Below are 115343 nucleotides of genomic sequence, written 5' to 3'. Positions count from 1 at the left end.
CGCGGACTCAAAAAACCGCGTGGCCGCACTGTGACGCTGGCGTTTGACGAGGGGATCGTCGGTTTAGTGGGCCGTCTGGCCGAGCCGATTAACCTTGCAGACGCCCAGAGCCACCCCAGCTTCAAATATATCCCCGCAGTGAAAGAGGAGCGCTATCGCTCCTTCCTCGGCGTGCCCATTATCAGCCGCCGTCAGCTTCTGGGCGTGCTGGTGGTGCAGCAGCGCGAACACCGTCAGTTTGATGAAAGCGAAGAGTCGTTTCTGGTCACCCTGGCGACCCAGATGGCGGCGTTGCTGTCGCAGTCTCAGATGGGCCAGCTGTTTGGTCAGTTCCGGCAGACGCGGGTGCGCGCGATTGCGGCCGCGCCTGGCGTGGCGGTGGCACCTGGCTGGGTCGATGAGACGCAGCCGCTGCTCGATCAGGTTTCCGCCGCCTCCACGCTGGATGTGCAGCGTGAGCGCGAGCGACTGTCGATCGCCATGACCGAAGCCGCGAGTGAATTTCGCCGCTTCAGTAAACGGTTCAGCGCCAGCGCACAGAAAGAGAGCGCGGCCATTTTCGACCTCTACTCCCACCTGCTGACCGATGCCCGGCTGAAGAAAGATCTGTTCGATGAGATCGAACGCGGATCGGTCGCCGAGTGGGCGGTCAGACAGGTGATCGAGAAGTTTGCTAAGCAGTTCGCCAGCCTGACGGATAACTATCTGCGTGAACGCGCAGGCGATCTGCGGGTGCTGGGCCAGCGTCTGCTGTTTCACCTTGATGACTCGCTGGTCGGGACTAACGCCTGGCCGGAACGCTTCGTACTGGTGGCCGATGAGCTGACCGCAACGACCCTGGCTGAGCTGCCGCAGGAGCGGCTGGCAGGCGTGGTGGTGCGGGATGGTGCAGCCAACTCCCATGCGGCGATCCTGACCCGGGCGATGGGGATCCCGACCGTGATGGGCGCGGATATCCAGCCGCATCAGCTCAACAAACGTCTGCTGATTGTCGATGGCTATCGCGGTGAGCTGCTGATCGATCCGGAGCCGGTGCTGGTGCAGGAGTATCAGCGCCTGATCAGCGAAGAGAATGCGCTGAGCAGGATGGCGGAAGGGGTCGTCGATCAGCCGGGCGAACTGAAAAGTGGCGAGCGGGTGCAGGTGATGCTCAATGCCGGATTAAGCCCGGAGCATGAGCAGGCGCTCGGCAGCTGGGTGGATGGCATCGGGCTCTATCGCACCGAAATTCCGTTTATGCTGCAGAACGGTTTCCCGTCGGAAGAGGAGCAGGTGGCGCAGTATCAGGGCATGCTGCAGCTGTTTCACAACAAGCCGGTCACGCTGCGAACGCTGGACGTCGGGGCGGATAAGCAGCTGCCCTATATGCCGATCAGTGAAGAGAACCCCTGCCTGGGCTGGCGCGGCATCCGCCTGACGCTCGATCAGCCAGAAATTTTTCTGGTGCAGGTGCGTGCCATGCTCCGCGCCAATGCGGCATCCGGCAATCTCAGCATTCTGCTGCCGATGATCAGTCACATCGACGAGATCGACGACGCGAAACGGCTGATCGATCGCGCCGGTCGCGAAGTGGAGGAGATGCTGGGCTATCCGATCCCCGCGCCGCGCATTGGGGTGATGATCGAAGTGCCTTCCATGCTGTTTATGATCCCGCATCTGGCGTCGCGGATCGATTTTATCTCGGTCGGCACCAACGACCTGACGCAGTATCTGCTGGCGGTAGACCGCAACAATACCCGCGTCGCGAACCTGTACGACTCGCTGCATCCGGCGATGCTGCGCGCGCTGAATGCCATCGCGCAGGAAGCCCGTCTCGCGAATATTGAACTGTGTTTGTGTGGTGAAATGGCCGGTGATCCGATGTGCGTGGCGCTGCTGGTCGGGCTGGGGTATCGCCATCTCAGCATGAACGGAAAAAATGTCCCGCGGGTGAAATATCTGCTGCGTCATCTGGATCACGAAGAAACGCAGAAGCTCAGCGAGCAGGGAATGAATGCGCATACCGCCACCGAAGTGCGCCATCTGGTGTCGGCCTTTATGGAGCGGCGCGGCCTGGGTGGCCTGATTCGCGGCGGGCGCTAAGCGCCATCCTGACAGACTGAATTTTCGTCCTGTCCCGGACGGGTGCTCACGATCTTCACGTTCTGCCTCTGCGCGTTATTCGTGTTTACATTTGCACGACAATTCAAAAAACCGGCTGTGCTATGATGCGCAGCCTTAATTTATGTGCCTGACAACGCCCCTTTTCAGGGTAGAAAAATAGACGGTGAAAGATGAATAACGGCTATATTGCATTTCCGCAGTTCGATCCGGTGATCTTCTCGATTGGACCGGTTTCGCTTCACTGGTACGGTCTGATGTATCTGGTGGGCTTTGTTTTCGCCATGTGGCTGGCGGTACGCCGTGCTAACAAACCTGGCAGCGGCTGGAAAAAAGAGGAAGTTGAGAACCTGCTTTACGCGGGTTTCCTGGGCGTCTTCCTGGGTGGACGCATCGGATATGTGCTGTTCTACAACCTGCCGCTTTTCCTGGAAAATCCCCTCTATCTGTTCAAAGTCTGGGATGGCGGCATGTCATTCCACGGTGGCCTGATCGGGGTGATTGTGGTGATGCTGATTTTTGCCCGCCGGACTAAACGTAATTTCTTCCAGGTTTCCGACTTTATTGCACCGCTGATCCCGTTTGGTCTGGGTGCCGGGCGTCTCGGTAACTTCATCAACGGCGAACTCTGGGGTCGTGTCGATCCGAACTTCCGCTATGCGATGCTGTTCCCCGGCTCCCGCAGCGAAGATGTGGCGCTGGCCGCCACCAATCCGCAATATCAGGCGCTGCTCAACACCTACGGCGTGCTGCCACGTCATGCGTCGCAGCTGTATGAGCTGGCGCTGGAAGGCGTAGTGCTGTTCATCATCCTGAACCTGTTTATCCGTAAACCCCGTCCGATGGGCAGCGTGTCTGGCCTGTTCCTGATCGGCTATGGCGCATTCCGCATTATCGTTGAGTTCTTCCGCCAGCCGGATGCTCAGCTGGGCCTGTTTGAAGGCGGTATCAGTATGGGACAGATCCTCTCTGTGCCGATGATTATTGCCGGTATAATTATGATGATCTGGGCGTATCGTCGTCGCCCGCAGCCACAATTTCGCGAGGAAAAATGAAACAGTATCTGGATTTGATGCAGCATGTGCTGAACGAAGGCACGCCAAAAGCTGACCGTACCGGCACCGGTACGCTTTCAATTTTTGGTCACCAGATGCGTTTCAATCTGCAGGATGGTTTTCCGCTGGTCACCACCAAGAAATGCCACATCCGCTCGATCATTCATGAGCTGCTGTGGTTCCTGAAAGGGGACACCAACATCGGTTATCTGAAAGATAACAAGGTCTCCATCTGGGATGAGTGGGCCGATGAGCAGGGCGATCTCGGCCCGGTGTATGGCAAACAGTGGCGCAGCTGGGGAACGGCCAGCGGTCAGGAAATTGACCAGTTAAGCCAGGTGATGGAGCAGCTGAAGCGCGATCCCGACTCACGCCGGATCATCGTTTCAGCCTGGAACGTCGGCGAACTGAGCCAGATGGCGCTGGCACCCTGCCATGCTTTCTTCCAGTTCTATGTGGCGAACGGCAAGCTCTCCTGCCAGCTCTATCAGCGCTCGTGCGACATCTTCCTGGGCCTGCCGTTTAATATCGCCAGCTATGCGCTGCTGGTGCATATGGTGGCGCAGCAGTGCGATCTGGAGGTCGGCGACTTCGTCTGGACCGGCGGTGACACGCACCTCTACAGCAATCATCTGGAGCAGGCGCGTCTGCAACTGACCCGTGAACCGCGCCCCCTGCCGAAGCTTGTTATCAAACGCAAACCGGCGTCACTGTTTGACTATCAGTTCGACGATTTTGAGATTGAAGGCTACGATCCGCATCCTGCGATCAAAGCCCCCGTCGCCATCTGACCCGCGATAAACATCAAGCCCTGGCGCACTCCGCCGGGGCTTTTTTTTGCCTGTTGTCCGGAACATCTGCGGCATCGCGCGCACGCTTCCTGAGATTGCCTGTCTGTCACGCCGGTTCTCTGCGACAGCCTCTCCAGCCCGTGACGCTGCGGCTTGTCTCACCCGCTCATTCCCGCCAGTCTGATGCCATGAAAAGTGCAAACGTTCGGGGTTTTACCCTGCCGGAGCTGCTGCTGGTGATAGTGATTGCCGGCATGCTGAGCCTTGCCGCACTGCATGGCTGGCAGCGCTGGCAACAGCGGCAGCAACTGCGCGACAGCGCACAGCAACTGCAGGGCTTCCTGTTGCGGCTGCGTGCGCAGGCCAACCGGCAAAACCGTGACCTGATCCTGTGGTCGCAGCCGGGCATCCCCTGGTGTATCGGGGCAGGCCGCCTGCCTGCGGCCGGTTGTGAAGGGGGAAAACGGCTCCATTTCATCGCTCCCCATGCCGGGGTTACGCTGTATGGGCTGCGCGGTGAACCGGGCTTCTATGGTCGTCGTAATGTCGCCAGGGCGGGCAGCATAGAGCTGGGCAATGCTGCCGGGCGCATCTGGCTGATTATCTCCGCCAGAGCCCGTATTCGTCTTTGCCTGAACGATGAGGAGAACTGCCGTTGAAAGTCGCCGGATTCAGCCTGCCGGAGATGCTGGTCGCACTGGCCATCAGCGCGGTCGTGATGCTGAGTGCCGGGCGGCTTCTGCCGCGGCTGCTGACAGAGAACGCCGCAATGCTGCAGCGGGCACAACTGCGTCAGGAGTTACAGCAGATGATGGCTACCCTGGAAAAGGCGGTGCGGCGTGCCGGTTACTGTCACGGCGAGTGCGGCAGTGGCGCACTCACTCTGCAGGAGAACTGCCTGCTGCTGCGCTGGGATGAAAACAGCAATGGAAAGTGGGAAGGGGTCGGCCATGCCGAAAGTGACTATTACGGCTATCGCCTGCGACAGCAGCAGCTGGAGATGCAGCGGGGTGTGGACCAGTATCACTCTGCGGGCTGGGAGCGGCTCTCCGACCCGGCGTTTATGCGCGTGGAGCAGTTCAGCGTCAGCCGGCAGGGCGAACAGATCAGGATCACGCTGCAGGGGCGGGCCGGACGCTGGCACGAAATGACAGAGCGCTGGGTAGAAGGAGAGAACCTGTGAAGCAGCGAGGCAGCAGCGCGCTGGGCATGGTTCTGATGATCATGGTGATGGGCAGCGTGGCGCTGCACGCCAGCCGCAGGGTGTCAGAGCAGGGTATGCGCGTGCTGGCGGATGAACAGCAGTTTATCCAGGATTTCTGGCGGGCGCAGTCTGCGCTGCAATGGGGCTTAACGCTGAGCTGGTCAGCGCATGCGGAGTCAGGCTGTCAGCAGGAGGTGCGTCAGGGCTGGGTCAGCTGTCTGCAACGGAGTGAAAAAGATGAAGGTCTGCTTAAAGGAGAAGCCAGCGGCAGTGGCATGGCGGTCTGGCAGTGGGTCCGGTTACGGGACAATCAGATCCGCGCGTTACCGCACGGCTGGATTGACTACTGCCCGCTCACACCTCCCGCCGCCTGTCTGTAAAGGCGCAGGCTTCTCCCTGCCAGAGGTGTTATTTGCTCTGTTGTTAATGGCATTAAGCAGCAGCACGCTGTTGCACTATCATCGCGCTCTGGCGCGGGGATTCAGTCAGCAGTGGGCGCAGCAGGAGGCCTGGTACGTCGCTGAACAGCGCCTGGCGGGGCATGAGGTTGCGGGCTGGCAATCCACGCTGCAACAGCAGCCGGGGCCCGCGGGCTGCATGCTGGAACGGGCCGACGTCAGCGGTCCCTTCGGGCGTCATGCCTCCCTGAGCCGACTGCGATGTTAACGCCTGCGGGACGCCCTTTTGATGGGTTTCAACAGCGATACGCGGTAAAGTGACAGGGCCGCAATACCGCAGTCATGTTCTGAGTTACCACAGGAGTTGTCATGTTTCACGTCTATCACTCAAATCAGCTCGATGTGCTGAAGATTCTCGCGGCTGCGGTGATTAAACATGATCCTCTTGATGACCCTTTCGCGTCAGAAATGATACTGGTGCAGAGTCCGGGTATGGCGCAGTGGCTGCAGATGGAGCTGGCGCAGACCTTTGGCATTGCAGCCAACATCGAATTTCCGCTGCCCGCCAGTTTTATCTGGGAGATGTTCGTGCGCGTGCTGCCCGACATCCCGGTAGAGAGTGCCTTCAGTAAGGCCAGCATGAGCTGGAAGCTGATGCACCGGCTGCCGGTGATGCTGGAGCAGGAGGAGTTTACCTCCTTACGTCACTATCTCCATGACGACGGCGACAAGCGCAAACTGTTTCAGCTCAGCTCCCGTGTGGCGGATCTGTTTGACCAGTATCTGGTCTATCGCGCTGACTGGCTCAACAGCTGGGAGCGCGGCGAAAGTATCGACGGGCTGGGCGAAGCGCAGCGCTGGCAGGCCGCCCTGTGGCGCGATCTGGTGAGCTACACCCGCACGCTGCGACAGCCGGAATGGCACCGCGCGAATCTCTATGCGCGATTCATCCGCACGCTGGAGCAGGCGAAGAGCACGCCGGAAAACCTGCCCAGGCGGGTCTTTATCTGTGGTATCTCCGCACTGCCACCGATCTATCTGCAGGCGCTGCAGGCGCTGGGACGTCACATCGACATCCACCTGCTGTTTACCAATCCCTGCCGCGACTACTGGGGCGACATTCAGGACTATGCCTTCCTGGCGAAGCTGCAAAGCCGTCAGCGCCGCCGCCATGACGCTGAGGCGGCGCGTGGGCTGTTCCGGGACGCAGAACAGGCGCCGCAGCTGTTTAACGCGGCCGGTGAACAGCAACTGACGAATCCGCTGCTGGCCTCCTGGGGCAAACTGGGGCGTGACAACCTCTTTCTGCTCAGCCAGATGGATGCCAGCGACGACATCGATGCCTTTGTGGATGTAGAGCCGGACAACCTGCTGCACTGCATGCAGTACGATCTTCTCAATCTGCAGGACAGTGCCATCATCGGGCTGAACGCGGCGGAACTGGCGCACAGCGATCGCAAGCGCCTCCTCGATCCGGCGGATCGTTCGATCGTGGTGCAGGTCTGCCACAGTGCGCAGCGCGAAGTTGAGGTGCTGCAGGATCATCTGCTGGCGATGATGGAGGCTGATCCGACGCTGAAAGCACGCGACATTATTGTGATGGTGGCCGACATCGACGCTTATGCACCGTTCATTCAGGCCGTGTTCGCCAATGCGCCCGCCGATCGCTATCTGCCTTTTGCGATTTCAGACCGGCGGGCCAGTCAGGCGCATCCGGCCATCGTGGCGTTTCTGCATCTGCTGGCGCTGCCGGACAGCCGTTTTGTCTCAGAAGATGTGCTGGCGCTGCTGGATGTGCCGGCGCTGGCGTCCCACTTCGCCATTGATGAAAGCGGCCTGCGTTTGCTGCGGCGCTGGGTCAGCGAGTCAGGCGTGCGCTGGGGGCTGGATGATGCCAGCGTTGAAGCCCTCTCACTGCCGATTACTGGCCAGCACACCTGGCGCTTTGGCCTGCAGCGTATGCTGCTGGGTTATGCGATGGAGAGCCACAACGGCGACTGGGAGGGGATTCTGCCTTATGACGAGTCGAGTGGCCTGGTGGGGGAACTGGCGGGCCATCTGGCTGAGCTGCTTGCGCGGCTGAATCACTGGCGTGAGCGGCTGGCGGAACCCCGCCCGCTGGCGGATTGGCTGCCGATGTGCCGGGAACTGCTGAACGCCTTCTTCACGCCTGATGCGGAAACCGAGGCCGCTTTACTGCTGGTGGAAGAGCAGTGGCAGCAACTGATTCAGTACGGAATGGATGCGCGGTTTGAGGAGGCGATCCCGGTGGCGCTGCTGCGCGACGACCTGCGCAGCCGGCTCGATCAGCAGCGCATCAGCCAGCGCTTTCTGGCCGGGCAGATCAACTTTTGTACCCTGATGCCGATGCGTTCAATACCGTTTCAGCTGGTCTGTCTGCTGGGGATGAACGACGGCGTCTATCCGCGCACGCTTGCGCCGTTAGGCTTTGATCTGATGCAGCAGCAGTCCCGTAAAGGTGACCGCAGCCGCCGTGATGATGACCGTTACCTGTTTCTTGAGGCGATGCTCTCCGCTCAGCAGCAGCTCTACATCAGCTATATCGGCCGGGCGATTCAGGATAATACGGAACGCTATCCCTCGGTGCTGGTCACAGAACTGCTGGATTACATCGGACAGAGTTTTTACCTGGAGGGGGATGGTCATCTGGAGCTGGATGAGAGTGCCGGACGGGTGCGGGCGCATCTGCAGCACCTCAACAGCAGGATGCCGTTTGCCGCTGAGAACTTCCAGCCTGCCGCCAGACTGCAGAGCTTCGCCCGCGAGTGGCTGCCTGCCGCCCAGGGGGCGGGGCAGCCGCAACCCGAATTTGTCCAGCCGCTGACGGCCCCGGACATTGATGCGCTCACCTTAGAGGCCTTTCTGCGCTTCTGGCGGCACCCGGTTCGCGCCTGGTTCCACCAGCGTCTCGGCGTGAGCTTCTGGCTGGAGGAGGATGAGCTGCCCGACAGCGAACCTTTTGCGCTCGACAACCTGGAGCGTTATCAGATCAATGCCCAGTTGCTGAATGCCCTGGTCGAAGGTGAGGATACCCAGCGGCTCTATGCGCACCATCGTGCCGCCGGTAATCTGCCCTACGGCGCATTTGGCGAACTTTTCTGGCAGGCGCAGCGTGATGAGATGCAGGAAGTGGCGGCGGAAGTGGTGAACCAGCGCAGCGACGGCGAGAGCTGGGAAGTGAATCTGCAACTGGAGCAGGTCAGCTTAACCGGCTGGCTGACGCAGGTGCAGAGCGACGGGCTCCTGCGCTGGCGGCCTGGCGTCCTCAACATGAACGATGGCCTGCTGCTCTGGCTGGAGCATCTGATTTACTGCGCGCTGGGCGGCACCGGCAGCAGCCGTATGTATGGCCGCCAGCAGAGCCGCTGGTGTTTTCCTGCCGTGCCGCAGTCAGAGGCGATGGCCGCCCTGAATGACTATATCGCCGGTTACCTCGACGGGTTGCGTCAGCCGCTGATGCTGCTCAGTAAAAGTGGCGGTGCGTGGCTGACCGCCAGCTACGACAAAAAGAGCCAGCAGTTACTCACGGATGAGGCCACGCAGCTGAAGGCGCGCAATCGCCTGCTGACGGCCTGGTCTGGCAGCTACCAGGTGGAGGGAGAGGGCAGCGACCCCTATCTGCAGCGGCTCTGCCGCGTGCTGGATGAGGCGCAACTGCAGCAGATCACTGAGGCGGCGCAGCGCTGGTATTTGCCGGTGCTGGCCGCACATCAGGATGATGAATAGCAGGTCAGATCGCATTTTGCAGACTGACTACACACACAGAAATTTTTGCCTGGCTTTGAGCCGCCGCGTCAGTAATTGGCGGCTTATCGGGAAACAAGAGGGGTTTACATGCGGCTACACGCACGCTGGATAGCGGCACTACTGTTGAGCCTGGTGGCTTGCACCGCCCTGGCGCAGACATCTGCAGGCTGGCAGCCAGTTAACGACACCATTCGCAAAAGTGACCAGGACCCCCGAAACTATCAGGCCATCCGTCTCGATAACGGACTGACGGTATTGCTGGTATCCGATCCGGTGGCACCGAAATCGCTGGCGGCGCTGACGCTGCCGATTGGATCGCTGGACGATCCCGATCAGCAGGCGGGACTGGCTCACTACCTCGAACATATGGTGCTGATGGGCTCAAAGCGCTACCCGCAGCCGGACAACCTGGCCGAATTCCTGAAAAAGCATGGCGGCAGTCACAATGCCAGCACCGCCTCTTATCGCACCGCCTTTTATCTGGAAGTGGAAAATGCGGCGCTGGAACCGGCGGTCGACCGCCTGGCGGATGCCGTGGCGGCACCGCTGCTGGATCCGGTCAACGCTGACCGCGAGCGTCACGCCGTCAATGCCGAGCTGACCATGGCGCGCGCGCGTGACGGCCTGCGCATGGCTCAGGTCGGCGCCGAAACCCTGAACCCGGCACACCCGGCGTCGCGTTTTTCTGGCGGTAATTTAGAGACCCTGAAAGATAAGCCGGGCAGTAAACTGCACCAGGCGCTGCTGGACTTCTACCACACGCATTACTCCGCCAACCTGATGAAGGCGGTCATCTACAGCAACAAACCGCTGCCGGAGATGGCGTCGATTGCGGCCAGAACCTTTGGCCGCATCAAAAATCACCATGCCAGCGTGCCGGAGATTAAAGTACCGGTGGTCACCGATGCGCAGCAGGGCATCATCATTCACTATGTGCCCGCCCAGCCGCGCAAGCAGCTCAAAATTGAATTTCGCATCGGGAACAACAGCGATCGTTTTCGCAGTAAAACGGACACGCTGATCAGCTACTTAATCAGTAACCGCAGCAAAAATACGCTGACCGACTGGCTGCAGAAGCAGGGGCTGGCGGACGGTGTCAATGCCGGCGCCGACCCGATGACCGAACGTAACAGCGGCGTGTTTGCCATTACGGTCTCCCTGACGGATAAAGGCCTGGCGCAGCGTGATGAAGTGGTGGCGGCGGTATTCAGCTACATCAATCTGCTGCGTCAGCAGGGCGACGATAAGCGCTATTTCGATGAGGTTTCTCACGTCCTGGCGCTCGACTTCCGCTATCCCTCCATCACCCGCGATATGGATTACATTGAGTGGCTGGCCGACACCATGCTGCGGGTGCCGGTGGAACATACGCTGGATGCGCCTTACCTGGCCGATCAGTACGATGCCGCCGCGATCGCTGCCCGGCTGCAGGAGATGACGCCGCAACGTGCGCGTATCTGGTACATCAGCCCGCAGGAGCCGCACAACAAAAAAGCCTACTTTGTGGACGCGCCTTATCAGGCAGAGAAAATCACGCCGCAGACCTTTGCTGACTGGCAGCAGCGCGCCAGTCAGATCGCGCTGGCAATGCCTGCGCTGAACCCCTATATTCCGGACGACTTCACGCTGCTGCCCGCTGACGGTAAAACCTGGCAGCATCCGGTCAGACTGGCTAACGACGACGGCATGCGCATTTACTGGATGCCCAGCCGCTATTATGCCCGCGAGCCAAAGGCGGCGATCACCCTGGCCTTACGCAACAGGCACGCTATCAGCGATGCGCGTCAGCAGGTGCTGTTCGGCCTTAATGACTACCTCTCCAGCCTGGCGCTGGACGAGCTTAATTCGCAGGCTTCGGTGGGCGGCATCAGCTTTTCAACCGGTGAAGATGAAGGTCTGGTGTTCAATGCCAGCGGCTTCACGCAGCGCCTGCCGGTGCTGCTGAAGAAACTGGTCGAAGGGTATGCCCACTTCCAGCCGACAGAGCAGCAACTGGCGCAGGCAAAATCCTGGTATCTGGAGCGGCTGGAGGCGGCGGAAAAGGGCAAGGCGTTTGAACAGGCGATTCAGCCGATGCAGATGCTCTCTCAGCTGCCTTATACCCAGCGCGAGACGCGCCGCAGACTGGTCAGCACGATCACGCTTGATGAGGTGACGGCTTACCGCGACGCACTGTTCCGCGATGCGACGCCAGAGATGCTGGTGGTCGGCAACCTCAGTGCAGACAGCGTAACGCAGCTGGGACATGAACTTAAACAGCAGATGCAGAGTCACGCGACCCGCGACTGGCAGAGTCAGTATGTCTCGTTCGATAAACCGCTGAAGGCCAATCTGCAGCAGCCGGGCAGCAGTACCGACTCGGCGCTTGCCGCGCTCTATATTCCGCTGGGTTACAGCGAATATCAGAGCATGGCCAACAGCTCCATGCTGAGCCAGATCGTGCAGCCGTGGTTCTACAACCAGCTGCGCACAAAAGAGCAGCTCGGCTATGCGGTGTTTGCCTTCCAGATGCCGGTCGGCCGACAGTGGGGCGTTGGCTTCCTGCTGCAGAGTAACAGCCGGCAACCTGACTGGCTGCTGCAGCGTTACCAGGCGTTCTATCCCGAGGCGGAAAAACGTCTGCGCAACATGAGCCAGGCCGATTTTGCGCAGTATCAGCAGGCGATGATCAATGACCTGCAGCAGCGTCCCCAGACGCTGGATGAAGAAGCCGATCGTTACAGCCGGGACTTCGATCGTCAGAATGAGACGTTTGATACCCGGCAGAAAGTGATAGAGCAGGTGCAGCTGCTCACCCCGGCCAGCGTGGCAGACTTTTTCCGCAAGGCGGTTATCGAACATAATGGCATGGTCATGACCTCGCAGATTGCGGGCAGTAACAATGGCAAAATTGACTATGCCCGGCAGCCTGGCTGGAAAACCTGGGATGAAGTGGCGCAGTTGCAGCAGTCGCTGCCGGTAAAGAGTGAGACCCAATGACGCAGTTACCCCCCGTATCGCTGAATCCTTTAACGCTGCCGCTCAGGGGTGAGCGGCTGATTGAGGCGTCTGCGGGCACCGGAAAAACCTTTACCATTGGCCTGCTCTATCTGCGCCTGCTGCTGGGGCTGGGTGAAGAAAACGCCTACAGCCGGCCGCTCTCGGTTGAAGAGATTCTGGTGGTGACCTTTACCGAGGCCGCCACCGCCGAGCTGCGCGGCCGTATCCGCGAGAACATCCACCAGCTGCGTCTGGCCTGTATCCGGGGCAAAAGCAGCAATCCGATGCATCAGCAATTACTGGAGCAGATGCCGGATCTGAGTCAGGCCGCGGCGCAGCTACTGGCCGCCGAAAGGCAGATGGATGAAGCCGCCATCTTTACCATCCACGGCTTCTGTCAGCGGATGCTCAATCTGAATGCGTTTGAGTCGGGCATGCTGTTTGAGCAGGAGCTGATCGAAGATGAGCAGGCGCTGCTGAAGCAGTCCGCCGCCGACTTCTGGCGTCGCCAGTGCTATCCGCTGTCGCTGGATGTGGCGCGGATTATCGCCGCGGAGTGGAGCGGGCCGGACAGCCTGCTGGCCACGCTGCGTCCCTGGCTTCAGGGCGAAACGCCAGGACTGAAACGACCGCCCGCGGCCGATGAGACGCTGGCCTCCCGCCATGCCCGCAATCTGGCGCGCATCAACGCCATCAAACAGCAGTGGCAGGCGCTGAGTCGCGACGTTGAAGGCATCATCAGCGCCTCAGGCGTGGATAAGCGCAGCTACAGCAGTAAACATCTGCCCAACTGGGTCGCCAGAGTCACCCAGTGGGCCAGCAGTGAGACGCTGGATTATCAGCTGCCGAAAGAGCTGGAGCGGTTTGGCCAGCAGGTGCTGGAGGAGAAAACCAAAAAGGGTGAAGCACCACGTCACGCCCTGTTTGAGGCGATCGACCAGTTTCTGGCAGAGCCGCTGTCGCTGCGGGATGTGATCATTGCTCAGGCGCTGATCGATGTACGCGCCACGGTTCAGCGCGAGAAGCGGTTGCGGGCTCTGTTAGGTTTTGACGACCTGCTCAGTAAGCTGGATGAGGCGCTGCAACAGCCTGGCGGGGTTCTGCTCGCGGAAACCATCCGGGCGCGTTTCCCGGTCGCCCTGATTGACGAATTCCAGGATACCGACCCGCAGCAATATCGTATTTTCCGCACGCTCTATGTGAATCAGCCGGAGCAGGCGCTGTTTCTGATCGGTGACCCGAAACAGGCGATCTACGCCTTTCGCGGCGCGGATATCTTTACCTATCTGCGGGCCAGAAACGAAGTCAGTGCTCACTACACGCTGGATACGAACTGGCGCTCTTCGCCGGAAATGGTCGAAAGCGTTAACCGCCTCTTCTCGCAGCTTGAGTCACCGTTCCTGTTCTCGGCAATCCCTTTTCAGCCGGTGCAGCCTGCGGCACCCAATCAGTCACTGAAACTGATTTATGATGGGCAGCCGCAACCGGCGTTACGCTTCTGGCTGCAACCCGGTGAGGGCGTCGGCAGCAGTGATTATCAGCAGTTTATGGCGCAGCAGTGTGCCGCCGACATCAGCCGCTGGCTGGTGGCCGGACAGCAGGGGCGCGCCTTTGCAGGAAAAGGTGAGGCGCTGCAGCCGGTGCGGGCTTCCGAAATCACGGTGCTGGTGCGCAGCCGCAATGAAGCCACCTTAATCCGCGATGCGCTGAATGCGCTGGCGATCCCCTCGGTCTACCTCTCCAGCCGCGACAGCGTCTATACCACGCCGGAAGCGCGTGAATTACTCTGGCTGCTGCAGGCGATTCAGGCCCCGGAGCAGGAGCGCTTACTGCGCAGCGCACTGGCGACCTCTATCTTTGGCATTGATGCGGCGACGCTGGAAACGCTGAGCCAGAATGAACGCGACTGGGATGCGCTGGTCGAGCAGTTTGCCGTCTGGCAGCAGCTGTGGCACCAGCGCGGCGTGTTACCGATGCTGCGCGACGCGATGATCAAACGGCAGCTGGCGGAGAATATGCTGGCGTCGGAGAACGGAGAACGGCGCCTGACCGATCTGATGCATCTGGGGGAACTGTTGCAGGAAGCCTCAGTGCAGCTGGAGAGCCCGCACGCGCTGGTGCGTTTTCTGGCGCAGCAGATTGCCCGCCCGAACAGCCAGGCCGCCAGCCAGCAGCTGCGTCTGGAGAGCGACCGCCACCTGGTGCAGATTATCACCATCCACAAATCGAAAGGGCTGCAATACCCGCTGGTCTGGCTGCCGTTTGCTGCCGGATTCCGCGAAGCGGCCAGTGCGCTTTACCACGACCGCGAAAGTTTTGCGGCCCTGCTGGACGTTCAGGGCGATGCACAAAGCCTGGCGCTGGCAGAAGAGGAGCGTCTGGCAGAGGATCTGCGCCTGCTCTACGTGGCGCTGACCCGCTCGGTGTATCACTGCAGCGTCGGGATTGCGCCGCTGATCAAAGGCACGCGCAAAAAAGAGGGCGAAAGCGACCTGCACAAGAGCGCGCTCGGCTATCTGATTCAGAAAGGCGAGGCGGCCGATGCGCAGCAGCTCAGCCGTTCTCTGCAGGCGTTAACCGGGACGGGCATTGCGCTGGTCGAGGCAGATCTGCTGCCCGGCGAACGATGGCAGGATGCGCAGCCGGGCGACGACGTCCTGAGCAGCCGCGTCGTGACTCAGGCGCGAACGGATGTCTGGCGGATCACCAGTTATTCCGGCCTGCAGCAGCACCACAGTTCGCCGCTGCTGGATGCATTGCCCAGCTTCGATATTGACGCGGCGGGCGAAGAGGAGAGCGGAGAAGAGACGGCACTGACGCCGCACCATTTTCCGCGCGGTGCGGCACCCGGTACGTTTCTGCACGGCCTGTTTGAGTCTATCGACTTTACTGAACCGCCGGACCGCATCTGGCTGGAAGATCAGCTGCAGCATAATGGCTACCCGCTGAGCTGGTTGCCCGTGCTGGAGACGTGGATCGCGCGGGTGTTAGAGACCCCGCTCAACGCGGAGGGGCTGACGCTGTCGGCGATCAAAAGCAGCGAACGGCTGATCGAGATGGCGTTCTATCTGCCGATCGATAATCTGCTGACGGCAGCCGGGCTGGATGCGCTGCTGCGGCGGCACGACAGCCTCTCTCAGCAGGCTGCCTCGCTGGATTTTCGTCAGGTGCGGGGCATGCTGAAGGGCTTTATCGATCTGGTCTTCCGCTGGCAGGGAAAATATTATCTGCTCGACTACAAGTCGAACTGGCTGGGGGAAAGCCACAGCGCTTACACCCAGGAGGCGATGGCGCAGGCGATGATCGGGCACCGCTACGATCTGCAGTATCAGCTCTATACGCTGGCGCTGCATCGCTATCTGACCCATCGCCTGCCGGATTACCGCTACGATCGCGATTTTGGCGGCGTCTTTTATCTGTTTTTGCGCGGGATGGATGGCAGCTCGCCCGACAACGGCATTTTTGCTACCCGCCCCTCCGCAGAGTGTGTGGAGGAGATGGATGCACTGTTTGGTAAGAACGGAGAGAGAGGATGAGTGACATGCTGAGTCTGCTGCTGCAGGCAGTCGACAAACGTCTCCTGCGTCCGCTGGATATTCAGTTTGCCCGCCTTGTGGCCGCTGAATCACAGCCTGCGCTGCTGCTCGCGGCGGCCTGCGTCAGCGCCGAGGCGGGCGAGGGGCACGTCTGTTTACCGCTGAGCAACCTCTGTGAAGCCCGGCTGTTTGCCGGCCGGCAGCCTGCACTGGCTCAGGCGATCTGGCAGGCTGCTGGTGCGCCCGATAACTGGTCAGCTCGTCTTGCTGACTGGTCGGCGGTCAGCGACGGCAGTCGGGTGACGCCCCTGGTGCTGAGCAATCAGCGTCTCTACCTGCATCGTCTGTGGCACAGCGAAGGCCGGGTTGCCGACTTTTTTGCCGCTCAGGAGATGACCTCCGCGCTGGATATGCGTGCCGCCGGTGAGGTGCTCAACAGCCTGTTTGGTGACCAGCCGGAAAACTGGCAGAAGATTGCAGCAGCGGTGGCGCTGACCCGCAAGACGGCGGTGATCTCCGGCGGCCCCGGCACCGGGAAAACCACCACCGTGGCGAAACTGCTCGCGGCGCTGATTCGTCTGCATCCCGGCGCGCTGCGGATCCAGCTGGCGGCCCCGACCGGTAAAGCTGCCGCGCGGCTGACCGAATCTCTGGGCAGGGCACTGCAGGATCTGGCCGTGAGTGACGAAGAGCGTCAGCGTTTTCCTGCTGAAGCCACGACCCTGCATCGCCTGCTGGGCGCGCAACCTGATACCCAGCGCCTGCGCTATCATGCCGGTAACCGGCTGCATCTTGATGTGCTGGTGGTGGATGAAGCCTCGATGGTCGATTTGCCGATGATGGCCAAACTGATTGCCGCGCTGCCGCCGCATGCCCGCGTGGTGTTTCTGGGCGATCGCGACCAGCTGGCCTCGGTTGAGGCGGGGGCGGTACTGGGCGACATCTGCCGCTGTACCGAAAGTGGCTACAGCCAGGCGCGGGCAGAACAGCTTGCCCTGCTGACCGGCTGCACCCTGCAGGGCAGTGACGATCTGCAGGCGCCGACGGTGCGCGACAGCATCTGCCTGCTGCAGAAAAGTTACCGTTTTGACGCCTCATCCGGCATCGGTCTGCTGGCAAAAGCCATCAATCGTGGTGACGCGGAGGAGGTCAGGGCGGTGTTTGCTGAGGCCTATGAGGATGTCAGCTATCAGCCGCTGGACAGTGCGGAAGCCTATCAGGCGATGCTGGATGAAGTCGCCGCTGGTTATCAGCCCTTCCTGCAGCTGATCAGGGAGCAGGCCTCACCCGCAGAGGTGATTGCGGCGTTTGGCCGTTATCAGCTGCTCTGTGCACTGCGAGACGGCCCCTTTGGCGTGCAGGGGCTGAATCAGCGCATCGAACAGCGGCTGATGCAGCTGCAGCGCCTCCGTCGTCCTGGCATCGGCAGCCGCTGGTATGCCGGGCGGCCGGTGATGATCACCCGCAATGACAGCGCGCTCGGCCTGTTTAACGGCGACATTGGCATTGCGCTGCGTGATGATGAGGGCAACCTCCGGGTCTTTTTCCCGCTGCCGGATGGCACGATCAAAGCGATTCAGCCGAGCCGTTTACCCTCACATGAAACCGCCTGGGTCATGACGGTGCATAAATCACAGGGGTCGGAGTTTGACCACACTGCGCTGGTCATGCCAACTCAGTCTCTGCCGGTACTGACCCGCGAACTGGTTTACACCGCCATTACGCGCGCGCGGCGTCAGCTGACCATCTACAGCGAACCGGGTGTGTTTCAGCGCGCCGTGCAGCTGCAGACGCAGCGACGCAGTGGTCTGGTCGATCGCCTGAGCGCAGCAGGATAGAAGAGAGGGGAGAGTTCACATCCATGATCGCTCTCCCCCGAAGGGGTAAAATCAGGTGAGGTCGGCCATCAGCACTTTTGAGCGCCGCTGATAGTTATACATCTCTTTTTTACTTTCCGGCAGTGACTCGATATCTACCGGCGTAAAGCCGCGCTCCTGGAACCAATGGATGCTGCGGGTGGTTAACACGAACAGTTTTTCCAGCCCCATCTGGCGCGCCTGAAGCGCCACACGCTGCAACAGCATCTCACCGCGTGAAGAGCTGCGATAGTCCGGATGCACCGCCACACAGGCCATTTCGCCAATCTTCTCATCCATAAAGGGATAGAGTGCCGCACAGGCGATGGTCAGGTTATCGCGCTGAATGATGGTGAATTTATCAATCTCCATCTCCAGCTGCTCGCGTGAGCGGCGAACCAGAATGCCCTGCTGCTCAAGCGGCCGGATCAGTTCGAGGATGCCGCCAATGTCGTTGATGTTGGCGCGGCGGATCTGTTCTGCCGACTCCATCACGATCTGCGTACCGATACCGTCGCGAGAAAAGAGCTCCTGCAACAGCGCGCCATCTTCCTGATAGCTGATCAGGTGGCTGCGGCGGACTCCGCTGCGGCAGGCTTTCACCGCCCCCCTCAGGAAACGCACCGTGCCGGAAAGGTAGTCACCCTCCTTTTCAATCTCGTCGATGCGGGCCTGCGCATCGTTCGGGAAGAGTTCGGAAATGATCTCGCCGTCGCTGTTCAGCACGCCCTGCTCAGAGCAGAAGCCGATCATTTTTTCCGCTTTAAGTTTGATCGCCAGCTGGGTGGCGACCTCTTCGGAGGTCAGGTTAAAGCTCTCGCCGGTCACGGAAACCGCCACCGGGCCAAGCAGCACAATGGCGTCGTTGTCCAGCTGACGATGAATCGCTGCCTCATCAATACGACGGATGCGGCCGCTGTGGCAGTAATCCACGCCATCATCCACGCCCAGCGGCTGTGAAATGATGAAGTTGCCGCTCACCACATTGATATGCGCACCCTGCAGCGGCGTGTTGTTCAGACTCATCGAGAGGCGGGCCGTAATATCTAACTGCAGCCGGCCGGCTGCCTGTTTCACCAGCTCCAGGGATTGCGCGTCGGTCACCCGGGTAAACTTATGATAAACCGGCTCCAGCTGCTGCTGCGCCAGACTGGCATCAATCTGCGGGCGGGCGCCATAGACCACCACCAGGCGGATACCCAGGCTATGAAGCAGGCCGATATCATTGACGATGCCGGAGAAGTTCTCATGCTCAATCGCCTCGCCACCCAGCATGATGACAAAGGTTTTACCCCGGTGGGCATTGATATAGGGAACGGTATGGCGAAACCCCTGAACCAGCTCGGTACTACGTTCCTTCACGGCCAACCCTCAATGAATGTTTATTCGTATTTTTTGTATTTTTATGCTTTTGCGTGCCATTTTGCAAGCCTTAACCCTGACGAAAATTTACGTTTTTATGAGTGTCAAAGCCGCTAACAGCCTGCATTATTTAGGTTTTCCGGGGTGACATCATTCCGGGGATTGGATAAAGTTTTCGCCGCCATTTTATTAACTGGCGCTTTTTTAGACATTACTCAGCAGCTGGAGCGGCATGTCAGACGTTAATTCCCATTTTTCACGCAGACGATTTTTACAGGGGACAGGCGCCTTACTGCTGTTAAGCGTCAGCCGCACCGGGCTGGCGGCAAAAAATCACATTGTGGCCGTGCGCATCTGGCCCTCATCGACCTATTCACGGATGACGCTGGAGTCCAGCGTTGAGCTGAAATATAAGCAGTTTGCGCTGAGCAATCCTGAACGCCTGGTCATAGATATTCAGGGCCTGCACCTTAATCCGGTCCTGAAAGGGGTCAATAAACTGGTGCGGGTCGATGATCCCTTTATTAAACATGCCCGGGTCGGCCAGTTCGACAGCGACACGGTTCGCGTCGTTCTCGAACTAAAGCGCAACGTTTCGCCGAAGATCTTTAATCTGGCCCCGGTCGCCGGAATCAATCACCGGCTGGTGGTGGATCTCTATCCGACCCAGAACCAGGCGGAAGACGATCCGCTGCTGGCCCTGCTGAAAGATTATAATCAGGGCGCGCTGGAGAAAGACGCCGGGGTTCAGGCCCCTCTGCCGGGCAGGGCGGGACGCGATCGACCAATTGTCATCATGATCGATCCGGGGCACGGCGGGGAAGATCCGGGCGCACACGGCAAATATAAGACCCGTGAAAAGGATATCGTGCTGAAGATCGGACGGCGGCTTAAAGCGCTGATCGACAAAGAGTCCAACATGAAGGCGTACATGACGCGCAATGAGGATGTCTTTATTCCGCTGCGCGTCAGGGTTGCTAAAGCCCGCAAACAGCGCGCCGATCTCTTTGTTTCCATCCATGCAGATGCCTTCACCAGCCGGGCGGCACGCGGTTCGTCAGTCTTTGCCTTATCCACCAGCGGGGCAACCTCCGCCGCGGCCCGTTTTCTGGCTCAGACGCAGAATGAATCCGATCTGATTGGCGGCGTCAGCAAAAGCGGTGACCGCTATCTCGATCACACCATGTTCGACATGGTGCAGCGTCAGACGATCCATGACAGCCTGAAGTTCGGTAAAGAGGTGCTGCATCGCATGGGCCGCATCAACCATCTGCACAAGCGCACTGTCGATCAGGCGGGATTTGCCGTGCTGAAAGCCCCGGATATCCCCTCTATTCTGGTGGAAACGGCGTTTATCAGTAACGTGGAGGAGGAGCGGAAGTTACGCACCACCCGCTATCAGCATCAGGTTGCGGAGGCGATTCTGAACGGCATCAAAGCCTATGTGGAGAGCGGAGCCGCGCTGGCGCATCGCTAATTAACGTGCGGGTAGCCCCGGTTATCCGCAGACTTTTCGCCATGGAAGAGAGAAAACAGAAGAGAAGGGGAACGGCAGAAACAAAAAAACACCCTTTCAGGTGTTTAAATAGTGGTTGCGGGGGCCGGATTTGAACCGACGACCTTCGGGTTATGAGCCCGACGAGCTACCAGGCTGCTCCACCCCGCGTCCGTCATGCGCTTTGCGACTTTTTATTTTCTGACATCTGTGAAACCGCTGCAAAAGTGTGGTTGCGGGGGCCGGATTTGAACCGACGACCTTCGGGTTATGAGCCCGACGAGCTACCAGGCTGCTCCACCCCGCGTCCGTCTTGCGCTTTGCGACTTTTCACATTGTCACTTCTGCCAGAGTGCTACAGAAGTATTGGTTGCGGGGGCCGGATTTGAACCGACGACCTTCGGGTTATGAGCCCGACGAGCTACCAGGCTGCTCCACCCCGCGTCCGTGGAAGCGCACTATACTCTCCGCGCTGATTGATGCAACCCCTTTTTGCAGATAAAAGCCAAATTAACAGCCAGTTGCTGAAGGATTCCCCCATCTGGCTAATTATTGAACTGTTCCGCACGAGGTCAAAGCGGATGCATTTCATTCTGCCGGGGGCTTTGCTATCGTCGCGTGGCGAACAGTTATAAAAAGAGAAGAGAATGAAATTACATTGGGTGAAGTATGCACTCACTGGCGCGTTGATTACGCTGCTGGCGGCCTGTAGCTCTAAACCGACCGATCGCGGTCAGCAATATAAAGATGGCAAACTGGAACAGCCGCTGGCGCTGGTGAATCAGCCCAATGCCAAAGGCGCGCCGGTCAATGGCCGGGACTTTGGCGAGCAGGTTCGCCAGATCCAGTCCGCCTCGTCTGCGCTCTATGGTCGCCAGAACGGCACCTACAGCGCGATTGAGAGCTGGCTGATGGCGGGCGCCGACACCCGGCAGCTTCGTCAGTACGGGCTGAACGCCTGGCAGATGGAGGGCACGGATAACTACGGTAACGTGCAGTTTACCGGTTACTATACGCCGGTGGTGCAGGCACGCTACACCCGTCAGGGTGAATTCCAGTATCCGATTTACCGCATGCCGCCGCGCAAACGTGGTGCAAAACTCCCGAGCCGCGCCTCTATCTATAGTGGCGCACTCGATGACCGCTACATCATCGCCTACAGCAACTCGCTGATTGATAACTTCATGATGGATGTGCAGGGCAGTGGCTACGTCGACTTTGGCGATGGTCGCCCGATGAGCTTCTTTGGTTACGCCGGTAAAAATGGCTGGGGTTATCACAGCATCGGTAAGGAGCTGATCGATCGCGGTGAAGTGAAGCGCGAAGATATGTCGATGCAGGCGATTCGCCAGTGGGCGCAGGAGCACTCGCCGCAGGAAGTGCGTGCGCTGCTGGAGACAAACCCCTCTTTCGTCTTCTTTAAGGCGGAACCTTTCACGCCGGTGCGCGGTGCCAGTGCGGTGCCGCTGGTGGCGAAAGCCTCTGTGGCTTCTGACCGCTCCATCATTCCGGCAGGCACGGTGCTGCTGGCTGAAGTGCCACAGCTGAATGAGAAGGGCAAATTCAACGGTAAGTATGAGATGCGCCTGATGGTGGCCCTCGACGTGGGCGGTGCGATTAAAGGGCAGCACTTTGATATCTATCAGGGTATCGGCCCGGACGCGGCGCATCTGGCGGGCTTCTATAATCACTACGGACGCGTCTGGGTGCTCAAAGCCGCGCCGGGGGCCGGTCAGCCGCTGTTCTCCAGCCCGCAAAACGGCAACAGTGGTTCACTGCTTCTGGGCGCTAACTGATTTCTTCTCTGCGGGCCTGCGGGCCCGCACGACGTAACAGGTTCAACTATGAAAGTGTTAAACGACGCCTGGCATCAGCGCTTTGGCGGCACGGCGCGTCTCTATGGTCAGGATGCGCTGCAACGGTTTGCTGACGCTCACTTCTGCGTGATCGGTATCGGTGGCGTCGGCTCCTGGGCCGCAGAGGCGCTGGTGCGCACCGGCATTGGCAAAATTACCCTGATTGATATGGATGATGTCTGCATCACCAATACCAACCGACAGCTTCATGCGCTGCAGGGCAACGTCGGTAAGGCGAAAACAGAGGTGATGGCTGAGCGTCTGCGCGCCATCAATCCTGACTGTGACGTGATCTGCATTGATGACTTTATTACGCCTGATAACACCGCGGAACTGATGGCAGCCGGTTTCGACTACGTGATTGACGCGATCGACAGCGTGCGGCCTAAAGCGGCGCTGATCGCCTGGTGTCGCCGCAATAAGATCCCGCTGATCACCACCGGTGGCGCAGGCGGGCAGATTGATCCTACCCAGATCCAGGTCGCCGATCTGGCGAAGACCATCCAGGATCCGCTGGCGGCAAAGCTGCGTGAGCGACTGAAAGGTCTGGGCGTGGTGAAAAACAGCAAAGGAAAACTGGGCATCGACTGCGTTTTTTCCACCGAGGCGCTGGTCTATCCGCAGGCGGATGGCAGCGTCTGTGCGTCACGCGCCACGGCAGAAGGGCCAAAGAGAATGGACTGTTCGTCTGGCTTTGGTGCGGCCACCATGGTGACCGCCAGCTTTGGCTTTGTCGCCGTTTCGCACGCGCTGAAGAAATTTCTGGCGCGCGCAGCCCGTCAGGATGCCGTCAGCGCCTGACGGGCGGCCTGCCGGACCGCGTCGGCCAGCGCCTGCAGGCCGCTGCTGCGTGAAGCACTGAGCTGAGCGCGCAGTCCCAGCGTATCAAACAGCGTCAGGGGATCGTCTGCCAGCAGCTGGTCAGGCATCCGGCCCTCAACAGCGGTCAGCAGTACCGCCAGCAGGCCACGTACGATGCGTCCTTCGCTGTCACCGTAGAAATGCAGCGCGCCATCCTCACGCAGCTGGCTGCCCAGCCAGACCCGGTTTTCACAGCCGCTCAGCTCAATGTCCGCGGTTTTCAGCGCTTCCGGCAGAGCCGGCAACTGACGACTCAGCTGAATCAGCTGACGATAGCGATCTTCCCACTGATGAAAGTGGCTGAAACGCTCTGTCAGGCTGGCAACGGTAATCTGCTCGCCAAACGGGTGTGGCGCTAACAGCGATGAACACATAATCAAAACTCCGATAACAGCGCGACGGCGCTCTTCATGGCGCGCACCAGCGCATCAACATCCTGCAGGTTATTATAGGGGGCAAAAGAAGCCCGCAGCGTGCCGCTGACGCCCAGCGCCGCCAGCAGCGGCTGCGCACAGTGCTGACCGGCCCGCAGCGCGATGCCCTGTTCGGCCAGCAGCGTCACCAGATCGCTGTGATGCTGATCGGCAAAATCAAAGGCCAGCAGGCTGGCACTGCCACAGCGGAAGCTGCGGAAACCCGGCAGCTCCGCCAGCTGCTCCTCGGCCAGCGTTGCCAGTTGCTGGCTCCAGCGCTCCATCTGCGTCAGGTCGTACTGCGACAGCCAGCTCAGCGCGGCACTTAAACCCACCACGCCCGCCACATTCGGTGTCCCTGCCTCGAAGCGCCACGGCACCGGCTGCGGCGTAAAGCCCGTGAAATCGACATCGGTAATCATCTTGCCGCCGCCCTGCCAGGGTTCCATCACCTCCAGCAGTTCAGCTTTACCATAGAGCGCACCGATGCCCATCGGCGCGTAAATTTTATGGCCGGAAAAGGCGTAAAAGTCGATATCCAGCGCCTGCAGATCGGGCGGGCAGTGCACCACCCCCTGCGCGCCATCGACCATCACCCTGGCACCCACATCGTGCGCCAGCTGAATCGCCCGGGCGAGATCGGGACAACCGCCAGTGACGTTCGACATCTGGCCGACTGCCAGCAGGCGGGTGCGGCGGTTCAGCAGGGCGGGCAACAGGCCGATATCGGGCAGCCGGTCCGGCCCTAAGGGCCATTTCACCACGCGGGCACCGCAGGCCTGGGCGGCCATCAGCCAGGGCACCAGGTTTGCGTGATGCTCTGCTTCGCTGACCACAATCTCGTCGCCGGGCTGTAAGCGCGGACGCAGCCAGCTGTTTGCCACCAGATTGATCGCTTCGGTGGTGCCGCGTGTCCAGACGATCTCACGATCGTCCGCGGCGTTAAGCCAGCGGGCAACCTGCGATCGCGCCTGCTCATAGCGCTGGGTCAGGGCCTGCGCGGCGGCAAACTGACTGCGGTGCACCGTGCCCGCACTCAGGCTGTAAAACTGCTGCGTACTCTCAATAACAGCCTGGGGTTTCAGCGTGGTCGCTGCGCTGTCGAGATAGACACCGGCGTCGGCGAGTGCGGGAAACTGCTGGCGAAATGCGGTGGGATTAAATGCGGTCATGCCTGGCCCATAGTGTGAATAATCAGGACCACACTGAAAGCGTGGTCGGCGTCTGGCAAAGCTGGAAAAGCGCGTTATGCTGAATATTGCAAGGTTTGAACCAAACCCGCATAACGATCGGACGTTCACTGGTCGATCTCACTTATCGGCTGCCTCTGGTTAGCGTAACGCGGGTGGTTTGATGCAATCAATCTACAAGGAGATAGCAGATGAATAAACTTACCGCAGTGCTGGCCGTGTGTACTCTGGCTTTTACCCTGGCGGGCTGTTCAAGCAATTACGTGATGCATACCAATGATGGACGCACCATTGTTGCTGATGGCAAGCCTAAGGTTGATGATGATACCGGTATGATCAGCTATAAAGATGCGAATGGCAACGAGCAGCAGATTAACCGTACTGACGTCAAAGAGATGGTTGAGATGGGCCAGTAAGCAGCAAAAAAAAGCACCGCAATTTGCGGTGCTATTTAAAATCACTATGGACAGACAGGGTAAATCTACAGGAATTAAGAGTTCGATCCGCAATCGTCGGATCAAAAAATTGCAAACACAACATCACGACCACAAGCCAAAAGCTTTCAGAAAATCTGCGAACTCACTCACAAATCTAAAAACTTTTCGTTCCGGCTCAGGAAGTGCGGCAACTATAGGTATTTGCTGGTGGTTCCTCAACGGACAAATTATAATGCCTCGGATTAAAAATTCTAATACGTAAACGCTTTGTATAAGCCCGCGTATTTTTCGCCGATCCGGATACGGAAAACCATGTCGAAACGCCTTCCTCCTCTCAACGCACTGCGTGTTTTTGACGCGGCTGCGCGTCATCTTAGCTTTACCAAAGCCGCTGAAGAGCTGTTTGTCACCCAGGCAGCTGTAAGCCATCAGATAAAGTCTCTGGAAGATTTTCTCGGGTTAAAGCTGTTCAGACGGAGGAATCGTTCGTTATTACTGACGGAAGAAGGACAAAGCTACTACCTCGATATCAAAGAGATCTTCTCGGCGATAAACGAAGCGACCCGCAAGCTGCAGGCGCGCAGCGCCAAGGGGGCGCTGACCGTCAGTTTACTGCCGAGCTTTGCCATTCAGTGGCTGGTTCCCCGTCTCTCCAGCTTTAATATGGCTTATCCGGGGATCGATGTGCGCATCCAGGCCGTAGACCGCGACGAAGAGAAACTGGCCGACGATGTTGACGTGGCGATCTTTTACGGACGCGGTAACTGGCCGGGGCTGCGGGTGGAAAAACTCTATGCCGAATATCTGCTGCCGGTCTGTTCACCGTCGCTGATGACCGGCGATAATCCGCTGAAAACGCCGATGGACCTGTCGCGCTTTACGCTGCTGCATGACGCCTCCCGCCGTGACTGGCAATCCTATATCCGGCAGCTCGGCCTGCAGCATATTAACGTGCAGCAGGGGCCGATCTTCAGCCACAGCGCCATGGTGCTGCAGGCGGCGATTCATGGTCAGGGCGTGGCGCTGGCAAATAATGTCATGGCGCAGAGCGAAATCGAAGCGGGGCGGTTAATCTGTCCGTTTAATGATGTCTTAGTCAGTAAAAATGCTTTTTATCTGGTTTGTCATGACAGTCAGGCAGAACTGGGTAAAATAGCGGCCTTCCGACAGTGGATCCTGGCAAAAGCCGCAACCGAACAAGAAAAATTCCGCTTTCGTTACCAACAATAACATCTTGATTTGTTTGCATTACGATGCAAAAGCACCCTGAGGATCGGTTAATGTCCAGTCGTGCCATGTTTGTTTTTGCGGCTATCAGCGGTTTTCTGCTGGTGGCTTTTGGCGCATTTGGTGCCCACGTTTTACGTCAGTCGCTGGGCGCGGCTGAAATGGCCTGGATTCATACCGGGCTGGAATATCAGGCTTATCATACGCTCGCGGTGATGGGCCTGGGGGCGGCGATGTTGCGCCGTGCCAATATCTGGTTTTACTGGAGCAGTGCGCTGATGGCGCTCGGCACCGTGCTGTTCAGCGGCAGCCTCTATTGTCTGGCGCTGTCGCATCTGAAGTTTTGGGTTTTTATCACCCCCGTGGGCGGAATCTGTTTCCTCGCCGGTTGGGTATTGATGTTGATTGGCGCGCTGCGTCTTAAACGAAAGGCAGAACGCCATGAATAAAGTTTTACTCTATTGTCGTCCCGGTTTTGAAAAAGAGTGCGCGGCGGAAATCAGCGCCAAAGCGGCAGAACGTGAAGTCTACGGTTTTCCGCGGGTTAAAGAGGATGCCGGCTATGTGCTCTTTGAGTGCTATCAGTTTGAAGATGCTGAGCGTCTGGTGCGGGAACTGCCGTTTCAGGAGCTGATCTTTACCCGGCAGATGCTGGTCGTGGGCGAACTGCTGCGCGACCTGCCGCAGGAGGATCGCATTACGCCGATTGTCGGTATGCTGACCGGTGTTGTTGAGAAGGGCGGCGAACTGCGTGTTGAAGTGCCGGACACCAACGAAGCCAAAGAGCTGACCAAATTCTGCCGTAAGTTTACCGTGCCGCTGCGCGCGGCCCTGCGTGAAAGTAAGATCCTGCTCAACTACGAGAGCCCGAAACGGCCGGTGGTGCATGTCTTTTTCATCGCGCCAGGCACCTGTTATGTCGGCTATTCCCTGCGGGAAAACAGCTCGCCGTTTTACATGGGGATTCCGCGCCTTAAGTTTCCATCGGATGCGCCAAGCCGCTCCACCCTGAAGCTGGAAGAGGCGTTTCACGTCTTTATTCCGGCCGATGAGTGGGATGAGCGCTTAGCCAGCGGCATGTACGCGGTCGATCTGGGTGCCTGTCCGGGCGGCTGGACCTATCAGCTGGTCAGACGCAGCATGATGGTTTACGCGGTCGACAACGGTCCGATGGCCCCGAGCCTGATGGAAACCGGTCAGGTGATGCACGAAAAAGCGGACGGTTTTAAGTTCCGTCCGCCACGCACCAATATCAGCTGGCTGGTGTGTGACATGGTGGAGAAACCGGTTCGCGTGGCAAATCTGATGGCTGACTGGCTGGTCAACGGCTGGTGTCGTGAAGCGATCTTCAACCTCAAGTTGCCGATGAAAAAGCGTTATGAAGAGGTAACGCAGAATCTGGCGATGCTTCAGGAGAGGCTGAATGAGAACGGCATCAACGCTCAGATCCAGGCGCGTCAGCTCTATCACGATCGCGAAGAGGTGACGGTGCACGTCCGTCGCATCTGGGCCGCCACAGGGGGGCGTCGCGACGAACGTTAATCGTTGGGCTGAGTGTTGCGGCACTCAGCCACGATAACGCAGCGTGTTCAGATTCCCTGCCAGCAGCAGATCCCGTTTCAGCGTCGCGACCTGACGGCTGATTTCAGCCATCTGCTGTCCTTCCGCGAGCTTTTCCCGCCATTTAGCCGGCACCTTATCGAGCTGCTGATAGATCCCCTCCAGCGTGTGAAACTCTGCGAGCAGCTGTTTCGCGCTTTTCGGGCCGATACCGCTGATACCCGGGATCTTACTGCTGCTGATCCCGCACAATCCCCAGAAGTCGGGCAACCGCTGCGGGGGAACGCCAAATTCGGCGTCGATAAAGGGCTGGTCGAGCCAGCGCTTCTGGAAGTAATCGCGGATGCGGATTTCCGGAGCCAGCAACTGGCAGTAGCCTTTATCCGTGGAGACAATAGTGGCCTGATGGCCGGCCTGGGCCATTTTGACCGCCAGCGTCGCCGCCAGATCATCTGCCTCATCCTCGCCCGCCATCCAGCAGCTTACCCCGGCGGCACGAAAGGCTTCCTGCAGCGCCGGCATCTCCGCCTGCAAATCCTCAGGCATCGGCGGACGCCCGCTTTTGTAATCAGCTAACAGCTGATGACGCCAGCCCTGATGACGCGCGTCGCCATCAAATACGGCCACGGCGTGCGTCGGGCGGGTGTGGCCTAAGACCTGACGCAGCGCGGCGACGCAGCCTTCGACACAGGGGGAGCCCTGAACCGCATGGAGACGGCGTATCAGGTTCAGCGCATCAACAATAACAAGATGAAGAGCCATGAGAGTCCGGGCAGCCCGACGGGCTGCCTCCTGGTTTATTTAATGATTTCGTAGCAGGGGATGTAGGCGGTGCCGGGCAGTTTCATACGCTGCTGAGCAACGAAGCCCTGCAGCAGCTCGTCCATGCGGTGCATGATGTCGGCATCGCCATGCAGCCGGTAACGTCCCTTCTCACGGATTTCGCGGATCCCGATCTCTTTCACGTTACCGGCTACGATGCCTGAGAAGGCCCGGCGCAGGTCAGCAGCCAGCTTTTCAGGAGGCTGGTTGGTGTATAGATTGAGGTTCGCCATGTTTTCATGGGTCGGCAGGAAAGGGATCTGCAGATCGGGCTCGATGCGGATGGACCAGTTGAAACTATACGCATCGCCGGTTTCGCGACGATTCTCTTTGACCTGCGGCATCGCTTTCTTCATCAGACGCGCCACTTCGGCTGCATCGTTGATGATGATCTGATAATGCTTACGCGCCTGCTCGCCCAGCGTGTTAACAATGAAATCATCCAGCACGCGGAAGTAGTCGGCACTCTCTTCCGGTCCGGTCAGGATCAGCGGCAGCACCTGGTCCTTGTTCTGCGGGTTCATCAGAATGCCCAGCAGGTAGAGCAGCTCTTCGGCGGTGCCGACCCCGCCCGGGAAAATGATAATGCCGTGGGCAATACGCACAAAGGCTTCCAGACGCTTCTCAATGTCCGGCATGATGATCAGCTCATTGACCAGCGGGTTAGGCGGTTCAGCCGCAATAATTGAGGGCTCGGTGAGGCCAATAAAGCGGCTGTCACGGTAGCGCTGCTGCGCATGGCCGACGGCGGCCCCTTTCATCGGGGCTTCCATGACGCCGGGTCCGCAGCCGGTACAGATATTCAGCTCACGCAGGCCCAGCTGTGTGCCGACATTGCGGCAATACTGATATTCAACCGCGTTAATGGAGTGACCGCCCCAGCAGACCACGGTGTTAGGGTACTCACCGATGTGCAGTGCCCGTGCATTACGCAGAATGGAGAAAACGGTGTTGGTGATCGTGGCGGAGTCATTCTCTTCACCCGCGGTTAAGCGCCCCGGCATGGCGAGCTGGCCGCTGACAAACAGGATATCGCGCAGTACCGCAAACAGGTTCGCCTGCAGGGACCGGATGATGCGGCCATCCACAAAGGCCTCTTCCGGTGGGTTGATCAGCTCCAGTTTGACGCCACGCTCACGGCGCAGCACGTTGATGTCGAAGTTTTCAAAGCGGGAGAGCAGTTCGTGGCTGCTGTCAGTCTGGCTGCCAGAGTTAAGCACGGCCAGAGAGCAATTGCGGAACAGCTGATAGAGGTCGCTGCTGGCGGTGCGCTTGAGCATATCGACTTCCAGCTGCGAGAGCAGATCCATTGAGCCAAGGGGGCTGATATGGGTAATCAAATGAACTCCTTTACACCCGCCTGGGTGCGTGTTGGCACTGCAACGGCAGTGACGAAAATCCCTGGTCGGCAACCCGCAGATTGCCGCCATCACCAGAGTAGCCTTGTCGGCCCGCCCAGCTCAAGCGGAACTGCGCTTCCTTCATGCAGCCTGCGAGAGCTCTCGCAAACTACTGACGCACCAGACGCGAAAAACCGGGCGAGAAGGGCACATTCGTGCGCCATGGGTTGATATCCAGCCCGCCGCGCCGCGTGTAACGCGCATAGACCGTCAGCGCTTCCGGGTGGCAGAACCGCATCACATCGTTAAAGATGCGTTCGACACACTGTTCATGAAATTCGTTGTGCTGGCGGAAGGAGACCAGATAACGCAGCAGCGCTTCGCGGTGAATGCGCGGGCCTTTGTAGCGGATCATCACCGAGCCCCAGTCGGGCTGATGGGTAATCAGGCAGTTTGATTTGAGCAGATGGCTGACCAGCGTCTCTTCCACGATTTCGCTGCCTGCGGCATCGGCCAGATAGTCAGCGTTGAAGCGATAATCCTCGATGGCGATATCCTGCTCATCAATGCAGGTCCCCTCAAAATGGCCGATCGGCTGTCCTTCGATTTCATTCAGACGGAACAGCGCCACCCGCACATCACCTTCAGCACAGGCGCGGAGATCGCGCTCCAGCGTCTGACGCACCTCACCCCAGTCGGCAAAGCGGGTCTGGTTGAAACTGTTGAGATAGAGCTTGAAGCTTTTCGACTCGATGAGGTTGCGGCTATGCGCATCCAGCACCACTTCACCCACGGCAACCTGCGGCAGCCCCTTGCTGTTCAGCCAGGAGAGCTCATACAGCGTCCAGATATCGCCGCCGGTAAACGGCAGACTTTCAGGAAACAGGCCAAGAGGTTCGCGGTTCAGGCTGCGCGGCACCGCCTGCAATAAGCCATTGTCATAGCGATCGTGATAGGCTGTGGGCTTGCCCAGCGTCAGGTTGCTGAGTGCCTGATCCTGTTCGTGTGTAGTCATTGCGGTTACCACCAGAATTCATCAAAGTGGCTAAGTGTAACCCATCAGAAGTGAGAATATGAATGATGCAGCAAACTGCCGCCGCGTTGCGCGACTTTACCACCCGTTACTGCCAGCACTGGCTGGCGCAGAGGGGTCATGCTCCGGCCAGCCGCGATCTCGCTGGCGTCGCGTCGCCCTGCGCGCTGGAGGAGCGCGAGGAGCAGGTCATCTGGCAGCCGCAGCCTTTTAGTCTGCCGCCGACACTGGATGGAGTCGAGCGGGCCGTGGATCTGCAGTTGCAGCCGTCAGTCACTGCCTTCTATACCACGCAGTTTGCCGGCGACATGTCGGCGCGTCATGGTGAGAATCAGCTGACGCTGTTGCAGGTGTGGAGTGAAGAGGATTTCCTGCGGCTTCAGGAGAACCTGATTGGGCATCTGGTTATGCAGCGCCGCCTCCGACAGTCACCGACGCTGTTTATCGCCACGACGGCGTCAGACGAGGAGATCGTCTCCATCTCTAACCTGACTGGCGAGGTGATTCTGGAACAGCCTGGCCGTAAACAGCGCCAGATTATTGCGGAAAATCTTGAGATGTTTCTTAAGTCATTACAACCGGTTATCATCTGAATTGCAGTGATTTGCCGCCTCGCTTGTGAGAGATCTCTTACATGTGGTGTGAGAGATCGCTATATAAAATCTGAGCCATCCGGAAGGCTGCAATGTAAAAATATTGTGAATCATCAACTTAATGGCGATTATCTGAATTTGTGCCGCACATTTTGTAAAGTTCAGCTGTAAGTCACTTGTGCGCGTAACGAGTTCTGTCAAAATATTTCCCACTGCAGGATGCTCAGGAAAAAGATATCGTCAGGATGATGATAAGCCATGAGGCAGGAACGTAACGGAGCTTACGGCACACGGAAGGTTTCAGGATGAAACAGGATCGCTCAGGATTGAGTCAGGGACACCTCCAGGATGGAGAACGGGAGCCCCTCGGACGAGGTGGCGGGCCAGGATGCTTAGGAATCATCAGGACGATGCGCGACAGGAGTTCGCACTGGACAAGTTGTCACGGAAGAGCAGGGAGCATTAACGTAGCAGGATGGCTGCAAACGAACCGGGAGCACTGTTTATACAGTGCTCCTTTTTTTGTGCCTGTGCCAACAAGTGATATGCTTGCCGCCCATTTTTTGACGGCTAGCCGGAGGTGGCGCATGACGCCTGAACAATTTATTACGCAGCGGCTGGAGCAGCTGGAAGCGGTGATGCGTGAGTACCAGCTCTGGCAGAGCACGCCGCCTGCCGTGGAGGCGCTGGAGAGTCGTGAACCCTTCTGCCTCGATACGCTTGAGCCGCTGCAATGGCTCCAGTGGGTGCTGATTCCGCGGATGCACGCCCTGATGGCGGCCGGCCATCCGCTGCCGCAAAACTTTGCCGTCGCGCCCTATTATGAGGTTGCGCTGGTGCCTGACCAGCCCGGCATTGCGCCGCTGCTACTCACGCTGCGTCAGCTGGATGCGTTGCTCAGGGATGCGGCCCACTGATGCTGGAGATACTCTATCAGGATGCGTGGCTGGTTGCGGTCAACAAGCCCAGCGGCTGGCTGGTGCATCGCAGCTGGCTGGATCGGCATGAAACCGTGTTTGTGATGCAGACCGTGCGGGATCAGATCGGCCAGCATGTCTTTACCGCCCATCGTCTGGACAAGCCGACCTCCGGGGTGCTGCTGATGGGGCTATCGAGTGAGGTTGGCCGCCAGCTTTCTCAGCAGTTTGAACAGCATCAGATGCAGAAAACCTATCACGCCGTGGTGCGTGGCTGGCTGGAGAGCAGCGGGACGCTGGACTATCCGCTGGTTGAAGAGCGGGACAAAATCGCGGACAAGCACGTCACTGAAGCACGCGCCGCGCAGCCCGCGGTCACCGACTATCAGTCGCTGGCCACGGTCGAGATGCCGGTCGCCATCAGCCGTTACCCCACCTCGCGCTACAGTCTGGTTGAGCTCTCACCTAAAACCGGTCGCAAACATCAGCTGCGCCGTCATATGTCCCACCTGCGTCATCCGATTATTGGCGATTCGGCGCATGGCGACCTGCGTCAGAACCGAGGCGCCGCGCAACATTTTGGCGCTGACCGGCTGATGCTGCACGCCAGCAGCCTGGCCCTGACCCACCCGGTGACCGGCGAGCCACTGGTGCTGCGCGCCGGGCTGGATAGCGTCTGGCAGACGCTGATGACGCAGTTTGGCTGGCAGGATTGCATTCCTGAGGTGCCGCGGGTTGAGTTTGACGCCGCGCCAGGACAGGATAACGTTTCAGAATAAGGGAGAGATCAGATGGCAAAGATTGGCATTTTTGTGGGGACGGTTTATGGCAATGCGCTGCTGGTGGCGGAAGAGGCCGAGCCGATTCTGCAGCAGCAGGGGCACAGCGTGACCCTGTTTGATGACCCGACGCTGGCGGACTGGCAGGCCTTTGCAGGCGATGTGGCGCTAATCGTCACCTCAACCACCGGTCAGGGCGATTTTCCTGACACCATTTCCGGTCTGTTCCACGCGATAAAGGATCAGCTGGGGCACCAGCCCGCGCTGCGCTATGGCGTCATTGCGCTGGGCGACAGCAGTTACGACCACTTCTGTGGCGCGGGCAAAGCCTTTGATGCGCTGCTGCAGGAGCAGGGCGCACAGCGGGTCGGTGAGGTGCTGCTGGTGGATGCCACCGAAAATCCAGAACCGGAAGCGGTGACCTCGCCCTGGGTCGATGCCTGGGGTGCGCTGCTCTGATCGCCTCGCCCGGGCTCTCTCTGCCAGCCGACGGCAGGGAGACGCCGGGCACGGCTCACGTCACCGGTGCCGGATTAAAGACCGCCAGCTGATTACGGATGCCCCAGCGATCGGACCAGGTCTGCTTCCTGCCACTGGCGATATCGAGAATCAACGCAAACAGCCGCCAGCCGACCTGCTCAATACTCTCTTCTCCGGTGGCAATCGTGCCGGCATTGATATCCATCAGATCGTGCCAGCGCTCGGCCAGCGCGTTACGGGTTGCCATCTTGATGACCGGAATGGCCGCCAGCCCGTACGGGGTGCCGCGACCGGTGGTGAAGACCTGCAGCGTAATGCCGGAGGCGAGCTGCTGGGTGCCGCAGACAAAATCGCTGGCGGGCGTTGCCGCGTAGATCAGTCCGCGGCGGGTGGGGCGCTGACCGGGGGACAGCACTTCCACAATGGCGCTGCGTCCCGATTTGGCGATGGAGCCGAGCGCTTTCTCCACCACGTTCGCCAGTCCCCCTTTTTTATTGCCCGGTGACGGATTGGCGCTGCGGTCGGTGTTGCCCTGGTCGAGGTAATTGTCATACCAGGCCATCTCTTCAAGTAAACGCCTTCCGACCTCCTCATTAATGACCCGCGGGGTCAGCAGGTGAATGGCATCCCGCACCTCCGTGACCTCAGAAAACATCACGGTGGCCCCGCAGCGCACCAGCAGATCCGAGGCGAACCCCACAGCCGGATTCGCCGTCACGCCGGAAAACGCATCGCTGCCGCCGCACTGCATGCCGACAATCAGTTCCGAGGCGGGACAGGTTTCGCGCTGACGCTGATTCAGCCGCTGAAGATGACGCTCTGCCACCTGCAGAATCGCCTTTACCATCGCACCAAACCCCACCAGCTTTTCATCCTGCAAACGCACGATGTCATCATCATCCAGCGAAATCGCCTGCACGTCGGGGGTGCCGGTCAGCAGACGCTCCGGCTGTAACTTTTCGCAGCCGAGGCTGATGACCATCACTTCACCGCCGAAATTCGCATTCAGCGCCAGGTTGTGAATCGTGCGAATCGGCACCACCGCTGCGGGGGCGTTGATTGCCACGCCGCAGCCGTAGAGGTGATTCAGCGCGACCACGCCATCCACATTCGGATAGCGCGGCAGTAACTCCCGTTCAATGATCTGCACCACATGATCCACCACACCCGCCACACAGTGGACGCTGGTGGTGATGCCGAGCAGGTTACGGGTACCCACGCTGCCATCCGCATTGCGGTAGCCCTCAAAGGTGTAGCCTTCCAGCGGCGGCAGGTCGGGCGGGACCTGGGTGGCTAACGGCAGGCTCGCCAGCGGCGGCGCCTCCGGCAGCGCCACCAGTGACTCATCGATCCAGCTGCCGCAGGCTATATCCCGCACGGCATAACCGATCACTTCGCCATAACGCACGATCGCCCCTCCCTGGTGAATCGCCTGCAGCGCGACTTTATGCCCCTGCGGCACATGTTCCGTCAGCGTCAGGCCATCCGCAAACTGCGTGCCAGCGGGCAGACCCAGCGTGTTGACCACAATCGCCACGTTGTCATGCTCATGGACTCTGATGCAGAGCGGCTGTTCATCTGTTGTGGGGTTCATCGCCTATCTCCTGTCGGGCGCACCGGCTTGTCCGGTTCGCATAATCTGACCTGTTACCTGCGGTGTATTAGCCAGCTTCAGTATAAAGAGGGGAAGCAGGCCACACATTGTGCAACTGACCACTATTACGCCGATCTGCCGCGCTGTTTTGGGTCGATTCTCCAGAAGCAAGTGAAACGCCTCACAAAGCGGAGGGGAAAGGGCGACCCGGCACGGTTTCGGCGGCGCTATTTGCCGCTTTCGTGAGCCATGCCGCAGGGTTTCGTGCATCCGCCAGACAATCACTTCATAACGGCCGTTATTCCAGGGCGATACGCCAATGTGCTCGCCACAGGCTGTTTTTATACTGAGCGCCGTTAGCCAAAGTCAGGTTATCTGTCACGACGTATTGGCCCGTCCTGAACCAAAGAGATCGCCGTGTTTAACCCAACTTCTCTCTGATACCCAACGCGATGTGTATGCAGTCAGAGCGAATGTAGCTCACGCTATATTTCAGGAGTGCATCATGAATAGTTTCAGCCAGACTGCGGAAGCGGTGCAGAAGCGCACCAACGCCCGTTACTGGATTGTGGTGATGTTATTCATCGTCACCTCATTCAACTACGGCGACCGCGCCACCATTTCGATAGCCGGTTCGGCGATGTCCAAAGATATCGGCCTCGATTCGGTCGGACTGGGCTACATCTTCTCTGCTTTCTCATGGGCGTACGTGATTGGTCAGATCCCAGGCGGCTGGCTGCTCGATCGTTTTGGCTCAAAGCGCGTCTACTTCTGGAGTATTTTTACCTGGTCGCTGTTTACCCTGCTGCAGGGCTTTGTCGATATCTTCAGCGGCTTCGGCATCATCGTGTCACTCTTTCTGCTGCGCTTCCTGGTGGGGCTGGCGGAAGCCCCCTCTTTCCCTGGCAACAGCCGCATCGTGGCCGCCTGGTTTCCGGCGCAGGAGCGTGGCACCGCGGTGGCGATCTTCAATTCAGCGCAATATTTCGCCACGGTGATCTTTGCGCCCATCATGGGCTGGCTGGTGTCGGAAGTGGGCTGGGCACACGTCTTCTGGTTCATGGGCGGGCTGGGGATCATCCTGAGCTTCATCTGGCTGAAAGTGATCCACGATCCCACCGATCACCCCGGCGTAAACAAAGCCGAACTGGCCTACATGGAGCAGGGCGGGGCGCTGATCAATATGGATGTCAAAAAGGAGAGCCGCAGGGTGAGCTGGAGCGAAAAGTGGTTCCAGATCAAACAGCTGCTGACCTCCCGCATGATGCTCGGCATCTACCTCGGCCAGTATTGTGTTAACGCCTTAACCTACTTTTTTATCACCTGGTTTCCGGTCTATCTGGTGCAGGCGCGCGGCATGTCGATTCTCAAAGCGGGCTTTATTGCTTCGGTACCCGCGGTGTGTGGCTTCCTCGGCGGGGTGCTGGGTGGGGTGATCTCCGACTGGCTGATGCGCAAAACCGGCTCGCTGAATATTGCACGTAAAACGCCGATTGTGCTCGGCATGTTGCTCTCTATCTCGATGGTGATGTGTAACTACACCGAAACCGAGTGGCTGGTGGTCTTCTTCATGGCGCTGGCGTTCTTCGGTAAAGGGATCGGCGCACTGGGATGGGCGGTGATGGCGGATACCGCCCCCAAAGAGATCAGTGGCCTGAGCGGCGGCCTGTTCAACATGTTCGGCAACTTCTCCGGCATCGTGACGCCTATCGCCATCGGCTACATCATTGCCACCAGCGGCTCCTTTGAGGGTGCGCTGATCTATGTCGGTATCCATGCCTTCGTCGCCGCCTTCAGCTTCCTGGTGATCGCCGGTGATATCAAACGTGTTGAACTGAAAACCCGGCCGGTTAAGGACGCCTCATGACGACGCAAAGTTCACCTGTGATTACGGCGATGCAGGTTATCCCGGTCGCCGGTTACGACAGTATGCTGCTCAACATTGGCGGCGCGCACAACGCCTGTTTTACCCGCAATATCGTGGTGCTCACCGACAGCGCCGGACACACCGGCGTGGGTGAAGCGCCCGGCGGCGACACCATCTACCAGACCCTGATGGCCGCCATTCCGCAGGTCGAAGGCCAGCAGATTGCCCGCATGAATCGTCTGGTGCAGCAGGTGCACAAAGGGAATGCGTCGGCTGACTTCACCACCTTTGGCAACGGTGCCTGGACCTTTGAGCTGCGGGTCAACGCCGTGGCCGCGCTGGAAGCGGCGCTGCTCGACCTGCTGGGACAGTGTCTGGGCGTGCCGGTGGCGGAACTGCTGGGGCCGGGCAAACAGCGGGATGAAGTCACGGTGCTGGGCTATCTCTTCTATCTCGGTGACCGCCGCAAAACCGATCTGCCCTATCAGAGTGGCGAGCAGGCCAGCCACGACTGGTATCACCTGCGTCATCAGGAGGCGCTCACCAGCGAAGCGGTAGTGCGGCTGGCGGAGGCGGCGGCGGATCGCTATGGCTTTAAAGATTTCAAACTTAAAGGGGGCGTGCTGCCGGGCGAGCAGGAGATCGCCACGGCGGTGGCGCTGAAGCAGCGTTTTCCCGGCGCGCGCATCACGGTGGACCCCAACGGGGCATGGCGGCTGGATGAGGCCATCGCCCTCTGTAAGGGGATGCAGGATGTGCTGAGCTACGCCGAAGACCCCTGCGGGGCAGAGCAGGGCTATTCGGGACGTGAAGTAATGGCCGAGTTCCGGCGCGCGACCGGCCTGCCGGTCGCCACCAATATGATCGCGACCAACTGGCGGGAGATGAACCACGCGGTGATGGTTAACGCGGTCGACATCCCGCTGGCGGACCCGCACTTCTGGACGCTGAGCGGGGCCGTGCGGGTCGCCCAGCTGTGCGATGAGTGGGGCCTGACGTGGGGCTGCCATTCCAATAATCACTTCGATATTTCGCTGGCGATGTTCACCCATGTCGGTGCGGCCGCGCCTGGTAACCCGACCGCGATTGACACCCACTGGATCTGGCAGGAGGGCGATCAGCGCCTGACGAAAAACCCGCTGCAAATCCGCAACGGAAAGATTGCCGTGCCGGATGCGCCGGGCCTGGGGATCGAGCTCGACTGGGACCAGGTGCACAAAGCCAGTCAGCTCTATCAGTCACTGCCCGCCGGTGCACGCAACGACGCCACGGCGATGCAGTATCTGATCCCCGGCTGGACATTTGATCGCAAGCGCCCGGCATTTGGCCGTGCAACAGCATAAGGAGCAGGAGATGAGTTCAACACCCAAAGTGACCGCCATGCAGGTGATCCCGGTTGCCGGCTACGACAGCATGCTGCTGAATCTCAGCGGCGCGCACTCGCCATTCTTCACCCGCAACATTGTCATTATCAAAGATAACGCCGGACATACCGGCGTCGGTGAAATCCCCGGCGGGGAGAAAATTCGTCAGACGCTGGAAGATGCCGCCTCGCTGGTGGTCGGCAAAACGCTGGGCGAATATAAAAATACCCTCAGCCTGGTGCGCACGACCTTTGCCGATCGGGATGCGGCCGGTCGCGGCAACCAGACCTTTGATCTGCGCACCACAATCCATGTGGTCACCGGCATTGAGGCAGCGCTGCTGGATCTGCTGGGTCAGCACTTGGGCGTTAACGTCGCCTCGCTGCTGGGTGACGGGCAACAGCGCGACCGCGTGGAGATGCTCGGCTACCTCTTCTATATCGGCGACCGCAGAAAAACCGCCCTGCCATATCAGAGCCAGCCGGACGATCCGTGCGACTGGTATCGCCTGCGTCATGAAGAGGCGCTCACCCCCGAGGCCGTGGTGCGCCTGGCGGAAGCCGCCTATGAGAAATATGGCTTCAACGACTTCAAACTCAAAGGCGGCGTGCTGCGCGGCGGCGAAGAGGCCGAAGCGGTGACGGCGCTGGCAAAACGCTTTCCCACGGCGCGTATTACCCTCGATCCCAATGGAGCCTGGTCGCTCAATGAGGCGATTCTGCTCGGCAAACAGCTCAAGGGCGTGCTGGCCTACGCAGAAGATCCCTGTGGCGCGGAGCAGGGCTACTCCGGGCGGGAAGTGATGGCGGAGTTCCGCCGCGCGACCGGCATGCCTACCGCTACCAATATGATCGCCACCGACTGGCGACAGATGGGACATACCCTGTCGCTGCAGTCAGTCGACATTCCGCTGGCCGACCCCCATTTCTGGACGATGCAGGGTTCGGTGCGGGTCGCACAGATGTGCCACGACTTCGGCCTGACCTGGGGCTCCCACTCCAATAATCACTTCGACATTTCGCTGGCGATGTTTACCCACGTTGCCGCGGCCGCACCGGGCGCGATCACCGCCATCGATACCCACTGGATCTGGCAGGAGGGGAATCAGCGTCTCACCAGAGAGCCGTTCCTGATCAAAGGCGGCATGGTGCAGGTGCCGCAGAAGCCCGGTCTCGGTATCGAGCTGGATATGGATCAGGTGATGCAGGCCCACGCGCTCTATCAGAAGCAGGGGCTGGGCGCGCGTGATGATGCCGAAGCGATGCAGTTCCTGGTGCCAGGCTGGACTTTCGATAACAAACGTCCGTGCCTGGTTCGTTAATCTTTCTGGCTCACGCGGAGCCGTCGTTACAGGAGTTCAACCATGAGTAATGCAGCCTGGCCCAACGGATTTCGTCGTCGCCTGTTAGCGGGTGAAACCCTGATTGGCAGCTGGTGCGCGCTGGCCAGTCCGATCTCTACCGAAATCCTGGGGCTGGCCGGTTTTGACTGGCTGGTGCTGGATGGGGAGCATGCGCCCAACGATATCACCACGTTTGTGCCACAGCTGATGGCGCTGAAAGGGAGCCACAGTGCGCCGGTCGTACGACCGCCCTGCAACGAGCCGGTGATCATCAAGCGCCTGCTGGATATCGGGTTTAACAACTTCCTCGTGCCCTTTGTTGAGACAGAAGAGGAGGCGCGGCGCGCGGTCGCCTCAACCCGCTATCCGCCCGCCGGTATTCGCGGCGTGTCGGTCTCCCATCGCAGCAACATGTACGGCACCCTGCCGGATTATAACCAGAGCATCAATGACAACATCACCGTGCTGGTGCAGATCGAAACCCGGCAGGCGGTTGACCACATCGACGCCATAGCCGCGGTCGACGGCGTGGACGGCATCTTTGTCGGGCCGGGCGATCTCTCTGCGGCGCTGGGCTACCTCGGCCAGCCCGCCCACCCGGAGGTGCTGGACGTGATTAAACACATTTTTGACCGTGCCAGAGCGGCCGGGAAGCCGGCGGGCATACTGGCCCCGGTGGAGGCGGACGCCCGTCGTTATCTGGAGTGGGGAGCCACCTTTGTGGCGGTCGGCAGCGATCTCGGGATATTCCGCAGCGCCACCCAGGCGTTGTGCGACAAATTCAAGCGCTAAGCAGCAAGGAGACATGCAATGAAGATTGGATTTATTGGCCTGGGCATCATGGGTAAACCCATGAGCAAAAATCTGCTGAAAGCGGGCTACTCACTGGTGGTGCGGGATCACCACGCCAGCAATGAAGCTGAACTGGCTGAACTGGGCGCGACCGTGGCAACTTCGCCGAAAGAGGTGGCTGAGCAGTGCGAGGTGGTCATTACCATGGTGCCCAACTCGCCGCAGGTGAAAGCGGTCTGTCTGGGAGAGGGCGGCATTATCGAAGGCGCGAAGCCGGGCCTGGTGGTGATCGACATGAGCTCGATTGCGCCGCTGGCGAGCCGGGAAGTGCACGATGCGCTGGCAGAGAAAGGGATCAGCATGCTGGACGCCCCGGTCAGCGGCGGGGAGCCGAAAGCGATTGAAGGCACGCTTTCCGTCATGGCCGGCGGAGAGAAAGCGGTGTTTGATCGCTGTTACGACATCATGAAGGCGATGGCGGGATCGGTAGTGCACACCGGTGATATCGGCGCGGGCAACGTCACCAAGCTGGCCAATCAGGTGATTGTGGCGCTGAACATCGCGGCGATGTCCGAAGCCCTGTCGCTGGCGACCAAAGCGGGGGTCAGTCCGGAGCTGGTGTTCCAGGCGATTCGTGGCGGCCTGGCGGGCAGCACGGTGCTGGAGGCGAAAGCGCCGATGGTGATGGATCGCAACTTCAGACCGGGCTTCCGCATCGACCTGCATATCAAGGATCTGGCGAACGCCCTGGATACCTCGCACACGCTGGGCGCGCATCTGCCGCTGACGGCGGCGGTGATGGAGATGATGCAGGCGCTGCGTAATGATGGCCAGGGAACGTCCGACCACAGTGCGCTGGCCTGCTATTATGAGAAGTTAGCGAAGGTTGAAATCGCCCGCTAAATCCCGGTGCCGGTCTCCGCGGAAACCGGCCGGGTTCAGCGCCGTTTCAATGACTCAACTGTGCTCGGATTGCCTATGAAAATCGTAATCGCACCGGATTCATATAAAGAGAGTTTATCCGCCCTGGAGGTGGCATCGGCGATTGAAGCGGGATTCCGTGACATCTTTCCCGATGCCCACTACGTGAAAATACCGGTCGCCGACGGCGGCGAAGGAACGGTAGAAGCGATGGTCGCGGCGACGAAAGGAAACATCGTCAGGCTGAAGGTGACCGGGCCACTGGGCACACAGGTCGAGGCTTTCTATGGCCTCTCCGGCGATGCGTCCACCGCCTATATCGAAATGGCGGCGGCCAGCGGACTGGAGCGGGTGCCCGCCGCCCAGCGCGATCCGCTGATCACCACCTCGTTCGGCACCGGCGAGCTGATCCGGCATGCGCTGGATAAAGGGGTCGGCCACATCATTATTGGCATTGGCGGTAGTGCGACCAACGATGGCGGCGCCGGGATGATGCAGGCGCTGGGCGCCCGGCTGCTGGATGATCGCGGCCAGCAGATTGGTTACGGCGGCGGGTCGCTGCCTGACCTCGCCACCATTGAGATTGATGCACTGGATGCCCGGCTTCGGCAGTGCCGCATTGAAGTGGCGTGTGACGTCACTAATCCGCTGACCGGAAAGGAGGGCGCTTCGGCTGTTTTCGGTCCGCAGAAAGGGGCGACACCGGCACTGGTGCAGCAGCTCGATAAGGCGCTGACCCATTACGCCGCGATTATTCAGCGCGACCTCGATATCGACGTGCTGCATATCCCCGGCGGCGGTGCGGCGGGCGGCATGGGGGCGGCGCTACACGCCTTTTGCCAGGCAGAACTGCGGCGTGGCATCGAAATTGTCACGGAGGCGCTGGGGCTGGCAGAGCAGGTAAAAGATGCCGACCTCGTGATCACCGGGGAAGGCCGCATCGACAGCCAGAGTATCAATGGCAAGGTGCCGGTGGGGGTCGCCAGCGTGGCAAAGCGCTTCAACAAGCCGGTGATAGGCATCGCCGGCAGCCTGACGGCGGATGTGGGGGTAGTGCATCAGCATGGTATCGATGCGGTGTTCAGCGTGCTCTACAGCATCTGCACGCTGGATGAGGCGCTCGCCACGGCCGGCAAAAATGTAACGATGACGGCGCGTAACGTCGCCGCCACGCTAAAGCTGGCCGGCTTTCACTGATCCTGCGGCCAGCCCGGATTACCCGATGCCCAGCAGCTGCCGGGCTTCACGCGCCACGTTCTCCATCTCATCCTGCAGCTCCAGCAGTTCCGGCTCCAAAGCGGCGATATCGCTGGCCTGCAGCAGCTCTCTCTCCAGCTGGTGGCAGAGCTGCTTCATGCGCGGCACGCCGCTGTAGCTGGCACTGCCGTGCAGCTTGTGAATGATCTCCCGCAGGGCCGTGACCTCATTGGCGGCCATAAACTGCGCCATCTTCGCGTGAACTTCCGGTAAAAACTCCAGCAGCATCCGCAGCAGATCCCGTGCCAGGTCGGGTTTATTCGCCGCCTGCCGCAGTGCCAGCTGCCAGTCCAGCGTCGGCAGTATCGGCGGCAGTTCCGGCACGGCGACCACCGGTGCGGGCGTATAGCGCGCCAGCAGCTGCCTTAACTTGCTCTCATCAATCGGTTTGGCAAGATAGTCATTCATGCCCGCTTTGATGAGCTGCTCGCGTTCGCCATCAATGGCGTGAGCGGTCACCGCCACGATGGGGGTCGTGGCGTGCAGCGGCAGACCACGGATGATTTCGCTGGCGCGAATACCATCGATGTCAGGCATCTGAATATCCATCAGAATCACATCCAGCGACTGCTGGCGCGCCTCGCGGATAGCGTGTTCGGCGCTGCTGCACAGCAGGATATTCTGCACCTGCTCCTCCAGCAGCGCACCAATCAGCTTGAGGTTGGCAGGGTTATCATCCACTGCCATCACCGTCAGCGGCAGGCGCGGGGAGAAGGGCAGCTCGCTGATCTGGCGGGTGTGCAGATCCAGCAGCATCGGCAGGAGTCGCGTCAGGGAGATTGGCTTCGCAATGCAGCCGTCAATGCCGCGCACCTTCAGTTCATCAGCCAGCAGCATCATCGGGCTGGGCAGGGCCATCAGCACATTATCTGCCCGATCCAGCAGCGCATTGATCCTCCCCTCGTTCAGCAGCTCGGGCTGGCTGATGCTGACCGGCATCGCCATCAGCAGCAGCGGATAGTGGGACGCCGGCAGGCCCTCCAGCGTTTCGCTGTAGTCGATCTGCAACGGCGTGGCGCTCAGCATCTCCAGCGCCGCGCGGGCGACGGTGGCATCCGCCTCGACATAGGCGATGCGGGACTGTGACAGCGCTTCCAGCACGCGCGGCATACCGGGCGCGTTGGGGTTGAGATCCAGCTGCACGCGAATCACAAAGGTAGAGCCCTGATCCGGCTGGCTGCTGAAGGTGATATCCCCGCCCATCTCCCGCACCAGTTTCTGGGTGATGACCAGCCCCAGCCCGGTGCCGCCATGACGGCGCGAAATACTGGCGTCGGCCTGGCGGAACGCCTGAAACAGCTGCGTCTGCTGCTGCTCAGAGATACCGATGCCGCTATCCTCTACCTGAATCTCCAGCTCGACGCGCGTCTGGGTCATAACGCGCTGCGTGACGCGCAGGCCGATATGGCCCTGTTCAGTAAACTTGATGGCGTTGCCAATCAGGTTGATCAGAATCTGCTGCAGGCGCAGCGCATCGCCGATGACGTTGTCCGGCACGCTGCTGTCGCACACCACCGTCAGCTCCAGCCCCTTGTCATGCGCCGACGGGGCCAGCAGCACCAGGGTCTCATCCAGGGTGGCACGCAGAGGGAAGGGGATCGCCTCCAGCATCAGCTTGCCCGCTTCCAGCTTCGAAAAATCGAGCACGTCGTTAATGATACTGAGCAGGTTGTTGGCCGAGCGCTCGATGGTCTGCATGTAGTCGCGCTGGGTCGTGCGCAGCTGAGTTTTCAGCATCTGGCGGGTAAAGCCCAGCACGCCATTAAGCGGCGTTCGCAGCTCGTGCGACATGTTTGCCAGAAACTCCGATTTAATGCGCGCCGCTTCCTGAGCGCGCTTCTTCGCCAGATCCAGTTCGACGTTCTGAATCTCCAGCTGTTCCAGCGTTTCCCGCAGATCGTACGTCGCCTGGTCGATGTTGTGCTGCATCTCTTCGTGATAGGCGGTCAGCGACATCGCCATGGCGTTGATGCCGTTTTTCAGCGTGCTGAGTTCGCCCAGCATGTACCCTTCAACGCGGCTGTCGAGCTGACCGCGACGGATGCGGTCAACGGTGGTCACCATGTTGCGGATCGGGCCGGTGACATCACGCATCAGCCGATAGGCAAACAGCATCGCAAGGCAGAGGCAGAAGAGCAGCATCAGGGTGGCGACAAACACCTCTTTATACTGCTGCAGGCGCACCGACTGCAGATCGAGTTCAATCGCCACATAGCCCAGGGGGTTACCCGAGGGTTTGACCTTTTCATCGGGTAATTCATCCAGATCGTAACGCTCGGCCGTGATCGGCGTGCGCAGAATCAACAGATTACCGTGACGCTCCATGGAGACATCATCGGGCAGGGCGTGGATATCTTCCTGCTGCAGCAGGCTGAGATTCTGCCGGTTATTGGAGGTCACGTAGAGCTGGTTATGATTATCAAACACGGAGATCGCCCGGACGATGCCGGAGTGGCGGCGGTGCAGTAAACTCACCAGCTCCCGCATCGCATCGCGATCGTCCCAGGTCATGCTGTATTCGCTGGAGATCGCCAGCGGTTCGATGATATTCGCCCCGGCATCGATTACCTGGCGCTGCAGTTCATTGTAGCGATGGACTACAAAAAATGAGCTGAGCAGCAGGCCAACCATCAGCGTGGGTGCCAGAATTAAAATCATCATTCGCGCCCGCAGGCTGTATTTGGTCATAATAGTCGCCTGGCTACTCCGGCATTAACCTCCCTGCACATCCTGTCGACAGCACCGTGCAGGTCGTTTCGATAAAGAGAACTGATAACACTATGGCGCAATTTTACGTTGCAAAACAGCGCGTGGCGACACAACAGCGGATCACCGTCACCATCGATGAGCTCGATCCGTTCGGGCAGGGCGTGGCGCGTCACAAAGGCAAAACGATTTTTGTCGCCGGTGCCTTGCCGGGTGAGCAGGCGGAGATCACGCTGACAGAGGATAAACGCCAGTTTGCCCGGGGGAAAGTGAAACGGCTGCTCAGCCGCAGTCCGGCGCGCGTCGCACCGCGCTGTCCCCACTTTGATCGCTGCGGTGGCTGCCAGCAGCAGCATGCAGAGGTGGAGCTGCAGCAGCAGAGCAAAGCTCAGGCGCTGAGCCGGATGCTGAGCCAGGCCGCCGCGCAGACGATCGCGGTGGAGGAGGTGATCGCCGGTGAACCCTGGGGCTACCGGCGTCGCGCCCGTCTGGGTCTGCAGTGGCAGAATAAAGCGCAGCGGCTGCAGATGGGGTTCCGCCAAGAGGCGAGCAACGATCTGGTCGATATCCAGCACTGCCCCGTTTTAGTGCCCGAACTTGAGGCATTGCTGGTGCCGCTGCACCACTGCCTGAGTGCACTGCGCGCCGTCAGGCGCCTCGGTCATGTGGAACTGGTGCTGGCGGATAACGGCCCGCTGATGATCCTGCGCCATCTTGATGCGCTGCACCCGGACGACCGTGAAAAACTGGAACAGTTTTCGCATAAGCATCAGCTGATGCTCTTCCTGGATGCGGGTGATGAAGGGTTAACGTCGCTAACGACTCAGACACCTTTTTATCACTCTCACCAGCTTAAGCTAACCTTCAGTCCACAGGACTTTATTCAGGTTAACGATGCGGTGAATCAGCAGATGGTGGCAAAGGCGATAGCCTGGCTCGATCTGCAACCGGAAGACCGGGTTCTGGATCTCTTTTGCGGCATGGGAAACTTCACACTTCCTATAGGAATCTTCGTACAAAATGTGGTTGGTGTGGAGGGGGTTGCAGCATTAGTGCGGCAGGCAGCGTATAATGCTGATTCGAATAATCTTAAAAACGTCAGTTTTTTTCAGCATAATCTGGAAGAGACGGTGTCGCGCCAGCCGTGGGCGGCACAGGGATTTAACAAGGTATTACTCGATCCGGCACGCGCCGGGGCTGCGGGCGTGATGGCACATGTGGTTAAACTTGCGCCAGAACGCGTGGTCTATGTGTCGTGTAATCCAACAACACTCGCCCGCGACAGTCAGGTCTTGCTGTCGGCAGGCTACCAATTGGAAAGGGTCGCGATGCTGGATATGTTCCCTCATACCCGTCATCTCGAATCCATGGTGCTGTTCAGAAAAACATAAGCGATGTATGTCGTTGTGCAGGAGAGGTTATGGTTGCGGTCAGAAGTGCGCATTTAAATACTGAGGGGGAATTTGCCCTCGACCAGTGGATCGCCAGTCTCGGTATCGCCAACCCGCAATCATGTCAACGCGTTGCCGATACCTGGCGCTACTGTGAAGCGCAGACGCAGGACCATCCCGATCAGTCGCTGCTGCTGTGGCGCGGGATCGAGATGGTGGAAATCCTCTCCATGCTCAGCATGGATATCGAAAGCCTCTGTGCGGCGCTGATCTTCCCGCTGGCTAACGATGAAGTGGTGAGTGAGGAGGAGCTGGAAACCGCCGTCGGCAAAGGCATCGTCTCGCTGGTGCACGGCGTGCGCGACATGGACGCCATCCGCCAGCTGAAAGCGATTCACAACGACTCCATGGCCTCTGAACAGGTCGATAACGTCCGCCGTATGCTGCTGGCGATGGTCGAAGATTTCCGCTGCGTGGTGCTGAAGCTGGCCGAACGCATCATGAACCTGCGCGAAATGAAAGATGCGCCGGAAGATGAGCGGGTGCTGGCGGCCAAAGAGAGCACCAACATCTATGCCCCGCTGGCCAACCGTCTCGGCATCGGTCAGCTCAAATGGGAGCTGGAAGATTACTGCTTCCGCTATCTGCATCCCGACGAATACAAGCATATCGCCCGGTTACTGCATGAGCGGCGTATCGACCGCGAGCAGTATATCGACAACTTCGTCAGCAACCTGCGCAAAGAGATGGCCAAAGAGGGCGTGCGCGCCGAGGTCTATGGTCGTCCGAAACATATCTACAGCATCTGGCGTAAGATGCAGAAAAAGTCGCTGGCCTTTGATGAGCTGTTTGATGTGCGGGCGGTGCGCATCGTGGCCGATCGCCTGCAGGATTGCTACGGCGCGCTGGGCACGGTGCATACGCTCTATCGCCATCTGCCCAGCGAGTTTGATGACTACGTCGCCAACCCGAAACCCAACGGCTATCAGTCGATTCATACCGTGGTGTTAGGCCCGCAGGGCAAAACGGTGGAGATCCAGATCCGTACCCGCCAGATGCATGAAGATGCGGAGCTGGGGGTGGCGGCGCACTGGAAATACAAAGAGGGGCCAACCTCAAGCAGCGCGCGTGGCGCTGCCGGCCACGAAGAGCGCATCGCCTGGCTGCGTAAGCTGATCAGCTGGCAGGAGGAGATGGCGGACTCGGGCGAGCTGCTTGAAGAGGTGCGCAGCCAGGTGTTTGATGACCGGGTCTACGTCTTTACCCCGAAAGGGGACGTGGTGGATCTGCCCGCCGGATCGACACCGCTCGACTTTGCCTACCATATTCACAGCGACATCGGTCACCGCTGCATCGGCGCAAAAATCGGCGGCCGCATTGTGCCGTTTACCTATCAGTTGCAGATGGGCGATCAGGTTGAGGTGATTACCCAGAAGCAGCCGAACCCGAGTCGCGACTGGCTCAACCCGAACCTGGGCTACATCACCACCAGCCGCGGACGCTCGAAGATCCACAACTGGTTCCGCAAGCAGGATCGCGACAAGAACATTGCCGCCGGACGGCAGATTCTGGATAACGAGCTGAATCAGTTCGATATCAGCCTGCGCGAGGCGGAAAAACTGCTGCTGCCGCGCTATAACGTGACCTCACTTGAAGAGCTGCTGGCGGCGATTGGCGGCGGCGATATTCGTCTTAATCAGATGGTGAACTTCCTGCAGGCGAAGCTGAACAAGCCGAGCGCCGAAGAGGAAGATCGCGAGGCGCTGCGCCAGCTGACGCAGAAAGCCTACACTCCGCCAGCGCGCAAAGAGAGCGGGCGAGTGGTCGTGGAAGGGGTGGGCAATCTGATGCACCATATCGCCCGCTGCTGCCAGCCGATCCCGGGCGACGATATTGTCGGTTTCATCACCCAGGGGCGCGGCATCTCTATCCACCGCGCCGACTGCGACCAGCTGGCCGAACTGATTTCCCATGCCCCGGAACGCATCGTCGATGCGGTGTGGGGCGAAAGCTACTCCAGCGGCTATTCGCTGGTGGTGCGGGTGACGGCCAACGATCGCAGCGGGCTGCTGCGCGACATCACCACCATTCTCGCCAATGAAAAAGTGAATGTGCTGGGCGTGTCGAGCCGCAGCGACACCAAAAAACAGCTCGCCACCATCGACATGGACATCGAGATCTACAACCATCAGGTACTGGGACGTGTCCTGGCGCGTCTGAACCAGGTCTCTGATATCATTGACGCCCGTCGCCTGCACTGATTGTCAGTCAGGCCCTGCGGCAACCGGCAGCGTGCGGTTGCGCGGGCGCAATCTGCACCCCGGGGCGCTGCCGGACGCGCGTTACTGCATCCGTCAGCGCCTGTCATGCGCCTCTCTGTTTCCTGTCATCTGACCATCAATCAAGGATCTATCCGAATGAACGCTATTGAGCGCCTGCTTGGCATTATGAAAACCCTGCGCGATCCCGAGCATGGCTGTCCGTGGGATCGTGAACAGACCTTTGCCAGCATCGCGCCCTATACGCTGGAAGAGACCTATGAGGTGCTGGACGCCATCCAGCGCGAAGATTTCAGCGACCTGCGCGGCGAGCTGGGCGACCTGCTGTTTCAGGTGGTCTTTTATGCCCAGATGGCGAGCGAAGCGGATCGCTTCAACTTTGAGGATGTCTGCCACGCCATCAGCGACAAGCTGGAGCGCCGTCATCCGCACATCTTTGGCGAGGCCACGGCGGAAACCAGCACGGAGGTGCTGAAAAACTGGGAAGCGATTAAGAGCGCCGAACGGGCAGAGAAAGCGCAGCATTCGGCGCTGGACGATATCCCCAAAGCACTGCCTGCGCTGATGCGCGCCCATAAAATCCAGAAGCGTTGTCATAATGTCGGCTTCGACTGGACCACCCTGGGGCCGGTGGTGGCGAAAGTGCATGAAGAGATTGATGAGGTCATGCATGAGGCGCAGCAGAGCGTGGTGGACAGCGAAAAACTGGAAGAGGAGATTGGCGATCTGCTGTTTGCCACCGTCAACCTGTCGCGCCATCTGGGCAGCAAAGCAGAAACCGCGCTGCAGAAGGCCAACGACAAGTTTGAGCGCCGCTTCCGCGCGGTGGAAGCGATCATTGCCGCGCAGGGACTGAGTATGCCGGGTGCGACGCTGGAACAGATGGAGGCCGCCTGGCAGCAGGTCAAAGCCGGGGAGAAGTGATGATTATTCCAGCGCTGTGCATAAAGTCGCCGTTTGCGCTTACACGATTCAGCGCGCCATCAACTTTGTGACGCACGTCAACATTTCTTCGGCAGCTATCCGCTATGTTAGCCGCAGCAATGCGTTGGAGGATGGCTGTGATTCATCAATTGTGGCTGATAGCGGTTTCCAGTATACTGTTTTCCCGTCCTGGTTATTCCACCGTCTTTAAACCTAAACTCTCAGGTTCAGCATGACAACGAATTATATTTTTGTGACCGGCGGGGTCGTTTCCTCTCTGGGTAAAGGCATTGCCGCAGCCTCCCTCGCAGCCATTCTCGAAGCCCGTGGTCTGAACGTGACCATCATGAAGCTGGACCCGTATATCAACGTGGATCCAGGCACCATGAGCCCGACGCAGCACGGCGAAGTTTTCGTCACTGACGACGGCGCCGAAACTGACCTGGATCTGGGTCACTACGAGCGCTTCATCCGCACCAAAATGACGCGTCGCAACAACTTCACCACGGGTCGTATCTACTCAGATGTCCTGCGCAAAGAGCGCCGGGGCGACTATCTGGGCGCAACCATTCAGGTTATCCCGCACATCACCAACGCCATCAAAGAGCGCATCATTGAAGGCGGCGAAGGTCATGATGTCGTGCTGGTCGAAATCGGCGGCACGGTAGGCGATATCGAATCGCTGCCGTTCCTGGAAGCGATTCGTCAGATGGCCGTCGATGTGGGCCGCGAGCACACCATGTACATGCACCTGACGCTGGTGCCTTATATGGCGGCGGCGGGTGAAGTCAAAACCAAACCGACTCAGCACTCTGTTAAAGAGCTGCTGTCGATCGGTATCCAGCCAGACGTGCTGATTTGCCGTTCTGACCGTGCCGTACCGGCTAACGAACGCGCCAAAATCGCCCTGTTCTGTAACGTCCCTGAAAAAGCGGTGATCTCGCTGAAGGACGTCGATTCCATCTACAAGATTCCTGGCATGCTGAAATCGCAGGGCCTGGATGACTATATCTGCAAGCGCTTCAACCTGAACGCACCGGAAGCCAACCTGGCCGAGTGGGAGCAGGTGATTTACGAAGAAGCCAATCCGGGTGGCGAAGTCACCATCGGTATGGTGGGCAAGTATGTTGAACTGCCGGATGCCTACAAGTCCGTGATCGAAGCGCTGAAACATGGCGGCCTGAAAAATCGCGTGACCGTGAACATCAAACTGATCGATTCGCAGGATGTGGAATCACGCGGTGTCGAATTGCTGAAAGATCTGGATGCGATTCTGATTCCGGGTGGCTTCGGTTACCGTGGTGTGGAAGGCAAGCTGATGACCGCGCAGTACGCGCGTGAAAACAATGTGCCGTACCTGGGTATCTGCCTGGGCATGCAGGTCGCGCTGATGGAGTTTGCGCGCAATGTCGCCGGGATGCCGGGCGCCAACTCCACCGAATTTGTGCCAGACTGTAAATACCCGGTGGTGGCGTTAATCACCGAATGGCGTGACGAAGAGGGCAACGTCGAAGTCCGCAGCGAGCAGAGCGATCTGGGCGGCACCATGCGTCTGGGCAGCCAGCAGTGTCAGTTAACGCCGGGCAGCCAGGTTCGCCAGCTCTACGGCTCTGACACCATCGTTGAGCGCCATCGCCACCGCTATGAAGTCAACAATATGCTGTTAAAGCAGATTGAAGCAGCCGGTCTGCGCGTGGCGGGTCGCTCTGGTGATGATCAGCTGGTTGAGATTATTGAGATCCCGAACCATCCGTGGTTTGTGGCTTGCCAGTTCCACCCGGAGTTCACCTCGACACCACGCGACGGCCATCCGTTGTTTGCCGGCTTTGTGAAAGCCGCGCATGAGCATCAGAAGCGTTTAGCGAAGTAAATTTCACAAACAGCGCGCGAACTTTTCGCGCGTTGTTTGTCTTAGGATTGACTAACTTGTACTGAGGAAAATCGTAATGTCCAAAATCGTAAAAGTCATCGGTCGCGAAATTATCGACTCACGTGGTAACCCGACTGTTGAAGCTGAAGTGCATCTGGAAGGCGGTTTCGTAGGCCTGGCCGCTGCGCCATCAGGTGCCTCTACCGGTTCACGCGAAGCGCTGGAACTGCGTGACGGTGACAAATCACGTTTCCTGGGCAAAGGCGTAACCAAAGCCGTTGCTGCAGTAAACGGTCCGATTGCTGAAGCGGTAAAAGGCAAAGACGCGAAAGATCAGGCGAACATCGACAAGATCATGATCGACCTGGACGGTACTGAGAACAAATCTAACTTCGGTGCAAACGCCATTCTGGCTGTTTCCCTGGCAGCGGCAAAAGCGGCGGCGGCGTCTAAAGGTCAGCCACTGTATGAGCACATCGCTGAACTGAACGGCACCCCAGGCAAATACTCTATGCCTCTGCCAATGATGAACATCATCAACGGTGGCGAACATGCCGACAACAACGTCGACATCCAGGAGTTCATGATCCAGCCGGTTGGCGCAGCTAACGTGAAAGAAGCCATCCGTATGGGTTCTGAAGTGTTCCACAACCTGGCAAAAGTGCTGAAAAGCAAAGGCATGAGCACCGCTGTCGGTGACGAAGGCGGCTACGCACCAAACCTGGGTTCCAACGCTGAAGCACTGGCTGTTATCGCAGAAGCGGTAAAAGCAGCAGGCTACGAGCTGGGCAAAGACATCACCCTGGCGATGGACTGTGCGGCATCTGAGTTCTACAAAGATGGCAAATATGTTCTGGCCGGTGAAGGCGGTAAAGCGTTCACCTCTGAAGAGTTCACCCACTTCCTGGAAGATCTGACTAAACAGTATCCGATCGTCTCTATCGAAGATGGCCTGGACGAATCTGACTGGAACGGCTTCGCTTACCAGACCAAAGTTCTGGGCGACAAAATCCAGCTGGTGGGTGATGACCTGTTCGTAACCAACACCAAAATCCTGAAAGAAGGTATCGAAAAAGGTATCGCTAACTCCATCCTGATCAAATTCAACCAGATCGGTTCTCTGACCGAAACTCTGGCTGCGATCAAAATGGCGAAAGACGCGGGCTACACTGCGGTGATCTCTCACCGTTCAGGTGAAACCGAAGATGCGACTATCGCTGACCTGGCGGTCGGTACTGCAGCAGGCCAGATCAAAACCGGTTCAATGAGCCGTTCTGACCGTGTTGCTAAGTACAACCAGCTGATCCGTATCGAAGAAGCGCTGGGTTCTAAAGCGCCATTCAACGGTCTGAAAGAAGTTAAAGGTCAGTAATGACCCGGTGCTGATGCCACGTTGCGTGGCATCGCATAAACAGAAAGCCCCGCCCTGTGCGGGGCTTTCTGTTTATGCAGTGTACAGTCACGGATGGCAGGGCCCGAGCAAGCGGCAATCCTGCCGGCCCGTGCAGTTCCCTGCGCGCGGAGAAAAGGCACATCGCGTGGTTGAGCTGCGCGACAAATCTGCCATAATCAGCGCCCCGATTTATCCAGGCGAGTAAAAAATGTTCTACCCGATTAACGAAATGTTCCAGACACTGCAGGGCGAAGGTTACTACACCGGCGTGCCTGCTCTCTTTATCCGCCTGCAGGGATGCCCGGTGGGCTGTAGCTGGTGCGATACCAAACATACCTGGGACAAGCGGGCAGATCGGGAGACCTCGCTGGGCGACATTTTGATCAAAACGGTGGAGAGTGACGCCTGGGGCGATGCCGACGCGGCGACCCTGCTTCGCGCCATCGAACAGCAGGGCTGGACGGCGCGGCACGTGGTGATTACCGGCGGTGAACCGGCGATATATGATCTGCGTCCGTTAACCGCTGCGCTGGAGCAGCAGGGTTTTCAGTGCCAGATTGAGACCAGTGGCACTCACGAAATCCACTGCTCTGAACGGACCTGGGTGACGGTGTCGCCGAAGGTGAACATGCGCGGCGGCTACGACGTGCTGCCGCAGGCCCTGAGCCGGGCTGATGAAATCAAACATCCGGTGGCGCGCCAGCGTGATGTCGAGGCACTGGATGCGCTACTGGCGGGCATTGAGGACAGCAAACCGCGCATCATCGCGCTTCAGCCCATCAGCCGCAAAGAGGAGGCGACCCGCCTCTGCATTGAGACCTGCATCGCCCGTAACTGGCGTCTGTCGATGCAGACTCACAAATATCTCAATATCGCCTGATTTTCATCGCGGTGGTTTCTGCGCGCGGAGGGGGGCGTGCAGGGCAGGGGATGGCAGAGGCGAAAAAGGGGAGCCGCGTCGGATCGAAGGATTCGATCCGACAGGGTCAGCCGCGGTAAACGCAGCCCGCAGTGCAGGTTTCTTTGATCATGACCGCGCTTAACAGCGGCAATTGCGGCTTCATCTGATCCCAGATCCATTTCGCCAGCACTTCGCTGGTGGGATTTTCCAGGCCGGGAATATCGTTCAGGTAGTAGTGATCCAGCCGATCGTAGACCGGCTTAAACGCTGCTTTCAGTTCAGCAAAATCCATAACCCAGCCGGTATGCGCATCCACTTCGCCGGTAATCTCCAGACGAACCAGGAACGAATGACCGTGCAGACGGCCACATTTGTGTCCGGCCGGCACATTCGGAAGGTGGTGCGCGGCCTCGAACTGGAATTCTTTAAACAGGGTGGTAGACATAGTGGTTCTCAGACATTAAAAAACCGCTGGATTCTACCTGATTACCGCTTTTTTCGCACCCGCTGCGCACGAAGCGTTCTTTTTCTTCACCCCTCTTCCTCTGATGTCCAGCTAATTAACTGATATAGCGCCGCTTTGCTTACCACTTTTGCTGATTAATCCTACCTGAAAAACCATTTAGTCATTTTGGTTATTTGATATGTCGAAGGCGTATTTAATCGTTAATATACAGCCCGGTAACCTACGCACTCTTCCGCCATTTTACGGTCCGGACTTCTGATACTGGAATTTTTAACGCGATGACGACTCAGGCACCTGGTTCAATGCTTCCGCTCTCTCCGGAACAACTCGCCCGCTTACAGGCGGCGACGACAGATTATTCCCCGACTCAACTGGCGTGGCTGTCAGGCTATTTCTGGGGCAGGGTAGAACAGGCACCGGGTAGCGCCGTCGCCAGCAGCACACCGCCTGCGGCGGCCGCTGAAGCACCGGTTATCACACTGCTTTCCGCCTCACAGACCGGCAATGCCCGTCGTCTGGCCGAGCAGCTGCGTGATGACCTGCTGGCCGCGAAGCTGAATGTCAACCTGGTGAACGCCGGTGATTACAAGTTCAAACAGATTGGCCAGGAAAAGATGCTGGTCGTCGTCACCTCGACCCAGGGCGAGGGCGAACCACCTGAAGAGGCGGTGGCGCTGCATAAGTTCCTGATGTCGAAAAAGGCACCGAAGATGGAGGGGGCCGCCTTTGCCGTGTTTGGCCTGGGCGACACCTCCTATGAATTCTTCAGTCAGGCGGGCAAAGATTTTGACAGCCGTCTGGCCGAGCTGGGCGGCGAGCGCCTGCTTGAGCGCGTGGATGCGGATGTCGAGTATGCGGAACAGGCCACGGCCTGGCGCAGTGCGCTGACAGCGATCCTCAAAGCGCGGGTGCCGACTGAATCGCCGGCGCAGGCGGCCGCGACAGTGGCAGGCAGCGTCAACGAAGTGACCACCAGCCCCTACAGCAAAGAGGCGCCGCTCAGCGCCAGCCTGGCGGTGAATCAGAAAATCACCGGACGGGATTCCGACAAAGATGTGCGCCATATCGAAATCGATCTGGGCGACTCCGGTCTGCGCTATCAGCCCGGCGATGCGCTGGGCGTCTGGTATGAAAACGACGCGGCGCTGGTCAGCGAACTGCTGGAGCTGGTCTGGCTGAAAGGCGATGAACCGGTTGAGGTTCAGGGCAGCACGCTGCCGCTGGCCGAGGCGCTGCAGAAGCATTTCGAACTGACGGTGAACACGGCGCAGATTGTTGCGCAGTACGCTCAGCTGTCGCGTAACGCCGAACTGCTGGCACTGGTGGATGATAAAGCCAGACTGCAGCACTATGCGCAGCAGTACCCCATCGTCGACATGGTGCGCCTGGCTCCGTCTGAGCTCAGCGCAGAACAGCTGACCGGACTGCTGCGTCCGCTGACGCCGCGACTCTACTCTATCGCCTCCTCTCAGGCAGAAACCGATACCGAAGTGCATATCACCGTGGGTGCCGTTCGCTTTGATATTGAAGGTCGCCAGCGCGGCGGCGGCGCATCCACCTGGCTGGCCGATCGCATCGAAGAAGAGGGCGAGGTCCGGGTGTTCATCGAACATAACGACAACTTCCGCCTGCCGGCCGATCCGGATGCCCCGGTCATCATGATCGGGCCGGGCACCGGCATCGCTCCCTTCCGCGCCTTTATGCAGCAGCGCGATAACGACGGTGCGGGCGGCAAAAACTGGCTATTCTTTGGCAATCCCCACTTCACCGAGGATTTCCTCTATCAGGTCGAGTGGCAGAAATATGTGAAGGATGGTCTGCTGACCCATATCGACCTCGCCTGGTCACGCGATCAGGCTGAAAAGATTTACGTTCAGGATAAGATCCGCGCGAAAGGTGCCGAAGTGTGGCGCTGGATTCAGGAGGGCGCGCATCTTTATGTCTGTGGCGACGCCAATCGCATGGCAAAAGACGTCGAGCAGGCATTGCTGGATGTGGTGGTCGAACACGGCGGAATGGATCGTGAAACGGCCGACGAATTTTTAAGTGAGCTGCGCATTGAGCGCCGTTATCAGCGAGACGTTTACTAATGAGCGATAAACACCCTGGACCGCTGGTTGTAGAAGGCAAATTAACCGACGCCGAGCGTCTGAAGAAGCAGAGCAACTATCTGCGCGGCACCATTAAAGAAGATCTGGAAGAGGGTCTGACCGGTGGATTTACCGGCGATAACTTCCTGCTGATCCGTTTCCACGGCATGTACCAGCAGGACGATCGCGACATCCGTGCCGAGCGTGCTGAGCAGAAGCTGGAGCCGCGCCACGCCATGATGCTGCGCTGCCGTCTGCCGGGCGGGATCATTACGCCGACCCAGTGGCTGGCTATCGACAGATTTGCTACCGACAAAACCCTTTATGGCAGCATCCGTCTGACCAACCGTCAGACCTTCCAGTTTCACGGCATTCTGAAAAAGAACGTGAAGCCGACGCATCAGATGCTGCACGAAGTGGGGCTGGACGCGCTGGCGACCGCCAACGACGTCAACCGTAACGTGCTCTGCACCTCGAACCCGGTTGAGTCGGAACTGCATCAGGAAGCGTATGAGTGGGCGAAGAAGCTCTCTGAGCATCTGCTGCCGCGCACCCGTGCCTATGCCGAGATCTGGTGGGATAAGGAAAAGATCGCGACCACCGATGAAGAGCCGATCCTTGGTGAAACCTATCTGCCGCGTAAGTTCAAAACGACGGTGGTGATCCCGCCGCACAACGACGTGGATCTGCACGCCAACGATCTGAACTTCGTAGCGATCGCTGAAAACGGCAAGCTGGTGGGCTTCAACCTGCTGGTGGGCGGCGGCCTGTCGATCGAGCATGGCAATAAAGCGACCTACGCACGCACCGCCAGCGAGTTTGGCTACTTCCCGGTGGATAAGATCCTCGACGTGGCTGAAGCGGTTGTCACCACCCAGCGCGACTGGGGTAACCGTACCGACCGTAAAAACGCCAAAACCAAGTACACCCTGGAGCGCGTGGGCGTCGAGACCTTTAAGGCGGAAGTGGAAAAACGTGCCGGTGTGACCTTTGAGCCGATCCGCCCGTATGAATTCACCACCCGTGGCGATCGCATTGGCTGGATTAAAGGCATCGACAATAAATGGCACCTGACGCTGTTTATCGAGAATGGTCGCCTGCTCGACTATCCGGGCCGTCCGCTGAAGAGCGGCATTGCCGAAATTGCGAAAGTCCATCAGGGCGATTTCCGCCTGACCGCCAACCAGAACCTGATTGTGGCGGGCGTGCCGGAGAGCGAGAAAGCGAAGATTGAAGCGATCGCCCGTGAACATGGTCTGATGGATCACGTCACGCCGCAGCGCGAAAACTCGATGGCGTGTGTGGCCTTCCCGACCTGTCCGCTGGCGATGGCGGAAGCAGAACGCTTCCTGCCTGCCTTCGTGACCAAAGTCGAGGGTATCATGCATGCTCACGGCGTTGGTGATGAGCACATAGTGTTACGCGTTACCGGTTGTCCGAACGGTTGTGGTCGTGCCATGCTGGCAGAGCTGGGTCTGGTGGGTAAAGCGCCAGGCCGCTATAACCTGCATCTGGGCGGAAACCGCACCGGAACGCGTATTCCCCGCATGTACCGTGAGAACATTAACGAAAGCGAAATTCTCGCCACCATTGATGAGCTGGTGGGACGCTGGGCCACCGAGCGCCAGGCCGCAGAAGGCTTTGGTGACTTCACCATCCGCGCGGGCATTGTCGCGCCGGTGCTGGACCCGGCACGCGACTTTTGGGAGGAGGCAAAATGAGTCATCCTGACCTCGCAGCACTGAATGAGATGTCCAAAGTCCAGCGTGCAATGGCGCTGGCGGCGACCAATGCGCAGCTGGAGAAGGCGTCAGCAGAAGAGCGGGTCAGCTGGGCGCTGGAGCATCTGCCGGGCGCCTATGTGCTCTCCTCCAGCTTCGGTATTCAGGCCGCGGTGTCGCTGCACCTGGTGACGCGTCAGCAGCCCGATATTCCGGTGATCCTGACCGACACCGGCTATCTCTTCCCGGAGACTTATCGTTTTATTGATGAGCTGGCAGACCAGCTCAATCTCAACCTCGAAGTGTTCCGCGCCGAAACCTCCCCGGCCTGGCAGGAAGCGCGCTACGGCAAACTGTGGGAGCAGGGCGTCGAGGGGATTGAGAAGTACAACGAGATCAACAAAGTCGAACCGATGAACCGCGCGCTGGAAACCCTGGGCGCGCAGACCTGGTTTGCCGGTTTGCGCCGCGATCAGTCGGGCAGCCGGGCGAATCTGCCGGTGCTGGGCGTGCAGCGCGGCGTCTTTAAGGTGCTGCCGATTATCGACTGGGATAACCGGAAGATTCATCAGTATCTGGAACAGCACAAGCTGAAATACCATCCGCTGTGGGATGAGGGCTATCTCTCGGTGGGCGATACCCACACCACCCGCAAGTGGGAGCCGGGTATGGCAGAAGAAGAGACCCGCTTCTTCGGTCTTAAGCGTGAGTGCGGCCTGCACGAAGGCTGAATCCCGCGCCTCTTCTCTCCCCCCAGGCTGGCGGGAGAGAAGGGCGTTACTGTCTGGTCTCAGACGCCGGTTAAGCCACTGAAGGCTTCCGCTGCCCGCGTTACATTCACCTTTGTCACCTCATACTGCGCCACGGCGACAAAAGGATCTTCCGCTAAGATCGCCTCCAGCCGTTCACGCTCAATATCCCTCACCAGCAGCATGCCGCCGGTACGCGGATCTTTCCGTCCCGCCGCAATAAAAATGTCCGCGTCAAAATAGCGATTGAGCCAGTCGATATGGCCAGCCAGCAGGGTTTCAACTTCCTCTACCGGACGAATGTAATTCAGAATGACGACGTACATGTCAGATCCTCACACGTTGGGATTGGTCAGTTCTCTGAGCAGCGGCAGCAGCACGCTGACACTGTCATGGGTTCGCCGGGCTATCTGACCCGGCAGCCAGCGGTCAAGGTAGTTCAGATTATCCAGGTCAGTCTGATGGCGGGTGACGCCATCGGGAAAGTGGCGGCTGCGGTGACGCTGCAGCGCACCATCTTTATTCCCCAGCGTCCAGTTACTGGCGGTCACATCCAGCAGCGGAAAGCCCGCCCTGTCAAAGGCATTCAGCCCGCTGACATCTTTGCGGGTCAGCTGATGACTGGCGGCGGGAATGCCGAGCTGGCGGGCCAGCAGCAGCGCCCGATCGCTGGTCTGCTTGCGTACCGCCCGGGGCGTATTCATGCCGCTGTTAAAATAGAGGTGATCGCCGGTGATCAGGCTGTTGAGATCGATGACCAGCAGGGTGTTCTTCTTCTCACGCGCGCTCATCCGCTCCACATAGTCATCCATGCCGTGCAGATCGGCTTCTCCGGCGCTCAGCGCCACAAAGCGGACGCCATAGTGCAGCGGTTTCTGACTCAGCTGCTGCGCCAGTTCCAGCATCACGCCCAGCCCTGAGGCGTTATCATCCACCCCCTGCAGACGCAGGCCGCCCAGATTGCGGTGAACCTGGGCGCTGTTCAGCGGCGTCCAGGTATCCAGATGGGCCACGATCAGGATCTCCTGCGGCACGCTGCCGGCGCGTGCGGCAATGACCGAGGTGGCGGTCAGCTTGTGCCAGCGCCGCGAGCCATCCTCTTCCTGCCAGTTGTAACCGGTGTTGAACTGGCGGGTATTGGTCTGATAACCCAGCGCGGTAAATTGCTGCTGCAGATAGTCAGCCGCCATCAGCTCGGCCGGGCTGCCGCTCATCCGGCCCGGGAAAAAGGTGGCGATGTGCCGGACCTGCTGCTCGGCAAACTGGCCGGGCGGCGTGGCCAGTGCCAGTGCCAGCGGGGAGAGGAGTGCGCCAGACAAAAGAGTGGCAACCCTCAGACGGAGGGAACAAAACATAGTGCATCCTTTTTTTATTTGTCCGGAGCGGGCCTGTACAGGGGCCAGGGCCGCTCATGCCGGGCGTATTATACGCTTTTTGTTCCGCAATCCTGTTAGTGGAATCGGGCGCTGTCGCCTCCGGCACAGAGAGGCAGACCTTTGCGCTGGCACTTATCTGCTTTTGCAGCGCAGCAGGTGCGGAGGAATCTGTGAGCCTGTTCACGAAAAAGCCATTACATTTCATCTGTTAAGATCAAATTGTTCTGTGCTTTGCGACACCGTTATTCCATTCGGTAACTACTCATTCCAATTCGTAATTTCATCTGGATAAACTCAGCGACGTATAGTCCCGTTAATACAAAGTTAAAACATCAGGGTTAACGTGGACTATTTGCCTCTTTTTGCCGATCTCTCTGGCCGCCCGGTTCTGGTTGTCGGCGGTGGAGATATTGCGGCGCGAAAAATTGAACTGCTGCGTCGCGCGCGCGCGCGCGTTCAGATCGCCTCTCGTGAACTCTGCCCGGAACTGCAGGAACTGCTGGATAAGCAGGAGCTGGAGTGGGTGGCGACCGAATTTGATCCGGCTCAGCTGGATGGCGTTTTCCTGGTGATTGCTGCCACCGATGATAACCATCTCAACACCCAGGTTTTTGAAGCCGCTAACGCGCGGCATAAGCTGGTTAACGTGGTCGACGACCAGCCAAAATGCACCTTTATCTTCCCGTCGATTGTTGACCGCTCACCGCTGGTAGTAGCGATCTCCTCCAGCGGCACCGCGCCGGTACTGGCACGCATGCTGCGCGAAAAAATCGAAACGCTGCTGCCCGCCAGTCTGGGTCAGATGGCGGAGGTAGCCGGGCTGTGGCGCGATAAGGTCAAACAGCGCTTCAGCCGCATGTCCGATCGTCGGCGTTTCTGGGAGCGGGCCTTCGACGGTCTGTTCGCCAGTCAGATGTCCGCCGGTAACGTCGAAGAGGCGAAGCGCACGCTGGATCGTGAACTGCTGGAAGAGCCAACCCGTCAGGGCGAGATCTTTCTGGTCGGTGCCGGGCCGGGCGACAGCGGCCTGCTGACGCTGCGTGGCCTGCAGGTAATGCAGTTAGCCGATGTGGTGCTCTATGACCATCTGGTCAGCGAAGAGGTGCTGGACCTGGTGCGTCGTGACGCCGACCGCATCTGCGTCGGTAAACGCGCCAGCGCGCATACGTTGCCGCAGGAAGAGATTAATCAGTTGCTGGTCGCGCTGGCGAAGAAAGGCAAGCGGGTGGTGCGCCTCAAGGGCGGCGATCCCTTTATCTTTGGCCGCGGCGGCGAAGAGCTGCAGGCGGCACAGCAGGCGGGGATCCCGTTCCAGGTGGTGCCGGGCGTCACCGCGGCTGCCGGTGCGACGGCCTATGCCGGGATTCCGCTGACCCACCGCGATTATGCCCAGAGCGTGATGTTTATTACCGGTCACTGCCGTCCCGATGGCGATGATATTGACTGGCCATCGCTGGCGCGTGCGCGTCAGACGCTGGCGATCTACATGGGCACGGTTAAAGCGGCTGCTATCAGCGCGGCGCTGATTCAGCATGGTCGTGCACCATCAACGCCAGTGGCGGTGATCAGTCGCGGCACCCGTCAGGATCAGCAGGTGCTGACCGGCACCTTAGAACACCTTGAGGCGCTGGCCGCCTCGGCACCTACTCCGGCGCTGCTGGTGATCGGAGAGGTGGTTAATCTGCACGGGCAACTCGCCTGGTTTCAACATTCAGCACAGCAGGGGGCTCGCGAGTCCGCCGTTGTCAATCTGGCTTGAGGGAAAATCATGGACCAAAAACGACTCACTCATCTGCGTCAGCTGGAGGCGGAGAGCATCCATATCATTCGCGAAGTGGCTGCAGAGTTCAGCAACCCGGTGATGATGTACTCCATCGGCAAAGACTCTTCGGTCATGCTGCACCTGGCACGCAAAGCGTTCTATCCGGGCACGCTGCCGTTTCCGTTGCTGCATGTGGACACCGGCTGGAAATTCCGCGAGATGTATGAATTTCGTGACCGCACCGTGAAAGCGATGGGTGCCGAGCTGATCGTTCACCGCAACCCGGAAGGGGTGGCGATGGGCATTAACCCGTTTGTCCACGGCAGCGCCAAACACACCGATATCATGAAAACGGAAGGGCTGAAGCAGGCGCTGGACAAATATGGTTTTGACGCGGCCTTCGGCGGCGCACGTCGCGATGAAGAGAAGTCGCGCGCCAAAGAGCGTATCTACTCGTTCCGTGACCGCTTCCATCGCTGGGACCCGAAAAACCAGCGCCCTGAGCTGTGGCACAACTATAACGGTCAGATCAACAAGGGCGAAAGCATCCGCGTTTTCCCGCTGTCGAACTGGACCGAACTGGATATCTGGCAGTACATCTTCCTGGAAAACATCGAGATCGTGCCGCTCTATCTCGCCGCGCCGCGTCCGGTGCTGGAGCGTGACGGCATGCTGATGATGATTGATGACGATCGTATCAATCTGCAGCCGGGTGAAGAGATCACCCAACGGATGGTCCGTTTCCGTACCCTCGGCTGCTGGCCGCTGACCGGTGCAGTAGAGTCCGAAGCGCAGACGCTGCCGGAGATCATCGAAGAGATGCTGGTGTCCACCACCAGTGAGCGTCAGGGCCGCATGATCGACCGCGACCAGTCCGGTTCGATGGAACTGAAAAAACGCCAGGGTTATTTCTAAGGAGACGCCAGATGAATACCGTAATTGCACAACAGATTGCCGACCAGGGCGGCGTTGAAGCCTGGCTGACCGCTCAGCAACACAAGAGCCTGCTGCGTTTTCTGACCTGCGGCAGCGTGGACGATGGAAAAAGTACGCTGATTGGGCGTCTGCTGCACGACACCCGTCAGATCTATGAAGACCAGCTCTCTTCACTGCACAACGACAGCAAACGTCACGGCACCCAGGGCGAGAAGCTCGATCTGGCGCTGCTGGTAGACGGTCTGCAGGCAGAGCGTGAGCAGGGCATTACCATCGACGTGGCCTACCGCTACTTCTCGACCGAAAAGCGTAAATTCATTATTGCCGACACGCCGGGCCATGAGCAGTACACCCGCAACATGGCGACCGGGGCGTCCACCTGCGACCTGGCGATCCTGCTGATCGACGCGCGAAAAGGCGTGCTGGATCAGACCCGTCGTCACAGCTTTATCTCGACGCTGCTGGGCATTAAGAACCTAGTGGTGGCGATTAATAAGATGGATCTGGTGGACTACAGTCAGGATCGCTTCGAGGCGATCAAACAGGATTATCTCGATTTCGCCGCCCAGCTGCCGGACGATCTCGACATCCGCTTTGTGCCGATGTCGGCGCTGGAAGGGGACAACGTTGCGACGGCCAGCCAGACCATGCCGTGGTACACCGGCCCGACGCTGCTGGACGTGCTGGAGACCGTGGAGCTGAAGCGCGTTGTCGACCATCAGCCGATGCGTTTCCCGGTGCAGTATGTGAACCGTCCTAACCTCGATTTCCGTGGCTATGCCGGTACCCTGGCGTCAGGCAGCGTACAGGTGGGTCAGCGCGTTAAAGTGCTGCCGTCTGGCGTGGAGTCGACGATTGCCCGCATTGTGACCTTTGATGGCGATCTGCAGGACGCGGGAGCAGGGGAGGCGATTACCTTGGTGCTGCAGGATGAGATTGATATCAGCCGTGGCGATCTGCTGGTGGACGCCAGTGAAACGCTGACGGCGGTGCAGTCGGCCAGCGTTGACGTGGTGTGGATGGCGGAGCAGCCGCTGCAGGCGGGTCAGAGCTACGATCTGAAAATCGCCGGTAAGAAAACCCGTGGCCGGGTCGAAAAGGTGCTGCACCAGGTCGACATCAACTCGCTGGCGACCCATCAGGTCGAGGCGCTGCCGCTGAACGGAATCGGCCGCATTGAGATCGTCTTCAATGAACCGATGGTGCTCGACAGCTATCAGCAGAACCCGGTGACCGGCGGCATGATCTTTATCGATCGCCTGAGCAACGTCACGGTCGGGGCGGGCATGATCCATCAGCCCAACCAGGATGTGCCGGCCAGTACGGGTGAGTTCAGCGCCTTTGAGCTGGAACTGAATGCGCTGGTGCGCCGTCACTTCCCACACTGGAACGCGCGCGATCTGCTGGGCGGTCAATAATGGCACAGCACGACGATAACGTGGTGTGGCATGACCATCCGGTCACCCGCGCGGCACGCGAACAGCAGCACGGCCATCAGGGCGTGGTGCTGTGGTTCACCGGGCTGTCGGGCTCGGGGAAATCCACGGTCGCCGGTGCGCTGGAGCAGGCGCTGCACCGCATCGGTGTCAGCACCTATCTGCTGGATGGGGATAATGTGCGTCACGGCCTGTGCCGTGACCTCGGTTTCAGCGATGACGACCGCAAAGAGAATATCCGTCGGGTCGGCGAAGTGGCGAAACTGATGGTGGATGCCGGATTAGTGGTGCTCACCGCCTTTATTTCACCGCATCGCGCCGAGCGGCAGATGGTGCGCGATCTGCTGGCACCGGGACAGTTTATCGAGGTGTTTGTCGATACGCCGTTAGCGGTGTGTGAGGCGCGCGATCCTAAAGGGTTATATCGCAAAGCCCGTGCCGGAGAACTGCGAAACTTCACCGGCATCGACAGCGTTTATGAAGCCCCCGATAGCCCGGAAATTCAGCTGGATGGCGAACAATTGGTTACAAAACTGGCCGCCCAATTGTTAGACCTGCTGCGTGACCGCGATATCATCAGATCCTGAAGAGACAGCGGCAAATCGTCTCTGATTTGCCGCCCTCGCACCAACAGGATGCCTATGCAGAACATAACCCCACTGCTCGCTCGTAAAGATGACACCACCCCGGATGAGCCACGCTCACTGCTGCCGGGCTGCGTGATCGGCTTTCTCGCTTACTGGTGTGCGCTGGCGATCCCATTCCTGCTGTTCGGCTCTAACACGCTGTTTTTCTTTCTTTATACCTGGCCATTCTTTCTGGCGCTGCTGCCGGTTGCGGTGGTCGCCGGTATTGCCCTGAATACCCTGCTCAGCGGACAGTGGCTCTGGACCGCACTCGCCACCGTGATTCTGGTGGTCTCTCTCTTCTGGTTAATGTTCTCTTTTCTCTCCGGCTGGTAAGCGCTGATGCCCCTGGGCTGATGTGCAAACGCATCGGCCGGTTACAAATCTTTTCCCCCCGGAATCGCTGCTGATTCATATTTTGTGCAGACGCGCGGCAAAGCGCGCCATTTTCTCCGCTGGTGTGGAGTCCTGTGCAAAGTTATGGGATGATTGGGCCGTTTTTAGGGGGCGGGATGGGAAAACTGACGTTACTGTTACTGGTGCTGCTCGGCTGGCTGCAATATTCATTGTGGCTCGGGAAAAATGGCATCCACGACTATACGCGCGTCAATGATGATGTCGCGGTGCAACAGGCTAACAATGCCAAACTGAAATCGCGCAACGATCAGCTGTTTGCCGAAATTGATGACCTCAATGGCGGCTCGGAAGCGATCGAGGAGCGTGCACGCAATGAGCTGGGCATGATTAAGCCCGGTGAGACCTTCTATCGTCTGGTGCCTGACCAGAACAAACGCAACGCGCAACAATCAGCGCAAAACCAACAACGATAAAACATGAATACTCTGGCCTCCCTTGCGGATGTGATTGCCGTGGTGCCCGCGGCCGGGATCGGCAGCCGCATGCAGGCAACCTGTCCTAAGCAGTATCTGACGATTGGTCAGCACACCCTTCTGGAACACAGCATTGCACGTCTGTTTTCCCATCCTGCCATTAAACAGGTTATTGTCGCCCTCAGTCCCGACGATCAGCACTTCGCCTCACTGCCGCTGGCGCGCGATCCGCGCGTGCTCAGGGTCACCGGCGGAGAGACCCGCGCCGAATCGGTGCTGGCTGGCCTGCAGGCCGCGCAGGGTGCCGCGTGGGTTCTGGTTCACGATGCAGCCCGTCCCTGTCTGCACCCCGACGACCTGCAGCAGCTGCTTAACGTGCGCGAACAGAGCCACGTCGGCGGGATTCTGGCCGCACCGGTGCGCGACACCATGAAGCGGGGCGAGCCGGGCAAAGCCGCGGTGGCCCACACGGTAGAGCGTGACGATCTCTGGCACGCCTTAACCCCCCAGTTTTTCCCGCATGCGCTGCTGACAGCCTGCCTGACGCGGGCACTGACCGAGGGCGCAACCATTACGGATGAGGCCTCGGCGCTGGAGTATTGCGGCTACCATCCGCTGCTGGTCAGCGGACGCAGTGATAACATCAAAGTCACCCGGCCAGAAGATCTGGCGCTGGCGGCTTTTTATCTGAGTCAGATTCAATTAAAGGAGAGCGCATGATGCGTATCGGTCACGGTTTTGACGTTCACGCCTTTGGCGGAGAGGGTCCGTTAGTGATTGGCGGTGTGCGGATCCCGTTTGAGCAGGGGTTTATTGCCCATTCCGATGGTGATGTGGCGCTGCATGCGCTGACGGACGCGCTGCTGGGCGCGGTCGCCATGGGCGATATTGGCAAGCTGTTTCCGGATACCGATCCCGCGTTTAAAGGCGCGGACAGCCGCGGCCTGCTGCGCGAGGCCTGGCGTCGTATCGAAGCCAAAGGCTATCGCATCGGTAACGTGGATGTCACCCTGATTGCCCAGGCGCCGAAAATGCTGCCGCATGTGCCGCAGATGCGCATCAACATCGCGGAAGATCTGGGATGTCACATGGATGCGGTCAATGTCAAAGCCACCACGACCGAAAAGCTGGGCTTTACCGGGCGCGGTGAAGGGATCGCCTGCGAAGCGGTGGCCCTGCTGCTGAAAGCCGACACTCAATGACGCTTCACTATCTGCACGGCACGCCCGCTGCCACCGGCGTCATCAAAGCCAGCCCGGAAGATTTTGTGGTGGTTGAAGATCTCGGTTATGGCCCGGATGGGGAAGGTGAGCATCTGCTGGTGCGCATCCGTAAAGTGGGCGCGAATACCCGCTTCGTGGCGGAGGCGCTGGCGAAATATCTCGGTGTGCATCAGCGTGACATGAGCTATGCCGGGATGAAAGATCGCCATGCCGTGACGGAGCAGACGCTCTGTTTCCGTCTGCCGGGGAATGCGATGCCCGATCTGCGCGGTTTTGCGCTGGAGGGGGTTGAGATCCTGCAGGCGGTGCGCCATAAGCGCAAGCTGCGCACCGGCGCGCTGGCCGGAAATGCGTTCCGGCTGGTCATCCGCCAGATCAGTGACCGTGAGGCGGTTGAGACGCGCCTGACGCAGATTCGTGACGCGGGTGTGCCGAACTATTTCGGTGAGCAGCGTTTCGGGCGCGGCGGCAATAACCTGGTGATCGCAGAGAAGTGGGCGCGCAACGAGATTATCCTGCGCGATCGCAACAAGCGCAGCCTGATGCTCTCTGCCGCGCGCAGTGCGCTGTTTAATCAGGTGACCAGTGCGCGTCTGGCGCAGCAGGGTGGCCTGAGTCAGGTCCTTAACGGCGATGCCCTGCAGCTGACCGGGCGAGGCAGCTGGTTTGTTGCGCAGCCGGATGAGCTGGAAGCGTGCCAGCGCCGGGTTGAACAGCATGAACTGCGCATCACCGCGCCGCTGCCGGGGCGGGGCGAGCCGGGTCCGCAGGCGGATGCGCTGGCTTTTGAAGAGCAGGTGCTGGCTGGCGAAACGCTGCTGGCCGGCCTGATTGAGCGCGAGCGGGTGGATGCCGCACGCCGTGCCATGCTGGTCGTGCCGCGCGATCTGCGCTGGAGCTGGTGGGATGAGGTGACGCTGGAGCTGACGTTCTGGCTGCCCGCAGGCAGCTTCGCCACCAGCGTCGTCAGAGAACTGCTGGTTCAGGCCGACGCGTCCGATCAGATTGATGAGTAATCTTCGCCGCAACCTGACCCGCTGTGTGGGGAATGTTGCGGCAACCCCCCTCTGCTGTGTGATTTACGCCTACCACTTCCTTGCGTGCCTCGCTAGAATGCAAAAATCGCCGCCCATTCCTCACCTGTTGCCATGCCGTTCAGACAGGTTCAGTCGCGGCGACCAGTCGAATAAAAAAAGGTCAGAACGAAATGCGGATATTGCTCAGCAACGATGACGGCATTCATGCGCCAGGTATTCAGACTCTGGCGAAAGCCCTGCGGCAGATTGCTGACGTGCAGGTGGTTGCCCCCGATCGTAACCGAAGCGGTGCGTCAAACTCGCTCACCCTGGAAACGCCCCTGCGAACGTTCACCCATGAAAACGGCGATATCGCGGTGCAGATGGGTACTCCGACCGACTGTGTCTATCTGGGGGTGAATGCCCTGATGCAGCCGCGGCCCGATATTGTGGTGTCAGGCATCAATGCCGGTCCCAACCTGGGGGATGATGTGATTTACTCCGGTACGGTCGCGGCGGCGATGGAGGGGAGACACCTGGGCTTACCGGCGATCGCCGTTTCGCTCAATGGTCATCAGCACTACGAGACAGCCGCGGCGGTGACCTGTGCGCTTCTCCGGGCGCTGACGCATGAGCCGCTGCGCACCGGTCGCATTCTCAATATCAACGTGCCCGATCTGCCGCTCTCCGAACTCCGGGGCATTCGCGTGACGCGCTGTGGCAGCCGCCATCCGGCCGATCAGGTGATTGCGCAGCAGGACCCGCGCGGCAATACCCTCTACTGGATTGGCCCGCCGGGGGAAAAACTGGATGCCGGGCCGGATACGGACTTCGCCGCCGTGGATCAGGGCTATGTCTCTGTCACCGCGCTGCACGTCGATTTAACGGCGCACAGTGCCCAGGAGGTGCTCAGCGACTGGCTGGCGAAAGCTGAGGTGAATCTGGCATGGTGAATCGGCGTATTGAGACGTTGCTGTCACAACTGCGTCAGCAGGGCATCCATGACGAAAACCTGCTGAAAGCCATCAGCGAGGTGCCACGCGAACGCTTTATCGATGAGGCGTTCGAGCACAAGGCCTGGGACAATGTCGCCCTGCCTATCGGCTCCGGTCAGACCATCTCACAGCCTTACATGGTGGCGCGGATGACCGCGCTGCTCGGGCTGAATCCCCATTCGCGGGTGCTGGAGATCGGCACCGGTTCGGGTTATCAGACCGCCATTCTGGCCCACCTGGTTGATCACGTCTATTCCGTGGAGCGGATTAAAGGGCTGCAGTGGCAGGCCAAGCGCCGGCTGAAACAGCTCGACCTGCACAATGTCTCCACCCGCCATGGCGACGGCTGGCAGGGCTGGCCATCCCGTGGCCCGTTCGATGCGATTATCGTCACGGCGGCCCCGCCGGAAATTCCGATTGCGCTGATAGCGCAGCTGGCAGAAGGCGGCATTATGGTGCTGCCGGTGGGGGAAGATCAGCAGGTCCTGAAACGGCTGCGTCGTCAGGGAAAAGAGGTGACGGAAGAGACCATCGAGCCGGTGCGTTTTGTTCCGCTGGTGCAGGGCGACCTGGCCTGACCCTCTACGTATTTCTTCACAACTGTTTCATGGCACCACGTACCTGATGTTGTTACTATCCGGTTTACCTAACGAAAACACAGCTTTTATCGCGTCACGCAGAGCATTCTGCTGGCAGATACAGTGAAACAGATAGATCAGAGTTGCCATCACGGGGGATTAATGAGCACGGGAAGCACACTTTTTCAGTTACGCCGTCTGGCGGCGCTTTCACTGGTAGGTTTCTGGCTGGCAGGCTGCAGCTCCAGCGACAACTCGCAGGCGCCCATCAGTCGCGTGGGCGACAATGGCGGCATGAACAGCAGCCCGTCTGACACAGGCATGGTTTCGGGCGGCGTACCTGCCACACCTGCCCAGGGACAAATGTTAAGCACAAATTCAGGATCTGCTCCCCGTAGCGGTGGAATGATTAGTACCAGCGATAATGTTGAGACACAGAATGGCCGGATTGTGTACAACCGCAGTTATCAGAATATTCCAAAGGGTAGTTACTCCGGTGAAACATATACCGTTAAGCGCGGTGACACATTGTTTTACATTGCCTGGATTACCGGCAACGACTTCCGCGATTTAGCCCAGCGCAACAACGTTCCTGCGCCCTACAGCCTGAATGTGGGGCAAACGCTGCAGATTGGAAATGGGTCAGGTCAGCCGATTACGGGCGGAAATCCCATTACCGTTGCTGATGCAACGCAGGGCGGTGTTCCGGCGTCGCCACAAATTAAAGCGCCTGTTGTTGCACAGCAACCTGTTATTACGTATTCTGATGATTCGGGTAATTCGGGTGGCAGCAAATTGTTGCCTTCGAAAGGAGCAAATGTTGCAACGACAACAGCTCCAGTCGTGACCGCCCCCCCAACGGTGAGCAGTACCACCAACAGTTCAACGCCGGTCGGAAGCTGGCGCTGGCCGACCGATGGGAAGATTATCGATAACTTCTCTGCCGCCGAAGGTGGCAATAAAGGGATCGATATCGCCGGAACGCGCGGACAATCTGTCGTTTCCACCGCATCAGGACGCGTGGTTTACGCAGGTAACGCACTCCGGGGGTACGGTAATTTAATCATCATTAAACACAACGATGATTACCTGAGTGCCTACGCCCACAACGATACAATGCTGGTTCGGGAACAACAGGAAGTTAAGGCGGGGCAGAAGATCGCTACCATGGGTAGCACCGGAACCAGTTCAGTCAGATTACATTTTGAAATTCGTTACAAGGGGAAATCCGTAAACCCGTTGCGTTATTTACCGCAGCGATAATCCGGCAGAACAGACCCTTTTTATGTTCTGCCCTGGAATCACGGGTAGGAGCCGCTTATGAGCCAGAATACGCTGAAAGTAAACGAGTTACATGAGAACGCGGAATTCGATGAGAACGGAGCTGAAATTTTTGACGAGAAAGCACTCGTTGAAAACGAAGCCAGTGATAGCGACGTAGCGGAAGAAGAGTTGCTATCACAGGGTGCGACGCAGCGTGTTTTAGATGCGACGCAGCTCTATCTTGGGGAGATTGGCTATTCTCCGTTGTTAACGGCAGAGGAAGAAGTTTTCTTCGCTCGCCGTGCATTGCGGGGTGATATTCCTTCCCGTCGCCGTATGATCGAAAGTAACTTACGCCTGGTGGTGAAAATCGCCCGTCGTTACAGCAATCGTGGTTTAGCCCTGCTGGACCTGATTGAAGAAGGTAACCTCGGCCTGATTCGCGCCGTTGAGAAATTTGACCCGGAGCGCGGGTTCCGTTTCTCAACGTACGCCACCTGGTGGATTCGTCAGACCATTGAACGGGCGATCATGAATCAAACCCGTACTATCCGTCTGCCGATTCACATTGTTAAAGAACTGAACGTTTATCTACGTACTGCGCGTGAACTGTCCCACAAGCTCGACCATGAGCCGAGTGCGGAAGAGATCGCGGAGCAGCTTGATAAACCGGTTGATGACGTAAGCCGTATGTTGCGTCTCAACGAACGCATTACCTCGGTTGACACGCCTTTAGGCGGGGATTCTGAAAAAGCGCTGCTGGATATTCTGGCCGATGAGAAAGACAACGGCCCGGAAGACACCACGCAGGACGATGACATGAAACAAAGCATCGTCAAATGGCTGTTCGAACTGAACGCCAAGCAGCGTGAAGTGCTGGCACGTCGTTTCGGCCTGTTGGGCTATGAAGCGGCTACGCTTGAGGATGTCGGCCGTGAAATCGGCTTAACCCGTGAGCGTGTCCGTCAGATTCAGGTTGAAGGTTTGCGCCGTCTGCGCGAAATCCTGCAGGCGCAGGGCCTCAACATTGAAGCACTGTTTCGTGAATAACTGATCTGAGCTTGAATGCGAAAAGCGGTGGTGAAAACCACCGCTTTTTTTATGCCTGCAGAAAAGGTCAGGCAGAAACGTAGCGGGCCGGTCCGCGCTTTTACGCGGCACGGCGAATCTTCAGACCAGCGACTTAAGGCGATAGATCCAGTCGAGCGCCTGACGCGGCGTCAGCGTATCCGGGTCCAGCGCCTCCAGGGCTTCTACCGCCGGTGAGGTCTCTTCAACCAGCAGGGGCAGCTGAGAACCATCGACCGTCGATGAGGCGGAGTGACTGGAGACGGTCTCCAGCTCTTTCAGCTTGCTGCGCGCGCGCCTGATGACCTCTTTGGGCACCCCCGCCAGCGCTGCCACGGCCAGACCATAGCTCTTGCTGGCGGCCCCCTCCTGCACGCTGTGCATAAAGGCGATGGTGTCACCGTGCTCCACCGCGTCCAGGTGAACGTTGACCACGCCCTCCATTTTCTCTGGCAGGGTGGTCAGCTCGAAGTAATGGGTCGCGAACAGCGTCATCGCCTTGATGCGGTTGGCCAGGTTTTCGGCACAGGCCCAGGCCAGCGATAAGCCGTCGTAGGTGGAGGTACCGCGTCCAATCTCATCCATCAGCACCAGACTGTTTTCGGTGGCGTTGTGCAGGATATTGGCGGTTTCGGTCATCTCCACCATAAAGGTCGAGCGTCCGGAAGCGAGATCGTCAGCGGCACCGACGCGGGTGAAAATGCGATCCAGCGGGCCAATCAGCGTCTCATCGGCGGGAACAAAACTGCCAATCCACGCCATTAGCGCAATCAGCGCCGCCTGACGCATATAGGTACTTTTACCACCCATGTTCGGACCGGTAATGATCAGCATTCTGCGCTGAGGGGCCAGGGAAAGCGGGTTCGCAATAAACGGCTCTTTCAGCACCTGCTCGACTACCGGATGACGACCGCCGCTGATTTTGATCCCGGCTTTATCCTGCAACACCGGCCGGCAGTAGTTCAGCGTCCAGGCGCGCTCGGCCAGATTGCTCAGCACATCCAGCTCTGCCAGCGCCGCGGCACTCAGCTGCAACGCTTCAAGATGCGGCAGCAGCTGATCGAACAGCGCCTCATAGAGGCTTTTTTCCAGCGACAGCGCTTTCCCCTTCGAGGTCAGTACCTTGTCTTCGTACTCCTTCAGCTCCGGGATGATGTAGCGTTCCGCATTTTTCAGCGTCTGACGACGGACATAGTGCATCGGCACCTGATGGCTTTGCGCGCGGCTCACCTGGATGAAGTAGCCGTGTACGCCGTTAAAGCCAACCTTGAGGGTATCCAGTCCCAGCTTCTCGCGTTCGCGAATCTCCAGCCTGTCGAGATAGTCCGTTGCACCATCGGCCAGCGCACGCCACTCATCCAGCTCGGCGTTGTAACCGGGGGCAATCACGCCGCCGTCGCGGATCAGCACCGGCGGGGAGTCGATGATCGCCTGCTCCAGCAGCTCACGCAGCGCGGCGAACTCGCCCATCTGGGTGCGCAGCTTCTGCAGCTGTGGCGCTTCAACATCGGCCAGCAGCTGGTTAAGCTCCGGCAGCTGCTGAAAAGCGTGCCGCATGCGGGCCAGATCGCGCGGGCGGGCGGTACGCAGCGCCAGGCGGGCCAGGATTCGTTCCAGATCGCCGACCTGACGCAACACCGGCTGAAGCACCTCACTGAGAGGCTGCAGTTCTGCAATCGACTCCTGACGCTGGGTGATCGTGCGCACGTCGCGCAGCGGCATATGCAGCCAGCGTTTGAGCATCCGGCTTCCCATCGGGGTGACCGTTTTGTCCAGCACGGCCGCCAGGGTGTTGTCGGTGCCGCCTGCCAGGTTCTGGGTGATCTCCAGATTACGGCGGGTGGCCGCATCCATAATGATGCTGTCCTGCTGCCGTTCCATGCTCAGCGAGCGGATGTGTGGCAGGGTAGTGCGCTGGGTATCTTTGGCATACTGCAGCAGACAGCCCGCCGCACTCAGTCCGAGCTGCGCATTCTCCACGCCAAACCCGTTAAGGTCACGGGTGCCGAACTGCAGATTGAGCTGCTGCCGGGCGGTGTCGATCTCAAACTCCCACAGCGGACGGCGGCGCAGGCCACGACGCTGATCGATCAGTGACATCGCCTGGAAATCTTCAGGGTAGAGCAGCTCGGCCGGGTTGGTGCGCTGCAGCTCTGCCGCCATAGTTTCGGCATCGGCAGGTTCGCTGAGGCGAAAACGGCCCGAGCTGATATCGAGCGTGGCGTAGCCAAATCCCCGCGGACTTTGCACAATCGCCGCCAGCAGGTTGTCGTGCCGCTCCTGTAACAGCGCCTCATCGCTGATGGTTCCCGGCGTAACGATACGCACCACTTTGCGCTCAACCGGACCTTTGCTCAGCGCCGGGTCACCGATCTGCTCGCAGATCGCCACGGATTCGCCCAGCTGCACCAGCTTAGCCAGATACCCCTCAACCGCATGATAGGGCACACCGGCCATCGGGATCGGTTCGCCTGCCGACGCGCCGCGTTTGGTCAGCGAAATCTCCAGCAGCTGTGAGGCACGTTTCGCGTCGTCATAAAACAGCTCGTAGAAGTCACCCATACGGTAAAACAGCAGAATGTCAGGGTGCTCGGCCTTGAGGCGCAGGTACTGCTGCATCATTGGCGTGTGAGAAGGAAAGTCCTTTTCGGTTGGCTCTTGCATAAGGTTTTAACTCATCTTTGATGCGGTAAATTTCTGGCGGTCAACGCCCATGAAACCGAAAGGGATTCCAGGCGCGCGGGATAATCAGATGATAACGAATAGGGCAGGGCATATGCCAGCCTGATGCGCAGACCGTGAACCTGACCGGCCAGGAGCCATCCTGGCAAATGGCAGGGCGGCTGGCGACAGAAAAGTGTCACTTTTGCACTCTCTGGTGTGATGCTGCGAGGCGGCTCGCGATTTCTGACAGGATAGCGCACCGGGGGATTGCCGATCAGGCGGCTGCGCGCGGAGCGTGCGGTTCACCGGCAGGGTCGCGTGGATTTAAGGAAATCAGTCCACCGTGCCCGCCTGAAAAAGAGACACCGGTCAAAGAAGCGGGAAGCACATCTGCATCCGGCGGACAAAAGTGCTTGAATCAACGGGTTACATTTACAGCGCGCAAAATTTACCCGGTGAAGTCAGGTCAGCATCACGCCGTCATAGCGGCGACCGGGAGAGTTTGCCGGGATGATGACGTCGCGCTCAGGATGGAACGGAAAGTCTGAATAACGGCTTTAATGACCTTAATTATCAGGAGGATAAATGTCACTAACCCGTCGGCATTTCTTACACTCAGGCGCGGCGCTGGCTTTCGCTGCGACGTTTCCCGCCTTTGCAAACGTGCCTTACAGTTCGGGCGAGAAAAAACCTCAGCTGATTCCGCCGCCAGGCAGCGTCGATTGCCATATGCATCTGTACGACAGCCGCTGTCCTGCCGTGCCTGGCACCAAACTGATGAACCCGGCGAACGCCTCACTGGAAGACTATCGGAAGCTTCAGCAGAGACTGGGCATCAACCGGATGGTGATTGTCACGCCCTCCCGCTACGGAACCGATAACAGCGTCCTGCTGAATGGCCTGGCGGCGAGCGGGGGAAATGCGCGCGGTGTGGTGGTGCTGGATTCGTCGGTCACCGATGATGAACTGCAGAAGCTGCATCAGGCGGGCGTCAGGGGGATCCGGTTCAATCTGCGTTACAGCGCGGTTAACCTCGATGATATGGAGAAGCTAGCAGCACGCGTGAATCCCCTGAGCTGGCATATTCAGGTGGTGACCTCTGGTAAACACTTAACCGAACTGGAAAGCCGGCTGCAAAAACTCCCGACCCCGGTGGTGATCGATCATATGGGGCACGTGCCGCAGCCGGAAGGCATTACGTCGCCGGTGTTGGCCACGCTGCAGCGGATGCTGGATGGCGGGAAAAGCTGGATAAAACTCTCCGGGGTTTATATCGACTCCTTAACCGGCGCGCCGGGCTATAACGATGTGATGCCGGTGGCCCGGAAACTGGTGCAGATTAACCCGGAACGGCTGCTGTGGGGCAGCGACTGGCCGCATCCGACCGAACCGGACAGCCATAAGCCGGACGATGCGGTGTTACTCGATCTGATGCAGGTCTGGGCGCCGGAGAGCCGGGATCAGCAGAGAATACTGCGTGATAACCCCGTTAAGCTCTATGACTTCTGACGCAGCATTTACAGGCAGCCAGGTCAGTTCAGCCCGTGCTGCAGCGCCCAGACCGCGGCTTCCAGCCGGGATTTAAGGTTCATCTTCTTCAGCAGATATTTGACGTGGACCTTAACGGTGCTTTCGCTGATGGTCAGCTTACGGGCGATCGCTTTGTTGGTCATCCCGTCGCTGATCAGCTGCAGGATTTCGCGTTCGCGTCGGGTCAGCTGCGTGATGTCACGCGGCCGGGCAGGCCGGGCGTCGCGCAGCCGGGTGACCAGTATCGGCGTTAACGCCTCGCTCAGCACGATCTGACCGGCTGCCGCCTGATGCAGGGCTTTCAGCAGCGCTTCCGGCTCCATATCTTTCAGCAGGTAGCCATCGGCGCCCCGCTGCAGTGCACTGACGACATCCTCTTCCTCATCCGACACGCTGAACACCACCACCCGCCCGGAGAGGGGGGCTTCGCGCAGTCGGGTCAGGGTATCCAGCCCATTCAGTCCCGGCATATTCAGATCCAGCAGGATCAGGTCAGGATCGTGCTGCTGCGCCAGCGCCACGCCCTGCGCACCGTTTCCCGCCTCGGCAACCACCTGCAGTCTCTCATCCAGCGCGATTAGCTGCTTCAGCCCGTTGCGCAGCATGGGGTGGTCGTCGATTAATAAAAGCGTAAATGTCTCTGCCGTCACCATGACTCCTGTTCCTGTCGCCGCTGCCCGTCCGGATCGGGCGTGGGCCTATCTTACCGGTGAGGCGGGGGCGCTATATACCTCCAAAGGACTACTCCTTTATTTCCATTTTTACCTCTTCCCGGCACGCCATTTTCAGTGCAGCCGATTAACCCTATGATTTGCAATGACTCTCTGCTGCCTCTCCGCTACTTATCCCGGCTGAGACAGGATGACCACGCCCGGATAACCTGCATTGCCGTTGATTTGTATCAAGCAAGCGGGCAGGGCGGATACGCAGGATATGCCCCATTATTCTTCTGCTGATGAGAGAGTCATGACCCAATCTGCCCCTTTGCAAACCCCGACGCGCGGCGCACCGATCCAGGAGTGGCAACCGGAAAATGCGGCCTTCTGGCAGGCGCGGGGTAAACGCATCGCCAGCCGCAACCTCTGGATCTCTGTCTTCTGTCTGCTGTTGAGCTTCTGCGTCTGGATGCTGTTCAGCACCGTCGCGGTTAACCTGAATAAGGTCGGCTTCCGCTTCAGCACCGAACAGCTCTTTCTGCTGACCGCGCTGCCGTCGGTCTCCGGCGCGCTGTTGCGTGTGCCTTACTCATTTGTAATTCCCGTCTTTGGCGGACGCCGCTGGACCGCCTTCAGCACCGGCATCCTGATCGTCCCCTGCCTGTGGCTCGGTTTTGCAGTGAGGGACAGCCAGACCTCCTTCGCCACCTTTATGGCGATCGCTCTGCTGTGCGGTTTCGGGGGAGCGAACTTCGCCTCCAGCATGGGCAATATCAGCTTCTTCTTTCCCAAAGCCCGTCAGGGCGGCGCGCTGGGCATCAATGGCGGCCTGGGGAATCTCGGCGTCAGCGTTATGCAGTTTGTTGCCCCGCTGGCGATCTCCTGCGCCATTTTTGGTTTTGCCGATGGGGGGCAAGTCACCGCGAGCGGCGATAGCCTCTGGCTGGAAAATGCGGCCTGGATCTGGGTGCCGTTTCTGGCCATCGGCACGCTGGCCGCCTGGCTGGGGATGAACGATCTGGCGGCAGCGAAATCCTCGCTGCGCGAACAGCTGCCGGTGCTGAAACGTCCGCACCTCTGGATCATGGCGCTGCTCTATCTGGCGACCTTCGGCTCCTTTATCGGCTTTTCGGCCGGTTTCGCCATGCTGACAAAGACGCAGTTTCCCGGCGTGGTGATTATGCACTACGCCTTTTTTGGCCCGCTGATTGGCGCACTGGCGCGCTCAGCAGGCGGCATGATCTCGGATCGCTTCGGCGGAACCCGCGTCACCCTGATCAACTACGTGCTGATGGCGCTGTTTGCTGCACTGCTGTTCCTCACGCTGCCGGGAGCCGGACATCAGGGATCGTTCATCGCCTTCTTCGCCTTGTTTATGGGCCTGTTCCTCACTTCCGGCCTCGGCAGCGGTTCCACCTACCAGATGATTGCCGTGATCTTCCGCCGGCTGACGCTGGAACGCATCAAAGCCGAAGGCGGTGACGAGGCGCTGGCACAGCGGGAAGCCGCCACAGAAACCTCCGCGGCGCTTGGCTTTATCTCCGCTATCGGCGCGCTGGGCGGCTTCTTTATTCCGCAGACCTTTGGCCTCTCGCTTGCCATGACCGGCTCTCCGGCCGGGGCGATGAAAATCTTTCTGGTTTTCTACCTCTGCTGTATCGCCGTCACCTGGCGGGTCTACGGACGAAAAGCGCGCGCCGGATAACGACAACGCCGGTGTGGCGCACCGGCACCCCCTTTATTTTCTGCAGCAGCACGCATGCAGAGTGAGCAATGTGACACCAGGCCTTCAGGAGCCTTCCGGATGAGCAAATTTCTCGATCGATTTCGCTATTTCAAACAGCTGGCTGAGCCCTTTTCCGGCCAGCATGGTCAGACGCTGAACAGCAACCGTGACTGGGAAGATGGCTACCGCAGTCGCTGGCAGCACGATAAAGTCGTGCGCTCCACCCACGGCGTTAACTGCACCGGCTCGTGCAGCTGGAAAATCTACGTCAAAAACGGGCTGGTCACCTGGGAGACCCAGCAGACTGACTACCCCCGCACCCGTCCCGATCTGCCGAACCATGAACCGCGCGGCTGTCCACGCGGTGCCAGCTACTCCTGGTATCTCTACAGCGCCAACCGCCTGAAATATCCGCTGATGCGTAAGACGCTGATCCAGCTCTGGCGCGAGGCGAAGGCGCAGCATAGCGATCCGGTGGAGGCCTGGGCCTCCATCATCCGCGATCCGGAAAAAGCGCGCAGCTATAAACAGGCGCGCGGACGCGGCGGGTTTGTGCGATCCAGCTGGCAGGAGGTGAATGAGCTGATTGCCGCCGCGAATATCTGCACGGCCAAAACCTACGGCCCTGATCGCGTGGTCGGCTTCTCGCCGATTCCGGCCATGTCGATGGTCTCCTATGCCGCCGGGGCGCGTTACCTGTCGTTAATTGGCGGCACCTGCCTGAGCTTCTATGACTGGTATTGTGACCTGCCACCGGCCTCACCGATGACCTGGGGCGAGCAGACCGACGTGCCGGAATCCGCCGACTGGTATAACGCTTCCTACATCATCGCCTGGGGCTCAAACGTGCCACAGACCCGCACCCCGGATGCGCACTTCTTTACCGAAGTCCGCTACAAGGGGACGAAAACCGTGGCGATCACCCCGGACTATGCCGAAGTCGCGAAGCTGTGCGACCAGTGGCTGAGTCCGAAGCAGGGCACCGACAGCGCGATGGCGCTGGCGATGGGCCACGTGATGCTGAAAGAGTTTCACCTCGACCGTGATGTCCCCTATTTCCGCGACTATGTGCGCCGCTACACCGACATGCCGATGCTGGTACTGCTGGAGCCGCGCGAAGGCGGATTTTATGCCGCGGGTCGCCAGCTGCGCGCCAGCGATCTGGTCGATGGGCTGGGTCAGAAAAACAACCCGGAATGGAAAACGGTGGCGCTGGATCAGACCACCGGCGATCTGGTGGCCCCTCAGGGCGCGATCGGCTTCCGCTGGGGTGAAAAAGGGAAATGGAATCTGGAGCAGCGCGATGGCCTGTCGCAAAAAGAGGTGGAGCTGCAGCTGAGTCTGCTCGGCAGTCACGATGAGGTGGTCGAGGTCGGTTTCCCTTACTTCGGCGGCATCACCAGCGACCATTTTAACAGCGTCGCGCTGGATGAGATCCTGCTGCATAAGCTGCCCGTCAGACTCCTGACGCTGGCAGATGGCAGCGAAGCCCGGGTCGCCAGCGTCTACGATCTGACCCTGGCGAACTACGGGCTGGATCGCGGTCTGGGCGATGCTCACTGCGCGCAAAACTATAATGAGATCAAAGCCTACAGTCCCGCCTGGGCGGAGCAGATCACCGGCGTCTCCCGGCAGAACATCATCCGCCTCGCGCGCGAGTTTGCCGGGAACGCGGAGAAAACCCACGGACGTTCAATGATCATTGTCGGTGCCGGTATGAACCACTGGTATCACATGGACATGAACTACCGGGGACTGATTAACCTGCTGATTTTCTGCGGCTGCGTCGGTCAGAGCGGCGGAGGCTGGGCGCATTACGTCGGTCAGGAGAAACTCCGTCCGCAGACCGGCTGGGCTCCGCTGGCCTTTGGCCTCGACTGGCAGCGTCCGCCACGCCAGATGAACAGCACCTCTTTCTTTTACAACCACTCCAGCCAGTGGCGCTATGAAACCCTGGCGACCGAAGAACTGCTCTCCCCGCTGGCCGATAAAAGCCGCTTCGGCGGCAGCCTGATCGACCTTAACGTCCGCTCCGAACGCATGGGCTGGCTGCCTTCCGCGCCGCAGCTTAACGTCAACCCGCTGCACATCGCCGCCCGGGCCAGCGCCGCCGGGCAGTCGGTAATTGACTATACCGTGGCGAGCCTGAAGCAGGGCACCCTGCGCTTTGCCGCTGAACAGCCGGACGATCCGCAGAACTTTCCGCGTAACCTGTTTGTCTGGCGCTCTAACCTGCTTGGCTCGTCAGGGAAAGGGCATGAGTACATGCTGAAGTATCTGCTCGGCACCGAAAACGGCATTCAGGGAAAAGATTTAGGCCAGCAGGGACGCGTGAAGCCGGAGGAGGTCGAATGGCAGGCGCAGGGCGCCGAAGGAAAACTGGATCTGGTGGTGACCCTCGATTTCCGTATGTCGAGCACCTGCCTTTATTCCGACGTGGTGCTGCCGACCGCCACCTGGTATGAAAAAGACGACATGAATACGTCGGATATGCATCCGTTTATTCATCCGCTTTCGGCGGCGGTCGACCCCGCCTGGGAGTCAAAAAGTGACTGGGAGATCTACAAAGGCATCGCCAAAGCCTTTTCCGAACTCTGCCTCGGTCATTTAGGCGTTGAAACGGATGTGGTGACGCTGCCGGTGCTGCACGACTCGCCCGCCGAACTGGCGCAGCCGTTTGAAGCCAGAGAGTGGAAAAAAGGGGAGTGCGATCTGATCCCCGGCAAAACGGCACCGCACATCATGGTGGTGGAGCGTGACTATCCGGCGACCTGGGCACGCTTTACTACGCTGGGGCCGTTACTGGAGGCGCAGGGCAACGGCGGCAAAGGGATTAGCTGGAACACCTGCAAAGAGGTCGATCTCCTGAAGCAGCTGAACTATGTCAAAGCGGATGGCCCGGCTGCGGGACGGCCCAATATCGACACGGCCATTGATGCGGCCGAGGTGATTCTGGCGCTGGCGCCGGAAACCAACGGTCAGGTGGCGGTAAAAGCCTGGCAGGCGCTGGGCGCGATTACCGGTCGTGACCACACGCACCTGGCGCTGAACAAAGAAGATGAGAAGATCCGCTTCCGCGATATCCAGGCGCAGCCGCGCAAAATCATCTCCAGCCCGACCTGGTCAGGTCTGGAAGATGAGCATGTCTCCTACAACGCCTGCTACACCAACGTTCATGAACTGATTCCGTGGCGCACCCTGAGTGGCCGTCAGCAGCTCTATCAGGACCATGAGTGGATGCGCGCCTTCGGCGAAAGCCTGATGGTCTACCGTCCGCCGATTGACACCCGGGCAGCGAAGCCGTTGCTCAACAGTAAACCCAACGGCAACCCGGAGAAGGCGCTGAATTTCCTGACGCCGCATCAGAAGTGGGGCATTCACTCCACCTACAGCGACAACCTGCTGATGCTGACCCTGTCGCGCGGCGGCCCGATTGTCTGGATGAGTGAAGAGGATGCCCGCGAACTGGGCATTGCGGATAACGACTGGATCGAGGCGTTCAACGCCAACGGTGCCCTGACCGCCCGCGCAGTGGTGAGCCAGCGCATCCCGGCCGGTATGACCATGATGTATCACGCTCAGGAACGCATCGTGAATATCCCCGGTTCGGAGATCACCCGCCAGCGCGGCGGGATCCACAACTCCGTGACCCGGGCCTGCCCGAAACCGACCCATATGATCGGCGGCTACGCCCAGCTCTCCTGGGGCTTTAACTACTACGGCACCGTCGGGTCGAACCGCGATGAGTTCGTGGTGGTGAGAAAAATGAATAACGTTGACTGGTTAGACGGGGAAGGCCACGACGCCTGCCAGGGCGGCCAGCAGGAGGTGAAACCATGAAAATTCGCTCACAGGTCGGCATGGTGCTGAACCTCGACAAATGTATCGGCTGCCACACCTGCTCGGTGACCTGCAAAAACGTCTGGACCAGCCGCGAGGGGATGGAATACGCCTGGTTTAACAACGTCGAGAGCAAGCCCGGCGTCGGCTATCCGCACGCCTGGGAAGATCAGCAGAAGTGGAAGGGGGGCTGGATCCGGAAGATCAACGGCAGGCTGGAGCCGCGCATGGGCAGCCGCGTCGTGCTGCTGTCGAAGATCTTTGCTAACCCGGACGTGCCCGCGCTGGATGATTACTACGAGCCGTTCGATTTCGACTACCAGCATCTGCACAATGCACCCGCCGGAAAACAGCAGCCGATCGCCCGCCCGCGCTCGCTGATCACCGGTCAGCGGATGAAAAAGATCGAGAATGGCCCGAACTGGGAGGAGATCCTTGGCGGCGAGTTTGCGAAGCGCTCGCAGGATAAGAACTTCGATAACATCCAGAAGGCGATCTATGGCCAGTTTGAGCACACCTTCATGATGTACCTGCCGCGCCTCTGTGAGCACTGTCTCAATCCGGCCTGCGTGGCAACCTGTCCCAGCGGCGCCATCTACAAGCGCGGCGAAGATGGCATCGTGCTGATCGATCAGGATAAATGCCGCGGCTGGCGCATGTGCCTCACCGGCTGTCCCTACAAGAAGATCTACTTCAACTGGAAAAGCGGCAAATCTGAGAAGTGCATCTTCTGTTATCCGCGCATTGAATCGGGCCAGCCGACCGTCTGTTCGGAAACCTGTGTCGGCCGGATCCGCTATCTCGGCGTGCTGCTCTATGACGCTGATCGCATTGAACAGGCGGCGTCAGCGGAAAACGAAAAAGATCTCTACCAGCGTCAGCTGGATATCTTCCTCGATCCGCACGATCCGGCAGTGATCGCCCAGGCGCTGAACGATGGTGTGGCGCAGAGCGTGATCGACGCGGCGCAGCGTTCGCCGGTCTACAAAATGGCGATGGAGTGGAAGCTGGCGCTGCCGCTGCATCCGGAATACCGCACGCTGCCGATGGTCTGGTATGTGCCGCCGCTGTCACCAATTCAGTCGGCAGTGGATGGCGGCGCACTGGCTCACACTGGCGTGCTGCCGGATGTGGAGAGCCTGCGCATCCCGGTTGAGTATCTGGCCAACCTGCTGACCGCAGGCGACACCGCGCCGGTGCTGCGGGCCCTGAAACGGATGCTGGCGATGCGCCACTACAAACGCGCTGAGAGCGTGGAGGGGCAGCGCGATAGCCGGGCGCTGGAACAGGTCGGCCTGACCGAAGCGCAGGCGCAGGAGATGTATCGCTATCTGGCGATCGCCAACTACGAAGATCGTTTTGTGGTGCCTTCCAGCCATCGTGAGCTGGCGCGTGAAGCCTTCCCGGAAAGTAAAGGCTGCGGCTTTAGCTTTGGCGATGGCTGCCACGGCAGCGACAGCCGGTTCAATCTGTTTAACAGCCGTCGCATTGATGCCATCGACATCGCCAGTCAGACCCGCCGCCAGGAGGATGCCTCATGATAACGTTACGAATACTGTCACGGCTGCTGGATTACCCGGACGAGGCGCTGTTTGCTCATCACTCTGAGCTGATCGCGGCGCTGGACGCGGCAGATGAACTTGATCTGCCGCAGCGGGCAGGGCTGGAGCAGTTTATTCAGCAGCTCTGTGCGCGGCCACTGCTGGATGCGCAGGCGGACTACTGCGCCCTGTTTGATCGCGGCCGCGCCACTTCGCTGCTGCTGTTTGAGCATGTGCATGGCGAATCCCGCGATCGCGGTCAGGCGATGGTCGATCTGCTGGCGCACTACCGGGCCGCCGGTCTGGAGCTGGACAGTAAGGAGCTACCCGACTTTCTGCCGCTCTATCTGGAGTATCTCGCCTGTCAAAGTGACGAGGCGGCGCGTCAGGGACTGGAGGATATCGTGCCGATCCTGGCTCTGCTGGCGGCGCGTCTGGAAGCGCGCCAGAGTCCCTATGCCGACCTTTTCACGCTGTTACTGACGCTGGCGGGCAGCGCGGCTGACCCGGCCGCTCTCCGGCCGCAGGTGGCGAAGGAAGCGCGTGACGACACCCCGGCGGCGCTGGATGCGGTCTGGGAAGAGGAGCAGATTAAATTTCTCGGCGAGCAGGGCTGTGTCTCAGCGCAGCAGGCGATGCATCAGCGTCGCTTCGCCGATGCGGTCGCGCCGCACTATCTGGATATTGCCGCGGCGACGGCGCGCCGCACAGGAGAATCAGCATGAATGTTCTGAACACTTTCTTCTTCGATATTTACCCCTATCTTGCCGGAACGGTTTTTCTGGTGGGGAGCTGGCTGCGCTATGACTACGGGCAGTACAGCTGGCGTGCCGGTTCCAGTCAGATGCTGGATAAAAAGGGGATGCGGCTCGCCTCTAACCTGTTCCACATCGGCATTATCGGCATCTTCTTCGGGCATTTCGTCGGGATGCTGACGCCGCACTGGATGTATGAGTCGTTTCTGCCGATCGACGTGAAGCAGAAGCTGGCGATGGTGGCGGGTGGCCTGTTCGGGGCGATGACGCTGGCCGGGGGAGCGCTGCTGCTGAAGCGTCGTCTGACCCATCCGCGGGTGCGGGCGACCAGCAGCGTCGGCGATATTCTGATCCTGACCCTGCTGGTGGTGCAGGCCACGCTGGGCCTGCTGACCATTCCCTTCTCTGCTCAGCATATGGATGGCAGTGAAATGATGAAGCTGGTGGGCTGGGCACAGGCGGTGGTGACTTTCCACGGCGGTGCTTCACAGCATCTGGCCGGGGTGGCAGTGATCTACCGCGTCCATATGGTGCTGGGGATGACCCTGTTCCTGCTGTTCCCCTTCTGCCGGCTGGTGCATATCTGGAGCGCACCGGTTGAGTACCTGACCCGGCGCTATCAGCTGGTCAGAAACCGTCGCTGAATGCTGAGCCGCCGCGGGGGCAGGGCAGCCCTGCGGCGGTTTACACCGGTGTCAGCCTTGACGTTTTTTTAAGATTTTGACCTGTATGTCGCTGCGCTGAACGTCTACTATTACCGCATCTGATTTTACCCCCTCGTTTATGGATAACCGATGCGTCTCAAGCTAGCCCTCCTTGCCCTTATTCCGCTTCTGGCCTCCTGCAGCAGCAAACCTGACGTTCCCTCCCGGCAGAAGATGCTGGCTGCGCCACAGGGCGGTTTTTTACTGCAGCCGTCGCATAACGGATCGGGCATGTCTGGCGATTTTGCCGGCAATCCGGCCGCCGAGAAATTTATCGATAAGATGGTGAAAGAGCATGACTTTGATCGTCAGCAACTGCACGACATTATCGGTCAGGCAAAACGGCTGGATTATGTGCTGCGGCTGATGGATCGTCAGGCCCCGAGCTATACGCCCGCGCCGGGTCCTAACGGGGCCTGGATCCGCTATCGCAACAAATTCATTACGCCGGATAACGTGCAAAACGGGGTAGCGTTCTGGAACCAGTATCAGGATGCGCTGCAGCGCGCGCAGCAGGTTTACGGCGTGCCGCCGGAAATTATTGTCGGCATTATCGGCGTGGAAACCCGCTGGGGCCGTGTCATGGGGAAAACGCGCATTCTGGATGCGCTGGCGACCCTGTCGTTCAACTATCCACGCCGTGCTGAGTACTTCAGCAGCGAGCTGGAAACCTTCCTGCTGATGTCGCGTAAAGAGCAGGATGACCCGCTGGCGCTGAAAGGCTCTTTCGCCGGCGCGATGGGCTATGGTCAGTTTATGCCCTCTTCTTATCAGGAGTATGCGGTTGATTTCAACGGCGACGGTCATGCCAATCTCTGGGATCCGGTGGATGCGATCGGCAGCGTGGCGCACTACTTCCAGAAGCATGGCTGGCGCAGCGGTGAAAATGTTGCCGTTCCGGCCAGCGGTCAGGCACCGATGCTGGATGATGGCTTCAAAACCCGCTACAGCGTGAGCATGCTGGCGGCCTCAGGATTGTCTCCTCAGGGCTCGCTGGACGGCAACGATGAGGTGAGTCTGCTGCGGCTCGATCTCGGCACCAGTTATCAGTACTGGTATGGCTTGCCCAATTTTTATGTCATCACCCGCTATAACCACAGCACCCACTATGCGATGGCGGTGTGGCAGCTGGGTGAGGCGGTCGGCAAAGCGCGACAGGGTGGTCTGTTATAAAGGCTACCCTTGTTAACTGTAAGGTTATATGATGTCGGCCTTTTCAGGCCACACAGCCACAGTTATCTCTGGAGTCGTTATGTCTTTACCTGCCTGCCCAGCCTGTCACGCCGATTACACCTGGCAAGATGGTGACAACCTCAACTGCCCCTCCTGCGGTCATATCTGGACCGAAGGAGAGGGTGACAGCAGCAACGCACCCCTGGAGGTGCGTGATGCCAACGGCAATCTGCTGGCAGATGGCGACAGCGTCACGGTGATCAAAGATCTCAAGGTGAAGGGCAGCTCCTCTTCACTGAAGATCGGCACCAAAGTGAAAAGCATTCGGCTGGTTGAAGGGGACCACAACATCGATTGCAAAATCGACGGCTTTGGCCCGATGAAATTAAAGTCTGAGTTTGTGAAAAAGAACTGAAATCAGGGGCGCACGGACGCGCCCGCGCTCACTCTGCCTAATCCGGTTCCACCTTCCTCTCCCCCCTTTTTCCGCCGCCGCTAACTGTACAGTCAGTAAAACGCCGTCACGGGTCGCACTTTTTTGCCTTTCATCCGTCTCAGTAAACGAAGAGCTGATTGCTGAATGAGAGGTCAGGATGAAAGAGTGGGATCCCGTGCTGTATCGTAAATTTGAAGCGGAACGCACACGTCCGGCGCATGAGCTGCTGGCGCGTATCCGTCCGGAGCAGGTTGAGCAGGTCACCGATCTGGGATGCGGGCCGGGCAACAGCACGGAGCTGCTCGCTGATGCCTGGCCGCTGGCGCAGATTACCGGACTGGACAGTTCCGCGGCGATGTTAACGCAGGCCCGTGAACGCCTGCCACACTGCCGCTTTGTGCAGGCGGACATCCGCAGCTGGCAGGCAGAGGTCCCGCAGCAGGTCATCTACGCCAACGCTTCCCTGCAGTGGCTGGATGATCACACTGCGCTGTTCCCCCATCTGGTCAGGCAGCTGGCCCCCGGTGGTGTACTGGCGGTTCAGATGCCGGATAACCTCAATGAACCCTCGCACCAGCTGATGCGTGAGGTCGCCGCATCCGCGCGCTGGCGTTCACAGATCCGCACCGCTGATCGTGTCGCGCTGCTCTCTGCCGGCGCCTATTACGATCTGCTCACCCAGGCGGGCTGCGAGGTGGATATCTGGCGCACCACCTATTATCACGTCATGGCTGATGCGCAGGCGATTATCAGCTGGCTGCAGGCAACAGGCTTGCGCCCGTTCCTGGCGTCACTGGATGAGGCATCCCAGGCGGCGTTTCTCGCCGATTATCATCAGCAGCTGCTCAGTGCCTATCCGGCCCGGGCCGACGGTCAGGTGTTGCTCGCTTTCCCGCGTCTTTTTATGGTGGCGGTGAAAAAAGGGGCGTGAGCTGGAAACTCAGCCGCAAAAACAGGGCAATAGTGCAGAGAGCCCTTGAAAAAGTGCGCTTTCTGCACCACCTTCAATCCACACCCCACGGGAGAGTCGCAATGGATGATCAGCAACTGCAGGCGCTTAGCGCGCAGATAGGTGAGAAGCTGAAGCAGCGCAACGCCACCGTCACCTGTGCGGAATCCTGCACCGGCGGATGGATTGCGAAGGTCTTTACCGATATCAGTGGCAGTTCCGCCTGGTTTGAACGCGGTTTTGTGACCTACAGTAATGAGGCAAAACAGCAGCTGGTGAACGTACAGGCCGCCTCGCTGGAACAGTATGGTGCGGTCAGCGAGGCGGTGGTGCGGGAGATGGCGCAGGGTGCCCGTCAGGCCGCTCAGGCAGACTATGCCATTTCAGTCAGCGGCATCGCCGGACCGGATGGCGGCAGTGAAGAAAAACCGGTCGGCACGGTGTGGTTTGGCCTGGCCGGCCCTAAAGATAAAGTGCTGACTTTTCAGCAGCATTTCAGCGGCGATCGTGATGCCGTACGCCGCCAGTCGGTGGCATGGGCCCTGCAGACACTGTATGGCGAATTTCTGACAAATTAAACTTGATACTGTATGACTATACAGTATAATTGTCGGCAACAGAAAGAGTGCAGGCACCCTGAGTGCGTGTTTACCCAGCTTGATTAGGAGTTGAAATGGCGATTGATGAAAACAAACAGAAGGCTTTAGCTGCCGCGCTGGGCCAGATTGAGAAACAATTTGGTAAAGGCTCCATCATGCGCTTGGGTGAAGACCGCTCAATGGATGTGGAAACCATCTCTACCGGTTCGCTTTCGCTGGATATCGCATTAGGCGCAGGCGGTCTGCCAATGGGTCGTATCGTTGAGATCTACGGACCTGAGTCTTCCGGTAAAACGACGCTGACCCTGCAGGTCATCGCCGCAGCTCAGCGTAAAGGCAAAACCTGTGCCTTTATCGATGCCGAGCATGCGCTTGACCCGGTCTATGCCAAGAAGCTGGGCGTCGATATCGACAACCTGCTCTGCTCGCAGCCGGACACCGGTGAGCAGGCGCTGGAGATCTGTGATGCACTGGCCCGCTCTGGCGCGGTCGATGTCATCATCGTCGACTCCGTTGCGGCGCTGACGCCGAAAGCGGAAATCGAAGGTGAGATCGGTGACTCACACATGGGCCTCGCGGCACGTATGATGAGCCAGGCGATGCGTAAGCTGGCCGGTAACCTGAAGCAGTCAAACACCCTGCTGATCTTCATCAACCAGATCCGTATGAAGATTGGTGTGATGTTTGGTAACCCGGAAACCACTACCGGCGGTAACGCGCTGAAGTTCTACGCCTCTGTCCGTCTTGATATCCGCCGTATCGGTGCGATTAAAGAGGGCGATAACGTGGTCGGCAGTGAGACCCGCGTTAAAGTGGTGAAAAACAAAATCGCCGCGCCGTTTAAACAGGCTGAATTCCAGATCATGTACGGTGAAGGGATCAATACCTTCGGTGAGCTGGTTGACCTGGGCGTGAAGCACAAGCTGATTGAAAAAGCGGGTGCATGGTACAGCTACAATGGCGACAAGATTGGTCAGGGTAAATCGAATGCCAGCAACTTCCTGAAAGAGAATGCGGCTGTGGCAAACGAAATCGATCTGAAGTTACGTGAGTTACTGCTCAACGGCGCGGATGAATCACTCGAAGCAGACAAATCTGCTGAGAATGAGAACGCAGCCAGCGAAGCGAACGAAGACTTCTGATGACTAAGACGGGAGAGGCGAACGCCTCTCCCGTTGTTTTTACTTCCCTCTGTCCCTCTCCTGCCTTCCCTCTGTCCTGTTCTGTCGCCATAATCTTTCCCCTGTTTGTACAAGGTGCGCAGTATGACTGAATCCACTCAGCCCCAACCCCAATCCAATGTTGTCTCCTATTCCCGCCTGCTTGACCGCGCGATGCGTATTCTGGGCCAGCGCGATCACAGCCGTGCAGAGCTGGCGCGTAAGCTGCAGCAATCGGCGCAGCGTGCGGCATGGGCGCAAAAAAAAGAGCCTGAGATCATCACCGATGCGCTGCTGGAGCAGGTGCTGAACTGGTGTCAGGAGAACGGCTGGCTGAATGACACGCGTTTCACTGAACGGTTTATTCAGAGCCGCAGCCGGAAAGGCTTTGGCTCCCAGCGTGTCCGTCTTGAACTGGCCCAGAAAGGCATTGACCGCGAAGCCATTGATATTGCGATGGAAGAAACGGAGGTGGACTGGGCTGCCTGTGCGGCGGAACTGGCCGAACGAAAATTCGGGCATCCGCTGCCTGTCGAGTGGAAAGAGAAAGCGAAAGTACTACGCTACCTGCAGTCAAAAGGGTTTATGAGCGAAGATATCCAGTCTGTTTTCAGAAATTTTGATGACTAAGGGCCGATGTAATTTTACTTCCCACTGAAGAAAATTTATCTTATTCCCACTTTTTGTTCCGCTGATCCGGCACCAGGAAAATGGGGTCGCACCGATCGGTGGGAACGTTCGTTAGCGTGATTCCAGGACATATATGAGCAAGAGCACTGCTGAGATCCGTCAGGCGTTTCTCGACTTTTTTCATAGCAAGGGACATGAGGTTGTAACCAGCAGCTCCCTCGTACCGAATAACGATCCAACGTTGTTGTTTACTAACGCCGGGATGAACCAGTTTAAAGATGTGTTCCTCGGTCAGGACAAACGTGATTACACACGGGCGACCACGTCGCAGCGCTGCGTGCGCGCGGGCGGAAAACACAACGATCTTGAAAACGTCGGCTACACCGCGCGTCACCACACCTTCTTTGAAATGCTGGGTAACTTCAGCTTTGGTGACTACTTCAAGAAAGAGGCGATTGGTTTTGCCTGGGAACTGCTGACGAGCGAACAGTGGTTCGGCCTGCCAAAAGAGCGTCTGTGGGTAACGGTTTATGAAACCGATGATGAAGCCTACGCGATCTGGGAAAAAGAGATCGGTGTGCCACGCGAGCGCATTATTCGCATCGGCGACAACAAGGGCGGCGCCTACGCGTCAGATAACTTCTGGCAGATGGGTGACACCGGTCCGTGTGGTCCGTGCAGCGAGATTTTCTACGATCATGGCAATCACATCTGGGGTGGCCCGCCAGGCAGCCCGGAAGAGGATGGTGACCGTTACATCGAGATCTGGAACATCGTCTTTATGCAGTTCAACCGCCAGGCGGATGGCACCATGCTGCCGCTGCCCAAACCTTCGGTTGATACCGGGATGGGTCTGGAGCGCATTTCTGCCGTTCTGCAACACGTCAACTCTAACTACGAAATCGACCTGTTCCAGAAACTGATTCAGGCTGTGGCGCAGGTTACCGGGGCGACTGACCTCAGCAACAAATCGCTGCGCGTGATTGCCGACCACATCCGCTCCTGCGCCTTCCTGATTGCCGATGGTGTGATCCCGTCCAATGAGAGCCGGGGCTACGTGCTGCGTCGTATCATTCGTCGTGCCGTGCGTCATGGCAACATGCTGGGTGCCAAAGAGGCCTTTTTCTATAAGCTGGTTGCGCCGCTGGTTGAGGTCATGGGTGCCGCAGGCGAAGAGTTGCAGCGCCAGCAGGCTCAGGTTGAGCAGGTGCTGAAAAGCGAAGAAGAGCAGTTTGCCCGCACGCTGGAACGCGGACTGGCGCTGCTGGACGAGGAGCTGGCAAAACTGCAGGGCGACACCCTGGATGGTGAGATCGTCTTCCGTCTCTACGACACCTTTGGTTTCCCGGCGGATTTAACCGCTGACGTCTGCCGCGAACGCAATCTGAAAATCGACGAAGCGGGCTTCGAGCAGGCGATGGAGCAGCAGCGTCAGCGTGCCCGTGAAGCGAGCGGCTTCGGCGCTGACTACAGCAACGTAATCCGCATCGATGCGGCTTCCTCCTTCAAAGGCTACGACCAGCTCGATTTAGCCGCCACAGTAAAAGCACTCTATGTTGCAGGTGAGGCGGTGGATGAAGTGTCCGCAGGTCAGGATGCCGTCGTTGTGCTGGATGAAACGCCATTCTATGGCGAATCGGGTGGTCAGGTTGGCGATACCGGTCTGCTGAAAGGGAAGAATGCTGAATTTAGCGTCCAGGATACACAAAAATATGGTCAGGCAATCGGTCATGTCGGTAAGCTGACCGCCGGGCAGTTGCGTATCGGCGACCGCCTTGAGGCGCAGGTTGATGCGGCACGTCGTGCACGCATCCGTCTTAACCACTCTGCCACCCACTTATTGCACGCCGCATTACGCCAGGTTTTAGGTGAGCACGTGGGGCAGAAAGGCTCTCTGGTTAATGACAAATATCTGCGTTTCGACTTCTCGCATTTTGAAGCGATGAAACCTCAGGAGATTCGTCAGGTCGAAGATATCGTCAATGCACAGATTCGTCGCAACCTGCCGGTGGAAACCGAGGTGATGGATCTTGATGCGGCGAAGTCTAAAGGGGCGATGGCCCTGTTCGGCGAAAAGTATGATCAGCGTGTTCGCGTGCTGACCATGGGTGACTTCTCTGTCGAACTGTGTGGGGGAACCCACGCGGCACGCACTGGCGATATCGGTCTGTTCCGCATTCAGGCTGAGTCAGGCACCGCTGCCGGCATCCGTCGTATCGAGGCGATTACCGGTGAAAGTGCGTTGGCTCAGGTCAACGCGCAGAGCAGCCAGCTGCAGGATATTGCGCAGCTGGTAAAAGCGAACAGCAGCAACCTGAACGAGAAGGTACGCGGTCTGGTTGACCACGTCCGGGCTCTGGAGAAAGAGTTGCAGCAACTGCGCGATCAGCAGGCTGCGCAGGAGAGCGCGTCACTGAGCAGCAATGCCATTGATGTCAAAGGGGCGAAGCTGCTGGTGAGCGAGCTCAGCAATGTTGACCCGAAAATGCTGCGTACCATGGTTGACGATCTCAAGAATCAGCTGGGATCGGCGATTATCGTGTTAGCGACGGTGGCGGAAGGCAAGGTATCGCTCATCGCGGGTGTGACCAAAGATCTGACCGACCGTGTTAAAGCAGGCGAGTTGATTGCCGGTCTGGCGCAGCAGGTAGGCGGGAAGGGCGGTGGTCGTCCGGATATGGCTCAGGCGGGTGGTAACGATGCTGAGGCGCTGAAAGGCGCGCTGGCAGGGGTTGAGAGCTGGGTTAGCAGCCGCCTGTAATGAAATAAAACAAAGCATGGTCAGAAGCGTCAGAACCCCGGTTCCGGCGCTTTTTAATACGATGCTAAAGCAGCAAATGACAAAGTCAGGTTGATGTAGTGTATTTCGGCTAAACTAACTATCAGCAGAATGTATTGGCGCATCGATGTGCATTGGTGTATTCCTCATAGTCAATGCGCAGCGTTAAATGATGGATAATGCCGGGAGCCTGTACAAGCCCGACTCTTTTAATCTTTCAAGGAGCAAAGAATGCTTATTCTAACTCGTCGAGTTGGTGAAACCCTCATGATCGGTGATGAGGTAACGGTAACGGTGCTGGGTGTTAAGGGTAACCAGGTTCGTATAGGGGTTAACGCGCCGAAAGAAGTGTCTGTGCATCGCGAAGAGATCTATCAACGCATCCAGGCTGAAAAAACGCAACAGACCAGCGTTTAACGGATTCAGCGTCTCGCACCTGTGCGAGGCGCTACCGCTTTCTGCAAAAAATCCCACCCTTTGTTCTCTCCCGCTGTTCTCCGTTTTGTTAAGGTCCTCCTCTTTCATTGTTGATAATTCACTCTTTTTGCCGCCATTTTGTTCCAATTGTGTGTGATTTGCTCAATCAAACAAAGTTTCGGAAAAATTGTTTGACTTAAAAGTCCGGGAAAGTAATATGTGCGCCACGCAGTGCCGATGAGCAGAAACAAGTTCAGAAGCACGGTTCGAAAGAAAGCGTAAGGTGAGGTGGCCGAGAGGCTGAAGGCGCTCCCCTGCTAAGGGAGTATACGGTCAAAAGCTGTATCGAGGGTTCGAATCCCTCCCTCACCGCCATTTTCGATGCATCCATAGCTCAGCTGGATAGAGTACTCGGCTACGAACCGAGCGGTCGGAGGTTCGAATCCTCCTGGATGCACCATCGAAAATAAAGAAATAAAGCGAATTAGCAATTCCTTTCATGGTGAGTAGTCAGCACCCTGCGTTGTACAAGAATCAGATTTATGCATCCATAGCTCAGCTGGATAGAGTACTCGGCTACGAACCGAGCGGTCGGAGGTTCGAATCCTCCTGGATGCACCATTCTTTGTAACATCCTCAGGTTGATTTCTGAACGTCCATAAAAAAACGCAACACCCCAATGCATCCATAGCTCAGCTGGATAGAGTACTCGGCTACGAACCGAGCGGTCGGAGGTTCGAATCCTCCTGGATGCACCATTCTTTGTAACATCCTCAGGTTAGTTTCTGAACGTCCATAAAAAACGCAATACCCTCAATGCATCCATAGCTCAGCTGGATAGAGTACTCGGCTACGAACCGAGCGGTCGGAGGTTCGAATCCTCCTGGATGCACCATATTCTCAGATATTGTCAGCGCCTCAGTGTGCCATGACGTAATTTGCGTCCAGCCCGCATTCACGCTCTTCTCTTTTTCTCTGGCTCCATCCACGCGGCTTTTCAGCCTCATCTGCGTAACAGATTCATCATTTCATCTTAAGCAACGCCCAGCCACACCTGTCCTGCTTAACCCGCTGCAGTTTGCCCCTCATGCAGGTGCGCCGCCGCCCTGGCACCAGACGATTGTTAAAAAATCGCTGAAAATTCGTACTGTTATCGCTGGTCGCGCACGATCACCTTTATCTGAAAAGAAAAATTGTTAATGCTTTCAAAGCATTTGCTGTTCATCCCCCCTGGCGACAACCTGTCCACATTAGGCTAAAGTAATGTCTCATTTGATGAATGTCCGGAGTGACAATGTACGATCACTATGACGCCCTGATTTTCGATATGGACGGCACGATCCTGGATACAGAGCCGACACATCGAAAAGCGTGGCGTCAGGTACTGGCGCACTACGGATTAACGCTGGATGAAGCACGTATTATCGACTTCAATGGCGCACCCGCCTGGCGGCTTGCGCAGTTCATCATTGACACCAATCAGTCGTCTCTCGATCCCCATCTTCTTGCCGCAGAGAAAACCGCTGCCGTGAAAGCGATGCTGCTGGACAACGTCAGACCGCTGCCTTTACTGGAAGTGGCTAAAGCGTACCACGGGCGTCGTCCGATGGCGGTGGGCACCGGAAGCGAGCACAGCATGGCGGAGGCGTTACTGACGCAACTGGGCGTGCGTGAGCTGTTTTCGGCTGTGGTGGGTGCTGATGATGTGAAGCGACACAAACCCGAGCCAGAAACCTTTCTGCGCTGCGCAGCGCTGATGGGTGTGGCGCCTGAACGGTGTGTGGTCTTTGAGGATGCCGATTTTGGCATTCAGGCCGCGAAAGCGGCAGGGATGGATGTGGTGGATGTGCGCTTACTGTGAGTGACATCCTCACCTATGCCTCCATGTTCGGCAGCAGTTTTTTGAGTGCGACGCTTCTGCCTGGAAGTTCTGAAGCACTGCTGATAGCACTATTGATAGCAAAAAAGACATCAGTTTACGGATTGCTTTTAGCCGCATCACTGGGAAACACACTGGGCGGCTTAACGAACATTCTTATTGGTCGCCTGCTGCCGTTAAAAGGTCAGGGGCGATGGCATGACACAGCAATGACGTGGTTGCACCGGCTGGGACCTGCAGCGCTGCTCTTCAGCTGGCTACCGGTGATAGGTGACCTGCTCTGCGTTCTCGCGGGCTGGTTACGGTTCGCCTGGCTGCCAGTGATGCTGTTTCTCGCTGTCGGTAAAACACTGCGTTATATCGTTATCGCGATAGCCACATTACAGGGTATGGAATGGTGGCATTGATTCGCACAGATTCGAGGCTACGGTTAAGATTATGCTGAACAAAAATAAATTATTATCACAGCGGGGGGGGAATGTGATCCCGGACGTCTCTAAAGCGCTCTCCTGGCTGGAAGCGCATCCCAATGCTCTAAAGGGCATTGGCCGTGGCATCGAGCGTGAAACACTGCGCGTACAGGCAAATGGCGACCTGGCAAAAAGCGGACATCCGGCCTCGCTGGGGTCGGCGCTGAAGCATGACTGGATCACCACCGATTTTGCCGAAACGTTGCTGGAGTTTATTACCCCAGTGGATCACAGCATCGATCACATGCTGGCTTTCCTGCGCGATATCCATCGTCACGTTGCCCGTGAGCTGGGTGACGAGCGTATGTGGCCTTTCAGTATGCCGTGCGTGATTGACGATGCGGACAATATTGAGTTGGCACAGTATGGTCAATCCAACATTGGTCAGATGAAGACCCTCTATCGTCAGGGCCTGAAAAACCGCTACGGCGCGTTGATGCAGACCATCTCCGGCATTCACTACAACTTCTCGCTGCCGCTTTCCTTCTGGCAGGAGTGGGCGGATGTGAAAGATGTGGAGAGCGGAAAAGAGACCATCTCGGCGGGCTACCTGCGGTTGATCCGCAACTACTATCGCTTCGGCTGGGTGATCCCTTATCTGTTTGGCGCATCGCCAGCGATCAGCTCCAGCTTCCTGCAGGGCCGTGAGAGTCCGCTGCCGTTTGAAACCAACGACAAAGATACAATGTGGCTGCCTTATGCAACCTCATTGCGTCTGAGCGATCTCGGCTACACCAATAAATCGCAAAGCTCGCTGGGCATTACGTTTAACTCGCTGGAAGGCTATGTCACGGCGCTGAAGAAAGCGATCAAAACGCCATCAGAAGAGTTTGCGGGCATGGGCACGAAAGATGCTGACGGCAAGTGGCTGCAGCTCAATACCAACGTGCTGCAGATTGAGAATGAACTCTACGCGCCAATCCGGCCAAAACGGGTGACCCGTTCCGGTGAAGCGCCATCTGACGCGCTGCTGCGTGGTGGCATTGAGTACATTGAAGTCCGTTCACTGGATATCAACCCGTTCTCGGCTATCGGGGTCGATGAGAACCAGGTGCGCTTCCTCGACCTGTTCCTGATCTGGTGTACGCTGGCCGATGCGCCGGAGATGAGTGCAGAAGAGCTGCAGTGTACCCGTAAAAACTGGAACCGCGTGGTGCTGGAAGGCCGTAAACCGGATCAGAAAATTGCCGTGGGTTGTGGTGAAGCGGAACATTCGCTGGTTGAAGTGGGCAAAACCCTGTTTGCCGATCTGCGTCGGGTTGCTGAAGTGTTAGATAGCAACAATCAGGCGAGCACGGAATATCAGCAGGTTTGCGATCAACTGGTAGCATCGTTCGACGATCCTGAGCTAACCTACTCGGCGCGCATTCTGCAGGCCATGAAGGATAATGGTGTGACCGGAACCGGCGTGGCGCTGGCTGAACAGTATCGTCATCTGCTCTGTGAAGAGCCGCTGGAGGTGCTGACCGAAGAGGATTTCTCGCGTCAGGCGCAGGAATCTGTCGCGGCGCAGCAGCAGCTGGAAGCGAACGATAAGCTGGATTTTGAAGCGTATCTGGCGAGCCGGGAAGGGTAGAAAAGAAAAAGGCCACATCAATGTGGCCAAATTAACATCTCTGTTGTCAGGGATGATGATAACAAATGCGCGTCTTTCATATATTCAGACGTTGGGCGAACAGAAAAGTTTCATCGTTTTTAAAAAAATTCTCAGAACAGGAGGTGACGTATGCCACTACTGGATAGTTTTACCGTTGATCACACCATCATGGGCGCACCGGCGGTCCGCGTTGCGAAAACCATGAAGACTCCGCATGGCGATACGATTACCGTTTTTGACCTGCGTTTCTGCCGCCCGAACATTGATATCCTCACTGAGCGTGGCATTCATACGCTGGAGCATCTCTTTGCCGGGTTTATGCGTGATCACCTCAACGGTGACGGTGTGGAAATCGTCGATATTTCGCCGATGGGCTGCCGTACCGGCTTCTACATGAGCCTGATTGGTACGCCAGATGAGCAGCGCGTGGCGAAAGCGTGGAAAGGGGCGATGGAAGACGTTCTGAAAGTGAAAGATCAGAACCAGATCCCTGAGCTGAACGAATACCAGTGTGGCAGCTACAAACTGCACTCACTGGATGAAGCGCAGCAGATTGCCCGCAACGTGCTGGCGCATGAGATCGGCGTTAACCGTAACGAAGATCTGAAACTGCCTGCTGAAAAGCTGAAAGAACTGCACATCTAGTCAGAGCTGCCCGGCTAAAAAAAACGCCGCATCGTGTCGATTGCGGCGTTTTTTTATGGCTTCAGGAACCGACCGATTTTTTCAGCGGGGTCTTCGGCGTGATGCGCACCTGCTTAATCATGTTGTCCTGCACGTCCAGGATATCGATATTGTAGTGACCGATCTGAACGCGGGTGTTGATAGCGGGGATCTCCTCCAGCGCTTCCAGCAGCATACCGTTGATGGTGCGGGCTTCCTGCTCTGGCAGATGCCAGTTAAACGCCTTGTTGATTTCACGCACGCTGGCACTGCCTTCGATCAGCACGGAACCATCATTCTGGGGCATCACCTCTTCGGCCAGCGACGGCGACATTGAGGTGGTAAAATCTCCCACGATCTCCTCCAGAATGTCTTCTATGGTCACCAGTCCTTTGATGTCACCATATTCATCCACCACCAGGCCCGTTTTCTTTTTGTTGCGCTGGAATTTTACCAGTTGGGTGTTGAGCGGTGTTCCTTCCGGGATGTAGTAAATCTCATCCGCAGCGCGCAGCAGCATCTCTTTGGTGAACTCTTTTTTCTCGGTCATCATGCGCCAGGCTTCACGCACCCGCAGCATGCCGACACAGTCATCCAGTGAGTCGCGGAACAGGACAATGCGGCCATGCGGTGAGTGGCTCAGCTGGCGGACGACTGATTTCCAGTCATCGCTGATGTTGATACCGACAATCTCATTACGCGGCACCATGATGTCATCAACGCTGACCTTCTCCAGATCGAGCACCGAGAGCAGCATATCCTGATTACGGCGCGACATCAGGCTGCGTGACTCATAGACGATGGTGCGAAGCTCCTCTTTGCTCAGCGCAGAACTGATTGCGCCTTCAGCCCGGATTCCCACCATCCGCATCAGCAGACGGGTAATGGTATTCAGCAGCCAGACCAGCGGCAGCATGATGTATTGCAGCGGGACCAGCAGCAGGCTGCTGGGAAAGGCGACCCGCTCCGGATAGAGCGCGGCTACCGTTTTCGGCAGCACTTCAGCAAAGACCAGCACGACGAAGGTCAGGATACCGGTCGCGACGGCGACCCCTTCGTCACCGTGCAGGCGCATGCCGACGATGGTGGCGAGGGCGGAGGCCAGAATATTCACCAGGTTATTGCCGATTAATACCAGGCTCAGCAGCCGATCGGGACGCCGCAGTAACTTTTCCACCCGGCGCGCAGCGCGACTGCCGTTTTTCACCTGATGTCGCAGCTTATAGCGATTAAGCGTCATCATGCCGGTTTCCGACCCGGCAAACCAGGCGGAGACCAGAACCATGACGCACAGAATAATAATCAGCGTGGTGGTTGAAACATGTTCCAACGCAGAACTTCCTTTTTAATGAGAGACAGGGACAAGCAGATGCTGCAGGATGCGACTGCCGAAGTAAGCCATGGTCAACAGCACCGCACCGCTGCAGTTAAACCAGACGACGCGGCGACCACGCCAGCCTTCATGATAGTGTCCCCAGAGCAAAACGATATAAACAAACCACGCGATAATCGAAAGCACGGCTTTATCGACGTTTTCGGCGCTGAAAAGATCCTGCATGTAGAACAGACCGGTGCAGAGCACCAGCGTTAACAGAACGACCCCGACCTGCGTGATATGAAACATCTTGCGTTCGATGGTCAGCAGCGGCGGCATATCCTGCGTAAACGCCAGACGCTTGTTTTTTAACTGGTAATCGATCCATGCCAGCTGCAGCGCATAGAGGGCAGCGATAATCAGCGTTGCATAGGCGAAGAGCGACAGGCCGATATGGATCATCATGCCTGGCGTCGTTTCCAGGTGGGTGATGAAGGCATTAGGGACAAAGGTCGCAAAGGCCAGATTGATCAGCGCGAAGCTGTAGACAATCGGCAGCAGCAACCAGCCGCGGTTGCGTGACGCCACAATGGTCATAATGGCGCAGATCAACAGGCTGACCAGTGAACCGATGTTGAGCAGGCTTAAATTCTGGCCGCTATCAACCGCAAATATGCGCTGCTGCAGGGCTACCGCGTGTGTCACCAGCGCCACACAGGCAGAGAGCATCGCCATTCGCCGCCAGCCGCCATTACGCTTCAGCAGGCTCGGAATGATCAGGGCAAGACTTAAGGAGTAGGCTAACAGCGCCACTATCGGGAAAACGAACATAGATCCTTTCAGGTTCAGTCAGATAAGGAAAAAGGCAGTATAGCGCCAGCCGCAGCAGGCTCCAAACGATCTGAGGGGCAATTGCAGAGATCGCGGCGGCTTCGTGTTATAATCCGCCGCATTCTGCCGATCAGGCGCCTCGCGATCTTTTTAAGTGAGAGACCATGTTTGATAATTTAACCGATCGTTTGTCGCAAACCCTGCGAAACATCAGCGGCCGCGGAAGGCTGACTGAAGAGAACATTAAAGAGACCCTGCGTGAAGTGCGCATGGCACTGCTTGAAGCTGACGTTGCGCTGCCGGTGGTGCGTGACTTCATTAACCGCGTGAAAGAGAGCGCGGTCGGCCATGATGTGAACAAAAGCCTGACGCCGGGTCAGGAGTTCATCAAAATCGTTCGTAACGAATTGGTTGCGGCGATGGGGGCAGAGAACAATGCTCTCGACCTGGCCGCTCAGCCGCCAGCCGTGGTGCTGATGGCGGGTCTGCAGGGGGCCGGTAAAACCACCAGCGTGGGTAAGCTGGGTAAATTCCTGCGCGAGAAGCACAAAAAGAAAGTGCTGGTTGTCTCTGCCGACGTTTATCGTCCGGCGGCAATCAAACAGCTGGAAACGCTGGCGCAGCAGGTTGGCGTGGATTTCTGCCCCTCTGACCTCAGCCAGAAGCCGGTGGAGATCGTCAACAATGCGCTGCGTGAAGCGCGCCTGAAATTCTACGATGTGCTGCTGGTGGATACCGCGGGTCGTCTGCACGTTGATGAAGCGATGATGGACGAAATCAAACAGGTTCATGCCGCGATTAATCCGGTAGAAACGCTGTTTGTGGTCGATGCCATGACCGGTCAGGATGCGGCTAACACGGCCAAAGCCTTCAACGAAGCGCTGCCGCTCACCGGCGTGATCCTGACCAAAGTTGATGGTGATGCACGTGGGGGTGCGGCGCTGTCGATTCGTCATATTACCGGCAAGCCGATTAAATTTATGGGTGTCGGCGAGAAAACCGAAGCCCTGGAACCGTTCTATCCGGACCGTATTGCATCACGCATCCTCGGCATGGGTGACGTGCTGTCACTGATCGAAGATATCGAAAGCAAGGTTGACCGCGATAAAGCGGAGAAGCTGGCGAAGAAGCTGAAAACCGGCGACGGTTTCGATCTCAACGACTTCCTTGAGCAGCTGAAGCAGATGCGTAACATGGGCGGCATGGCCAGCCTGATGGGTAAACTGCCCGGCATGGGACAGCTGCCTGACAATGTGAAGTCGCAGATGGATGACAAGGTTCTGGTGCGCATGGAAGCCATCATCAACTCGATGACACGCAAAGAGCGTGAGAAGCCAGAGATCATCAAAGGCTCGCGTAAGCGCCGCATCGCCACCGGCTCCGGCATGCAGGTGCAGGACGTTAACCGCTTATTAAAGCAGTTCGACGACATGCAGCGTATGATGAAGAAGATGAAGAAGGGCGGTATGGCGAAAATGATGCGCGGCATGAAAGGTATGATGCCGCCAGGATTCCCCGGCCGCTAAGGGTTCCACAAAAAAGCCCGAAAGGACGCGGTTTAGGTTGCTTTTTGCGCCAAAATGAGTAAAATTTTCGGGCTTTTTATACAGCACCCGGACCCCGTTCCTCGATGGGGGCCGGGTGTTTTATTAACTGAAGAGGATGTTATGGTAACAATTCGTTTGGCACGTCATGGCGCTAAAAAGCGTCCGTTCTATCAGGTCGTCGTTACTGACAGCCGCAATGCACGCAACGGTCGTTTCATCGAGCGCGTTGGTTTCTTCAACCCGATCGCTTCTGGTCAGGCTGAAGGTCTGCGTCTGGATATGGATCGTATCGAGCACTGGGTTGGCCAGGGCGCAACGCTTTCTGATCGCGTTAACGCGCTGGTCAAAGAAGCTAAGAAAGCAGCTTAATCTGTCACGGTGGTGAGCATGAGCAGACAAATTGCCGCACAGCCTCCTGTCAACCCGATTGTATTGGGCAAGATGGGAGCCGCCTACGGTATTCGCGGCTGGCTCAAAGTGTTTTCCTCCACTGAAGACGCTGAAAGCATCTTCAGCTACCAACCCTGGTTCATCCAGCGCGCCGGTAAATGGCAGCATGTCGAACTGGAAAGTTGGAAGCACCACAATCAGGACCTGATCATCAAAGTCAAAGGCATTGAAGATCGGGATGCGGCGGCTCAGTTAACCAATTGCGAAATTCAGGTTGACTCGACGCAGTTGCCATCGCTGGAAGAGGGTGACTACTACTGGAAAGACCTTATGGGCTGCCAGGTGGTTAACCTTGAAGGCTACGAGATGGGCAAAGTCATTGATATGATGGAAACCGGCTCGAACGACGTTCTCGTCGTTAAGGCAAACCTGAAGGATGCATTCGGTGTTCAGGAGCGGTTAATTCCGTTTCTTGATGAACAGGTTATCAGGAAAGTCGATCTCTCTACTCGCGTCATTGAGGTAGATTGGGATCCTGGTTTTTGAGCTCCGAATCGAGCGGTAACGTAACGGCGAATACAATGTGGATTGGTGTTATTAGCCTGTTTCCAGAAATGTTTCGCGCTATTACCGACTACGGGGTAACTGGCCGGGCTGTAAAAAACGGTCTGCTCAGCATTCAAAGCTGGAGTCCGCGTGACTTCACGCACGACCGGCACCGTACCGTGGATGATCGTCCTTACGGCGGCGGACCGGGAATGCTGATGATGGTACAACCCTTACGGGATGCCATCTCCGCAGCGAAAGCAGCGGCAGGTGATGGCGCCAGGGTGATATATCTTTCACCTCAGGGTCGCAAACTGGACCAACAGGGCGTTTGCGAACTGGCGGCACGAGACAAGTTAATTCTGGTCTGTGGCCGTTATGAAGGGATAGATGAGCGCGTAATCCACGCCGAAATTGATGAAGAATGGTCAATCGGTGATTACGTTCTCAGTGGCGGGGAACTGCCAGCCATGACGATGATTGACGCAGTCGCCCGGTTTATTCCCGGCGTACTCGGCAAGCAGGCGTCAGCCGATGAGGACTCGTTCTCTGATGGCTTGCTGGATTGTCCGCACTATACCCGACCTGAAGTGTTAGAGGGCGTGGAAGTCCCGGCAGTTTTACTGTCAGGTAACCATGCCGATATTCGCCGCTGGCGTCTGAAGCAGTCGCTAGGCCGTACCTGGCTAAGAAGACCTGAACTTCTGGAAAACCTGGCTCTGACTGAAGAGCAAGCAAGGTTGCTGAATGAGTTCCAGCGGGAACATCAGCAGCAACAAAACGATGATGTGGAAGAGTAATCTTCCCCGACTATCAGTTTACCCAGGATATGAGATTTAATTATGAGCAACATTATCAAGCAAATTGAACAAGAGCAGATGAAACAGGACGTACCTTCCTTCCGCCCGGGTGATTCCGTGGAAGTGAAAGTATGGGTCGTTGAAGGTTCTAAAAAACGTCTGCAGGCATTCGAGGGCGTGGTTATCGCTATTCGTAACCGCGGTCTGCACTCTGCATTCACTGTTCGCAAAATTTCTAACGGCGAAGGCGTTGAGCGTGTATTCCAGACTCACTCGCCGGTCATTGACAGCATCGCTGTTAAACGTCGTGGCGCTGTGCGTAAAGCCAAACTGTACTACCTGCGTGAGCGTACTGGTAAGTCTGCTCGTATTAAAGAGCGTCTTAACTAAGGTATCGCTAACGCGACATCTGAAAGTTAATAGCAAACAAGGGGTTGGCATCTGCCAGCCCCTTTTTTTTGTCCTGTTGCCTGCCGTTAAGCGGTCTTTGGTCGCTGAAAATGGTAAATTGCGGTATTGACCGGCCCGTCATTGAGCACGATCAGGCCGTAACGACAGCCAATAAAATCGCCGCCCGACTTCTCCGCGACGGCTCTGCTGGCGAGATTATCCTCGGCCACCAGAATCTCAATCACCCGTGTTTCAGGTCGTGAAAACCCCAGCGGCAATAAAGCGGCGACGGCACGGGTCGCAATCCCCTGACGCTGAACATCACTACGCACCCAGTAGCCAATCGCACTGGCAGCGCCGGGATGGCGGGCAAAGCGCACGCCTGCGCCTCCCAGCAGCTGATCGTGCTGATCGACAATCGCAAACTCTTCAGCTTCTTCCCTCATCCGTTGCCAGTGGGTAAAGCGGATCCAGCTTTCCGCCTCATGCGGCTGATAGCCGTGATGTGCCCAGGCCATCCAGGGGATCAGGCTGTCCAGCGAGGCGTTCACCGCAGCGGTAAACGCAGGAACATCGCTTAACAGGAAAGGTCGCAGATGCGTCGTGCGTGGTGATGAAGGCATATCATTCCCGGATGCAAACCCTTAATCGTTTCATTTTGCCTGCGCCGGCAAGAAAAACAATAAAAGCATGTGTAAATATATAATTACACTTTAATCCTGATGCTCTCTTCTGTCTTATATTTTATATATATGATTTTATTGACTAATTTATAGCATCCTGCGGCGATTATTGATCTGTGGTAATTAATGTGTACAAGTTATCTTGCGCTCTGTACCGGCTGTGATACAGTGACGTCAATCCTCAGCGAGGAGTCCAGAACCGCCAATACGAGATAAAGGATCGCCATCATGCAAAAAGACGCGCTGAACAATGTGCACATCGCCGGTGAACAGGTTTTAATTACACCTGAAGAGCTGAAAGCGAAGTTTCCACTGACGCCTGAACAGCAGGAGCAGGTTGCGGCTTCACGCCAGACCATCTCTGACATCATTGCCGGACGCGATCCGCGTCTGCTGGTGGTATGCGGACCCTGTTCAATTCACGATACCGAAGTCGCACTGGACTATGCGCGTCGTCTGCAAACTCTTTCTGAACAGCTGAGCGATCAGCTCTATATCGTTATGCGCGTCTACTTTGAAAAACCCCGCACCACCGTCGGCTGGAAAGGGCTGATCAACGATCCTTACATGGATAACTCGTTTGATATGGAAGCGGGTCTGCACATCGCTCGTAAGCTGCTGGTGGACCTGGTTGAAATGGGCCTGCCGCTGGCGACAGAAGCGCTCGATCCAAACAGTCCGCAATATCTGGGTGATCTGTTCAGCTGGTCCGCCATTGGCGCACGCACGACCGAATCCCAGACGCACCGCGAAATGGCTTCGGGTCTCTCCATGCCGGTAGGCTTTAAAAATGGCACCGATGGCAGCCTGGGCACGGCGATCAATGCGATGCGCGCCGCGGCAATGCCGCATCGCTTCGTCGGCATCAATCAGGCGGGTCAGGTCTGCCTGCTGCAGACGCAGGGCAACCCTGATGGGCATGTGATTCTGCGTGGTGGTAAAGCACCGAACTACGGTCCTGAAGATGTCGCACAGTGTGAAAAAGAGATGCAGAAGGCGGGACTGCGTCCTGCCTTAATGATAGATTGCAGCCATGGTAATTCGAACAAAGACTACAGCCGTCAGCCTGGCGTAGCGGAATCCGCTATCGCCCAGATCAAAGACGGGAACCGTTCAATCATTGGTCTGATGCTGGAAAGCCATATCAATGAGGGTAACCAGTCTTCTGAACTGCCACGCAGCGAAATGAAATATGGCGTTTCCGTCACCGATGCGTGCATCAGCTGGGACGTGACCGAAACGTTGCTGCGTGAGATGCATCAGGATCTGAAGGGAGTGCTGTCGGCGCGTCTGTCACAAGAGGTATAAGAGGAATGGTGGCTGAACTGACCGCGTTACGCGATCAAATTGATAGTGTTGATAAAGCGCTCCTTGATCTGCTGGCCAGACGTCTGGAGCTGGTCGCTGAGGTAGGGGAAGTTAAAAGCCGTTACGGCCTGCCTATCTATGTGCCTGAACGGGAAGCGTCAATGCTGGCTTCCCGTCGCAAAGAGGCTGAAGCGCTCGGTGTGCCGCCGGATCTGATTGAGGATGTGCTGCGTCGCGTGATGCGCGAATCCTATACCAGCGAGAATGATAAAGGCTTTAAAACCCTGTGCCCGGCACTGCGTCCGGTGGTGATCGTTGGCGGCAAGGGCCAGATGGGCCGACTCTTTGAAAAGATGCTCGGCCTGTCAGGCTATACGGTGAAAACGCTGGATAAAGAGGACTGGCCGCAGGCGGAGACCTTGCTCCGTGATGCCGGTATGGTCATTATCAGCGTGCCGATTCACCTGACTGAACAGGTGATAGCACAATTACCGCCTCTGCCAGACGACTGCATTCTGGTCGATCTGGCATCGGTCAAAAACCGCCCTCTGCAGGCGATGCTGGCCGCCCATAATGGTCCGGTGCTGGGTCTGCATCCGATGTTCGGCCCGGACAGTGGCAGCCTGGCGAAACAGGTGGTGGTCTGGTGTGATGGCCGGCAGCCGGAGGCGTATCAGTGGTTCCTGGAGCAGATTCAGGTCTGGGGTGCGCGCCTGCATCGCATCAGTGCGGTTGAGCACGATCAGAACATGGCGTTTATCCAGGCGCTGCGTCACTTTGCCACCTTTGCTTATGGCCTGCATTTAGCCGAAGAGAACGTCAATCTTGACCAGCTGCTGGTGCTTTCATCACCGATTTACCGGCTGGAGCTGGCAATGGTCGGGCGGTTATTCGCTCAGGACCCGCAGCTTTACGCCGATATCATTATGTCTTCAGAGAGTAATCTGGCGCTGATTAAACGTTACTACCAGCGGTTTGGTGAAGCGATTGCGCTGCTGGAGCAGGGTGACAAACAGGCGTTTATCGCCAGCTTTAATCGCGTAGAGCAGTGGTTTGGCGATCACGCCCGACGCTTCCTCATTGAGAGTCGCAGCCTGCTGCGATCGGCGAACGACAGCCGCCCATAAAAGAAAAAGGCATCCTTCCGGATGCCTTTTTTCTATTCGGCAGGTTCAACGGGCACGACATTCTCGCTGGGATAACAGCCCAGCACCTTCAGCGAGCGGGTCATTGTCTGTAATTCCTGCAGCGCCTGCTGCATCCGCTCTGATTGCAGATTGCCCTGCACATCAATGTAGAACATCTCTTCCCACGGATTACCGTGAATCGGGCGGGACTCCAGCTTGCTCATGATCAGGTTGTGCTGACGCAGTACCAGCAGCGCATCGACCAGCGCGCCCGCCTGCTGACCGGTTGCCATGATCAGCGTGGTTTTGGCTGGCACCTGATCTGACACATCGATCGCCTTACGCGCCAGCACGATGAAGCGGGTGTGGTTTTGCTGCTGATTGGCCAGATTCCGCTCCAGCACCTGCAACTGATAGAGTTCACCACCGGCTTCACTGCCCAGGGCCGCAACGGCAGGGGAGTTGAGCGCTGCGACCTTTTCCATTGCCGCGGCCGTACTCTCGGTATATTCGATTTTCCAGTGCGGGAAACGGTTAATAAACTGGCTGCACTGCTGGAACGGCTGAGGATGGCTGTAAACCGTCTCTATCTGCTGCAGGTCGCTGCTACCCTTCACCAGGACGCAGTGGTCGATAGGCAGCGTCAGTTCACCCACAATGGAGAGGCTGGTCTGCTGCAGCAGGTCATAAACATCATTGATGGAGCCTGAACTGGTGTTCTCAATCGGCATGACGGCGTAATCGGCTGCGCCATTTTCGACCTGTTTGATGATGTCGTGAAACTTCAGGCAGCCACACTCTACCATATTATCGAAGTGGCGCGATGCATAGTTGCGTGCCGCCAGATGGGAGTAAGAGCCTTTAGGACCGAGGAAGGCGATACGCGCCGCATGGGCGTGAGGGTGGTTGAGGTTCTTTTGCAGCAGCGCCTGCTGGGTCAGAACGGAATCTTCAATGACCAGCTGAAACAGACGGGTGATATAATGCGCATCCAGGTGATGGGCCTTACCCAGCACAATCAGATTTTCCAGCAGCGCGCGTTCGCGCTCGACATCCCGAATCGGGCGATGTGTAGCCAGCTTGGCCTGCGCAACTTCCACTGCCAGCAGACGACGCTCAGCCAGCAGCGTCAGAAGTTTTTTATCCACTGCGCTGATCTTATCGCGTAGCGCCAGCAATGGATTGTCGGGATTCATAGGGCTCACCTGTATGCTATCCAAAAAAAAAGCCTCCCGGCTGGGAGGCTTGGTTGTTCGTCTTCGCTTTCATTTTCTCACGACGAATGGCCTCCCGTTCAGGGGAAGGTAAAAAAGAAAGCGAAGAAAAACAGATCATGTTTCATGGAAATGTCCGCAAAAGGAGTAGGGGGAGAGTAACCGTACAGCTTAAAAGCTGTCAATAAAAAACGCGCCCGGAGGCGCGTTAAGAAAATCAGGACGCTTCGTCAGCAGGAATGATGTCTTTCACGCTGGCACTGGCGCGGCGTGCTTCAGACTTGTGCTGGACTTTGTTGAGCTGGCGCTCCAGCTTCGCAATCAGGTCGTTGATCGCGGTGTACATATCGTCATGTTTGGCACTGGCCACCAGAGTCCCGTTTGGGGTGTTAATGGTGGCATCGGCCACGAATTCTTTGGGCTCTTTCGACAGAACAATATGCGGATTAATCAGGTCGGTTTGCCATTTTTCGAGCTTGGCGAGACGGTCTTCAACATGGCTTCGGATGGCCGGGGTGATTTCCATTTGCTTACTGGTAATGTTCAGAATCATCGTTCTTACCTCTCTGTCATTTCCGTCTTGGTCTTCTCAGCATAGCGCGAAAAAGCGCTGAATGTGAGATTTCTATCACGGAAAAATGTCACTTTTTGTCAGTTTTGACAATCTGTGAGAAAGGCTCAGAAACGGGCGGAAATACCTTGAAGCGAACCGATAAACCCGGCATTCTTGATGGGTTAGCTCGCTGATTTCAGATCCAGTTATGACTGTTTTGTGAGCAAAAAAAAGCAGCCTTTCCGGCTGCTTTTTTTATGGCTGAAACGCAGCCTGCTGTCAGCTATTGTTAGCCGCGATGATTTTCGCCACTTTATCCGCTTCAGCGTTCAGCTGCAGGTTGCGGTAGGCATTCTCCATCAGCGGCAGTGCGTCGTGTGTCGCCTGCGTATCCGGATAATCACGCATCATCCCTTCAACCCGGTTAACAACCGCGACATAAGCCTCACGCTTAGTATAGAATTGCGCCACTGAAAGCTCATATTTGGCCAGGCGATCTTTCAGGTAGACCAGACGTTTCTGCGCGTCAGCGGCATACTGACTGTTCGGGTAACTGCGCAGCAGCTGTGAGAAGTCACGGAAAGCATCACGTGCGTGTGTCGGGTCGCGGTCAGAACGATCGATACCGAAGAAGCCCTGCAGTGCTGAATCATCCAGCGCCATGTCCGTCAGACCTTTCATATAGATGACATAGTCGATGTTCGGATGGGTCGGGTTGAGGCGCATAAAGCGCGCAATGGCAGCCTGCGCCAGAGGCAGATCGGCATTTTTATAGTACGCGTAGATTAAATCCAGCTGCACCTGCTGCGAGTAAGGACCGAACGGATAACGATTATCCAGCGCTTCCAGTTGCTTAATCGCAGCTTTAAAGTTACCGTCCTGCAGCTTTTGCTGCGCTGTGGCATAGATTTCAGAAGGCGGGCTGTCCGGTACCGCGTCATTTGAGCCGGAACAACCAACAAGTGCCAGGCTCAGTGTGGCAGCAGCCACCAGATGTTTCATACGCGTCATGACGAAGTGATTATCCTCAAATGTTATGGCGGAAGCTGTCCGTATAGCTCCCGGTAATGACCAGGTACGATAGCACATTATATTAAACGGCATCGCCGTGAAAACCCAACGTTAACGAAGAAGCTGTATATGGCACAACAAGTTCAACTCACCGCAACGGTATCCGAATCACAACTCGGACAACGCTTAGATCAGACTTTGGCGGAATTGTTCCCTGATTATTCACGTTCACGCATAAAAGAGTGGATCCTCGATCGTCGCGTGACGGTAAACGGCGTCATGGTCGATACCCCAAAAGAAAAAGTGTTGGGCGGCGAGCTGGTCGCGATTAACGCTGAGATTGAGGAGGCACAGCGCTGGGAACCGCAAAATCTGCCACTCGACATCGTTTACGAAGATGAAGACATCATTGTCATCAATAAACCCCGCGATTTTGTGGTGCATCCCGGTGCCGGTAATCCGGATGGTACGGTGCTGAATGCATTGCTTCATCATTATCCTGCGATCATGGATGTGCCTCGTGCGGGCATCGTACACCGCCTGGATAAAGACACGACCGGCCTGATGGTCGTGGCGAAAACCGTACCGGCACAGACGCATCTGGTGGAATCACTGCAGCGGCGTGAAATTACCCGCGAATATGAAGCCGTTGCGATTGGTAATATGACAGCGGGCGGCACGGTCGAAGAGCCGATCAGTCGTCACTCCACCAAACGTACGCACATGGCCGTACACCCGATGGGGAAACCGGCGGTCACGCACTACCGCATCATGGAGCATTTCCGTGCGCACACGCGTCTGCGTCTGCGTCTGGAAACCGGGCGTACTCACCAGATCCGCGTTCATATGTCGCACATCAGCCATCCGCTGGTGGGCGATCCGCTCTACGGTGGGCGCCCGCGTCCGCCAAAAGGCGCCTCAGAGGCGTTTATCGCTACGCTACGGGGCTTCGACCGTCAGGCGCTGCACGCTACGATGCTGCGTCTATACCATCCTATCAGCGGTATTGAAATGGAGTTTCATGCGGCTATCCCGCAGGACATGGTCGATCTGATTGCGGCGTTAAAAGCAGACACCGCAGAATTTAAAGATCAGATGGACTGGTGATGGATCTGATTATTCCTCAATGGCCCGCACCGGCGCATGTCCGGGCCTGCTCAACCCGCCGCCAGGGCGGAGTCAGTCACTCCCCGTGGGATGCGCTTAACCTGGGCGGGCACGTGGGGGATAATCCCGACGCGGTTGCGCGTAACCGTCAGTTGCTGGTTGATGAGGCGGGGTTGCCTGCGATGCCACAGTGGCTGGATCAGGTGCACGGCACCGGCGTCGTGCGTCTGGCTGAGGGCGGAGAGACGCCATTACGCGCTGACGCCTGTATCACCTCCGAGCCTGGCGTGGTCTGCGCCATTATGACGGCTGACTGTCTGCCGGTGCTGTTCTGTTCGCAGGACGGTGCTGAAGTGGCGGCCGCACATGCCGGCTGGCGTGGCCTCTGTGCCGGCGTTCTGGAAAATACCCTGGCGCAGTTCCGATCGCCGCCGGATCAGATTCATGCCTGGCTGGGGCCGGCAATCGGCCCTGATGCGTTTGAGGTCGGTGCCGAAGTGCGCGACGCCTTTGTGGCTCAGGACCCCCACGCCGGACAGGCTTTTCATCCGTCGGGAGAGCGATTCTACGCCAATATCTGGCTACTGGCGCGCAGGCGACTGCAGGCTGCAGGCGTCCGTTCTATCAGCGCCGACAGCCGCTGTACCTTTACACAGCGTGACGATTTCTTCTCTTTCCGCCGCGATGGGATCACCGGGCGTATGGCAACTTTGATCTGGCTGTTATAACCTTACGCGATAAGACGGTCCAGTTAGCGTATTTTTTACTCAAATCTCAGGTCATTAACCTTGAAAATTTGAGGGATGACCTCATTTAATCTCCAGTAGCATTTTGACCTGTAATGGGAGGAATTATGCGTCTGGATCGTCTTACCAACAAATTTCAGCTGGCTCTCGCCGACGCGCAGTCCCTGGCTCTGGGACACGACAACCAATTTATTGAACCTCTGCACCTGATGAGCGCATTGCTCAAACAGGAAGGCGGATCGGTTTCGCCTTTACTGACGTCGGCCGGTGTCGACGTGACACCTTTTCGCGCGCAGGTTGAGCAGGCCATTGACCGCCTGCCGCAGGTTGAAGGCAGCGAAGGGGATGTTCAACCCTCATCTGACCTCGTCCGGGTATTAAACCTGTGCGACAAACTGGCGCAGAAGCGCAACGACAACTTTATTTCATCTGAATTATTTGTTCTGGCTGCCCTGGAATCACGCGGCTCTCTGGCCGATCTGCTCAAAGCGGCAGGTGCCACTCGCGAAAAAATCACCAGTGCGATTGAACAAATGCGGGGAGGAGACAACGTGAACGATCAGGGGGCTGAAGATCAGCGCCAGGCACTGAAGAAATATACCATCGATCTGACCGAGCGCGCCGAGAAGGGCAAACTCGATCCGGTTATCGGCCGTGATGAAGAGATCCGTCGCACCATCCAGGTGTTGCAGCGCCGTACCAAAAATAACCCGGTGCTGATTGGTGAACCCGGCGTGGGTAAAACAGCGATTGTTGAAGGGCTGGCGCAGCGCATTATCAATGGCGAAGTGCCAGAAGGTCTGAAAGGCCGCCGGGTTCTGGCGCTGGATATGGGTGCGCTGGTGGCCGGTGCTAAATATCGCGGTGAATTCGAAGAGCGCCTGAAAGGGGTGCTGAGCGATCTGTCGAAGCAGGAAGGTAACGTCATTCTGTTCATCGACGAGCTGCATACGATGGTCGGTGCCGGTAAAGCTGACGGCGCGATGGATGCCGGCAATATGCTTAAACCCGCGCTGGCGCGTGGCGAGCTGCACTGTGTCGGTGCCACTACGCTGGATGAGTACCGGCAGTATATTGAAAAAGATGCTGCGCTGGAGCGCCGTTTCCAGAAAGTCTTTGTGGCGGAACCGAGTGTCGAAGATACCATCGCCATTCTGCGCGGCCTGAAAGAGCGTTATGAACTGCATCATCATGTGCAGATCACTGACCCGGCGATCGTCGCGGCTGCAACGCTCTCTCATCGTTACATTGCGGACCGGCAGCTGCCTGACAAGGCGATTGACCTGATCGACGAGGCGGCATCCAGCATTCGTATGCAGATGGACTCGAAGCCGGAGTCACTGGATCGCCTGGAGCGTCGCATCATTCAGCTGAAGCTGGAGCAGCAGGCACTGAAGAAAGAGGCTGATGATGCCAGCATCAAACGCCTTGAGATGCTGGAGAGCGAGCTGAATCAGAAAGAGCGGGAGTATGCCGAGCTTGAAGATGAGTGGAAAACCGAGAAAGCCTCATTATCCGGCACGCAGAACATCAAAGCTGAACTGGAGCAGGCGCGTCTCAATTTAGAGCAGGCCCGTCGTCAGGGCGATCTCGCTCAGATGTCAGAGCTGCAATACGGTAAAATTCCTGCTCTGGAAAAACAGTTAGCTGCAGCCACCCAGGCGGAAGGCAAAACCATGAAGTTACTGCGTAACCGGGTAACAGATGTGGAGATTGCCGATGTGCTGGCCCGCTGGACCGGTATCCCGGTAGCACGAATGATGGAAGGTGAGCGCGATAAGCTGTTGCGTATGGAGCAGGAGCTGCATGGCCGGGTTATCGGACAGGATGAAGCCGTTGAGGCGGTATCCAATGCGATTCGTCGCAGCCGTGCCGGTCTGTCGGATCCTAACCGTCCTATCGGTTCGTTCCTGTTCCTGGGGCCGACCGGTGTAGGTAAGACCGAGCTGTGTAAATCGCTGGCTAACTTCCTGTTCGACAGTGACGATGCCATGGTGCGTATCGACATGTCCGAATTCATGGAAAAACATTCGGTGTCACGGCTGGTGGGTGCCCCTCCGGGCTATGTCGGTTATGAAGAGGGCGGTTATCTGACTGAAGCGGTACGCCGTCGTCCTTACTCCGTCATCCTGCTGGATGAGGTCGAAAAGGCGCATCCTGATGTCTTTAACATTCTGCTGCAGGTGCTGGATGATGGACGCCTGACGGATGGACAGGGCAGAACGGTCGATTTCCGTAACAGCGTGGTGATCATGACCTCTAACCTTGGGTCAGATTTAATTCAGGAGCGGTTCGGCGATCTCGGCTATCCGGAAATGAAAGAGATTGTGATGGGTGTGGTTGGCCAGCACTTCCGTCCTGAATTCATCAACCGTATTGATGAGGTCGTGGTGTTCCATCCGCTGGCTGAGAAACATATTGCCTCTATTGCTCAGATTCAGCTGCAGCGGCTGTATCATCGTCTGGAGGAGCGGGGCTATCAGTTGCATATCTCCGAGGAGGCTCTGCGGTTGCTGGCGGAGAATGGCTACGATCCGGTCTATGGTGCGCGTCCGCTGAAACGGGCGATACAGCAGCAGATCGAAAACCCGCTGGCACAGCAGATCCTTTCTGGTTCACTGGTGCCGGGCAAAACAATCCAGATGGATGTGGAAAACGATGTAATTACAGCTCATCAGTAATCCTGCGAGATAAAAACGGGCCGCTGGCCCGTTTTTTTATGCCCTTTTACCTGAGTTTTGTTTAATAAGTCAGCGAATTGAGTGCAAAGTGAACGGTTGGTAAAAAAGTTGTCATTTGCACTTGCGCTATCTGAACCG

98 protein-coding genes, 8 tRNA genes and 1 other annotated feature (1 of these 107 running past the window's edge) are annotated in these 115343 nt (G+C 58.0%); of the genes, 83 read left to right on the top strand and 23 right to left on the bottom strand.

From position 1 onward, the window contains the following. The 11 genes from ptsP to recD all read left to right on the top strand — a co-directional run. Positions 1–2082: the 3' portion of a phosphoenolpyruvate--protein phosphotransferase gene (gene ptsP / locus OXR04_RS10985; RefSeq protein WP_058958021.1), read on the top strand. It extends 165 nt beyond the left edge of the window; only the last 2082 of its 2247 coding nucleotides appear in the window; its start codon lies off the left edge, out of view; the stop codon is at positions 2080–2082. A 191-nt stretch (positions 2083–2273) separates the two neighbouring features. Then, positions 2274–3155, top strand: coding sequence for a prolipoprotein diacylglyceryl transferase (gene lgt / locus OXR04_RS10980; RefSeq protein ID WP_009087037.1), 882 nt, complete (start codon positions 2274–2276; stop codon positions 3153–3155). Further along, complete coding sequence (thyA, locus tag OXR04_RS10975; RefSeq protein ID WP_009087035.1) at positions 3152–3946, top strand: thymidylate synthase; 795 nt, start codon at positions 3152–3154, stop codon at positions 3944–3946. Before lgt ends, thyA begins: the two co-directional genes overlap by 4 nt. A gap of 188 nt (positions 3947–4134) precedes the next feature. After that, on the top strand, positions 4135–4605 hold the full coding sequence (locus tag OXR04_RS10970; protein ID WP_267370056.1) for a prepilin-type N-terminal cleavage/methylation domain-containing protein: 471 nt from the start codon (positions 4135–4137) through the stop codon (positions 4603–4605). Continuing rightward, positions 4602–5129, top strand: a complete 528-nt coding sequence (locus OXR04_RS10965; RefSeq protein ID WP_267370058.1) for a prepilin peptidase-dependent protein — start codon at positions 4602–4604, stop codon at positions 5127–5129. The genes OXR04_RS10970 and OXR04_RS10965 overlap by 4 nt, the downstream gene beginning before the upstream one ends. Continuing rightward, on the top strand, positions 5126–5530 hold the full coding sequence (locus OXR04_RS10960) for a DUF2509 family protein (protein WP_267370060.1): 405 nt from the start codon (positions 5126–5128) through the stop codon (positions 5528–5530). Before OXR04_RS10965 ends, OXR04_RS10960 begins: the two co-directional genes overlap by 4 nt. A gap of 46 nt (positions 5531–5576) precedes the next feature. Continuing rightward, the gene (locus OXR04_RS10955) at positions 5577–5816 is read left to right on the top strand and encodes a prepilin-type N-terminal cleavage/methylation domain-containing protein (RefSeq protein WP_267370557.1); all 240 of its coding nucleotides are present in this window, start codon (positions 5577–5579) and stop codon (positions 5814–5816) included. Between the two features lie 101 nt (positions 5817–5917). After that, positions 5918–9295 carry an exodeoxyribonuclease V subunit gamma gene (recC, locus tag OXR04_RS10950; protein ID WP_267370061.1) on the top strand — a complete coding sequence of 1126 codons (3378 nt, stop codon included), beginning with the start codon at positions 5918–5920 and terminating at the stop codon, positions 9293–9295. Between the two features lie 108 nt (positions 9296–9403). Continuing rightward, entirely contained in the window at positions 9404–12295 is a 2892-nt protein-coding gene (gene ptrA / locus OXR04_RS10945) for a pitrilysin (protein WP_267370062.1), read from the top strand. Further along, a complete protein-coding gene (gene recB, locus OXR04_RS10940; RefSeq protein WP_267370064.1) occupies positions 12292–15831 on the top strand; it encodes an exodeoxyribonuclease V subunit beta in 3540 nt (1179 codons plus the stop codon). Before ptrA ends, recB begins: the two co-directional genes overlap by 4 nt. Continuing rightward, entirely contained in the window at positions 15828–17669 is a 1842-nt protein-coding gene (gene recD / locus OXR04_RS10935; RefSeq protein ID WP_058958013.1) for an exodeoxyribonuclease V subunit alpha, read from the top strand. The genes recB and recD overlap by 4 nt, the downstream gene beginning before the upstream one ends. A gap of 51 nt (positions 17670–17720) precedes the next feature. Here recD and argA read toward each other — a convergent pair whose 3' ends face one another. Continuing rightward, positions 17721–19049: an amino-acid N-acetyltransferase gene (argA, locus tag OXR04_RS10930; RefSeq protein ID WP_009087010.1), complete on the bottom strand. Its 1329-nt coding sequence runs from the start codon at positions 19047–19049 to the stop codon at positions 17721–17723. Between the two features lie 232 nt (positions 19050–19281). On the opposite strand from argA, the gene amiC reads away from it, so the two are divergent. After that, complete coding sequence (gene amiC / locus OXR04_RS10925) at positions 19282–20526, top strand: N-acetylmuramoyl-L-alanine amidase AmiC (RefSeq protein WP_046102475.1); 1245 nt, start codon at positions 19282–19284, stop codon at positions 20524–20526. Positions 20527–20638: 112 nt separating this feature from the next. Here the strand turns inward: amiC and OXR04_RS10920 are convergent. The 3 genes from OXR04_RS10920 to OXR04_RS10910 form a co-directional block, all read right to left on the bottom strand. Next, positions 20639–20715: transfer RNA gene (locus tag OXR04_RS10920), tRNA-Met, on the bottom strand. A gap of 59 nt (positions 20716–20774) precedes the next feature. After that, positions 20775–20851 (bottom strand) — tRNA-Met (locus tag OXR04_RS10915). A 60-nt stretch (positions 20852–20911) separates the two neighbouring features. Next, positions 20912–20988, bottom strand: a tRNA-Met gene (locus tag OXR04_RS10910). A 203-nt stretch (positions 20989–21191) separates the two neighbouring features. Between OXR04_RS10910 and mltA the strand changes: the two genes are divergently transcribed. After that, the gene (gene mltA / locus OXR04_RS10905) at positions 21192–22340 is read left to right on the top strand and encodes a murein transglycosylase A (protein ID WP_009087006.1); all 1149 of its coding nucleotides are present in this window, start codon (positions 21192–21194) and stop codon (positions 22338–22340) included. A 48-nt stretch (positions 22341–22388) separates the two neighbouring features. Continuing rightward, entirely contained in the window at positions 22389–23201 is an 813-nt protein-coding gene (gene tcdA / locus OXR04_RS10900) for a tRNA cyclic N6-threonylcarbamoyladenosine(37) synthase TcdA (RefSeq protein ID WP_046102474.1), read from the top strand. Here tcdA and csdE read toward each other — a convergent pair. Together csdE and csdA are read right to left on the bottom strand one after the other, a co-directional pair. Then, complete coding sequence (gene csdE / locus OXR04_RS10895) at positions 23180–23635, bottom strand: cysteine desulfurase sulfur acceptor subunit CsdE (protein WP_046102473.1); 456 nt, start codon at positions 23633–23635, stop codon at positions 23180–23182. The two genes, tcdA and csdE, sit on opposite strands and share 22 nt — an antisense overlap. Before the next feature lie 2 nt (positions 23636–23637). Then, positions 23638–24846: a cysteine desulfurase CsdA gene (gene csdA, locus OXR04_RS10890; RefSeq protein WP_267370069.1), complete on the bottom strand. Its 1209-nt coding sequence runs from the start codon at positions 24844–24846 to the stop codon at positions 23638–23640. A 209-nt stretch (positions 24847–25055) separates the two neighbouring features. Between csdA and OXR04_RS10885 the strand changes: the two genes are divergently transcribed. From OXR04_RS10885 to rlmM, 4 genes are all read left to right on the top strand, one after another. After that, positions 25056–25280, top strand: a complete 225-nt coding sequence (locus OXR04_RS10885) for a YgdI/YgdR family lipoprotein (protein ID WP_009087002.1) — start codon at positions 25056–25058, stop codon at positions 25278–25280. Between the two features lie 333 nt (positions 25281–25613). Further along, the gene (locus OXR04_RS10880; protein ID WP_046102471.1) at positions 25614–26531 is read left to right on the top strand and encodes a transcriptional regulator GcvA; all 918 of its coding nucleotides are present in this window, start codon (positions 25614–25616) and stop codon (positions 26529–26531) included. A gap of 50 nt (positions 26532–26581) precedes the next feature. Then, on the top strand, positions 26582–26977 hold the full coding sequence (locus OXR04_RS10875; RefSeq protein WP_009087000.1) for a DUF423 domain-containing protein: 396 nt from the start codon (positions 26582–26584) through the stop codon (positions 26975–26977). Next, positions 26970–28070, top strand: a complete 1101-nt coding sequence (gene rlmM / locus OXR04_RS10870) for a 23S rRNA (cytidine(2498)-2'-O)-methyltransferase RlmM (protein WP_267370072.1) — start codon at positions 26970–26972, stop codon at positions 28068–28070. The genes OXR04_RS10875 and rlmM overlap by 8 nt, the downstream gene beginning before the upstream one ends. Before the next feature lie 24 nt (positions 28071–28094). On the opposite strand, the gene xni is transcribed toward rlmM, so the two are convergent. The 3 genes from xni to queF form a co-directional block, all read right to left on the bottom strand. Then, positions 28095–28850, bottom strand: a complete 756-nt coding sequence (gene xni, locus OXR04_RS10865) for a flap endonuclease Xni (protein WP_009086998.1) — start codon at positions 28848–28850, stop codon at positions 28095–28097. Positions 28851–28885: 35 nt separating this feature from the next. Continuing rightward, complete coding sequence (gene ppnN, locus OXR04_RS10860; protein ID WP_009086997.1) at positions 28886–30250, bottom strand: nucleotide 5'-monophosphate nucleosidase PpnN; 1365 nt, start codon at positions 30248–30250, stop codon at positions 28886–28888. 169 nt (positions 30251–30419) lie between these two features. Next, positions 30420–31265, bottom strand: coding sequence for an NADPH-dependent 7-cyano-7-deazaguanine reductase QueF (queF, locus tag OXR04_RS10855; protein WP_009086996.1), 846 nt, complete (start codon positions 31263–31265; stop codon positions 30420–30422). Positions 31266–31327: 62 nt separating this feature from the next. Between queF and syd the strand changes: the two genes are divergently transcribed. The 4 genes from syd (at position 31328) to OXR04_RS10835 (ending at position 34031) form a co-directional block, all read left to right on the top strand. Beyond that, positions 31328–31876 (top strand): SecY-interacting protein, encoded by a 549-nt coding sequence (syd, locus tag OXR04_RS10850; RefSeq protein ID WP_267370073.1) that lies wholly within the window; start codon positions 31328–31330, stop codon positions 31874–31876. Between the two features lie 587 nt (positions 31877–32463). Beyond that, the gene (locus OXR04_RS10845) at positions 32464–32793 is read left to right on the top strand and encodes a YqcC family protein (protein WP_267370074.1); all 330 of its coding nucleotides are present in this window, start codon (positions 32464–32466) and stop codon (positions 32791–32793) included. Continuing rightward, positions 32793–33572 (top strand): tRNA pseudouridine(65) synthase TruC, encoded by a 780-nt coding sequence (gene truC / locus OXR04_RS10840; protein WP_267370075.1) that lies wholly within the window; start codon positions 32793–32795, stop codon positions 33570–33572. The genes OXR04_RS10845 and truC overlap by 1 nt, the downstream gene beginning before the upstream one ends. A gap of 12 nt (positions 33573–33584) precedes the next feature. Next, positions 33585–34031 carry a flavodoxin gene (locus OXR04_RS10835; RefSeq protein WP_046102465.1) on the top strand — a complete coding sequence of 149 codons (447 nt, stop codon included), beginning with the start codon at positions 33585–33587 and terminating at the stop codon, positions 34029–34031. Positions 34032–34086: 55 nt separating this feature from the next. On the opposite strand, the gene garD is transcribed toward OXR04_RS10835, so the two are convergent. Then, the gene (garD, locus tag OXR04_RS10830; RefSeq protein ID WP_046102464.1) at positions 34087–35646 is read right to left on the bottom strand and encodes a galactarate dehydratase; all 1560 of its coding nucleotides are present in this window, start codon (positions 35644–35646) and stop codon (positions 34087–34089) included. 505 nt (positions 35647–36151) lie between these two features. Here garD and OXR04_RS10825 point away from each other — a divergent pair. From OXR04_RS10825 to OXR04_RS10800, 6 genes are all read left to right on the top strand, one after another. Then, positions 36152–37513 carry an MFS transporter gene (locus OXR04_RS10825; protein WP_009086984.1) on the top strand — a complete coding sequence of 454 codons (1362 nt, stop codon included), beginning with the start codon at positions 36152–36154 and terminating at the stop codon, positions 37511–37513. Then, positions 37510–38856 (top strand): enolase C-terminal domain-like protein, encoded by a 1347-nt coding sequence (locus OXR04_RS10820; RefSeq protein ID WP_267370076.1) that lies wholly within the window; start codon positions 37510–37512, stop codon positions 38854–38856. Before OXR04_RS10825 ends, OXR04_RS10820 begins: the two co-directional genes overlap by 4 nt. Positions 38857–38866: 10 nt before the next feature. Beyond that, the gene (gene gudD, locus OXR04_RS10815) at positions 38867–40198 is read left to right on the top strand and encodes a glucarate dehydratase (protein ID WP_009086980.1); all 1332 of its coding nucleotides are present in this window, start codon (positions 38867–38869) and stop codon (positions 40196–40198) included. 42 nt (positions 40199–40240) lie between these two features. After that, a complete protein-coding gene (garL, locus tag OXR04_RS10810) occupies positions 40241–41011 on the top strand; it encodes a 2-dehydro-3-deoxyglucarate aldolase (protein WP_267370077.1) in 771 nt (256 codons plus the stop codon). Positions 41012–41029: 18 nt separating this feature from the next. Next, positions 41030–41914 (top strand): 2-hydroxy-3-oxopropionate reductase, encoded by an 885-nt coding sequence (gene garR / locus OXR04_RS10805; RefSeq protein WP_140029479.1) that lies wholly within the window; start codon positions 41030–41032, stop codon positions 41912–41914. Between the two features lie 75 nt (positions 41915–41989). After that, positions 41990–43129 carry a glycerate kinase gene (locus tag OXR04_RS10800; RefSeq protein WP_267370078.1) on the top strand — a complete coding sequence of 380 codons (1140 nt, stop codon included), beginning with the start codon at positions 41990–41992 and terminating at the stop codon, positions 43127–43129. 18 nt (positions 43130–43147) lie between these two features. On the opposite strand, the gene barA is transcribed toward OXR04_RS10800, so the two are convergent. After that, entirely contained in the window at positions 43148–45877 is a 2730-nt protein-coding gene (barA, locus tag OXR04_RS10795; protein WP_009086972.1) for a two-component sensor histidine kinase BarA, read from the bottom strand. A 92-nt stretch (positions 45878–45969) separates the two neighbouring features. Here barA and rlmD point away from each other — a divergent pair, with 92 nt between their 5' ends. The 6 genes from rlmD (at position 45970) to queE (ending at position 54632) form a co-directional block, all read left to right on the top strand. Beyond that, the gene (gene rlmD / locus OXR04_RS10790) at positions 45970–47286 is read left to right on the top strand and encodes a 23S rRNA (uracil(1939)-C(5))-methyltransferase RlmD (RefSeq protein WP_167429535.1); all 1317 of its coding nucleotides are present in this window, start codon (positions 45970–45972) and stop codon (positions 47284–47286) included. 29 nt (positions 47287–47315) lie between these two features. Continuing rightward, positions 47316–49547 (top strand): GTP diphosphokinase, encoded by a 2232-nt coding sequence (gene relA / locus OXR04_RS10785; RefSeq protein ID WP_009086968.1) that lies wholly within the window; start codon positions 47316–47318, stop codon positions 49545–49547. Positions 49548–49703: 156 nt separating this feature from the next. Further along, positions 49704–50489 carry a nucleoside triphosphate pyrophosphohydrolase gene (mazG, locus tag OXR04_RS10780; RefSeq protein ID WP_154929339.1) on the top strand — a complete coding sequence of 262 codons (786 nt, stop codon included), beginning with the start codon at positions 49704–49706 and terminating at the stop codon, positions 50487–50489. Between the two features lie 232 nt (positions 50490–50721). Next, a complete protein-coding gene (gene pyrG, locus OXR04_RS10775) occupies positions 50722–52359 on the top strand; it encodes a CTP synthase (glutamine hydrolyzing) (RefSeq protein ID WP_009086964.1) in 1638 nt (545 codons plus the stop codon). Positions 52360–52435: 76 nt separating this feature from the next. After that, entirely contained in the window at positions 52436–53731 is a 1296-nt protein-coding gene (gene eno, locus OXR04_RS10770) for a phosphopyruvate hydratase (RefSeq protein WP_009086962.1), read from the top strand. A 229-nt stretch (positions 53732–53960) separates the two neighbouring features. Continuing rightward, positions 53961–54632 (top strand): 7-carboxy-7-deazaguanine synthase QueE, encoded by a 672-nt coding sequence (queE, locus tag OXR04_RS10765; protein ID WP_046102459.1) that lies wholly within the window; start codon positions 53961–53963, stop codon positions 54630–54632. A gap of 106 nt (positions 54633–54738) precedes the next feature. Here the strand turns inward: queE and queD are convergent, their stop codons facing one another. Continuing rightward, complete coding sequence (gene queD, locus OXR04_RS10760; RefSeq protein WP_009086958.1) at positions 54739–55098, bottom strand: 6-carboxytetrahydropterin synthase QueD; 360 nt, start codon at positions 55096–55098, stop codon at positions 54739–54741. Between the two features lie 299 nt (positions 55099–55397). On the opposite strand from queD, the gene cysJ reads away from it, so the two are divergent. The 3 genes from cysJ to OXR04_RS10745 are packed head-to-tail and all read left to right on the top strand — an operon-like array spanning position 55398 to position 59661. Further along, the gene (gene cysJ / locus OXR04_RS10755) at positions 55398–57209 is read left to right on the top strand and encodes an NADPH-dependent assimilatory sulfite reductase flavoprotein subunit (RefSeq protein ID WP_267370081.1); all 1812 of its coding nucleotides are present in this window, start codon (positions 55398–55400) and stop codon (positions 57207–57209) included. Continuing rightward, positions 57209–58930: an assimilatory sulfite reductase (NADPH) hemoprotein subunit gene (gene cysI, locus OXR04_RS10750; RefSeq protein WP_009086953.1), complete on the top strand. Its 1722-nt coding sequence runs from the start codon at positions 57209–57211 to the stop codon at positions 58928–58930. Before cysJ ends, cysI begins: the two co-directional genes overlap by 1 nt. Beyond that, on the top strand, positions 58927–59661 hold the full coding sequence (locus OXR04_RS10745) for a phosphoadenylyl-sulfate reductase (RefSeq protein WP_267370084.1): 735 nt from the start codon (positions 58927–58929) through the stop codon (positions 59659–59661). The genes cysI and OXR04_RS10745 overlap by 4 nt, the downstream gene beginning before the upstream one ends. A 59-nt stretch (positions 59662–59720) precedes the next feature. On the opposite strand, the gene OXR04_RS10740 is transcribed toward OXR04_RS10745, so the two are convergent. Further along, complete coding sequence (locus OXR04_RS10740) at positions 59721–60005, bottom strand: YciI family protein (protein WP_058958439.1); 285 nt, start codon at positions 60003–60005, stop codon at positions 59721–59723. Positions 60006–60014: 9 nt separating this feature from the next. Then, a complete protein-coding gene (locus OXR04_RS10735; RefSeq protein WP_046102457.1) occupies positions 60015–61034 on the bottom strand; it encodes an aminopeptidase in 1020 nt (339 codons plus the stop codon). Positions 61035–61398: 364 nt separating this feature from the next. Between OXR04_RS10735 and cysG the strand changes: the two genes are divergently transcribed. The 13 genes from cysG to rpoS all read left to right on the top strand — a co-directional run bounded on the left by cysG (position 61399) and on the right by rpoS (position 72770). Next, positions 61399–62814, top strand: coding sequence for a siroheme synthase CysG (cysG, locus tag OXR04_RS10730; protein ID WP_267370086.1), 1416 nt, complete (start codon positions 61399–61401; stop codon positions 62812–62814). A 9-nt stretch (positions 62815–62823) separates the two neighbouring features. Continuing rightward, on the top strand, positions 62824–63732 hold the full coding sequence (gene cysD / locus OXR04_RS10725; RefSeq protein ID WP_009086943.1) for a sulfate adenylyltransferase subunit CysD: 909 nt from the start codon (positions 62824–62826) through the stop codon (positions 63730–63732). An 11-nt stretch (positions 63733–63743) separates the two neighbouring features. After that, a complete protein-coding gene (gene cysN, locus OXR04_RS10720) occupies positions 63744–65171 on the top strand; it encodes a sulfate adenylyltransferase subunit CysN (protein WP_267370088.1) in 1428 nt (475 codons plus the stop codon). Then, complete coding sequence (cysC, locus tag OXR04_RS10715; protein WP_267370089.1) at positions 65171–65776, top strand: adenylyl-sulfate kinase; 606 nt, start codon at positions 65171–65173, stop codon at positions 65774–65776. Before cysN ends, cysC begins: the two co-directional genes overlap by 1 nt. A 54-nt stretch (positions 65777–65830) precedes the next feature. Next, the gene (locus tag OXR04_RS10710; protein ID WP_140925056.1) at positions 65831–66151 is read left to right on the top strand and encodes a DUF3561 family protein; all 321 of its coding nucleotides are present in this window, start codon (positions 65831–65833) and stop codon (positions 66149–66151) included. 176 nt (positions 66152–66327) lie between these two features. Next, positions 66328–66645: a cell division protein FtsB gene (gene ftsB / locus OXR04_RS10705; RefSeq protein WP_009086936.1), complete on the top strand. Its 318-nt coding sequence runs from the start codon at positions 66328–66330 to the stop codon at positions 66643–66645. 3 nt (positions 66646–66648) lie between these two features. Next, a complete protein-coding gene (gene ispD / locus OXR04_RS10700) occupies positions 66649–67365 on the top strand; it encodes a 2-C-methyl-D-erythritol 4-phosphate cytidylyltransferase (RefSeq protein WP_046102453.1) in 717 nt (238 codons plus the stop codon). Further along, the gene (gene ispF / locus OXR04_RS10695) at positions 67365–67847 is read left to right on the top strand and encodes a 2-C-methyl-D-erythritol 2,4-cyclodiphosphate synthase (protein ID WP_009086933.1); all 483 of its coding nucleotides are present in this window, start codon (positions 67365–67367) and stop codon (positions 67845–67847) included. The genes ispD and ispF overlap by 1 nt, the downstream gene beginning before the upstream one ends. Next, the gene (gene truD / locus OXR04_RS10690; RefSeq protein ID WP_267370092.1) at positions 67844–68884 is read left to right on the top strand and encodes a tRNA pseudouridine(13) synthase TruD; all 1041 of its coding nucleotides are present in this window, start codon (positions 67844–67846) and stop codon (positions 68882–68884) included. The genes ispF and truD overlap by 4 nt, the downstream gene beginning before the upstream one ends. A 191-nt stretch (positions 68885–69075) precedes the next feature. Further along, complete coding sequence (gene surE / locus OXR04_RS10685) at positions 69076–69837, top strand: 5'/3'-nucleotidase SurE (protein ID WP_009086929.1); 762 nt, start codon at positions 69076–69078, stop codon at positions 69835–69837. Then, complete coding sequence (locus OXR04_RS10680; protein ID WP_009086927.1) at positions 69831–70457, top strand: protein-L-isoaspartate(D-aspartate) O-methyltransferase; 627 nt, start codon at positions 69831–69833, stop codon at positions 70455–70457. Before surE ends, OXR04_RS10680 begins: the two co-directional genes overlap by 7 nt. Before the next feature lie 162 nt (positions 70458–70619). Continuing rightward, positions 70620–71720, top strand: coding sequence for a murein hydrolase activator NlpD (nlpD, locus tag OXR04_RS10675; RefSeq protein ID WP_009086925.1), 1101 nt, complete (start codon positions 70620–70622; stop codon positions 71718–71720). A 57-nt stretch (positions 71721–71777) separates the two neighbouring features. Then, entirely contained in the window at positions 71778–72770 is a 993-nt protein-coding gene (gene rpoS, locus OXR04_RS10670) for an RNA polymerase sigma factor RpoS (protein WP_009086923.1), read from the top strand. A 120-nt stretch (positions 72771–72890) separates the two neighbouring features. Here rpoS and mutS read toward each other — a convergent pair whose 3' ends face one another. Continuing rightward, positions 72891–75452 carry a DNA mismatch repair protein MutS gene (mutS, locus tag OXR04_RS10665; protein ID WP_009086921.1) on the bottom strand — a complete coding sequence of 854 codons (2562 nt, stop codon included), beginning with the start codon at positions 75450–75452 and terminating at the stop codon, positions 72891–72893. Positions 75453–76037: 585 nt separating this feature from the next. Here mutS and OXR04_RS10660 point away from each other — a divergent pair. Beyond that, a complete protein-coding gene (locus OXR04_RS10660) occupies positions 76038–76961 on the top strand; it encodes an amidohydrolase family protein (protein WP_009086919.1) in 924 nt (307 codons plus the stop codon). 23 nt (positions 76962–76984) lie between these two features. Here the strand turns inward: OXR04_RS10660 and narL are convergent, their stop codons facing one another. Further along, positions 76985–77635 (bottom strand): two-component system response regulator NarL, encoded by a 651-nt coding sequence (narL, locus tag OXR04_RS10655; protein ID WP_009086917.1) that lies wholly within the window; start codon positions 77633–77635, stop codon positions 76985–76987. Positions 77636–77948: 313 nt separating this feature from the next. Here narL and OXR04_RS10650 point away from each other — a divergent pair, with 313 nt between their 5' ends. The 22 genes from OXR04_RS10650 to luxS all read left to right on the top strand — a co-directional run bounded on the left by OXR04_RS10650 (position 77949) and on the right by luxS (position 98938). After that, positions 77949–79343: a NarK family nitrate/nitrite MFS transporter gene (locus OXR04_RS10650; RefSeq protein ID WP_009086915.1), complete on the top strand. Its 1395-nt coding sequence runs from the start codon at positions 77949–77951 to the stop codon at positions 79341–79343. Between the two features lie 99 nt (positions 79344–79442). Beyond that, positions 79443–83204 carry a nitrate reductase subunit alpha gene (locus OXR04_RS10645; RefSeq protein ID WP_267370094.1) on the top strand — a complete coding sequence of 1254 codons (3762 nt, stop codon included), beginning with the start codon at positions 79443–79445 and terminating at the stop codon, positions 83202–83204. Continuing rightward, the gene (gene narH / locus OXR04_RS10640) at positions 83201–84745 is read left to right on the top strand and encodes a nitrate reductase subunit beta (RefSeq protein ID WP_267370095.1); all 1545 of its coding nucleotides are present in this window, start codon (positions 83201–83203) and stop codon (positions 84743–84745) included. The genes OXR04_RS10645 and narH overlap by 4 nt, the downstream gene beginning before the upstream one ends. Further along, positions 84742–85470: a nitrate reductase molybdenum cofactor assembly chaperone gene (gene narJ / locus OXR04_RS10635; protein WP_267370097.1), complete on the top strand. Its 729-nt coding sequence runs from the start codon at positions 84742–84744 to the stop codon at positions 85468–85470. The genes narH and narJ overlap by 4 nt, the downstream gene beginning before the upstream one ends. Further along, a complete protein-coding gene (gene narI, locus OXR04_RS10630; RefSeq protein WP_046102444.1) occupies positions 85467–86144 on the top strand; it encodes a respiratory nitrate reductase subunit gamma in 678 nt (225 codons plus the stop codon). Before narJ ends, narI begins: the two co-directional genes overlap by 4 nt. A gap of 150 nt (positions 86145–86294) precedes the next feature. Continuing rightward, positions 86295–87377: a lytic murein transglycosylase B gene (gene mltB / locus OXR04_RS10625; RefSeq protein WP_033736026.1), complete on the top strand. Its 1083-nt coding sequence runs from the start codon at positions 86295–86297 to the stop codon at positions 87375–87377. A gap of 79 nt (positions 87378–87456) precedes the next feature. After that, positions 87457–87792 (top strand): zinc ribbon domain-containing protein YjdM, encoded by a 336-nt coding sequence (locus OXR04_RS10620; protein WP_009086905.1) that lies wholly within the window; start codon positions 87457–87459, stop codon positions 87790–87792. 178 nt (positions 87793–87970) lie between these two features. Continuing rightward, on the top strand, positions 87971–88744 hold the full coding sequence (gene tam / locus OXR04_RS10615) for a trans-aconitate 2-methyltransferase (RefSeq protein WP_058958496.1): 774 nt from the start codon (positions 87971–87973) through the stop codon (positions 88742–88744). 101 nt (positions 88745–88845) lie between these two features. Continuing rightward, positions 88846–89340, top strand: a complete 495-nt coding sequence (gene pncC / locus OXR04_RS10610) for a nicotinamide-nucleotide amidase (RefSeq protein ID WP_267370100.1) — start codon at positions 88846–88848, stop codon at positions 89338–89340. Between the two features lie 95 nt (positions 89341–89435). Then, a complete protein-coding gene (gene recA, locus OXR04_RS10605; RefSeq protein ID WP_009086899.1) occupies positions 89436–90503 on the top strand; it encodes a recombinase RecA in 1068 nt (355 codons plus the stop codon). A 123-nt stretch (positions 90504–90626) separates the two neighbouring features. Then, positions 90627–91151: a regulatory protein RecX gene (locus OXR04_RS10600; RefSeq protein WP_082668227.1), complete on the top strand. Its 525-nt coding sequence runs from the start codon at positions 90627–90629 to the stop codon at positions 91149–91151. Positions 91152–91284: 133 nt separating this feature from the next. Further along, complete coding sequence (gene alaS / locus OXR04_RS10595; protein WP_267370103.1) at positions 91285–93912, top strand: alanine--tRNA ligase; 2628 nt, start codon at positions 91285–91287, stop codon at positions 93910–93912. 249 nt (positions 93913–94161) lie between these two features. Continuing rightward, entirely contained in the window at positions 94162–94347 is a 186-nt protein-coding gene (gene csrA / locus OXR04_RS10590) for a carbon storage regulator CsrA (protein WP_008927091.1), read from the top strand. A gap of 282 nt (positions 94348–94629) precedes the next feature. Further along, positions 94630–94722 (top strand) — tRNA-Ser (locus OXR04_RS10585). A gap of 8 nt (positions 94723–94730) precedes the next feature. Continuing rightward, positions 94731–94807: transfer RNA gene (locus tag OXR04_RS10580), tRNA-Arg, on the top strand. Positions 94808–94891: 84 nt separating this feature from the next. After that, positions 94892–94968 (top strand) — tRNA-Arg (locus OXR04_RS10575). 60 nt (positions 94969–95028) lie between these two features. Further along, positions 95029–95105: transfer RNA gene (locus OXR04_RS10570), tRNA-Arg, on the top strand. A 60-nt stretch (positions 95106–95165) separates the two neighbouring features. Further along, positions 95166–95242 (top strand) — tRNA-Arg (locus OXR04_RS10565). A gap of 399 nt (positions 95243–95641) precedes the next feature. Further along, positions 95642–96208, top strand: coding sequence for a fructose-1-phosphate/6-phosphogluconate phosphatase (yqaB, locus tag OXR04_RS10560; protein ID WP_046102440.1), 567 nt, complete (start codon positions 95642–95644; stop codon positions 96206–96208). Beyond that, positions 96205–96633 (top strand): YqaA family protein, encoded by a 429-nt coding sequence (locus tag OXR04_RS10555; protein WP_046102439.1) that lies wholly within the window; start codon positions 96205–96207, stop codon positions 96631–96633. The genes yqaB and OXR04_RS10555 overlap by 4 nt, the downstream gene beginning before the upstream one ends. Before the next feature lie 31 nt (positions 96634–96664). Continuing rightward, entirely contained in the window at positions 96665–98272 is a 1608-nt protein-coding gene (gshA, locus tag OXR04_RS10550) for a glutamate--cysteine ligase (protein ID WP_267370109.1), read from the top strand. 150 nt (positions 98273–98422) lie between these two features. Beyond that, positions 98423–98938 carry an S-ribosylhomocysteine lyase gene (luxS, locus tag OXR04_RS10545; RefSeq protein WP_009086888.1) on the top strand — a complete coding sequence of 172 codons (516 nt, stop codon included), beginning with the start codon at positions 98423–98425 and terminating at the stop codon, positions 98936–98938. 61 nt (positions 98939–98999) lie between these two features. On the opposite strand, the gene OXR04_RS10540 is transcribed toward luxS, so the two are convergent. Then, positions 99000–100286 (bottom strand): HlyC/CorC family transporter, encoded by a 1287-nt coding sequence (locus tag OXR04_RS10540; RefSeq protein ID WP_033736021.1) that lies wholly within the window; start codon positions 100284–100286, stop codon positions 99000–99002. Positions 100287–100301: 15 nt separating this feature from the next. After that, on the bottom strand, positions 100302–101102 hold the full coding sequence (locus tag OXR04_RS10535; protein ID WP_009086884.1) for an inner membrane protein YpjD: 801 nt from the start codon (positions 101100–101102) through the stop codon (positions 100302–100304). 164 nt (positions 101103–101266) lie between these two features. On the opposite strand from OXR04_RS10535, the gene ffh reads away from it, so the two are divergent. The 5 genes from ffh to rplS all read left to right on the top strand — a co-directional run bounded on the left by ffh (position 101267) and on the right by rplS (position 104775). Beyond that, the gene (gene ffh / locus OXR04_RS10530) at positions 101267–102628 is read left to right on the top strand and encodes a signal recognition particle protein (protein WP_009086882.1); all 1362 of its coding nucleotides are present in this window, start codon (positions 101267–101269) and stop codon (positions 102626–102628) included. 141 nt (positions 102629–102769) lie between these two features. Then, positions 102770–103018 (top strand): 30S ribosomal protein S16, encoded by a 249-nt coding sequence (gene rpsP, locus OXR04_RS10525; RefSeq protein WP_009086880.1) that lies wholly within the window; start codon positions 102770–102772, stop codon positions 103016–103018. 18 nt (positions 103019–103036) lie between these two features. Next, positions 103037–103585 (top strand): ribosome maturation factor RimM, encoded by a 549-nt coding sequence (gene rimM / locus OXR04_RS10520; protein WP_009086878.1) that lies wholly within the window; start codon positions 103037–103039, stop codon positions 103583–103585. A gap of 35 nt (positions 103586–103620) precedes the next feature. Continuing rightward, positions 103621–104385, top strand: coding sequence for a tRNA (guanosine(37)-N1)-methyltransferase TrmD (gene trmD / locus OXR04_RS10515; protein WP_009086876.1), 765 nt, complete (start codon positions 103621–103623; stop codon positions 104383–104385). 42 nt (positions 104386–104427) lie between these two features. Next, entirely contained in the window at positions 104428–104775 is a 348-nt protein-coding gene (gene rplS, locus OXR04_RS10510; protein ID WP_003849035.1) for a 50S ribosomal protein L19, read from the top strand. 86 nt (positions 104776–104861) lie between these two features. On the opposite strand, the gene OXR04_RS10505 is transcribed toward rplS, so the two are convergent. Next, positions 104862–105398 (bottom strand): GNAT family N-acetyltransferase, encoded by a 537-nt coding sequence (locus tag OXR04_RS10505; RefSeq protein WP_267370114.1) that lies wholly within the window; start codon positions 105396–105398, stop codon positions 104862–104864. A gap of 288 nt (positions 105399–105686) precedes the next feature. On the opposite strand from OXR04_RS10505, the gene OXR04_RS10500 reads away from it, so the two are divergent. Together OXR04_RS10500 and tyrA are read left to right on the top strand one after the other, a co-directional pair. Further along, positions 105687–106766: a 3-deoxy-7-phosphoheptulonate synthase gene (locus OXR04_RS10500; protein ID WP_009086797.1), complete on the top strand. Its 1080-nt coding sequence runs from the start codon at positions 105687–105689 to the stop codon at positions 106764–106766. 5 nt (positions 106767–106771) lie between these two features. Further along, on the top strand, positions 106772–107893 hold the full coding sequence (tyrA, locus tag OXR04_RS10495) for a bifunctional chorismate mutase/prephenate dehydrogenase (protein ID WP_267370116.1): 1122 nt from the start codon (positions 106772–106774) through the stop codon (positions 107891–107893). Between the two features lie 32 nt (positions 107894–107925). On the opposite strand, the gene pheA is transcribed toward tyrA, so the two are convergent. The 4 genes from pheA to bamD all read right to left on the bottom strand — a co-directional run bounded on the left by pheA (position 107926) and on the right by bamD (position 110671). Then, positions 107926–109089, bottom strand: coding sequence for a bifunctional chorismate mutase/prephenate dehydratase (gene pheA / locus OXR04_RS10490; RefSeq protein WP_009086794.1), 1164 nt, complete (start codon positions 109087–109089; stop codon positions 107926–107928). Positions 109090–109111: 22 nt separating this feature from the next. Continuing rightward, positions 109112–109236: a sequence feature (Phe leader region), on the bottom strand. After that, positions 109188–109235: a pheA operon leader peptide PheL gene (pheL, locus tag OXR04_RS10485; protein WP_193387678.1), complete on the bottom strand. Its 48-nt coding sequence runs from the start codon at positions 109233–109235 to the stop codon at positions 109188–109190. Its footprint overlaps the feature before it by 48 nt. 88 nt (positions 109237–109324) lie before the next feature. Next, on the bottom strand, positions 109325–109660 hold the full coding sequence (raiA, locus tag OXR04_RS10480) for a ribosome-associated translation inhibitor RaiA (RefSeq protein WP_009086789.1): 336 nt from the start codon (positions 109658–109660) through the stop codon (positions 109325–109327). 279 nt (positions 109661–109939) lie between these two features. After that, a complete protein-coding gene (bamD, locus tag OXR04_RS10475; RefSeq protein WP_009086788.1) occupies positions 109940–110671 on the bottom strand; it encodes an outer membrane protein assembly factor BamD in 732 nt (243 codons plus the stop codon). Between the two features lie 129 nt (positions 110672–110800). On the opposite strand from bamD, the gene rluD reads away from it, so the two are divergent. The 3 genes from rluD to clpB all read left to right on the top strand — a co-directional run bounded on the left by rluD (position 110801) and on the right by clpB (position 115205). Then, entirely contained in the window at positions 110801–111778 is a 978-nt protein-coding gene (rluD, locus tag OXR04_RS10470; protein WP_009086786.1) for a 23S rRNA pseudouridine(1911/1915/1917) synthase RluD, read from the top strand. Beyond that, the gene (gene yfiH, locus OXR04_RS10465; RefSeq protein ID WP_267370120.1) at positions 111778–112506 is read left to right on the top strand and encodes a purine nucleoside phosphorylase YfiH; all 729 of its coding nucleotides are present in this window, start codon (positions 111778–111780) and stop codon (positions 112504–112506) included. Before rluD ends, yfiH begins: the two co-directional genes overlap by 1 nt. Before the next feature lie 125 nt (positions 112507–112631). Continuing rightward, positions 112632–115205, top strand: coding sequence for an ATP-dependent chaperone ClpB (gene clpB, locus OXR04_RS10460; RefSeq protein ID WP_046102433.1), 2574 nt, complete (start codon positions 112632–112634; stop codon positions 115203–115205). Positions 115206–115343 lie beyond the last annotated feature (138 nt).

It is taken from the genome of Pantoea sp. GM_Pan_3 (assembly GCF_026541045.1).
Taxonomy (GTDB): domain Bacteria; phylum Pseudomonadota; class Gammaproteobacteria; order Enterobacterales; family Enterobacteriaceae; genus Pantoea; species Pantoea anthophila.
Note: the sequence above shows the minus strand (reverse complement) of the source record. Positions and strands in the feature narration are given on the sequence as shown.

Coding starts and splice junctions, on each gene's coding strand:
- csdE (WP_046102473.1), bottom strand. CDS start 23,635: ATGTGTTCATCGCTGTTAGCGCCACACCCGTTTGGCGAGCAGATTACC.
- OXR04_RS10600 (WP_082668227.1), top strand. CDS start 90,627: ATGACTGAATCCACTCAGCCCCAACCCCAATCCAATGTTGTCTCCTAT.
- pheA (WP_009086794.1), bottom strand. CDS start 109,089: ATGAATCCCGACAATCCATTGCTGGCGCTACGCGATAAGATCAGCGCA.
- eno (WP_009086962.1), top strand. CDS start 52,436: ATGTCCAAAATCGTAAAAGTCATCGGTCGCGAAATTATCGACTCACGT.
- OXR04_RS10535 (WP_009086884.1), bottom strand. CDS start 101,102: ATGTTCGTTTTCCCGATAGTGGCGCTGTTAGCCTACTCCTTAAGTCTT.
- trmD (WP_009086876.1), top strand. CDS start 103,621: ATGTGGATTGGTGTTATTAGCCTGTTTCCAGAAATGTTTCGCGCTATT.
- xni (WP_009086998.1), bottom strand. CDS start 28,850: ATGGCTCTTCATCTTGTTATTGTTGATGCGCTGAACCTGATACGCCGT.
- lgt (WP_009087037.1), top strand. CDS start 2,274: ATGAATAACGGCTATATTGCATTTCCGCAGTTCGATCCGGTGATCTTC.
- barA (WP_009086972.1), bottom strand. CDS start 45,877: ATGACCAAATACAGCCTGCGGGCGCGAATGATGATTTTAATTCTGGCA.
- clpB (WP_046102433.1), top strand. CDS start 112,632: ATGCGTCTGGATCGTCTTACCAACAAATTTCAGCTGGCTCTCGCCGAC.
- cysN (WP_267370088.1), top strand. CDS start 63,744: ATGAATACCGTAATTGCACAACAGATTGCCGACCAGGGCGGCGTTGAA.
- narJ (WP_267370097.1), top strand. CDS start 84,742: ATGATAACGTTACGAATACTGTCACGGCTGCTGGATTACCCGGACGAG.
- OXR04_RS10875 (WP_009087000.1), top strand. CDS start 26,582: ATGTCCAGTCGTGCCATGTTTGTTTTTGCGGCTATCAGCGGTTTTCTG.
- OXR04_RS10620 (WP_009086905.1), top strand. CDS start 87,457: ATGTCTTTACCTGCCTGCCCAGCCTGTCACGCCGATTACACCTGGCAA.
- tam (WP_058958496.1), top strand. CDS start 87,971: ATGAAAGAGTGGGATCCCGTGCTGTATCGTAAATTTGAAGCGGAACGC.
- garD (WP_046102464.1), bottom strand. CDS start 35,646: ATGAACCCCACAACAGATGAACAGCCGCTCTGCATCAGAGTCCATGAG.
- OXR04_RS10710 (WP_140925056.1), top strand. CDS start 65,831: ATGCAGAACATAACCCCACTGCTCGCTCGTAAAGATGACACCACCCCG.
- rpsP (WP_009086880.1), top strand. CDS start 102,770: ATGGTAACAATTCGTTTGGCACGTCATGGCGCTAAAAAGCGTCCGTTC.
- OXR04_RS10825 (WP_009086984.1), top strand. CDS start 36,152: ATGAATAGTTTCAGCCAGACTGCGGAAGCGGTGCAGAAGCGCACCAAC.
- cysJ (WP_267370081.1), top strand. CDS start 55,398: ATGACGACTCAGGCACCTGGTTCAATGCTTCCGCTCTCTCCGGAACAA.
- pyrG (WP_009086964.1), top strand. CDS start 50,722: ATGACAACGAATTATATTTTTGTGACCGGCGGGGTCGTTTCCTCTCTG.
- tyrA (WP_267370116.1), top strand. CDS start 106,772: ATGGTGGCTGAACTGACCGCGTTACGCGATCAAATTGATAGTGTTGAT.
- yfiH (WP_267370120.1), top strand. CDS start 111,778: ATGGATCTGATTATTCCTCAATGGCCCGCACCGGCGCATGTCCGGGCC.
- OXR04_RS10660 (WP_009086919.1), top strand. CDS start 76,038: ATGTCACTAACCCGTCGGCATTTCTTACACTCAGGCGCGGCGCTGGCT.
- cysI (WP_009086953.1), top strand. CDS start 57,209: ATGAGCGATAAACACCCTGGACCGCTGGTTGTAGAAGGCAAATTAACC.
- nlpD (WP_009086925.1), top strand. CDS start 70,620: ATGAGCACGGGAAGCACACTTTTTCAGTTACGCCGTCTGGCGGCGCTT.
- queF (WP_009086996.1), bottom strand. CDS start 31,265: ATGACTACACACGAACAGGATCAGGCACTCAGCAACCTGACGCTGGGC.
- mltA (WP_009087006.1), top strand. CDS start 21,192: ATGAAATTACATTGGGTGAAGTATGCACTCACTGGCGCGTTGATTACG.
- surE (WP_009086929.1), top strand. CDS start 69,076: ATGCGGATATTGCTCAGCAACGATGACGGCATTCATGCGCCAGGTATT.
- OXR04_RS10740 (WP_058958439.1), bottom strand. CDS start 60,005: ATGTACGTCGTCATTCTGAATTACATTCGTCCGGTAGAGGAAGTTGAA.
- queD (WP_009086958.1), bottom strand. CDS start 55,098: ATGTCTACCACCCTGTTTAAAGAATTCCAGTTCGAGGCCGCGCACCAC.
- OXR04_RS10955 (WP_267370557.1), top strand. CDS start 5,577: ATGGCATTAAGCAGCAGCACGCTGTTGCACTATCATCGCGCTCTGGCG.
- OXR04_RS10680 (WP_009086927.1), top strand. CDS start 69,831: ATGGTGAATCGGCGTATTGAGACGTTGCTGTCACAACTGCGTCAGCAG.
- recD (WP_058958013.1), top strand. CDS start 15,828: ATGAGTGACATGCTGAGTCTGCTGCTGCAGGCAGTCGACAAACGTCTC.
- queE (WP_046102459.1), top strand. CDS start 53,961: ATGTTCTACCCGATTAACGAAATGTTCCAGACACTGCAGGGCGAAGGT.
- narH (WP_267370095.1), top strand. CDS start 83,201: ATGAAAATTCGCTCACAGGTCGGCATGGTGCTGAACCTCGACAAATGT.
- OXR04_RS10505 (WP_267370114.1), bottom strand. CDS start 105,398: ATGCCTTCATCACCACGCACGACGCATCTGCGACCTTTCCTGTTAAGC.
- OXR04_RS10880 (WP_046102471.1), top strand. CDS start 25,614: ATGTCGAAACGCCTTCCTCCTCTCAACGCACTGCGTGTTTTTGACGCG.
- ffh (WP_009086882.1), top strand. CDS start 101,267: ATGTTTGATAATTTAACCGATCGTTTGTCGCAAACCCTGCGAAACATC.
- pncC (WP_267370100.1), top strand. CDS start 88,846: ATGGATGATCAGCAACTGCAGGCGCTTAGCGCGCAGATAGGTGAGAAG.
- rplS (WP_003849035.1), top strand. CDS start 104,428: ATGAGCAACATTATCAAGCAAATTGAACAAGAGCAGATGAAACAGGAC.
- rimM (WP_009086878.1), top strand. CDS start 103,037: ATGAGCAGACAAATTGCCGCACAGCCTCCTGTCAACCCGATTGTATTG.
- OXR04_RS10500 (WP_009086797.1), top strand. CDS start 105,687: ATGCAAAAAGACGCGCTGAACAATGTGCACATCGCCGGTGAACAGGTT.
- OXR04_RS10645 (WP_267370094.1), top strand. CDS start 79,443: ATGAGCAAATTTCTCGATCGATTTCGCTATTTCAAACAGCTGGCTGAG.
- garR (WP_140029479.1), top strand. CDS start 41,030: ATGAAGATTGGATTTATTGGCCTGGGCATCATGGGTAAACCCATGAGC.
- csdA (WP_267370069.1), bottom strand. CDS start 24,846: ATGACCGCATTTAATCCCACCGCATTTCGCCAGCAGTTTCCCGCACTC.
- narL (WP_009086917.1), bottom strand. CDS start 77,635: ATGGTGACGGCAGAGACATTTACGCTTTTATTAATCGACGACCACCCC.
- recC (WP_267370061.1), top strand. CDS start 5,918: ATGTTTCACGTCTATCACTCAAATCAGCTCGATGTGCTGAAGATTCTC.
- rlmM (WP_267370072.1), top strand. CDS start 26,970: ATGAATAAAGTTTTACTCTATTGTCGTCCCGGTTTTGAAAAAGAGTGC.
- narI (WP_046102444.1), top strand. CDS start 85,467: ATGAATGTTCTGAACACTTTCTTCTTCGATATTTACCCCTATCTTGCC.
- OXR04_RS10970 (WP_267370056.1), top strand. CDS start 4,135: ATGAAAAGTGCAAACGTTCGGGGTTTTACCCTGCCGGAGCTGCTGCTG.
- luxS (WP_009086888.1), top strand. CDS start 98,423: ATGCCACTACTGGATAGTTTTACCGTTGATCACACCATCATGGGCGCA.
- thyA (WP_009087035.1), top strand. CDS start 3,152: ATGAAACAGTATCTGGATTTGATGCAGCATGTGCTGAACGAAGGCACG.
- yqaB (WP_046102440.1), top strand. CDS start 95,642: ATGTACGATCACTATGACGCCCTGATTTTCGATATGGACGGCACGATC.
- bamD (WP_009086788.1), bottom strand. CDS start 110,671: ATGACGCGTATGAAACATCTGGTGGCTGCTGCCACACTGAGCCTGGCA.
- syd (WP_267370073.1), top strand. CDS start 31,328: ATGATGCAGCAAACTGCCGCCGCGTTGCGCGACTTTACCACCCGTTAC.
- rlmD (WP_167429535.1), top strand. CDS start 45,970: ATGGCGCAATTTTACGTTGCAAAACAGCGCGTGGCGACACAACAGCGG.
- tcdA (WP_046102474.1), top strand. CDS start 22,389: ATGAAAGTGTTAAACGACGCCTGGCATCAGCGCTTTGGCGGCACGGCG.
- OXR04_RS10820 (WP_267370076.1), top strand. CDS start 37,510: ATGACGACGCAAAGTTCACCTGTGATTACGGCGATGCAGGTTATCCCG.
- OXR04_RS10735 (WP_046102457.1), bottom strand. CDS start 61,034: ATGTTTTGTTCCCTCCGTCTGAGGGTTGCCACTCTTTTGTCTGGCGCA.
- truD (WP_267370092.1), top strand. CDS start 67,844: ATGACGCTTCACTATCTGCACGGCACGCCCGCTGCCACCGGCGTCATC.
- cysD (WP_009086943.1), top strand. CDS start 62,824: ATGGACCAAAAACGACTCACTCATCTGCGTCAGCTGGAGGCGGAGAGC.
- OXR04_RS10745 (WP_267370084.1), top strand. CDS start 58,927: ATGAGTCATCCTGACCTCGCAGCACTGAATGAGATGTCCAAAGTCCAG.
- truC (WP_267370075.1), top strand. CDS start 32,793: ATGCTGGAGATACTCTATCAGGATGCGTGGCTGGTTGCGGTCAACAAG.
- mazG (WP_154929339.1), top strand. CDS start 49,704: ATGAACGCTATTGAGCGCCTGCTTGGCATTATGAAAACCCTGCGCGAT.
- rpoS (WP_009086923.1), top strand. CDS start 71,778: ATGAGCCAGAATACGCTGAAAGTAAACGAGTTACATGAGAACGCGGAA.
- recB (WP_267370064.1), top strand. CDS start 12,292: ATGACGCAGTTACCCCCCGTATCGCTGAATCCTTTAACGCTGCCGCTC.
- OXR04_RS10835 (WP_046102465.1), top strand. CDS start 33,585: ATGGCAAAGATTGGCATTTTTGTGGGGACGGTTTATGGCAATGCGCTG.
- ptrA (WP_267370062.1), top strand. CDS start 9,404: ATGCGGCTACACGCACGCTGGATAGCGGCACTACTGTTGAGCCTGGTG.
- csrA (WP_008927091.1), top strand. CDS start 94,162: ATGCTTATTCTAACTCGTCGAGTTGGTGAAACCCTCATGATCGGTGAT.
- amiC (WP_046102475.1), top strand. CDS start 19,282: ATGTCAGACGTTAATTCCCATTTTTCACGCAGACGATTTTTACAGGGG.
- alaS (WP_267370103.1), top strand. CDS start 91,285: ATGAGCAAGAGCACTGCTGAGATCCGTCAGGCGTTTCTCGACTTTTTT.
- OXR04_RS10650 (WP_009086915.1), top strand. CDS start 77,949: ATGACCCAATCTGCCCCTTTGCAAACCCCGACGCGCGGCGCACCGATC.
- raiA (WP_009086789.1), bottom strand. CDS start 109,660: ATGATTCTGAACATTACCAGTAAGCAAATGGAAATCACCCCGGCCATC.
- mltB (WP_033736026.1), top strand. CDS start 86,295: ATGCGTCTCAAGCTAGCCCTCCTTGCCCTTATTCCGCTTCTGGCCTCC.
- ftsB (WP_009086936.1), top strand. CDS start 66,328: ATGGGAAAACTGACGTTACTGTTACTGGTGCTGCTCGGCTGGCTGCAA.
- gudD (WP_009086980.1), top strand. CDS start 38,867: ATGAGTTCAACACCCAAAGTGACCGCCATGCAGGTGATCCCGGTTGCC.
- OXR04_RS10845 (WP_267370074.1), top strand. CDS start 32,464: ATGACGCCTGAACAATTTATTACGCAGCGGCTGGAGCAGCTGGAAGCG.
- garL (WP_267370077.1), top strand. CDS start 40,241: ATGAGTAATGCAGCCTGGCCCAACGGATTTCGTCGTCGCCTGTTAGCG.
- OXR04_RS10885 (WP_009087002.1), top strand. CDS start 25,056: ATGAATAAACTTACCGCAGTGCTGGCCGTGTGTACTCTGGCTTTTACC.
- ispD (WP_046102453.1), top strand. CDS start 66,649: ATGAATACTCTGGCCTCCCTTGCGGATGTGATTGCCGTGGTGCCCGCG.
- cysC (WP_267370089.1), top strand. CDS start 65,171: ATGGCACAGCACGACGATAACGTGGTGTGGCATGACCATCCGGTCACC.
- relA (WP_009086968.1), top strand. CDS start 47,316: ATGGTTGCGGTCAGAAGTGCGCATTTAAATACTGAGGGGGAATTTGCC.
- ispF (WP_009086933.1), top strand. CDS start 67,365: ATGCGTATCGGTCACGGTTTTGACGTTCACGCCTTTGGCGGAGAGGGT.
- mutS (WP_009086921.1), bottom strand. CDS start 75,452: ATGCAAGAGCCAACCGAAAAGGACTTTCCTTCTCACACGCCAATGATG.
- rluD (WP_009086786.1), top strand. CDS start 110,801: ATGGCACAACAAGTTCAACTCACCGCAACGGTATCCGAATCACAACTC.
- OXR04_RS10800 (WP_267370078.1), top strand. CDS start 41,990: ATGAAAATCGTAATCGCACCGGATTCATATAAAGAGAGTTTATCCGCC.
- recA (WP_009086899.1), top strand. CDS start 89,436: ATGGCGATTGATGAAAACAAACAGAAGGCTTTAGCTGCCGCGCTGGGC.
- gshA (WP_267370109.1), top strand. CDS start 96,665: ATGCTGAACAAAAATAAATTATTATCACAGCGGGGGGGGAATGTGATC.